86 protein-coding genes are annotated in these 102399 nt (G+C 68.8%); 35 read left to right on the top strand and 51 right to left on the bottom strand.

Going from position 1 to position 102399, the window contains the following annotated elements; all coding sequences use genetic code 11:
• Positions 1-444: 444 nt before the first annotated feature.
• The 10 genes from J4H91_RS08920 (at position 445) to J4H91_RS08875 (ending at position 11062) form a co-directional block, all read left to right on the top strand.
• Positions 445-1356 (top strand): hypothetical protein, encoded by a 912-nt coding sequence (locus J4H91_RS08920; RefSeq protein WP_243752822.1) that lies wholly within the window; start codon positions 445-447, stop codon positions 1354-1356.
• On the top strand, positions 1353-2426 hold the full coding sequence (locus tag J4H91_RS08915) for a ParB N-terminal domain-containing protein (RefSeq protein WP_208045908.1): 1074 nt from the start codon (positions 1353-1355) through the stop codon (positions 2424-2426). Before J4H91_RS08920 ends, J4H91_RS08915 begins: the two co-directional genes overlap by 4 nt.
• Positions 2427-2489: 63 nt before the next feature.
• Positions 2490-3194: a hypothetical protein gene (locus tag J4H91_RS08910; RefSeq protein WP_208045907.1), complete on the top strand. Its 705-nt coding sequence runs from the start codon at positions 2490-2492 to the stop codon at positions 3192-3194.
• A 12-nt stretch (positions 3195-3206) separates the two neighbouring features.
• Entirely contained in the window at positions 3207-3956 is a 750-nt protein-coding gene (locus J4H91_RS08905; protein WP_208045906.1) for a M23 family metallopeptidase, read from the top strand.
• A complete protein-coding gene (locus tag J4H91_RS08900; protein WP_208045905.1) occupies positions 3953-4219 on the top strand; it encodes a DUF6112 family protein in 267 nt (88 codons plus the stop codon). Before J4H91_RS08905 ends, J4H91_RS08900 begins: the two co-directional genes overlap by 4 nt.
• 133 nt (positions 4220-4352) lie before the next feature.
• Positions 4353-4622, top strand: coding sequence for a DUF6112 family protein (locus J4H91_RS08895; RefSeq protein WP_208045904.1), 270 nt, complete (start codon positions 4353-4355; stop codon positions 4620-4622).
• A gap of 27 nt (positions 4623-4649) precedes the next feature.
• Complete coding sequence (locus J4H91_RS08890; RefSeq protein WP_208045903.1) at positions 4650-6002, top strand: conjugal transfer protein TrbL; 1353 nt, start codon at positions 4650-4652, stop codon at positions 6000-6002.
• Between the two features lie 14 nt (positions 6003-6016).
• Entirely contained in the window at positions 6017-7465 is a 1449-nt protein-coding gene (locus tag J4H91_RS08885) for an SCO6880 family protein (RefSeq protein WP_208045902.1), read from the top strand.
• 27 nt (positions 7466-7492) lie between these two features.
• On the top strand, positions 7493-8977 hold the full coding sequence (locus J4H91_RS08880) for an ATP-binding protein (protein WP_208045901.1): 1485 nt from the start codon (positions 7493-7495) through the stop codon (positions 8975-8977).
• Positions 8978-9256: 279 nt separating this feature from the next.
• Entirely contained in the window at positions 9257-11062 is a 1806-nt protein-coding gene (locus J4H91_RS08875) for a hypothetical protein (protein ID WP_208045900.1), read from the top strand.
• A 417-nt stretch (positions 11063-11479) separates the two neighbouring features.
• Here the strand turns inward: J4H91_RS08875 and J4H91_RS08870 are convergent, their stop codons facing one another.
• Positions 11480-11821: a hypothetical protein gene (locus tag J4H91_RS08870; protein ID WP_208045899.1), complete on the bottom strand. Its 342-nt coding sequence runs from the start codon at positions 11819-11821 to the stop codon at positions 11480-11482.
• Positions 11822-11959: 138 nt separating this feature from the next.
• On the opposite strand from J4H91_RS08870, the gene J4H91_RS08865 reads away from it, so the two are divergent.
• The 7 genes from J4H91_RS08865 to J4H91_RS08840 all read left to right on the top strand — a co-directional run bounded on the left by J4H91_RS08865 (position 11960) and on the right by J4H91_RS08840 (position 24060).
• Positions 11960-14590 carry a hypothetical protein gene (locus J4H91_RS08865; RefSeq protein ID WP_341783496.1) on the top strand — a complete coding sequence of 877 codons (2631 nt, stop codon included), beginning with the start codon at positions 11960-11962 and terminating at the stop codon, positions 14588-14590.
• Between the two features lie 229 nt (positions 14591-14819).
• Positions 14820-15320, top strand: a complete 501-nt coding sequence (locus J4H91_RS08860) for a hypothetical protein (RefSeq protein WP_208045898.1) — start codon at positions 14820-14822, stop codon at positions 15318-15320.
• A complete protein-coding gene (locus tag J4H91_RS08855; RefSeq protein WP_208045897.1) occupies positions 15317-17095 on the top strand; it encodes a type IV secretory system conjugative DNA transfer family protein in 1779 nt (592 codons plus the stop codon). Before J4H91_RS08860 ends, J4H91_RS08855 begins: the two co-directional genes overlap by 4 nt.
• A 111-nt stretch (positions 17096-17206) precedes the next feature.
• Positions 17207-17761 (top strand): hypothetical protein, encoded by a 555-nt coding sequence (locus tag J4H91_RS15555; protein ID WP_243752820.1) that lies wholly within the window; start codon positions 17207-17209, stop codon positions 17759-17761.
• Between the two features lie 71 nt (positions 17762-17832).
• Entirely contained in the window at positions 17833-22866 is a 5034-nt protein-coding gene (locus tag J4H91_RS08850; RefSeq protein WP_341783495.1) for an SNF2-related protein, read from the top strand.
• Between the two features lie 76 nt (positions 22867-22942).
• A complete protein-coding gene (locus J4H91_RS08845) occupies positions 22943-23401 on the top strand; it encodes a single-stranded DNA-binding protein (protein WP_208045895.1) in 459 nt (152 codons plus the stop codon).
• A 14-nt stretch (positions 23402-23415) separates the two neighbouring features.
• Entirely contained in the window at positions 23416-24060 is a 645-nt protein-coding gene (locus J4H91_RS08840) for a hypothetical protein (RefSeq protein ID WP_208045894.1), read from the top strand.
• 366 nt (positions 24061-24426) lie between these two features.
• Here the strand turns inward: J4H91_RS08840 and J4H91_RS08835 are convergent, their stop codons facing one another.
• From J4H91_RS08835 to J4H91_RS08775, 12 genes are all read right to left on the bottom strand, one after another.
• Positions 24427-25737, bottom strand: a complete 1311-nt coding sequence (locus tag J4H91_RS08835; RefSeq protein ID WP_208045893.1) for a tyrosine-type recombinase/integrase — start codon at positions 25735-25737, stop codon at positions 24427-24429.
• Between the two features lie 363 nt (positions 25738-26100).
• Positions 26101-27069, bottom strand: coding sequence for a class 1b ribonucleoside-diphosphate reductase subunit beta (gene nrdF / locus J4H91_RS08830; protein WP_208045892.1), 969 nt, complete (start codon positions 27067-27069; stop codon positions 26101-26103).
• Between the two features lie 91 nt (positions 27070-27160).
• Positions 27161-29302 carry a class 1b ribonucleoside-diphosphate reductase subunit alpha gene (nrdE, locus tag J4H91_RS08825; RefSeq protein ID WP_208045916.1) on the bottom strand — a complete coding sequence of 714 codons (2142 nt, stop codon included), beginning with the start codon at positions 29300-29302 and terminating at the stop codon, positions 27161-27163.
• Entirely contained in the window at positions 29302-29715 is a 414-nt protein-coding gene (gene nrdI / locus J4H91_RS08820) for a class Ib ribonucleoside-diphosphate reductase assembly flavoprotein NrdI (protein ID WP_208045891.1), read from the bottom strand. The genes nrdE and nrdI overlap by 1 nt, the downstream gene beginning before the upstream one ends.
• Before the next feature lie 92 nt (positions 29716-29807).
• Positions 29808-30044, bottom strand: coding sequence for a glutaredoxin-like protein NrdH (gene nrdH, locus J4H91_RS08815; RefSeq protein WP_208045890.1), 237 nt, complete (start codon positions 30042-30044; stop codon positions 29808-29810).
• A gap of 263 nt (positions 30045-30307) precedes the next feature.
• Positions 30308-30652: a hypothetical protein gene (locus J4H91_RS08810; protein ID WP_208045889.1), complete on the bottom strand. Its 345-nt coding sequence runs from the start codon at positions 30650-30652 to the stop codon at positions 30308-30310.
• 118 nt (positions 30653-30770) lie between these two features.
• Entirely contained in the window at positions 30771-31544 is a 774-nt protein-coding gene (locus J4H91_RS08805; protein ID WP_424960836.1) for an amino acid ABC transporter ATP-binding protein, read from the bottom strand.
• The gene (locus tag J4H91_RS15875) at positions 31541-33790 is read right to left on the bottom strand and encodes an ABC transporter permease subunit (RefSeq protein WP_341783492.1); all 2250 of its coding nucleotides are present in this window, start codon (positions 33788-33790) and stop codon (positions 31541-31543) included. Before J4H91_RS15875 ends, J4H91_RS08805 begins: the two co-directional genes overlap by 4 nt.
• Positions 33791-33883: 93 nt before the next feature.
• On the bottom strand, positions 33884-34342 hold the full coding sequence (gene rlmH / locus J4H91_RS08790; RefSeq protein WP_208045888.1) for a 23S rRNA (pseudouridine(1915)-N(3))-methyltransferase RlmH: 459 nt from the start codon (positions 34340-34342) through the stop codon (positions 33884-33886).
• A complete protein-coding gene (locus J4H91_RS08785) occupies positions 34339-35565 on the bottom strand; it encodes an aminotransferase class I/II-fold pyridoxal phosphate-dependent enzyme (protein ID WP_208045887.1) in 1227 nt (408 codons plus the stop codon). Before J4H91_RS08785 ends, rlmH begins: the two co-directional genes overlap by 4 nt.
• A gap of 429 nt (positions 35566-35994) precedes the next feature.
• On the bottom strand, positions 35995-37863 hold the full coding sequence (locus tag J4H91_RS08780) for an ABC transporter ATP-binding protein (RefSeq protein ID WP_208045914.1): 1869 nt from the start codon (positions 37861-37863) through the stop codon (positions 35995-35997).
• Positions 37864-38018: 155 nt separating this feature from the next.
• The gene (locus J4H91_RS08775; protein WP_208045886.1) at positions 38019-38369 is read right to left on the bottom strand and encodes a MerR family transcriptional regulator; all 351 of its coding nucleotides are present in this window, start codon (positions 38367-38369) and stop codon (positions 38019-38021) included.
• A gap of 42 nt (positions 38370-38411) precedes the next feature.
• Here J4H91_RS08775 and J4H91_RS08770 point away from each other — a divergent pair, with 42 nt between their 5' ends.
• Positions 38412-38933: a VOC family protein gene (locus J4H91_RS08770; protein ID WP_208045885.1), complete on the top strand. Its 522-nt coding sequence runs from the start codon at positions 38412-38414 to the stop codon at positions 38931-38933.
• Positions 38934-39000: 67 nt separating this feature from the next.
• Positions 39001-39471, top strand: a complete 471-nt coding sequence (locus tag J4H91_RS08765) for an aminoacyl-tRNA deacylase (protein WP_208045884.1) — start codon at positions 39001-39003, stop codon at positions 39469-39471.
• A gap of 101 nt (positions 39472-39572) precedes the next feature.
• Here the strand turns inward: J4H91_RS08765 and J4H91_RS08760 are convergent, their stop codons facing one another.
• Positions 39573-39899: a thiamine-binding protein gene (locus J4H91_RS08760; RefSeq protein ID WP_208045913.1), complete on the bottom strand. Its 327-nt coding sequence runs from the start codon at positions 39897-39899 to the stop codon at positions 39573-39575.
• 507 nt (positions 39900-40406) lie between these two features.
• Positions 40407-41855 carry a DHA2 family efflux MFS transporter permease subunit gene (locus J4H91_RS08755; protein ID WP_208045912.1) on the bottom strand — a complete coding sequence of 483 codons (1449 nt, stop codon included), beginning with the start codon at positions 41853-41855 and terminating at the stop codon, positions 40407-40409.
• A gap of 171 nt (positions 41856-42026) precedes the next feature.
• On the opposite strand from J4H91_RS08755, the gene J4H91_RS08750 reads away from it, so the two are divergent.
• A complete protein-coding gene (locus tag J4H91_RS08750) occupies positions 42027-43439 on the top strand; it encodes an MFS transporter (protein WP_208045883.1) in 1413 nt (470 codons plus the stop codon).
• Between the two features lie 255 nt (positions 43440-43694).
• Here J4H91_RS08750 and J4H91_RS08745 read toward each other — a convergent pair whose 3' ends face one another.
• Positions 43695-44870 carry an ABC transporter permease gene (locus J4H91_RS08745; protein WP_208045882.1) on the bottom strand — a complete coding sequence of 392 codons (1176 nt, stop codon included), beginning with the start codon at positions 44868-44870 and terminating at the stop codon, positions 43695-43697.
• Positions 44867-45784, bottom strand: coding sequence for an ABC transporter ATP-binding protein (locus J4H91_RS08740; RefSeq protein ID WP_208045881.1), 918 nt, complete (start codon positions 45782-45784; stop codon positions 44867-44869). The genes J4H91_RS08745 and J4H91_RS08740 overlap by 4 nt, the downstream gene beginning before the upstream one ends.
• Before the next feature lie 123 nt (positions 45785-45907).
• On the opposite strand from J4H91_RS08740, the gene J4H91_RS08735 reads away from it, so the two are divergent.
• Both J4H91_RS08735 and J4H91_RS08730 read left to right on the top strand, forming a co-directional pair.
• Complete coding sequence (locus J4H91_RS08735) at positions 45908-47335, top strand: sensor histidine kinase (protein ID WP_208045880.1); 1428 nt, start codon at positions 45908-45910, stop codon at positions 47333-47335.
• Positions 47332-48168: a response regulator gene (locus tag J4H91_RS08730; RefSeq protein ID WP_208045879.1), complete on the top strand. Its 837-nt coding sequence runs from the start codon at positions 47332-47334 to the stop codon at positions 48166-48168. Before J4H91_RS08735 ends, J4H91_RS08730 begins: the two co-directional genes overlap by 4 nt.
• Before the next feature lie 181 nt (positions 48169-48349).
• Here the strand turns inward: J4H91_RS08730 and J4H91_RS08725 are convergent, their stop codons facing one another.
• The 6 genes from J4H91_RS08725 to J4H91_RS08700 all read right to left on the bottom strand — a co-directional run bounded on the left by J4H91_RS08725 (position 48350) and on the right by J4H91_RS08700 (position 54907).
• The gene (locus J4H91_RS08725; RefSeq protein ID WP_208045878.1) at positions 48350-49219 is read right to left on the bottom strand and encodes a sugar phosphate isomerase/epimerase family protein; all 870 of its coding nucleotides are present in this window, start codon (positions 49217-49219) and stop codon (positions 48350-48352) included.
• A 3-nt stretch (positions 49220-49222) separates the two neighbouring features.
• On the bottom strand, positions 49223-50389 hold the full coding sequence (locus tag J4H91_RS08720; RefSeq protein ID WP_208045877.1) for an ABC transporter permease: 1167 nt from the start codon (positions 50387-50389) through the stop codon (positions 49223-49225).
• On the bottom strand, positions 50386-51396 hold the full coding sequence (locus J4H91_RS08715; protein ID WP_208045876.1) for an ABC transporter permease: 1011 nt from the start codon (positions 51394-51396) through the stop codon (positions 50386-50388). The genes J4H91_RS08720 and J4H91_RS08715 overlap by 4 nt, the downstream gene beginning before the upstream one ends.
• Positions 51393-52901 (bottom strand): sugar ABC transporter ATP-binding protein, encoded by a 1509-nt coding sequence (locus tag J4H91_RS08710; protein WP_208045875.1) that lies wholly within the window; start codon positions 52899-52901, stop codon positions 51393-51395. Before J4H91_RS08710 ends, J4H91_RS08715 begins: the two co-directional genes overlap by 4 nt.
• 125 nt (positions 52902-53026) lie before the next feature.
• Positions 53027-54052: an autoinducer 2 ABC transporter substrate-binding protein gene (locus tag J4H91_RS08705; RefSeq protein WP_208045874.1), complete on the bottom strand. Its 1026-nt coding sequence runs from the start codon at positions 54050-54052 to the stop codon at positions 53027-53029.
• Between the two features lie 30 nt (positions 54053-54082).
• A complete protein-coding gene (locus tag J4H91_RS08700) occupies positions 54083-54907 on the bottom strand; it encodes a DeoR family transcriptional regulator (protein ID WP_208045873.1) in 825 nt (274 codons plus the stop codon).
• A gap of 294 nt (positions 54908-55201) precedes the next feature.
• Here J4H91_RS08700 and rhaI point away from each other — a divergent pair, with 294 nt between their 5' ends.
• Both rhaI and J4H91_RS08690 read left to right on the top strand, forming a co-directional pair.
• Positions 55202-56362, top strand: a complete 1161-nt coding sequence (gene rhaI, locus J4H91_RS08695; RefSeq protein ID WP_208045872.1) for an L-rhamnose isomerase — start codon at positions 55202-55204, stop codon at positions 56360-56362.
• Complete coding sequence (locus tag J4H91_RS08690) at positions 56362-57762, top strand: rhamnulokinase (protein WP_341783490.1); 1401 nt, start codon at positions 56362-56364, stop codon at positions 57760-57762. Before rhaI ends, J4H91_RS08690 begins: the two co-directional genes overlap by 1 nt.
• Before the next feature lie 49 nt (positions 57763-57811).
• Here the strand turns inward: J4H91_RS08690 and J4H91_RS08685 are convergent, their stop codons facing one another.
• From J4H91_RS08685 to J4H91_RS08645, 9 genes are all read right to left on the bottom strand, one after another.
• Positions 57812-59236, bottom strand: coding sequence for a xylulokinase (locus tag J4H91_RS08685; protein WP_208045871.1), 1425 nt, complete (start codon positions 59234-59236; stop codon positions 57812-57814).
• A 37-nt stretch (positions 59237-59273) separates the two neighbouring features.
• Positions 59274-60332, bottom strand: a complete 1059-nt coding sequence (locus J4H91_RS08680; RefSeq protein ID WP_208045870.1) for an NAD(P)-dependent oxidoreductase — start codon at positions 60330-60332, stop codon at positions 59274-59276.
• Positions 60333-60598: 266 nt separating this feature from the next.
• A complete protein-coding gene (locus tag J4H91_RS08675) occupies positions 60599-61570 on the bottom strand; it encodes a sugar ABC transporter substrate-binding protein (protein ID WP_208045869.1) in 972 nt (323 codons plus the stop codon).
• 65 nt (positions 61571-61635) lie between these two features.
• Positions 61636-62664 carry an ABC transporter permease gene (locus J4H91_RS08670; protein WP_208045868.1) on the bottom strand — a complete coding sequence of 343 codons (1029 nt, stop codon included), beginning with the start codon at positions 62662-62664 and terminating at the stop codon, positions 61636-61638.
• Entirely contained in the window at positions 62661-64187 is a 1527-nt protein-coding gene (locus J4H91_RS08665) for a sugar ABC transporter ATP-binding protein (protein ID WP_208045867.1), read from the bottom strand. Before J4H91_RS08665 ends, J4H91_RS08670 begins: the two co-directional genes overlap by 4 nt.
• A gap of 212 nt (positions 64188-64399) precedes the next feature.
• Positions 64400-65149, bottom strand: a complete 750-nt coding sequence (locus J4H91_RS08660) for a DeoR/GlpR family DNA-binding transcription regulator (protein WP_208045866.1) — start codon at positions 65147-65149, stop codon at positions 64400-64402.
• A 76-nt stretch (positions 65150-65225) separates the two neighbouring features.
• Complete coding sequence (xylB, locus tag J4H91_RS08655) at positions 65226-66713, bottom strand: xylulokinase (RefSeq protein WP_243752818.1); 1488 nt, start codon at positions 66711-66713, stop codon at positions 65226-65228.
• Positions 66714-66724: 11 nt separating this feature from the next.
• Positions 66725-67486 (bottom strand): class II aldolase/adducin family protein, encoded by a 762-nt coding sequence (locus J4H91_RS08650; protein WP_208045865.1) that lies wholly within the window; start codon positions 67484-67486, stop codon positions 66725-66727.
• Positions 67483-68955 (bottom strand): rhamnulokinase, encoded by a 1473-nt coding sequence (locus J4H91_RS08645; protein WP_208045864.1) that lies wholly within the window; start codon positions 68953-68955, stop codon positions 67483-67485. Before J4H91_RS08645 ends, J4H91_RS08650 begins: the two co-directional genes overlap by 4 nt.
• A gap of 111 nt (positions 68956-69066) precedes the next feature.
• On the opposite strand from J4H91_RS08645, the gene J4H91_RS08640 reads away from it, so the two are divergent.
• From J4H91_RS08640 to J4H91_RS08630, 3 genes are all read left to right on the top strand, one after another.
• Complete coding sequence (locus tag J4H91_RS08640) at positions 69067-69828, top strand: DeoR/GlpR family DNA-binding transcription regulator (RefSeq protein WP_208045863.1); 762 nt, start codon at positions 69067-69069, stop codon at positions 69826-69828.
• Between the two features lie 89 nt (positions 69829-69917).
• A complete protein-coding gene (locus J4H91_RS08635; protein ID WP_208045862.1) occupies positions 69918-71954 on the top strand; it encodes a bifunctional aldolase/short-chain dehydrogenase in 2037 nt (678 codons plus the stop codon).
• Positions 71955-72145: 191 nt separating this feature from the next.
• A complete protein-coding gene (locus J4H91_RS08630) occupies positions 72146-73408 on the top strand; it encodes an alpha-hydroxy acid oxidase (protein ID WP_208045861.1) in 1263 nt (420 codons plus the stop codon).
• 77 nt (positions 73409-73485) lie between these two features.
• Here the strand turns inward: J4H91_RS08630 and J4H91_RS08625 are convergent, their stop codons facing one another.
• Positions 73486-74106, bottom strand: coding sequence for a GNAT family N-acetyltransferase (locus J4H91_RS08625; RefSeq protein WP_208045860.1), 621 nt, complete (start codon positions 74104-74106; stop codon positions 73486-73488).
• A gap of 147 nt (positions 74107-74253) precedes the next feature.
• On the bottom strand, positions 74254-74604 hold the full coding sequence (locus J4H91_RS08620; RefSeq protein WP_208045859.1) for a YciI family protein: 351 nt from the start codon (positions 74602-74604) through the stop codon (positions 74254-74256).
• 302 nt (positions 74605-74906) lie between these two features.
• On the opposite strand from J4H91_RS08620, the gene J4H91_RS15550 reads away from it, so the two are divergent.
• Positions 74907-75728 (top strand): polysaccharide deacetylase family protein, encoded by an 822-nt coding sequence (locus J4H91_RS15550; protein WP_208045858.1) that lies wholly within the window; start codon positions 74907-74909, stop codon positions 75726-75728.
• Positions 75729-75796: 68 nt separating this feature from the next.
• Here J4H91_RS15550 and J4H91_RS08610 read toward each other — a convergent pair whose 3' ends face one another.
• The 7 genes from J4H91_RS08610 to J4H91_RS08580 all read right to left on the bottom strand — a co-directional run bounded on the left by J4H91_RS08610 (position 75797) and on the right by J4H91_RS08580 (position 83112).
• Positions 75797-77179: an FGGY family carbohydrate kinase gene (locus J4H91_RS08610; protein ID WP_208045857.1), complete on the bottom strand. Its 1383-nt coding sequence runs from the start codon at positions 77177-77179 to the stop codon at positions 75797-75799.
• Between the two features lie 66 nt (positions 77180-77245).
• The gene (locus J4H91_RS08605) at positions 77246-78706 is read right to left on the bottom strand and encodes an FAD-binding oxidoreductase (protein WP_208045856.1); all 1461 of its coding nucleotides are present in this window, start codon (positions 78704-78706) and stop codon (positions 77246-77248) included.
• Positions 78707-78779: 73 nt separating this feature from the next.
• Positions 78780-79556 (bottom strand): SDR family oxidoreductase, encoded by a 777-nt coding sequence (locus J4H91_RS08600; protein WP_208045855.1) that lies wholly within the window; start codon positions 79554-79556, stop codon positions 78780-78782.
• A 61-nt stretch (positions 79557-79617) separates the two neighbouring features.
• Positions 79618-80559: a glycine betaine ABC transporter substrate-binding protein gene (locus J4H91_RS08595; RefSeq protein WP_208045854.1), complete on the bottom strand. Its 942-nt coding sequence runs from the start codon at positions 80557-80559 to the stop codon at positions 79618-79620.
• A 36-nt stretch (positions 80560-80595) separates the two neighbouring features.
• Positions 80596-81393 carry an ABC transporter permease gene (locus tag J4H91_RS08590; protein WP_243752817.1) on the bottom strand — a complete coding sequence of 266 codons (798 nt, stop codon included), beginning with the start codon at positions 81391-81393 and terminating at the stop codon, positions 80596-80598.
• Positions 81390-82454 (bottom strand): ATP-binding cassette domain-containing protein, encoded by a 1065-nt coding sequence (locus tag J4H91_RS08585; RefSeq protein WP_208045853.1) that lies wholly within the window; start codon positions 82452-82454, stop codon positions 81390-81392. The genes J4H91_RS08590 and J4H91_RS08585 overlap by 4 nt, the downstream gene beginning before the upstream one ends.
• Positions 82447-83112, bottom strand: a complete 666-nt coding sequence (locus tag J4H91_RS08580; protein WP_208045852.1) for an ABC transporter permease — start codon at positions 83110-83112, stop codon at positions 82447-82449. The genes J4H91_RS08585 and J4H91_RS08580 overlap by 8 nt, the downstream gene beginning before the upstream one ends.
• Positions 83113-83232: 120 nt before the next feature.
• Between J4H91_RS08580 and J4H91_RS08575 the strand changes: the two genes are divergently transcribed.
• Positions 83233-84096, top strand: a complete 864-nt coding sequence (locus tag J4H91_RS08575) for an IclR family transcriptional regulator (protein WP_208045851.1) — start codon at positions 83233-83235, stop codon at positions 84094-84096.
• A 13-nt stretch (positions 84097-84109) separates the two neighbouring features.
• Here J4H91_RS08575 and J4H91_RS08570 read toward each other — a convergent pair whose 3' ends face one another.
• From J4H91_RS08570 to J4H91_RS08560, 3 genes are read right to left on the bottom strand one after another with little or no spacing between them, the layout of a single operon-like run.
• The gene (locus J4H91_RS08570) at positions 84110-85441 is read right to left on the bottom strand and encodes a dihydrolipoamide acetyltransferase family protein (protein ID WP_208045850.1); all 1332 of its coding nucleotides are present in this window, start codon (positions 85439-85441) and stop codon (positions 84110-84112) included.
• A gap of 20 nt (positions 85442-85461) precedes the next feature.
• The gene (locus J4H91_RS08565; protein WP_208045849.1) at positions 85462-86463 is read right to left on the bottom strand and encodes an alpha-ketoacid dehydrogenase subunit beta; all 1002 of its coding nucleotides are present in this window, start codon (positions 86461-86463) and stop codon (positions 85462-85464) included.
• Entirely contained in the window at positions 86460-87641 is a 1182-nt protein-coding gene (locus J4H91_RS08560; RefSeq protein ID WP_208045848.1) for a thiamine pyrophosphate-dependent enzyme, read from the bottom strand. The genes J4H91_RS08565 and J4H91_RS08560 overlap by 4 nt, the downstream gene beginning before the upstream one ends.
• A 135-nt stretch (positions 87642-87776) precedes the next feature.
• Between J4H91_RS08560 and J4H91_RS08555 the strand changes: the two genes are divergently transcribed.
• Positions 87777-88724 (top strand): DUF808 family protein, encoded by a 948-nt coding sequence (locus J4H91_RS08555; RefSeq protein ID WP_208045847.1) that lies wholly within the window; start codon positions 87777-87779, stop codon positions 88722-88724.
• A gap of 45 nt (positions 88725-88769) precedes the next feature.
• On the opposite strand, the gene J4H91_RS08550 is transcribed toward J4H91_RS08555, so the two are convergent.
• From J4H91_RS08550 to J4H91_RS08535, 4 genes are read right to left on the bottom strand one after another with little or no spacing between them, the layout of a single operon-like run.
• Positions 88770-89876, bottom strand: coding sequence for a histidinol-phosphate transaminase (locus tag J4H91_RS08550; protein WP_208045846.1), 1107 nt, complete (start codon positions 89874-89876; stop codon positions 88770-88772).
• Between the two features lie 43 nt (positions 89877-89919).
• Positions 89920-91515 carry a tetratricopeptide repeat protein gene (locus J4H91_RS08545; RefSeq protein WP_208045845.1) on the bottom strand — a complete coding sequence of 532 codons (1596 nt, stop codon included), beginning with the start codon at positions 91513-91515 and terminating at the stop codon, positions 89920-89922.
• Positions 91512-93206 (bottom strand): tetratricopeptide repeat protein, encoded by a 1695-nt coding sequence (locus tag J4H91_RS08540; protein WP_208045844.1) that lies wholly within the window; start codon positions 93204-93206, stop codon positions 91512-91514. Before J4H91_RS08540 ends, J4H91_RS08545 begins: the two co-directional genes overlap by 4 nt.
• Positions 93207-93216: 10 nt before the next feature.
• The gene (locus J4H91_RS08535; protein WP_208045843.1) at positions 93217-94497 is read right to left on the bottom strand and encodes an ATP-binding protein; all 1281 of its coding nucleotides are present in this window, start codon (positions 94495-94497) and stop codon (positions 93217-93219) included.
• 122 nt (positions 94498-94619) lie between these two features.
• Between J4H91_RS08535 and J4H91_RS08530 the strand changes: the two genes are divergently transcribed.
• From J4H91_RS08530 to J4H91_RS08510, 5 genes are all read left to right on the top strand, one after another.
• Positions 94620-95030, top strand: coding sequence for a phage holin family protein (locus J4H91_RS08530; RefSeq protein ID WP_208045842.1), 411 nt, complete (start codon positions 94620-94622; stop codon positions 95028-95030).
• Between the two features lie 33 nt (positions 95031-95063).
• A complete protein-coding gene (locus J4H91_RS08525) occupies positions 95064-95540 on the top strand; it encodes a low molecular weight protein-tyrosine-phosphatase (protein WP_208045841.1) in 477 nt (158 codons plus the stop codon).
• Positions 95541-95580: 40 nt separating this feature from the next.
• On the top strand, positions 95581-96240 hold the full coding sequence (locus J4H91_RS08520) for a hypothetical protein (protein ID WP_208045840.1): 660 nt from the start codon (positions 95581-95583) through the stop codon (positions 96238-96240).
• A gap of 47 nt (positions 96241-96287) precedes the next feature.
• Positions 96288-97673 carry an adenylosuccinate lyase gene (purB, locus tag J4H91_RS08515; RefSeq protein WP_208045839.1) on the top strand — a complete coding sequence of 462 codons (1386 nt, stop codon included), beginning with the start codon at positions 96288-96290 and terminating at the stop codon, positions 97671-97673.
• A 306-nt stretch (positions 97674-97979) separates the two neighbouring features.
• A complete protein-coding gene (locus J4H91_RS08510) occupies positions 97980-98834 on the top strand; it encodes a siderophore-interacting protein (RefSeq protein ID WP_424960835.1) in 855 nt (284 codons plus the stop codon).
• A gap of 34 nt (positions 98835-98868) precedes the next feature.
• Here the strand turns inward: J4H91_RS08510 and J4H91_RS08505 are convergent, their stop codons facing one another.
• The 3 genes from J4H91_RS08505 to J4H91_RS08495 form a co-directional block, all read right to left on the bottom strand.
• Positions 98869-99813, bottom strand: a complete 945-nt coding sequence (locus tag J4H91_RS08505; protein WP_208045837.1) for an aldose epimerase family protein — start codon at positions 99811-99813, stop codon at positions 98869-98871.
• Positions 99814-99889: 76 nt separating this feature from the next.
• The gene (gene araA / locus J4H91_RS08500) at positions 99890-101407 is read right to left on the bottom strand and encodes an L-arabinose isomerase (RefSeq protein WP_208045836.1); all 1518 of its coding nucleotides are present in this window, start codon (positions 101405-101407) and stop codon (positions 99890-99892) included.
• A gap of 63 nt (positions 101408-101470) precedes the next feature.
• The coding region (locus J4H91_RS08495) for an FGGY-family carbohydrate kinase (protein WP_243752816.1) at positions 101471-102399 on the bottom strand (929 nt) is incomplete at its 5' end.

Here is a 102399-nt window from a genome sequence, read left to right as displayed (position 1 = left end):
AGGTAGCGTTAAACACGAAGACCTCGTGAGAGAACGATGGACGTTGAACACCCTGATTCTCTTACGAGGTCTTCGTTCTACCCAGGCGTACTCACCGATCGGCCTACACTCTCAAATCCGAAGAGCCCTTTAAACGATGTGCCGCCTCCGGGGTCGGAGAAACCGGCCGGGGTGCGGGTGCAGTGGAAGCGCCCGACGGAGTTGTTCGCCGAAGCCGGAGCGAAGTGCACGGCACGCGGCATTGATTTCATTGCCGCTACACACCAGCGCATCTTCGACCGTCTACGCACCGACGATGGGCTCTCCGAAGGCGCGGAGGCGCGGACGAGACTGGCGCCGCTGAATCCCTTCGAGACGGAGGATCCCTTCACGTTGGAGCAGCGGCGTCGCACGGAGCCGGCACCGTTTGAGACGCTGGCGAGAGAGTCATGATGGTGGTGCATCATGAGCGTACCCGCCCTGACCCGAGATTTTCGGAGTCTTGGATCCACCCCTCTTGTAGGAGGTGCGTCTGCCATGACCCGATCAATCGATTCTGCTGCTGTTCCCGCGTTCCAGACTCCCGAGGGGCTGAGAGCCTTACTGATTCGGCTGGATGAGGCCGGGCCTGGCTCGTGGCGCTTCGACGCGGAGGCGCACGAGCTGGCGAAGTTCGTCGCACGGAAGTACGCACAGCTCGCCCGCAACCATGGCCTCGACAAGTGGGAGGCGGTGACCGCCGCATTCGACGCGATGCGAGACGCCGGCGCCCGCCGAGCGGACGACCCGTGGGGGTACGTGACCAAAGCCGTGAAGTTGACCTGCTACTACGAGGAGCGCGGACAAGGACTGCTCTGCTCAGTCTCGCGAGCTCGAAAGAAGCACGCGTCAGTGCACCATGACGCGGAGCGCCTGGCGGATCGCGAGCAGGCCCGGCTTGAGTACGATCCGGCGTTCCAGACGACTACGGTGTTCCCGAGTGACGACTTCGAGCAGGAGGTTCCGGGGCCTGCTCAGATGGCGGTCGAGAGCGCGGTCGCGATATTTATGCGACTCGGGTGGCCGGTCGAGGTCGCACGCTACACGGTCGAGTACATCAGTGATGTGCTCGCGCGCCTGGGGAGCCGGCCGTCCGCGTATGACGCGCTTCGCCGGGATACTACGGCGCGGGCGCTCTATGATCTCTCCAAGAAGTCCTGGAACACTGCGGTGCTCGTGCTCCTCGGAAACCCGAACCCTGCCTACGCGGCCACGCGGGCAGGCCGCGGGCTGTTGAAGCGGCTCGCGCTCGAGGAGCCCATCGAGTTGGTGTTCGCCGATGACGTGCTCGTGATGAAGATCGTCGAGGCTGCTCCTGCGAGTGGTGGTCTGCCATGAGCGGCGAGTACGGGCTGCAGCTCGACCGAGCCCTCGATTCCCTCCGCATCCCGGACCGGTTCCGCACCGACTTCGGCGACCTCGGGCCGCTGATGCAGTCCATGCGGGAGCGCGGGCTGCTGCAACCGCCGACGATCACCCCGGAGGGCATCGTCCTCATCGGGGGCCGACGTGTCGCCGCGGCGAGGGAGCTGGGCTGGCGCACTATCAGCGTGTGGGTGCGCTCCGGCCTCTCCGACCGCGTCGGCCGTCTCCTCGCCGAGCACGACGATCACATCACCCACAAACCGCTCAACCTGATCGAGGAAGCCGCCCTCTATCGCGAGCTGAAGACCGTGTTCGCGGAGGCCGCTGCTCTACGTCAGCGTGCGTCCCGCTTCGGCCGGCTCGACGAAGAAAATGGCGGAACGTCCGGTGCGGAGGAATCCTCACCACCGGGAGACCTGCCGCTGCTCAACGAAGCTGGGCGTGCACGGGAACAGGCGGCCCGGTTGGTGACGGGGCGCGCCGCGTTCCAGAAGTTGGATCAGGTGTGCCGGATCGAGGACATCGCCAACGATCAGCAAGCGTCCGAGTCGCTCCGCTCGCAAGCCCGGGACGAGATCGAGCTCATGCGGAACGGGGCCGCCGCCTACCCCTCGCACCTCCGGATGAACGCGGCCCTAACTTTGGATCAGCTCGATCGAATCGCCGCCAACCCCGCCGAGCCTGAAGAGGTCCGGGACCAGGCCCGCAAGGAGGCTGCGCGGGTGCGGGATTCTGATGCGAAAGCCGTGGAGATGGAGCGCATCGCGAAGGCCGCTCTGCAACGAGTCCAGGCGGGGTCGAAGCGCAAGTCGAAGCCCGCGAAGCCGGTGCTGCTGCTCGAGAACGCCGGTGCCCCGGTGCTGTACAGCACGCTCGCGTTCCGGCAGATCTGGTCAGAACTCGACGCGTGGTGGGAACACTACGACCTGGCCAAGCTCGCGAGAGAGCTCTCCGAGGAGGAGCTCGGACAGTTCCTGCGCATCGTCGACGGCACCGTCCGCTTCGCCGACGAGCTTCGTGCCGCCCGCGCGGATGCCGCCTGACCTGCAGGCCTACTTCGTCGTCCGCTCTGCCAAGTCTCGGGGCTGACAGTCCACCTTCTCGGTATGAACGCCCGGACCAAGCCTCTCGCCACCGTATCCGCTGATCGTGCCAGCCGCATCCGGCTGGTCTGGTCGGTCGTCGTGATCGGGGTACTGCTCGCCGCCGTGGTCGTCGCCACGATCGGCTTCCTCCTCGGACCACCGACCTCAGATTCCGCACCGGAGCCGACGTCCGGGCCGAGTACGTCGGCCCCGGAGACCGATGCTCCTGCAGGGCAGGCGGAACTGCCGAAGATCGCGAAGACGGGAGACCCTGCCCGGTTCGCCGAGTCGGTCGCGCTCGCGCTCTTCGCCTGGGACACCGTCGGTGGCTTCCAGCCACGGGACTACACGGAAGCGATCCTCACTGCGGCGGACCCAGCGAACGAGGAAACCAACGGGCTCGCCACCGACGTCATGGGGGTGCTGCCCACGCGGGCTGCCTGGGTCGAGCTGCAGAAATACGAGACCGCGCAGCGCCTCGAGATCGACCGACTCTACGTGCCCGACGCCTGGGATGACGTCGTGGCACAGGCCAGGAAAGGAACGATCCTGCCGGGCACGATCGCCTATACCGTCGACGGCACCCGGCACCGCACCGGCGTCTGGGACGGCGACAACACCGCGACAACTCACCCGGTGTCGTTCACGATGTTCATCGCCTGCGAGCCCAGCTATGAGGCGTGCAAACTGTTGCGGCTCACGCAATTCGACAAGCCCCTGAAATAGGCCGGGGCGATCATGTCGAAGTTGCTGGCCGGGATCGTGGCGGCGCTCATCGCGTTCGGCCCATCCGCCGGCCTGGTGATGTTCACCGCGATCACCGCCCCAATGGGGGTTTACGGAAGCTGCACGCCGACGCAGACGAGCGGAGGCGAGGACGGCACGGGTGGTCCGATCGCACCGGAGAAGCCTCCCGAATCGGCCCGGGTGGTGATGCCGCTCCCCGAAGACACCTGGGTCAGAACCGACGGCTTCGGGTGGCGATTCGAGCCCTTCACGGGGCTCGGGAACATGCACACCGGCCTCGATATGGCAGCACCCGACGGTACCCCGATCCTCGCCGCCGCTGACGGCATCGTCACCGTGGCCGAGTATTCCGTCGAATGGGGCGGGCTCGTCGTGATCGAGCACACCATCGGTGGGAACACCATCGCCACCGCCTACGCTCACTCCTGGCAGCACGGGATCCACGTCACCCCCGGCACGAAAGTCACGGCCGGCCAGCACATCGCCGACGTCGGCTCATCGGGATACTCCACCGGGGCCCACTTGCACTTCGAGGTTCGACCTGGCGGCACCTACGCGACCGCGATCGATCCCGAGCCGTGGTTGGCAGCGCAAGGCGCAATCGGCATCAGCGGTGGCTCTGGTGGAGGTGGCCCGACACCGGCCGGGGCCTGCCACTCCCCCTCCGAGGAAGGGAACGAGGACGAGGACGAGGACGGCGAGCAGGATGCCGGTGCCCAGGAGACGGGTGCGGTCGGATGAATGTGTTCCCCGATTTCGGCAGTCTCTCTGGGCTGAACAGCCTGCGCGAGGTGATCGGCGCGGCGTTGACGTTCGTCTTGATCGTCAGCGTCCTGATGACCGTGGTCTCGGCTACCGCCTGGGGCATCGGTGCCTGGAACGGGAACCCGCAGACCGCTGCTCGAGGCCGGGTCGGGGTGCTCGTCGCGCTCGGTGGTGCGCTCTGCGCCGGGGCCGCGATGGCGATCGTGAACACGCTCATCGGGTACGGCCAAGACCTCTAACCCCTCACGCAACGCCTGTTCCTTGATGCCCTGCTTCGGCGGGGCATCACCGCGTTCACCGGAGAGGGTCGGTTGTCTTGGTGCACCTCTTCTGCGAACCCACCGTTTCTGCTCGCAGCAAGGAGCTCACACCGTGATCGACATCAGCCCCAACTCATCCGGCCTGCCGGGCATCGAAGCCCTGCGCCTCATCGTCGGGGCGGTCATGACGTTCGGCTTAGTGCTGAGCGTGTTGGGGCTCATCATCGCGGCGATCGTCTGGGCTTTCGGAGCAAACGGGAGCAACCCGCACCTCGCGGGCCGCGGTCGACTCGGCGTCCTGATCTGCTGCGGCGCCGCAGTGATCTGCGGGGCCGCCGTCACCCTCGTGAATTTCGCGTGGGACGTCGGACAAAGCATCTAAGCCGGACCAGAGTAAGGAGCCCTCACTATGAGTTTGTGCGAGCAGCCCATCCTCTCCTCCCTCTGCCAGACGGCGGACGAGACCGCCGCGGCGATGGCCGCCGCCCCGCTCCAATGGGTCGCCGATTCAGTCGGGCAGACCGCGGGATGGTTCGTCGAGGGCCTCTGGCTGGTGTTCGATTCGACCACGATGGTCGATGTCACCAGCCCCGGCTTCCTCGCCGTCTACAATTTGATCTTCGGCATCGGGATCCTCGTCGCCCTTCTGCTGTTCTGCTTCCAACTCATCACGGCGATGGTGAAGCGCGAACCGGGCGGTCTCACTCGGGCCGGAATCGGCCTGGGCAAGAGCGTCCTCGGCAGCTTCGTCGCCGTCACGCTCGTCGCGCTGGGGCTCGAGATCATCGACCAGCTCAGCATCGGCATCGTGCAGGCCACCGGGAACACGATGGCCGGGATGGGCGACAAGATCCTCATCCTCATCACCTCACTCAACACCCTCAACGTGGTCAGTCCCGGGATCGGGGCGATCGTCACCCTGTTCCTCGGCGGCCTCGCGATCGCCGCCACCGCGATCGTGTGGCTGTCGTTGTTGGTGAGAAAATCGTTGATCCTCCTCGCGGTCGCACTCGCACCGCTCGCGCTGGCCGGCTCCTCCTGGGACACCACCCGCGGGTGGGCGTCGAAGTGGCTCATGTTTCTCGTCGCGCTCGTAGCGTCGAAGCTCGTGCTGACCGTGATCCTCCTCATCGCGATCTCGCAGATTTCGACCCCGATCGCGCTCGACATCCAGGCGCTCACCGATCCGCTCGCGGGGATCGTGTTGCTCCTGGTCGCTGCGTTTGCGCCGTACGTCACGTATAAGGCGATCAGCTTCCTCGGCACCGACTACTACCACGCCATGTCGACCGAGTCCGAAGCGAAGAACGCACTCAACCGCCCCGTCCCCGTCCCCAACCGGATTCCCGGAAACCCGTTCGATCTGTTCGGGAAGAAGGGCGGCGGAGACGACGGGAACGGCGGAGGCGGAGACAGTCCTGCACCACCGACGCCCGGCGGCGGCGCTCCCACCGACGGCGGCGCCCCAGCTGGCGAAGGTGAGACCGTCGCCGCTGAAGGCGGAGAAGGCGCCGCGGGCGGGCCGGTCGTACTCGCGGTCACTACCGGCGTCGCCGTCGGAAAGAAGTCCATGGAGGCTGGCCCCGAGCTGGGCGAGTACATGGGCGGGCAGGCCGACGACCAGATGTCAGGCGCGGACGGGGCCGGCCAGCCGTCATCGCCGCCGTCCGCTCCCCCGCAGCGGTCTCCGCAGGTGCCGCCGCCGCGACCGCTCCCACCGGGCCAGTCGTCCGATCCCGCTCCGACGCCGCCAGAGAAATAGGAAGAGGATCTGCCATGTCTGCTGGGTTTGAACTCGATACCGTGCAGTTCTCGCGCCTCACCAAGCGCGGAATCATGCTGGGCCTCTCCCTACCGCAGCTCCTCGTGCTCGGTGTCGGCCTCTTCATCGCCGTCGCCTCCCTGTATGTGACGGGCGGATCGGGTCTTATCTGGACCGCGCCCGCCTGGGGGTGCTGCGCGGCGACCGCCCTGGTCCCCATCGGCGGCAGGAAGGTCGTCGAGTGGTTGCCGATCGTGGCCGGCTGGTGGCTGCGCCGCGTCGCAGGCCAGACCGAGTACCGGCGCAAGCTCATGACCCCGCGCCCCGAAGGCACGCTCGCGCTCCCAGGTGATGCCGCGTCTCTTCGCGAATGGGTGGACGAGGAAACCGGGGCGGCCATGATCCACGACCCGCACCAGCACCTGCTGACGGCGGTGCTCGCGGTGTCGCATCCGGCGTTCGTGCTGCTCGACCCGGCCGACCAGCAGCGCCGCGTGGACGGGTGGGGGCGCGTCCTCGCATCCGCCTGCCGTTCGGGCAGGATCGGCCGGATCCAGGTCAGCGAACGCACCCTGCCCGACTCGGGAACCGGGCTCGCCCAGTGGTGGAAGGAACACGGCAACGCCGACGGATCGTGGGCAGCCACCGTATACGAGGAACTCATCGAACGTGCCGCGCCAACCGGGGAACGCCACGCGACCACCGTGTCGCTCTCGCTCGACATGCGCGCCGCTGCCCGCGCCATCCGCGTCGCCGGCGGCGGGATGCGTGGCGCCGCGCACGTGCTGCGCCAGGAGATGCACACCACCGTAGCCGCGATCCGCGCCGCAGACCTCCACGTCGACGGCTGGCTCACCCCCGGCAACATCGCGCTCATCCTGCGCGCCGCCTACGACCCGGCCACCGCCGCCGCCCTCGAGCGCCACGGTGAGCTCGGGCGCGACCTCGCCACCGCTGGCCCCGTCGCCGTGACAGAACGCTGGGACCAACTGCGTTCCGACTCTGCTCACCACGCGGTCCTCTGGATCAGCGAATGGCCCAGATCCCAGGTCTACCCCGGGTTCCTCTCGCCCCTCGTGCTCTCCTCGGGGATCCTCCGCACCCTCTCGCTGCACTACATTCCCGTGCGCGCAGACCAGGCCGCCCGCGATCTCCGGCGCAAGCGGACCGAGCTGATTTCCGATCAGGCGCAGCGGGCGAAGCTGGGCCAGATCGAGGACGCCGACTCCTCCGCGGAATACGCCGACGTGATGCAGCAACAGGCCGACCTCAGCTCCGGACACGGACTCGCCCGCGTCACCGGCCTCATCGCCGTCACCGCGTCGACCGCGGACGAACTCGAAGCCGCAGTGGCCGCGGTCGAGCAGGCCGCGATCCAAGCCTCCTGCGAATGCCGACGCCTCGTCGGCCAACAGGCCCGCGCATTCGCGGCAGCCAGCCTCCCGCTCGCACGCCCCATCTAACACCGTTTCGCGAAGGGAGAGATACTGATGACCGATGCAGAGCGTCTGCACACGAGTGTGCTGGTCGCGCCGCAGGCCGAACGACGTAAGCTCCGCAAAGCTCGGCGCCAAGCCGCCGAGCAGCTCCGCTACGAAGCCCGCGCACGCGAGTACGCAGAACAGCAGGCCAGCCGCGAGGCCGAACGGCAAGAACGGCGCAACACCGTCTACCTACCCAGGACTGGTGAGCCCGGTCCGGAGTCGCTGCGCACCCCAGGCCGGTTCCGACTCCCGAAGCATCAGGACACCACGTCGACCTTGGGTGGCCAGTATCCGTTCCTCGCGGAAGGTGGTCTCGGATCCGCAGGCATCTACATCGGTCAAGATCTCTACTCCGGGGCGGCTTTCACCTTCGACCCGTGGGAGCTGTACCGGCGGGGCGTGATCACTGCGCCGAACATCCTCATCGTGGGTCTCGTGGGGAGCGGGAAGTCCGCACTCTCCAAGAGCCTGTACACGAGGGCGATCCCGTTCGGGAAGCGCGTCTACGTCTCCGGCGACCCGAAAGGCGAGCACAGCAAGATCGCGGAGCTCGTCGGAGGAAAAGCGATCGCGCTGGGCAGAGGGATGCAGTCGAGGCTCAATCCACTCGATGAGGGGTACCGCGCTTCCGGCATTTCCGATGCGGACTGGGGAGCCCAGGTGGCGGCGCGGCGGCGCGATCTGATCGGGAGCCTCGGGGAGACCATGCTCGGGCGGCCTCTTACCCCGCTCGAGCACACCTGCATCGACCAGGCGCTGCATGACGTCGTAAGGGAGAACGCGACGCCGATCCTGCCGCAGATCGTTGACCGGATCCTCGCACCCGGCAGCACCGCGCCAGAGCCGGAACGGCTGCGAGAAGACGGCAGGCAGCTCGGGCACGCGCTCCGCAGGCTCGTCAGCGGCGACTTGGCCGGCGTGTTCGACGGCCCCAGCACCGTCAGATTCGATCCCTCGCTCCCGATGATCAGCCTCGACCTGTCGCGCATGGCCGACAGTCCCGCCCTCACTCCGCTGCTGATGACCTGCAGCAGCGCTTGGATGGAGAGCGCGCTGCTCGACCCCCGCGGTGGGCAGCGCTTCGTGCTCGACGACGAGGCCTGGCACACCATGTCATTTCCCGCCCTGCTCCGCCGGAAAGACGCCTGGTTCCGGCTCGCGAGGCACTACGGCATCTCGAACATCGTGATCTTTCACAAGCTGTCAGACCTCGATAATCTCGGCGATCAGGGATCTGCGAATCGTGCGATCGCGTCCTCTCTGCTCGCCAATGCTGAAACTCGAGTTGTGCTGAGACAAGAATCCGATCAGCTCGGACCCACCGCGCAAGCACTCGGCTTGACCGGCACGGAGCAGTCGTTGCTCCCCAGTTTGGGTGTCGGGCAGGCACTGTGGAAGATCGCAGGGCGCTCCTTTCTTTCGCAACATCAGCTACATCCCGCCGAGCTTCAAGCGTTCGACACCCGTCAAAAAATGCTCGAAAAAAGCTAGAAGCTCGCGTGAATATTGACGGTCTTGTCGGGCGCTTAAGTGCTCACCGTTGCTCTGAGGATAGTTGGACGGTTGTATTCGTGCCCCCCTTCACGTCAGCTGCGCAAAAGGTGGGTTCAAGAATCTTCCCTACGGGCGAGGATCCGCATGCATGAGTCGTCCACGATCTTTGACCACAGTCGAGCCTGTGAGCCTTCGCACGGCACGTCGTCTACGCAGTCGTACTCACATTCCGAGATGATGAGTATTACCTGCCAGATGGACGCATGGAGACAGACAATGAACGTCGAGCTACTCGCAATCTCTGATCTCGAGCAAAAGATTGCTTCATGCTTGAATCTGGAACCCTACTTCGACCGAAACGATAAGACTCCATTCACCGACGGCCACATCGATATCTACGAGACTAAATCACGAAGTAAGGGGCACTTCGTCGGGCGGGTGACCGCACAGATTAAGGGTCAACAGATACCCAAGAAGCGGCGGAGGACCGCCTCTTTCTCGATTAAACGGGTCGACCTCGAAGGCTTCGTTCGACTGAAGACCACTGTGCTCTTCCTGGTCAATTTCGTTCAGCGTCCTCGCGACGGCCATGGCGCGGTTTTCTTGCCGCACTATGTGACTCTAAGCCCTTTCAAGCTCAGGCAGATTCTCGAAGACATGAGCCCCAAACAGGCTACAAAAGCAGTGCAGCTGAAGAAGCTGCCCACTGATGAAGCGGGCATCGAACAGGTCGTAAGATTCGCAAAAGAAACACAGCTCGAGTCGCCGGAGCTCGGGTTCGACCCAGACATCTTCGAGAAAGCCTCAGCGCTGACGGTGTTCTCCGACGAGCCTCTCGACTTCAGCGGGCCCATCGCGCTCCGACGTGAGGAGACAAACTTCACCTTAGTGGTCACAACGATTGCCGGAGGCCGTATCGCCATACCCGGCGAGTTTGATCTGATTCCACAGGATCTCGAGCCGGAGATCGTTCCGTTGGTGTTCGGCGCAGGGGGCGTTACCTACAGCGCGGTGACGCGCAGCAGAATCGATGAAGAAACCGTGGAACTGCGTCTCAGCGACGCCTTGTCGTTCACGATGAAGGATCCCGAACTCGGTCTACGGGGCGCGATGAGTTGGACATCGCAGGAATTTCTCGCCGACGCACTCCGAGACCTCACCTTCATCATGCACAGTTGGGAGAATTCAGGGTTCGAGGTCGACGGACAGAAGGTCACCTTCGAGTTCAGCAAGCCTGAGAACCATGAGGAAATGCGGGAGTACAGAGATCACCTCGCGAAGCTCTCATCTGTCCTCCTGCACTTCGGTGCGGACCCTGCGCTTGTAGCGCTCGACGAGATTACGCCGAATCAGCATGAGCAGCTCAGCAATCTCCACGATGTCATATCCGGAGACAAGGAAATCCCCGAGCGATATCAGGGAGGAGGTCGCATCCGCCAACGCGTCGGTCACTGGGGCATGGAACTTGTCGTGCTGGCGCCAACAGACGAGACACCTGCGCGCATTGTCAGCCTCTTCGACGCTGGATTGAGCCATCACTTCGCCGTTGCGCAAGATGATGACCCCACACAGAATGGCTACTCGATCATCACACCGTACGACATCCTGCCGAAAGAAGAACTGCCAAATACGCTCAACTTGGATCTTGGCCGGATCGTTTCTGCTTACACCCAGATCGCGAGCTATTCGACGACGCTGTCGTATGCGAACCACATGGTGCTCTCGCTCATCCATGCATCAGACATCGACGAACGAAGAGTGGAAGCATTTCTTCACGCCGCGAGCGAGCTCAATGACTGGATCATCGGTGAAGATGGCGAGCAGCCAATCCATCTCATCAATCGCTGGCAGATCGAGTGCAGGCGGCGCACACTCACGGACACAGAGAAGACATCCGTCCGAGCGCTGAAGCTGAAAGCGTCCCGTGGCGAAGTTGAAGACGGCGAGCGCATTGCGCTCTGCTGCGCGATCCTCCTCGAGGACCGGGACGAAACCCGTTTCCTCTGGGACGCACTCGCGGCCAGCAAGCGATCGGCTCTTGAGGGTTGGCCCATCGGGAACCTGCTCCAGACCCTAATCTGAGTTCTTCCAAAGCGAACGAGGTTCGAGCCCCAGAGCCCTGTTCGGCAAGGGGCATGCGAACTTAGAGACGTAAGCGATGGCGTCTATTCAGGATCTATAGGGTTGCTACGCCTCCATGAATGCATTGGGTGGAGGTGCACGCTCGAGGCGGGATCCTTTCGGAACGCGAGGATCGCTCGACAACGTTCAGAAGCATCCGGTGACAGCTCGATACACACTTCCTCCGTGGTGCCGGGGAGCCGGGCGAAGGCTCGGTAGAAGATCGTTGCGCCTCGTCCGATCCGGCACGGCGTGAGCGTGCCGACCGTGTCCCCGTCTTGCAGCACTTCCCAGGAGGGAGGGTCGGCGCGGTAGACGCGGGGTTTGAGTCGCGTGGTGAGGCCATCGCCGAGGTCACTGGGGATGTTGGCTTGTTCTTCAAGCCCAGACATTGCGGAGTTCCCATCCGGCGAGCGTTCTCACGGCGTCGATCGTGCACACGGCTCCGTCGGCGTCGGATCTCGCAATGAATCGCCAGCCCATTCGCCACCCCTCGGGCGGGTGAGTGATCAGGGGGTGCATCATCCAGTCGGGCTCATCCTGGAGTGGAGTCGGAGTGTCGATCACACGCCAGTGAGCTTCCCGCCATCGCATCGCGATGGGCCGGTCGTCGGCGATCTCGACCTCCGTGGCTTCCTCGATCCTCATGGTCACCTCACCACATTCTTCGAACATATGTTCGAGAAAATCCACGATAGACGCCGGAACGCTCTCGCGCAACGACGTCCCATTCCGAGGCAACCCCGGTGGGGCGGGTGCACCTGTTCTGTGGGCCGCTGCCGACCCGGAGGCGACCTTTCAGATTACGGATCAGGAGATGCCATGTCCTTTACGCCCGCCCTTCCGCCCGATCAGACGGTGTCGCATCCGCCCGGCCGTCGAAGGCTGCATTCGAGTGAGCGGCGGTTTCGCGCGCAGTTCGCCACGCTCCTGCTGACGCTGTTCGTCCTGCTTACGGGACTCGTGCAGGTGCCCGCTCCGGCGCAGGCGGCGAGCCTCGGGGTCGGGTGGGGTGATGAGTCGCTGTGGATTGGCAGCTACTCCGCGCACGGGCGTCAGACGTACTGCATGGACATCGCGGCCCTCCCGCCATGGGGCACAACGGAGCATCCGCAGCTGACGACGACGCTCGACTCGCTGTCGGCGACCGAGCTCGCACGGCTGAACTACACGCTCGGGAAGTGGGGCGAGTCGCTCGACCCGGCGGTGACTTCTGCAGTGCAGTTGTACGTCTGGGATGTTGCCGATCACGCGACTTACGTGAGTCGTGGCGGTGACGGCCACTTCATCCAGCGCGTCCCCGACGCCTACCGCGGCACGGTGCTGGGGCATCTCGGAACGATGCGGGCGGAGGCCGCCGCGAACGCGGTGACGGATCCTGCGGTCGGCGTGAGTCTCGCGATGTCGGATCAGTACGCCGGCCAGCTGACGGTGACGACGAAGCCGGCCTCGTTGACGGGGCAGGTGACGCTCACGAACGGGAAGTTCTCGGACGGATCGAGCACCGCGACGCTCGGGCAGGGCACTCACGAGATCACGGGCGTGCCTCCGGCGGGGTCCGCGTCGTACCGGGTGACTGCGACGATGACGGCGAGCGCTGCGAAGTACGGGGCGGGGGTGGATCTGTTCTACACGCCGGGTGAGCAGCGCATACTCGGGGCCGCCAGCTTCGCACCGCTGACGGCTACGGCGTCGACGCCGGATATCCCGATCGATTTCCAGCCCGAGCTCACCACTCAGGTGGCGTCGAAGTTTGTGCAGGCGGGCGATCCGATGGTCGATGGCTTGGATGTGCGGGTGACGAAGCACTCCTGGATCCAGGTGGGCGGCAAGCCCGTCCCGGTGGTCGCCGATGGGGTGCTGTATGGTCCGTTCGATGCGCAGCCGGCCGAAGCGAACGCACCCCCGGAGGGTGCGCCGGTCGCGGGTCGGGAGCAGCTGACGTTGACGAAGCCGGGCGGCTATCAGTCGCCGGGCACGATCCGCGCGCCCGAGGCGGGCTTCTACACGTGGGTGTGGAGCATCGACAAGGACAAGCAGGGCGCGAACGCGAAGTACCTCACCGGGAGCTTTACCGATCGCTTCGGGCGGGTGGCGGAGACGGCGATCACGCCGTTCCAGCCGGAGGCGGTGTCGCGAGCGAACGGCAAGCTGGTGAAGCCGGGTGATCGGGTGACCGATACGATCACGGTCTCGTCCACCAACGGGGCTTGGTTGAAGCACAACGGTGCTCCGATTCCGGTGATCTTCGAGGGCACCGCCTATCAGGTGCCTGGTGCGCTTCCTCCGGTGCAGGGGGCGGAGGTCCCGGAGGATGCGGTGCCGCTTGAGACGGTGCAGGTGACAGCGTCCGGGCCGGGCGAGTACAGTTCGCCGGAGGTGGTGCTGCCGGCGGGTGGGTTCGTGACCTGGGTGTGGAAGGTCTCGAAGGCGACGCAGCCGGAGTGGGTGCGTCCCTACATCGCGGCCGACTGGCAGGACGACTACGGCATCAATGTCGAGTCGCATTCCGTGCGGTGGCCGCTCGAGATCACCTCCGAGGTGCGGGAGTACAACGTCCACGACAAGGGTCGCGCTTTCGACCGGGTCACGGTGTCGGGCTTCCCTGACGACCATCCCGAGTTCGAGGGCGATGGCCACTGGAAGGCCGATGAGAAGACCATGACGCACACGGTCTACGGCCCGTTCGAGAGGGACACGGAATTGACCGATGACCTGGATCTGGGTGCGGCTCCGGTGCTGACGAGGATTACGGCGCCTGCCAAGAACGGGGTCTACGATCTGGGCTATTCGGATGCGGATCGGATCCAGCCGACGGAGCCGGGCTACTACGTTGTCGTGAGTCATTTCAAGGGTGACGATCGGGTGCAGCCGTTCACGAGTTCCCCGGCAGATATTCGGGAGCGGTTCTTCGTCCCCGGCAAGGATCAGCCGGTCACGGTCATCACCCAGGCACAGCCCTCCGCACTGGTGGGTGATCCGTTCGAGGACGTCGCCCTCGTGCAGGGCACCGACATTCCGGCGGGCGCGTACTTGATGTTCCGGGCGTACGGGCCGCAGCCCGATGGTGAGGCGCCGTCGTGCGAGGCACCGTTCTTCACGTCCGAGGAGATTCCCGTTACCCAGGCCGGCACCTATCGCTCGGGCGCGACGAGCACGGACCGGCCGGGCAACGTGTACTGGGTCGAGACGCTCTACGACCGTGACGGCACGGTGATCACGGCGGGTACGTGCGGGGCTCCGGGTGAGACGACGGTGGTGAGCGAGCGTCCGCCGGGAAGCCCGAAGCCGCCGACCCCGGAGACGCCGCCTTCGCCGCCGCTGCCGGAACTGCCCACGACCGGCGCGTCGGACTGGCTGCCGCTTGGCATCGGTGTCGGGGCCGCAGCGATCCTGCTCGGCGCCACGCTCCTGGTGGGGCGGAAGCTTGCGAAGCGGCGCCGGACCGACGAGCCGGGTGAGGAGGTGGCTATCGAAGAACTGATGTAGGCATCTCTCAGCACACTCCCCCCCCAGGGCGGGAGGCCAGCCACTTCCGGCTGCGCCTCCCGCCCTGCTGCGTTTCCGGGCACGCCGCCCACCTTCCCGGCATGACGAGATCCATGCTGCTGCCCCTGCCCGCTGCGACCCGGCTGGGGGTCGCTTCATGAGACGACCCGCGGCGAGGGCTTCGACGTCTGGGGAGGGCGGGGCGCAGGTGCGGTTGCCGCTCGTTCAGATGACCGTGCACGAGGGTGGCGCGATGACGGTGCTCGTCGACGGAACCGTGTACCCGCCTCCGCAGCATGCCCCAGCCTGGTCGCGGGCCTCGTTCTCGATGATCCTCGACGCGATTACCGCGCAGCTCGGGCAGGCCGTGAAAGTCGTGGTGACCGAGAGCGACGGATCGACGTTCACGGATATCGCGACCCCAGTACGCCGCCGCGCCTCGTACATCGCCCCGACCCCGGCCCCGACGGCGGCACCGACTCCACAGCCGGCGCACCACCACGACGGGATTTCCGCGCCGGGGCCGATGCTCTCTGTTTCGGGGAGCGGGTTTCTCGCCGGGGAGGATGTCGCGGTAGCCGTGGTGCTGACGCACACGAGCGCCGCCCCCGATGGACGCGTGTCGGCTCACGTTGCAGCGCCGCCGGAGCTCGTCGGCGCGGGAAGCGGTGAGCTGGTGCTGCTGGGCCGAATCTCGGAAACCGTCTCGATCGTCCGGGCGGCGTCATGACCGCGGGACGGCAAGTCGGCGGATACGGGCATGAGCTCACCACCTTCGCCATGATCGGGCTCATCGCACTCGTCGCGTTCAGCGGCGTCCTGCGCCTGGCAGGAACCATCACGGCCTGGTTGACCGGCTCCGCGGCCCCCACCGCAGGAACAGCGGCGGGACTGGGCGTCCTGTTCCGCCCCGGCGCCCCGGCGCAGGCGCTCGGCGCAGAGGGTCTGAACCCCGTCCTGTACTGGATCGTCACCGCCGTCCTCCTCGGAGCGCTGACGGCTATCGGCGGTGGCATCTGGGTGCTGGTGCGTCGGTTCCGGCAGCAGGGCGAGCGGGATCTCCGCAAGATCGTCGGGGTCGCCACCCGATCCGAGGTGGCCGCGTACGCGTCTGAGCGGGCGCTCATGCGCCGCGCCGCAAATCTCCGCCCCTCGCTGGACGCCCCTGAGGCGAAAGATGTCGGCTACTACCTCGGCGCGTCCAGAGGGAAGCCGGTGTGGGCCTCGGTCGAAGACTCGATGCTCGTGCTCGGCCCGCCCCGCTCGGGCAAGGGCGTGCATCTCGCAATCAATATGATCCTCGACGCCCCCGGCGCGTGCGTGACGACCTCGACCCGCCCGGACAACGCCGCCGCCACGTTCTACGCCAGACAGCGAGGCGACCGCCCGGTCGCGGTCTTCGATCCGCAGCGCCTCGCACACGGCCTCCCCTCGGGGCTCCGCTGGTCGCCCATCCGGGGTGCCGCCGATCCGCTGACTGCGATGATCCGCGCCACCGGTCTCGCTGCGGCGACCGGGCTCTCCGCAGGGGATGTGGAGTCCGGTGGGTTCTGGGAGGCGAAGACTAGGGTGGCGCTGCAGGCGCTGCTCCATGCGGCCGCGCTCGATGACCGGACTCCCGGGGAGCTCTTCCGGTGGACGCTCGACCCCTCCGCGGCCGCGGAAGCCGTGGCCATCCTCGAGTCGAACACGCAGGCGGCCGCGGGGTGGGCGGACGCGCTCGGCGGCGTCATCGATGCCGACCCGCGCACGCGCGACAGCATCTGGCAGGGCGTCGCCCTGAGCCTGTCCGCGCTCGCAGACCCGCGCGTACTCGACGCCGTGAGCCCGGCACCCGGCGAAGAGTTCGACCCGGAGGCGTTCCTCAACGAACGCGGCACACTGTATCTGCTCGCCACCGGCGCGGGGGCCGGCGCCTCGGCCTCGCTCGTGGCTGCCCTGATCGAAGACATCGTCGAGACCGCAAGACGCAGGGCCGCGGTCTCCGCCCGGGCACGGTTGGATCCGCCGCTCGCGCTCCTGCTCGATGAGATCGCCAACATCTCCGCCCTGCCATCCCTTCCCACGCTCATGGCAGAAGGCGGCGGTTCAGGGATCACGACCGTGCCGATCCTGCAATCTCTGGCGCAGGCGCGCGAGAAGTGGGGCGATGACGCCGCGGGCGCTGTGTGGGATGCCGCAATCGTGAAAGTGCTGCTCGGTGGGACATCGAGTGCGCGTGATCTGCAGGATCTCTCCACCCTGCTCGGGGAACGCGACGAGAGCACGGACTCGGTGACGCTCGGGACGTATGGTGATCGGTCGACGCAGCGTTCGGTGCGGCGGGTGCCGATCCTGCCGCCCGAGAAGCTGCGAATGGTTCCATTCGGCACGGGCGTCACGCTGCTGCGATCCGCCCCGCCGATCATCACCGACCTGCGTGCCTGGACCGAGCGGCCCGATGCGGCCCAGCTCAAGACCGATCGGACGCGGGCCGAGGCGCTGCTGCGGGCCGGGGGCACGTGATGGTGCGGCGGAGGAAGCCGCCCGCGGATCAGCTCGAGCTGGACATCTGGGGGCTCGACGAACCCGCCGCCGACCGGCAAGTCCAGGCGGCCAAGGAGGGGGCAGGAGAAGATGAGCAAGTACGCGGCCAGGATCAGGGAGCACTGGGAGAAGTACGCCCCGAACCACATGAAGACATTGCTGGGTTCGACACCGGACCCGGAGACGTTCTTTTCGGCGCTGGGGGCGGAGATTCAGGGCGACGTCAGCTCGCTGGCAGAGGAAATGACCCGGGTGTTACTGGCGGAGATGCCCGAAGCGAGGGACAATTATCTCCAGATGGTCGGGCTCATGATGACGGCCCGGAAGATCGCCGAGGAGGTCGCGATGACGCACCAGCTCACATGGGTGCAGGATCCCTCGATGAGCCTGGCCGAAGCCCGGCAGGAGTGGGACGACACCCGGCCGATGGACGACAGCCTGGCCGAGCTGGCGTACCGGTATCAGGACTACGGGTACCCGATGTACTCGACCGAGGAGCTCGAAGAGATCGCCAAGGAGTGGGCGATCCCGATGCCGTTCCTGGAGGGCCTGCTCGCGGCGGAGAAGCCCTACGAGTTCCTGGCGGAGCATCAGGAGATCATGACGGAGGCCGCAAACCTCCGCTTCCTCCGCGAAGTCCAGTAACAGATCTTTCCGAAGTACCAGCTTCGGAGGCGGACGGAGCGCCGGCGGCGCGTGCGGATGCGCCCCGGTTCGTGCCGGGCGCGGCAGCGGCGCGGCCCCCGAGCGGCGCCAAGAGCCGCTACCGCGCCAACGTCGCAGCGATTCGCATCCTGCACGTTTTAGAAGCCGAGCAGCGTCCCGCAACGACGACGGAACAGCAGGAGCTGGCGAAGTGGTCGAGTTGGGGCGCGGTCCCCGAACTGTTCGATGAGGATCGGCCCGAGTGGGCGTCCGAACGTGCGGAACTGCGGGAGATGCTGAGCGAGGAGGAGTGGCACGCTGCGGCGCGTACGACGATGAACGCGCACTACACCGATCCCGACGTCGTGCGCGAAGTGTGGCGCGCCCTGGGCGAGCTGGGTTTCACCGGAGGGCCCGTGCTCGAACCCGGCAGCGGATCGGGAACCTTCATCGGCCTCGCACCCGACACAGCAGAAGCGACCGGGATCGAACTCGACCCCGTAACTGCCGCGATCAGCCGCGCCCTCTACCCGCACACCGACATCCGCACTGAGTCGTTCGCCGATACCCGCTTCCCAGAGGGGTTCTTCGATGTCGCCGTGGGCAACGTGCCGTTCGGGAAGCTCGTGCTGCACGACCGCGTACACAACGCGGCACGGCACGGGATCCACAACCACTTCATCATCAAATCGCTCAGGCTCCTACGCCCGGGCGGCCTGATGGCGGTGCTCGCGAGTCACTGGACGATGGATGCGAAGAATCCCGGCCCGAGGCGTGACATGAACGCGCTCGCCGACCTCGTGGGCGCGGTTAGGCTGCCCAGCGGTGCACAACGGCGGATCGCGGGCACCGAGGCCATCAGCGATCTGCTCATCTTCCGCCGCCGCCCCGAGGGCGAGCCGCCGAGGGATCTGTCCTGGGAGACGACCACGCGTCTCACCTTCGACGGGGAACCGCTCCACGTGAACCAGTACTTCGATGAGCACCCCGAGTTCGTGCTCGGAGAGATCGGGATGCGGCATGGCCTCTACTCGGCGCTCTCCCTCTCCGTCACCGGCGACCTCGACCGCGTCCCCGAACAGCTGCGCGACGCCCTCGAACAGATCACCTTCCAGGCACGCCGTGCCGGGCTCACGCTCCCCGAAGCACCCTTCGAGGTCACGGCGCGTCGGGCAGCATTCGTACCGTCAGCACCCGAGCAGTGGGACGGATCCATCGTCGCCCACGAGAATGGCTCGTTCGGGGTGGTCGCGGGCGGCGCGGTCACCCCCTTCTCCGTACCGAAGAGTGCAGCGTCGGAGTTGCGGGCGCTGCTGCGGTTGCGGGACCGGGCGTCGACGCTGCTCACGATGGAAGCCGCCTCCATCGACGACACTCCAGAGCTCGACCAGGCGCGTGAACGGCTGCACCGCGACTACCGCAAGTACGTGGGCCAGTACGGGCCGCTGAACAGATTCAAACTGCGCCCGACCGGCCGCACCGACGAAGACGGCACCCCGCGGTTCGCGCGCACCGTGCCGACGCCGATCCGGCTGCTGCGCACCGACCCGTTCGGTCCGCTCGTGCTCGCCCTCGAGAACTTCGAGGAAACCGAACAGATCGCCCACCCGGCCTCCATCCTGAGCCAGCGGGTCGTGGTGCCGCGTCCCGAGATCCAAGGTGTCGAATCCCCGTCAGATGCGGTCGCCGTGAGCCTGGACCGGACCGGCGGCATCGACCTCACCTTGATCGCCGACCTCCTCGGCACCGACGAAACCGACGCCCGCGCCGCGCTCGACGGGCTCGTGTTCACCGACCCGATCACCGATGAGCTGGTGCATGCTCCCGCGTATCTCTCCGGTGACATCTACGAGAAGATCGATGCCGCGAAGCAGCGCGCAGAACAGGATCCGGCCTTCGCCGCGAACGTGACCGCGTTGGAGAAGGTGAAGCCCGAACCGCTCAGCGCCGAGGACATCAAGCCGCGCCTGGGCGCGGTGTGGATCAACGCGGAGTATCACCGCCAGTTCCTCTCCGAGCTGCTCGGAGCATCCGATGTGCGGATCGAGAACCCGGTGCCGGGCATGTGGGAAGTGCGCGGTGGGCGGCACGGCCTCCGCGCCACCTCCGAGTGGGGCACGCAGCGCCGCGTCGCCCCCGACCTCATGCAGTCGCTCATGGAGCAGAAAGCGATCCTCGTCTACGACGAAGTGGAGAACGAAGAGGGCAAGAAGCGGCAGGTGCTCAACGCGACAGAGACGACGGCTGCGCAGGAGAAAGCGCAGGCATTGCAGGAGCGCTTCGCCGAGTGGGTGTGGGAAGACCCCGAACGCGCGCGGGTGCTGGTCGACGGCTACAACCGCCGCTTCGCGTGCATCGCGCTGCGCGACTACTCGGACGCCGCGGGCTACCTCACGTTCCCCGGGCAGTCGGACACGCTCCCGTTCCGGCCGCACCAGCGCGCCGCGGTCGCCCGGATGGTCGCCGAGCCCGCAGTGGGACTGTTCCACGAAGTCGGCGCCGGGAAGACCGCCGTGATGGTGGCCGGGGCGATGGAGATGCGCCGCATGGGGCTCGTCTCAAAGCCCGTGGTGAGCGTGCCCAATCACATGCTCGAACAGTTCAGCCGGGAGTGGCTGCAGCTCTACCCGAACGCGAAGATCCTCACGGCCTCGAGTCAGGACGTCACGAAGGACCGTCGTCGCGCGTTCGTCGCGCGGGCGGCGGCAAACAACTGGGACGCGATCATCATGACCCACTCGGCATTCGAGCGGGTGCCCATGCGGCCAGAGTCCGAGCGCGAGTACCGCAACAAGCAGCTCGACCGGCTCCGCAAAGCACTCGCGCAAGTGGGCCAAGAGGAGAGGATCAGCGTGAAGCGCATGCAGCGAGCGCTCGCCGTCGCTGAGGAGAAGCTGAAGCGGATCGCCGACAAGCCCCGGGACTCGGGCGTGAACTTCGAGGACACCGGCATCGACTACGTGATCGTGGACGAGGCGCACCTCTTCAAGAACCTCGCCACCGAGTCGAACATTCGAGACGCCGCGATCTCAGGCTCCGACCGGGCATCCGATTTGCACATGAAGCTCGACTACCTGCGGTCTCAGGGCAAGCTGCGGATCGCGACTCTGGCGACGGCCACCCCGATCTCGAACAGTATTACCGAAGCTTGGGTCATGCAGAGGTATTTGCGCCCTGATTTGTTCGTGGCGGCCGGCATCGGGGAGTCGTTCGATGCTTGGGCTGCGACGTTCGGTGAGACCGTCACGCAGATGGAGATGTCGCCCGCCGCGACGTCGTTCCGGCTGAAGACCCGGTTCGCGAGGTTCCAGAACGTGCCCGAGATGCTCAGAATGTGGAGCACGTTCGCCGATGTGAAGACGGCCGAAGACCTCAAGCTCCCCACCCCGGACCTGCGGCAGCGCGAGGACGGCAACCGTGCCCCGGAAGCACGCGCGGTGCCGCCGACCGCTGAGCTGTTGCAGTACGTCGAACAGCTCGGCCTCCGAGCCGCGAAAATCGGGGACGGCCTGGTCGACCCGCGCGAGGACAACATGCTCGCCGTCACCGGCGACGGTCGCAAAGCGGCGCTCGACATGCGCCTGATCCTGCCGGAGGACCCCTCGGGGCCGACCAAGGTCGAGGTCGCCGCCGACCTCATCTTCCGCACCTGGATGAACACCAAAGACCGGGAGTACCTGGATGCCGTAACCGGTGAACCATCACCGGTGAAGGGCTCGATGCAGCTCGTGTTCTCCGATCTCTCGACACCGAACCGGGAACGCTGGAACGTGTACGAGGAACTGCGCACACAGCTCGTCTACCGCGGGATGCCAGCTGAGCTGATCCGCTTCATCCACGAAGCGAAGAACGACCTCGAGAAGGCGCGCCTCTTCGCAGCAGCACGTGCCGGACATGTCGGCGTACTCCTGGGTTCGACCGAGCGCATGGGGGTCGGCACGAATGTGCAGACCCGCGCCATCGCCCTGTACCACCTGGACTGTCCCTGGCGGCCCTCGGACATCGCGCAACGCGAGGGCCGGATCTTGCGGCAGGGCAACCAGAATGACGAGATCGCGATCGTCAGGCTGGTCACGGAGCGTTCGTTCGACTCGTACATGTGGCAGGGCGTCGAGCGGAAGGCGCGCTTCATCGCACAGGTCATGCGTGGCAGGCTCGACGTGCGTGAGATCGAGGAGATCGACTCTGCCGCGCTCACCGCCGCGGAGACCAAGGCCATCTCGACCGGGAACCCGCTGCTGCTCGAGCATTCGACGCTGCAGAGCGAGGTCGCAAGGCTGCGACGGCTCGAACGCGCCCATCACAACAACGAACGGATGCTGATCCACACCCGCCAGCAAGCGCAAGAGGACGCAGAACGCGCCCGCGCCGACGTCGCCGGGATCGAGGCCGCGATTCCGCACGCGGTCGACACCAGCGGCGACCGGTTCCGCATCGTGCTCAACGGCAGGCCCTTCGATTCTCGGGCTGACGCCGGCCACGCGCTCGCCTCCTGGGCGCATCAGGCGGGCATCCGGTATGCCCCTCGGCACGGCTCCCGCGACTTCGGAAAGATCGGCAGCATCGGCGACTTCGACATCACCTGCGCCCTCGTTCCAGAGATAGCCGGCGATCTGCTCGTGAGGCTCAGCCTCGACGGCGTCCCTCGCGGCACCTTCGCACTCACCCGAGACACGTTCCTCGAAGGCGGCGTCGGCCTCATCCAACGCATCGAGAACCGCATGTCCGCCCTGCCCACGCTGCTCGCCCAGGCCCAGGACGACCTTACGGATGCCCTGCAACGCGCGGAAGAGGCCGAGCAACGGATCGGGCAGCCCTTCAAGCACACCCTCGCGCTCTCCTCGTCGGAGGCCGAGCTCGAACGAGTCGAGAAGAAGCTCGCCGCGATGCAGCGAAGCGGAACCCCCGCAGGCCCTGATCGTACTGAGCCGGGCATCGACTCCAAGAGCCTCCGCCAGGCGCGACCGGAGCTGACCGTAGAGGCGGTGCGCGCCTACCAACCGGTCGGCGGCGCACGCTCCACGCCGGGAGACGGACGCCCCGCGCTGCAACTGGTGCCACCGCTCCCCGTCGAGCAGCGCAGCGAACCCGGCCTCGAACGCTGAACCCCATCTCGGGCGCACAGGCGCACCTCTGGAATGACGCACCGAGCCACGGTGCAAGCCGACAGGAGCGAACGCCATGAACGAGAACCGGCCCCAAGCACCGATCGAACGCATCGAAACCGGCACATGCGTCTTCGGCTACTTCGCCACAGAACCAGAACTCACCCGCACCGAAGCCGGAGTGCCGAAGTTCTACGCCCGCTACCGCATCCCACGCCATCGTCGCGAAGCCGACGGGAGCGTGACGCGCCTCGAGCCGGACTTCCGCAGCATCGTCGCCTACTGGGAAACGGCCGAGCTGGCCTACGAGAAGTTCCGGAAAGGTGACGCGTTCATCGCTCAAGGCCACGTGCGAGTCAACAATCGCACCGGGAAAGAACGCTTCGAAGCGAAGAGGATCGGACACAATCCCGCCGACACCCCCTACGAGGTCGACCGGAGTGCGCGCCCCTCGGCCGCCACGGCCGAGCGCGCAGTTCTTGCCCCAGCCGCCTCCACCGCAACAGCCGTCGAGTCCGAGAGTCTCAGCCGGTAGAGGTGGTGAACGCGATGAACAACAGCGAAGAAATCGACGCCATACCCGAGGACGCTGCACGTGATGATGAGTCCGAAGCGGGCGCTCAGCAGAACGGGAGAGGCGAACACTCCGAAAGCCCCCCGTTCCCGCGGCTCGGCGCAGGGGTCAACGCCGGCGGCCGGGAACAGGGTCCCGTACGGCCCGTGAACTGGAATCTACTCAGCAGCGATCAGGCCGAAATCGCCTGGCTCGAGTTGAACTCCTGGGTGTCCTGGCTGCGCTTGACCTACGGGCTTACGCCTTCGGTGTTACCGCCGTTCTGGCATCGCCACCCTGAGTTGACGCTCGAGCTGTCGGCATTGCACACGCACTGGCTCGGCGCCTACGACCCAGAACAGCACGCCAGCGGGCCACTCATCTGGCACCGCGACTTCGCCGAAACCTGCCGGCGACTCCGCGACTGGGTCCAAGCCTCAGGTACCCGGCTCGATCGGGATCGGCCTACCAGGCAAACGCGCTGGCCGGGAGAAGAACCGTTCCCCACGATCATCGAGGAAGTAATCGACGATCGTGACCTCGACTTCGTCCACTACGTCATGGCCGACGTCGCCGCACGCCGAGCCGAGGAAGACGCCTACTACCAGCGACAGGCAGAGCAGGCAGTGGAGAACGAGTAGGGATAGGTGCTTCTTCTGTCTGCCGTCGGCTGGTGCTACGAAGAAGCAGGGCAGGCGTTTCAGCCTGCCCTGCTTTGGCGAAACCTATCGGGCCGTCGGCATTTCGACAATGAGTCGTTGCCGCAGTTCTCCCAGATCGACGCGAATCAGTCGCCCGACTCGATACCCATGGATGGTTCCGTCGGCGATGCGCCTCCGAAGGGTCTTGACCGAGACTCCAAATTCTTCTGCGGCGACGGTCAGCGGGACCAGCGTTGGTCGCGATGTCTCCGACCGTTCTGGGTGAGCGTGTGTAGTCATGGCGGTCCCTCTCTTTTAGCGAAGTGCATTCACCTCATAGGTGCCCCGTGCGACCCTCCGAAGTCGTTAATGTCCTCGTCGCTTTCTTGCCTTCTTCGCTTTCTTCCGCGCCGAAGCGAGCCGGGCCTCGACTCGTCCACTCATTCGTTCGGCGAGTTCCCTATCTCGGGCCAACGTGGCGTGCTGATAGCGAAGCACGATCCTGATGTCAGCGTGACCTCCGCGGCGCATCAGCTCTGCAAGCGTGGCTCCTTCTTGCGCGAACATGGTCAGTCCGGTGTGCCTCAGGTCATGGAAACGGTAGCGGTCGGCCAGGCCCTCGACTTTCTCGCGGCTGTCGGCCCAGATGTAGCCCCACCGCGTATTGGACAGCGGCAGACTTCCGCGTGCGTTCGAGGGAATAACCGGTGCTTTCGCTTCTGGTGCGACGTTGACTCGCAGATGCTCTTTGAGCCTGTTGAGCATGATGCTCGGGATGCTCAACGAACGCTTGCCTGCGTCGCTCTTCAGCCTGCTGTAGTCGCCGGTGTTCGCGTTCAACTGCCTGCGAACATGCAGTGTCGCGCTACCATCATCGTGCCACTCGATGTCTCGACGCTGGAGCCCCAAGCACTCCGCACGCCGAAGCTGGCACCAGGCGGCGAACAGCACCATGATGGCCCACAACTCCGGGGTCACCACGTAGAGTTCTTCGACTTGCTCGGGGGTTGCCACGTCCTCGTCGGGATCATGGTCTTCGTCATGACGTACCGACTCCTGCTTCGGGATCGAGATGTTCGGCGCTGCTGCGATATGGCCGTCTCTGGCCGCCTGACGCAAGATCATCATGAGCACGATCAGGACCGGCCGGGTCACACCGTTGAACTTCGACTTTGGATTGAGTGGCGAAGGAATCTGATCCAGCCGATCGGTCATCACCCGAATACGAGCGACATCGATCTCACGAAGCGGAGTATCTCCGAATTCGGGAATGAGATAGCCGGTGACTTTGCCTTTGTAGGCGCGGACGGTGCCAACGGCCCGAATCTTGCCGCTCCGGTTCGGCTCCGTTCGCACCATCTCAAGCCAGCGTTCCGAGTACTCGATGAATCCGATTGGCCTTGCCTCTTCGGCGGCGGCCTCTGCACGTCGTTGCGCCGCGGCGGTGGCCGGAGCCACCCACTCGCCACGGGCGATCTTTGTCTGCACGGAGGCGAGCCAAGTTCTTGCATCAGTCTTCGTCAGAAACGTCAGAGGCTTGTCATCGTCCGTCCGAGCGGTGTAGCTGTCACCATCAGGCCCTGGATACCTGACCTGCCACCGTCCCGAGGGCAGCTTTCGCAGCCGACCCCAGGCTTCGCGTTTCGCAGTCGCACCCTCCTGCTTCTTCCTGCTCATCATGCCCTCCGCTGGTCGCCTATCGACGGTCGCGAGCAGTCGTGCCCCTCCGTGCCCCTCGAAGGACACATCGACCTAGATCCGCGGAATTCCGGGGATGCTAGGCCGTTCAGCGTCCCTTCTGGGGCACGCTGGGGCACGACATCAGGGTCACGTCGAATCCGAATTTCGGTCGACGGGCAACCCCTCGCCCACCACGAAGGTGGGTTCGTGCCCCCTGCATGCCCCACTGAGTGGATACTGACGTTCATCTTCGGCCTCCTCTGTCCGTTTGGAAGAGGCACGAAAAAGGCCCGGACCTGCAGAAACCTGCAGGTCCGGGCCTCGCATCAGCCCTTTCGGGCTAGCGGCACAATCTGACTCCTAGAAGTCCCAGTCCTCGTCCTCGGTGGCGACGGCCTTGCCGATCACGTACGACGATCCCGAGCCCGAGAAGAAGTCGTGGTTCTCATCGGCGTTGGGCGAGAGCGACGACAGGATGGCCGGGTTGACGTCGGTCATCTCCTTCGGGAACATCGGCTCGTAGCCGAGGTTCATGAGCGCCTTGTTCGCGTTGTAGTGCAGGAACTTCTTGACGTCCTCGGTGAGGCCCACCGGGTCGTAGAGATCGGCGGTGTACTTCACCTCGTTCTCGTAGAGGTCGTAGAGCAGCGAGAAGGTGTAGTCCTTGAGTTCCTGACGGCGCTCCTCGGTCTCGTTCTCGAGCCCCTTCTGGAACTTGTAGCCGATGTAGTAGCCGTGGACGGCCTCGTCGCGGATGATGAGGCGGATCAGGTCGGCCGTGTTGGTGAGCTTCGCGTGCGACGACCAGTACATGGGCAGGTAGAAACCCGAGTAGAACAGGAACGACTCGAGCAGCGTCGAGGCGACCTTGCGCTTCAGCGGGTCGTCGCCCTCGTAGTAGTCGACGATGATCTGCGCCTTCTTCTGCAGGTTCGGGTTCTCGACCGACCAGCGGAAGGCGTCGTCGATCTCCTGCGTGGAACACAGCGTCGAGAAGATCGACGAGTAGCTCTTCGCGTGCACCGACTCCATGAAGGCGATGTTCGTGTACACCGCCTCCTCGTGCGGGGTGATCGCGTCGGGGATGAGCGACACCGCGCCTACCGTGCCCTGGATCGTGTCGAGCAGTGTGAGGCCGGTGAACACCCGCATCGTGAGCAGCTTCTCGTCGTCGGTGAGCGTGGCCCACGACTGCACGTCGTTCGACAGCGGCACCTTCTCGGGCAGCCAGAAGTTGTTCACGAGACGGTTCCAGACCTCGAGGTCCTTGTCGTCCTGGATGCGGTTCCAGTTGATCGCCTGGACCGCGTGCCCGAGCTTGAAGTTCATCGCTTCCTCTGTGTTCTCGTTCTGATCGTTGCCGGTGACCGAGTGGGCGCGGCGCGTTGTCGACTCGCCGCACCCGCTCGCCGCACCATATCTACAGCATGCAGCTGACGCACTCGCTCATGTCCGTGCCCTCGAGGGCGAGCTGACGCAGACGGATGTAGTAGATCGTCTTGATGCCCTTGCGCCACGCGTAGATCTGCGCCCTGTTGATGTCGCGCGTGGTCGCGGTGTCCTTGAAGAACAGTGTGAGCGACAGGCCCTGATCGACGTGCTGCGTCGCCGCGGCGTAGGTGTCGATGATCTTCTCGGGGCCGATCTCGTAGGCGTCCTGGTAGTACTCCAGGTTCTCGTTCGACATGAACGGAGCCGGGTAGTAGACGCGACCGAGCTTGCCTTCCTTGCGGATCTCGATCTTCGACGCGATCGGGTGGATCGAGCTGGTCGAGTTGTTGATGTAGGAGATCGAACCGGTCGGTGGCACGGCCTGCAGGTTCTGGTTGTAGATGCCGTGCTCCATGACGCTCGCCTTCAGCTCGCGCCAGTCGTCCTGCGTCGGGACCTCGACGCCGGCGTTCGCGAACAGCTCGCGCACGCGCTCGGTCTCCGGCTGCCAGGGCTGTTCGGTGTACTTGTCGAAGAACTCGCCCGAGGCGTACTTCGAATCCTCGAAGCCGCCGAACGAGCTGCCGCGCTCGATCGCGAGGCGATTCGAGGCCCGGATGGCGTGGAACAGCACCGTGTAGAAGTAGATGTTGGTGAAGTCGATGCCCTCTTCGGAGCCGTAGTGCACGTGCTCGCGAGCCAGGTAGCCGTGCAGGTTCATCTGGCCGAGACCGATCGCGTGCGACTGGTCGTTGCCGTCCTCGATGGAGCGGACGGAGCTGATGTGACTCTGGTCGCTCACCGAGGTGAGCGCGCGGATCGCGAGTTCGACCGTCTCACCCAGACGCCCGCCGTCCATCGCCGCGGCGATGTTCATCGAACCGAGGTTGCACGAGATGTCCTTGCCGATCTGGTCGTAGCTGAGATCCTCGTTGTAGGTCGTGGGCGTGTTGACCTGCAGAATCTCCGAGCAGAGGTTCGACATGTTGATGCGACCCTTGATCGGGTTCGCCCGGTTCACCGTGTCCTCGAACACGATGTAGGGGTAGCCCGACTCGAACTGCAGCTCCGCGATCGTCTGGAAGAAGTGGCGCGCGCTGATCTTCGTCTTCTTGATGCGCGCGTCGTCGACCATCTCCTGGTACTTCTCGGAGATCGAGATGTCGCCGAACGGAACGCCGTAGATGCGCTCGACATCGTAGGGCGAGAAGAGGTACATGTCCTCGTTCTTCTTCGCGAGCTCGAAGGTGATGTCGGGGATCACGACGCCGAGCGACAGCGTCTTGATGCGGATCTTCTCATCGGCGTTCTCGCGCTTGGTATCGAGGAACTTCATGATGTCGGGGTGGTGCGCGCTGAGGTACACCGCACCGGCGCCCTGACGGGCCCCGAGCTGGTTGGCATAGCTGAAGCTGTCCTCGAGCAGCTTCATCACGGGGATGATGCCCGACGACTGGTTCTCGATCTTCTTGATCGGGGCGCCCGCCTCGCGGATGTTCGAGAGCAGCAGGGCGACGCCACCGCCGCGCTTCGAGAGCTGCAGGGAGGAGTTGATCCCTCGCGAGATCGACTCCATGTTGTCCTCGATGCGCAGCAGGAAGCACGAGACGAGTTCGCCGCGCTGGGCCTTGCCGAGATTGAGGAAGGTGGGGGTGGCGGGCTGGAATCGGCCGGAGATGATCTCGCGCACGAGGCCGCGGGCCAGCTCCTGGTCGCCCTCGGCGAGGCCGAGCGCGACCATCACGACGCGGTCTTCGAAGCGCTCGAGGTAGCGCTTGCCGTCGAAGGTCTTCAGCGCGTACGAGGTGAAGAACTTGAACGCCCCCAGGAAGGTGGGGAAGCGGAACTTCATCGCGAACGCCTCGTCGCGCAGCTGCTCGATGAACTCCAGCGGATACCGCTCGATCAGCTCGCGCTCGTAGTAGTCGTTGTCGATCAGATACCGCATGCGCTCTTCGAAGGAGTGGAAGAACACGGTGTTCTGGTTGACGTGCTGCAGGAAGTACTGGCGCGCGGCTTCACGATCCCTGTCGAACTGGATCTTGCCGTCCGCGTCGTACAGGTTGAGCATCGCGTTCAGCGAGTGGTAATCCATGTCGCTGACCTTCGACGACTCGTGGCCGGCCTCCATCACTGCGGTGTTCGTTGCTGAGCCCAAAACTGGTCCAATCCTTCTCTGACGGCTGTGACGTCGTCGGGGGTTCCAAAGAGTTCGAATCGATAGAGGAAGGGCACCTGGCACTTCCGGGCGATGATGTCACCCGCGATCCCATAGGCCTCGCCGAAATTGGTGTTGCCCGCTGCGATCACTCCCCGCAGCTGCGAACGATTGCGTTCGTCGTTGAGGAAGCGGATGACCTGTTTGGGAACGGCCCTGGTCTCGGGGCCGCCCCCGTAGGTGGGGACGAGGAGCACGAAGGGCTCGGTCACGACGAGCGGCTCGTCCTTCGCGTGGAGAGGGATCCTGAGCGCGGGTCGCCCCAGCTTCTCGACGAAGCGGTGCGTGTTACCCGAAACGCTGGAGAAGTACACCAGGTCAGGCACTGCGCTCCCCTCCTCATGCTCCGATAACGGAAAGGCCCGCGAGCTCGTGGAGAGGGATCATGCCCCTCGCGAGCATCCGCGGGCCGCGTTCGTCAGTCGGCGAGACGGCCGGCGAGCTCCGAGATCTTGTCGGGACGGAAGCCCGACCAGTGCTCGTCGTCGGTCACCACCACAGGAGCCTGCAGGTAGCCGAGTCCCTTCACCGTCTCCAGCGCTGCCTCGTCCTGCGACAGGTCGAGCACGTTGTACTCGATCCCCTTGCTGTCGAGAGCTCGGTAGGTCGCAGTGCACTGCACGCACGACGGCTTGGTGTATACCGTGATGGCCATTTCACGCCCCTCTTCCTGAAACCAGTCTACCTCGTCCGAGGCACAACATCTAGTGAACCACACCGAGGCCGACCACAACATGATGTAGTTACAGCAATGTAGTTTTCCACCGACTTTTCACCGCCGCGATCTCCTCCCTGGGGAGAACGAAGGGCGCGGTTCCGCGCTTCCCGTGAGTTATCCACAGGGCACAGGATGCGGAAAATCATTTCTCCACCGTGCGCGCCCCGGCGTGTCGCGCGTAGCGCGCGGAGGGCCTCGTTCTAGAGCGCTATCGGCCACAGCAGCTCCTCTCCGTCGGGCTGGAACCAGCGCAGCACCAGCATCGCATCGGCGCTCGCCCGAGCCTGCTCAGCGTCGCGCCCCCGCACGAGAACGCTGAGGCGCTCGCCGGGCAGCACGGTGCACGGCAGCGACAGGCCCAGCAGGCCGTTGCCCGCGAGTGCGAACCGCACCGAGTGCAGCGGGCCGTCTCCGAGGTTCTCCACCTCGACCATCCCGCTCTCCGCGCGCCGCACCACCCGCCACGGCACCGCCACCGCGGCAGGCGCGTCATCGCGCCTCGCGGGGGCCGTGCGCGTGCGCGCCGGGAGTCGGAAGGGGTTCATGCGGGAAGGGTAACGGCAACCTCAGACAAACACGGACGGTCCCGCTCGCGACAGCATCGCGAGCGGGACCGTCCGATACGGGCCGGTGCGCCCCGGGCGCCAGGGCCGGGCGCCCCGGTCAGAGCACCTTGCTCAGGAACTCCTGGAGACGGGGCGTCTGCGGATTCCCGAAGACCTGTTCCGGATCGCCCTCCTCGCAGACGACGCCGTCGGCGAGGAACACGACCTTGTCGCACACCTCGCGGGCGAAGCCCATCTCGTGCGTCACGAGCACCATCGTGATGCCGGTCTTCGCGAGCTCGCGGATCACCTCGAGCACCTCGCCCACCATCTCGGGGTCGAGGGCCGAGGTCGCCTCGTCGAACAGCATGATCGCGGGCTCCATCGCGAGCGCGCGGGCGATCGCGACGCGCTGCTTCTGCCCGCCCGAGAGCTGCGAAGGCCGCGCGTCGGCCTTCTCCTCGAGGCCGACGCGGCGCAGCAGGGCGAGCGCCTGCTTGCGCGCCTCCTGCTTCGAGCGCTTGCCCGTCTCGACCGGCGCGAGCATCACGTTCTCGACGACCGACATGTTGGGGAAGAGGTTGAAGTGCTGGAACACCATGCCGACGTGCCTGCGCACCTCGTTGATGTCGACCTTCGGGTCCATGATGTCGTAGCCGTTCACCACGACCGTTCCCGCGGTCGGCACCTCGAGCTTGTTCAGGCAGCGCAGGATCGTCGACTTGCCCGAGCCCGAGGGGCCGATGAGCGAGACGATCTCGCCCGGGGCGATCTGGAGGTCGATGCCCTTGAGCACCTCGTTCGACCCGAACGCCTTGCGCAGACCGCTGACGACGATCCCCGCGCCGTCGACGACGACGGGGACCGTTCCGGAGGTGAGATTCTTGCTCACTTGTTCACCTTCTTATCCACGATGTTGGCCACCCAGGTCAGCAGGGTGATCACCACGAAGTACATGATGCCCACGATGATGAGCATCTCGGTCGTGCGGTAGTTGGCCGCGTAGATCTGCTGCGCCTGGTAGAGCAGCTCGGCGTAGCCGATGGTGAGCAGCAGCGACGAGTCCTTCAGCGTGATCACGAACTGGTTGATGATCGCCGGCGTCGAGATCTTCACCGCCTGCGGCACCACCACGCGCTGCATCGACTTGCCCCAGCCGAGGCCGAGCGAACGGGCCGCCTCCATCTGGCCCGGGTCGACGGCCTGCAGGCCGCCGCGCACGATCTCGGTGAGGTACGCGCCGGCGTTCAGCGCGAGCGTCGCGACGCCGGCCCAGAAGATGTTGCCGGTCGCTCCGGTGAGCTGCGGCAGGCCGAAGTAGAACAGGAACGCCCACACGAGCACCGGCGTGCCGCGGAAGATCGCGACGAAGGTCGACGCGATCCCTCGCAGAATGCGGGAGGTCGAGATCTTCATGAAGCCGAAGACGAGACCGAGCGCGAGCGCGATGACGAACGACGTCACCGTGATGCGGACGGTGTTCCAGAGGCCCTGTCCGAGCGCGGGCATCGAGTCGGTGAGCAGCTGGAAGAACCCGGGCTTCGCGGCGGGCTCACCGCCCCCTGACCCCGATGCGCCCTCCCCGAGGTAGCTCGCGAGGATCTTGTCGTAGGTGCCGTCGGCCTGCATGCGCGCGAGGCCGTTGTTGAACGCCTCGAGCAGGTCGGCGTTCTGCCCCTTCGCCACCGCGAAGCCGTACTGGCCGCCCGGGATCTTGTCGGTCACGACCTTCAGGCCGTTGCCCTGCTCGATGCCGTAGGCGAGCACCGGGTAGTCGTCGAAGACCGCGGCGGCCGAGCCGTTCTTCACCGACTCGATGAGGCTCGTCGACTGGTCGAGCGCCTTGACGGTGAAGTCGTACTCCTCGGCCAGCTTCTTCGCCTCCGCCTCGCCCTCGGAGCCGCCCTTCGCGACGACCGTCTGACCGGCGAGGTCCTCGTAACCCTTCACGTCGCTGTTCTCGGGGACCGCCATCTGCACGCCGGAATCGAAGTAGGGATCCGAGAAGTCGAACGTCTGCTTGCGCTCGTCGGTGATCGACATGCCCGCGATCACGCCGTCCGCCTGACCGGACGTCACCGCCGAGACCGCGGCCTGGAAGCCGAGCGACTGGATGTCGACCTGGAAGTTCTCCTCCTCGGCGATGTGGTTCAGGATGTCCATGTCGATGCCGACGAGCTCGCCGCCCTTGCGGAACTCGAACGGCGCGAACGTCGTGTCGGTGGCGATCGTGAACTTCTTGCCGCCGAGATCCAGAGCCTCGGGCGCCTCGCCCTTCGCGCCCTCCGAGGCGTCGTCCTCACCGAGATACTTCGCGAGGATCTCGTCGTAGGTGCCGTCGGCCTTGAGCTCGGCGAGTCCCTCGTCGAAGGCTCCGAGCAGATCGGCGTTCTGTCCCTTCGCCACCGCGAAGCCGTACTGGCCGCCGGGGATCTTGTCGGTCACGACCTTGAGGCCGTTGCCCTGCGCGATGCCGTACTTCAGCACCGGGTAGTCGTCGAAGACCGCGGCTGCCGAGCCGTTCTTCACCGACTCGATGAGGCTCGTCGACTGGTCGAGCGCCTTGACGGTGAAGTCGTACTCCTCGGCGAGCTTCTTCGCCTCGGACTCCCCCTCCGAGCCGCCCTTGGCGACGACCGTCTTGCCCTTCAGATCCTCGTAGCCCTTCACGTCGCTGTTCTCGGCGACCGCCATCTGGATGCCGGAATCGAAGTAGGGATCCGAGAAGTCGAAGGTCTGCTTGCGCTCGTCGGTGATCGACATGCCCGCGATCACGCCGTCCGCCTGACCCGAGGTGACGGCCGAGACGGCGGCCTGGAAGCCGAGGGACTGCACCTCGACCTCGAAGTTCTGCTTCTCGGCGATCGCGTTCAGCAGGTCCATGTCGATGCCGACGAGCTCGCCGCCCTCGCGGAACTCGAACGGCGCGAACGTCGTATCGGTCGCGATGACGAACTTCTTGCCGCCGAGGTCGGCGGTCTTCGCGGGGCCGGACGATACCGCCCGCTCGGGCGACGCCGCGACGGGGGCGCTGTGGGGCGCCGCCTGCGCTGGTGCTCCCGCGACGAGCAGGAAGAGGCCGGTGACGGCCGCCCCGATCGCCAGCCGGAGGCCGAATGGTTGTTTTCTCTGATGCACTGAGTGCCGCTCCTTCGTTGGAGGCCCCGCGCGGTGCGGGGCGCGCGCCATCCAGGCTACGCGCATCTCGGCGCATCACGCGAGGCGTCAGGCCTACACGTGGTGGTAGGGGCGCCCCGCCGCGATCTCCTGAGCGCGGTACAGCTGCTCGGCGAGGATCAGCCGCACGAGCTGGTGCGGGAACACGAGCTTCGACAGGCTCCACACGAAGTCGGCGCGCTGCCGCACCCGGTCGTCGACGCCGTAGGCGCCGCCGATCACGACCGTCACCGGGCGCCCGGCGTCGAAGGCGCCGCGCAGCTGCGCCGCGAGGGCCGGCGAGTCGACGTTGCGTCCGCGCTCATCGAGCAGCACGAGGAACGTGTCGCGGTCGACCTTCGCGAGAATGCGCTCGGACTCCTCGGCGCGCGCCGCCTCGCCCTCACGCGAGGAGTGCGGCAGCAGCAGCCAGGTGACGTCGAACGGCTTGCGGAGGCGCTTCTCGTAGCGGTCGATGCCGTCGAGCACCCACTTCTCATGCTTCTTGCCGACCGCGAGGATGCGCACGCTCAATCGATCCGCACCCCTTCGAGGTATTCGGCGATGCGCCCGATCGCCTCGGTCAGCATCTCGACGCTCGGCAGCGTCACGAAACGCACGTGATCCGGGGTGGGCAGGTTGAAACCGCGGCCGTTCGTGATCATGACGCGGGTCGCGCGCATCAGCTGGATGACGAAGTGCTGGTCGTCGTGGATGTCGTAGCGCTCGGGGTCGAGCCTCGGGAACAGGTACATCGCGCCCCCGGGCAGCTCGCAGCTCACCCCCGGGATCTCCGAGAGCAGGCGATGCGCAGTGTCGCGCTGGTCGCAGAACCGCCCGCCGGGGGCGCACAGCTCGGCGACCCCCGACCAGTTCGAGGCGCTCGACAGCGCGGCAGGGATCGCGAACTGCGCCGGCACATTCGAGCACATCCGCATGTTCGCGAGCAGCGTCAGGCCCTCGAGGAAGTCGCTCGCGAGCCCGCGATCGCCCGAGGCGACCACCCATCCCGCACGGTAGCCCGCGACCCTCTGGATCTTCGACAGCCCGCTGAAGGTGAGGCACAGAGTGTCGCGCGTGTGCAGCGCCGCGTGCTCGTGCTTCGCGCCGTCGTACAGGATGTGGTCGTAGATCTCGTCCGCCATGAGCACGAGGCCGTGGCGCTCGGCGAGCGCGGCGAAGCCGCTCACGAGCTCGGGCGAATAGACGGCGCCCGTCGGGTTGTTCGGGTTGATGAGCACGATGCCCTTGGTGCGCTCGGTCACCAGTTGCTCGATGGCCTCGAGGTCGGGCATCCATCCGTTCTGCTCATCGCAGGGATAGTGCACCGCGTGCCCGCCCGACAGCGTCACCTGCGCGGTCCACAGCGGATAGTCGGGAGCGGGAATCAGCACCTCGTCGCCCGGGGTGATGAGCGCCTGCAGCACGAGCGAGATCAGTTCGCTCACCCCGTTGCCGATGAGCACGTCATCCGGCGAGATGTCTGCGACGCCCAGGCCGGTGTAGTGCTCGGCGACCGCCTCGCGCGCCGAGAGGATGCCCCGCGAGTCGCTGTATCCCTGCGCGTACGGCAGGCCGGCGCGCATGGCGTCGACGATCTCGGGCGGCGCCTCGAAGCCGAAGGTCGCGGGATTGCCGATGTTGAGCCGCAGGATCTCGTGTCCCTCGCGCTCCAGGCGCTCGGCCTCCTGCAGAATCGGACCGCGAACGTCGTAGCGCACGCCGGCGAGCTTGCTGGACTGAGTGATGGGGCGCACGAGGAGATTATTCCACGGTATGGCGAGGGATCTGCGCGGCGACGCCGCAGAAAGCGTCAGGTTACGGTGCTTCGGCGCGCGAAAGTTCGGTGAACGCCGCGTGGTCGAGGGGCGGGAGATCGCCGAACCGGCCGGCGCCGAGCGCACCGTTCGCCGCGCGGGCGCTCCGTTCACCGCCCGGGCGCACCGTTCGCCGCCCGGGCGCTCCGTTCACCGCCCGGGACGCATCGACTTGACGCAAACCGCTGCCATACGGCGCGGACGCAGCAGCTTGCGTCAATTCGATGCCGTAGTGAGTAGGAGCGTATGCGGCGGCGGCGGCATGGCGCTCCGGAAGCACGGCGTTCCGGAAGCATCGCGCTTCGGCGGCATGGCGCTCCGGAAGCATGGCGCCGCGGGGCGCGGCGTGCCGTGCGCACCCGGGCGGCGCTACACCTGCTGCGCGTAGAGCTCGGCGTAGGCGCCGCCGAGGCCGAGCAGCTCGGCGTGCGTGCCCTGCTCGAGGATGCGGCCGGCGCCGACCACGTAGATGCGGTCGGCGTCGACGACGGTGGAGAGGCGGTGGGCGATCGCGACCGTGGTGCGCCCGCTGCGGGCGCCATCGAGGGCGCGCTGCACGATGCGCTCGTTCACGGTGTCGAGCGCGCTCGTCGCCTCGTCGAGCACGAGCAGGCGCGGATCCTTGAGCAGCACGCGCGCGATCGCGATCCGCTGCTTCTCGCCGCCCGAGAGCCGGTACCCGCGCTCGCCGACCACGGTGTCGTAGCCGTCGGCGAAACCCGAGATCGTGTCGTGGATGTTGGCGAGCCGCGCGGCGTGCTCGATCTGCTGCTGCGTCGCATCGGGTCTCGCGTAGCGCAGGTTCTCGGCGATCGTCGCGTGGAAGAGGTAGGGCTCCTGGGTGACCACGCCGATGCGGTCCATGAGCGCTTCCTGCCGCAGTTCGCGCACGTCGTCTCCGGCGTAGCGCACGACGCCCGAGGAGGCGTCGTAGAGGCGAGGGATCAGCGAGCCGATCGTCGTCTTGCCCGAACCGGAGGCCCCCACGAAGGCCACGAACTCGCCCGGCGCCACACTGAACGAGACGCGGTCGAGCGTCGGCGGGTCGTCTGCCCCGGCGTCGGGGTAGCGGAAGGTGACCTCGTCGAACTCGATCGCGCCGGCCCTGCCGGGTTCGTCCGAGGGATCCCTCGCCCCCTCGGCGTCGGTGATCGCTGGCTCGAGATCGAGGTACTCGAAGATGCGCGCGAAGAGGGCGCGCGAGGTCTGCAGGTCGAGCGCGATGCGCATGAGCGCCATGAGCGGGAACAGCAGGCGAGACTGCACCGTGGTGAAGGCGACGATCGTGCCCGCCGTGATGCCGGGGTCGAAGCCCTGGCCCTGAGCGCGGGCGATGAGCCAGCCGGAGACGAGGTAGACGATCGCGGGCACCGCGGAGAGGAACACCTGCACGAGCGCGAAGAACACCTGCCCGCTCATGGTCTGCCGCACCTGCAGCTCGATCTGGGTGCGGTTCTCGGACGCGTAGCGCTCGGTCTCCGCGCGCTGCCGCGAGTAGGTCTTCGCGAGCAGCACGCCCGAGACCGACAGCGCCTCCTGCGTGATGGCGCTCATCTCGGAGAGCGACTCCTGGGTCTTGCCCGCGATGCGGGCGCGCACCTGGCCCACGCGGCGCTGGGCCACGACGAGCACCGGCATCAGCACGAGCGCGACGAGCGTGAGCTGCCAGCTGAGCAGCAGCATCGCGACCGCGGCGGCGATCACCGTGACGGTGTTGCCGATGACGTTCGAGACGGTGTTGGTGAGCACGTTCGCGACACCGCCGACGTCATTCTGCAACCGCGACTGGATGACACCGGTCTTGGTGCGGGTGAAGAAGCCGAGCTCCATCGACTGCAGGTGCGAGAAGAGCCGCACGCGCAGGTCGCCCATCACCTGGTTGCCCACCCTGGCGGTGAAGAGGGTCTGCACGATGCCGAGCGCGGAGGAGACGAGGAAGACCGCCACGATCGCGCCCACGAGCCGGGCGAGCACGGGGAGATCCGGGGACCCGTCGGGCGGGAACAGGCCGTCGTCGAAGACGCGCTCGGTGATGAGCGGGGGAAGGATGCCGAGGCCGGCGGAGATCAGCACGAGCCCGACGATCACCGCGAGCTGGATGCGGTAGGGGCGGAACAGCTCGGCGATGCGGCGGCCGAGATCGGGCACGGGCGGAGCGGCGCTGTTGATCTCGCGCTGGCGCTCGGCATCGCCGGCGGAGACGCGTGATCCGCGCCCGCCTCCCATGCCACCGCCCATGCTCATGATTCGGACACTACCCCGAACCTCGGACATTCACGGGCGCTGTTCGCTACCGGCGGCGCGGCGGAGCCGATCCCTCACGAATTCGTGGACGCATGGGTCGCGCAGGACCTCATGCGCGCGGGTCGCGAGGGATCGCGGCGGCGGCGCTCTCAGCCGTCGACCGGCGGCGCGGCCTCGATGATCCGCTCCAGCGCCGCACGGGTCTCCACCCGCTGCTGGATCTCCTCGGTGAGCCGGTCGCGCTCCGCGAGCAGCCGCGCGGTCAGCCGAGCGGTCTGCGACTCCGGCCGGGCCATGCACGGCAGCACATCGGCGATCGCGGCGGTGCCGAGACCGGCCGACAGCAGCCGGCGGATGAGCACGACCCGCCCGACCGCAGCCTCCTCGTAGCGCCGCTGACCGCTGCTGCTGCGCCGCGCCTCGATGAGGCCGCACTCCTCGTAGTAGCGCAGCGACCGGACGCTCGCGCCGGTGCGCCTGGAGAGCTCTCCGATCCGCATGGCTTGCCCCTCACACTGATGTCAGGTTCTAACGTAGCGGGCATGAGCGAGAACACAGCACCAGATACCCCCGCCGCACCCCGCACCCCCGACGCATCCGCCGCGCTGGGCGCGCCGGTCGGCCCCTCCGCACCCGTCAAGCAGCTCCGCCTCGTCGTCGCCGTCGATGACTTCGACGCCGCACTCGCGTTCTACCGCGACGCCCTCGGCCTCCCCGAGCGCGCCGCGTTCGAGGGCGAGGGAGACGCACGCGTCGCGATCCTCGACGCCGGTATGGCGACCCTCGAACTCGCGAGCCCCGGGCAGGTGCGCATGATCGACGCAGTCGAGGCCGACGGGCACCCGAGCGCGCGGATCAGAGTCGCCTTCGAGGTCGAGGACGGCGAGACCGCGACGGCCGAGCTCCTCGACGCCGGCGCCGAACTCATCGCCGCGCCCCGCGAGACGCCGTGGCGATCCCTCAACTCACGTCTCGAGGCCCCCGCCGGCCTCGAGATCACGCTGTTCCAGGAGCTCGAGAATCCCGAGACGCGGCGTGAACGGCCGGGCTTCCGGACGCCCTGATCAGGGCCGACTCTGACAGGATGGGATCCGGGGGCGGGAGCTCCCCCGATGCAGGAAGGAAGCGCGCATGTCTGAACCGCACGCACGCGCACTCGAAGACGCCGCCGCGCGCGGCCTCGAGATCGAGATCCGCGAGCGGCCTGCCGCCCGCTCGCTCTCCGAGGCCGCCCAGCTGCTCGGGATCGAGCCCTCCGACATCGTGAAGACCCTCGTCGTCAAGCGCTCGGACGGCACGTACCTGTTCGCGCTGATCCCCGGCGGCAGGGCGATCTCGTGGCCGAAGCTGCGCGCCGTCGTCGGCGTGAACCGGCTGCGACTGCCCGAGGCCGAGCTCGCCCTGGAGGCGACCGGCTACGAGCGCGGCACCATCACTCCTATCGGCAGCACGACCGCCTGGCCGGTGTTCGCCGATGAGACGATCGTCGGACGGCGCATCGCGACGGGCGCGGGGGCGCACGGCAGCAGCATCTTCGTCAACGCCGACGAGCTGATCCGCGCCTACGACGCGACCGTCGCCGACATCTCGGCGCCCGAGTAGAGCTCGACCGGGCGCTCGGGAAGCGCCGATCGCTGATGCACACGCACCGACCCGTGACGACTCCCTCGGGCCGCTGCGGCGCACAGCCAGTGGAGTGCTCGCTACTCCCCGGGCGCTTCGATCGCGCGTTCGAGGCGCTCGAGCTTGCCGTCCATCTCGCCCTCATAGCCGGGGCGGATGTCGGCCTTCATCACGAGCGACACCCGCGAACCGAACGGCAGCACCGCCTCGGTCGCGCGCTTGACGACGTCGAACACCTCGTCCCACTCGCCCTCGATCTCGGTGAACATGCTGCTCGTGCGGTGCGGCAGCCCCGAGGCGCGCACCACCCTCACGGCCTCGGCCACGGCGTCGGAGACGGATGCGTCGGCGCGCTCGGCCCCTCCGGCAGGTGCGCCGCTCGGTGCTACGGAGAATGCGAGGATCATGCTGCTTCCCTTCCGGTCGAAGCTCTGGTCGAGGCTCTGGTCGAAACGTGCCGGGTTCCACGCTACCCGGTGGCCGCCTTCCTCGGTCATCGGCCCCGCGCTGCCCTGAGCGCGACCGCGTCTGCGTCTGCACCGCGCCTGCAAACCGAGGCCGCGAGCCGAGGCCGTAAGCAGAGGCCGCCGCGGGGCGCGTTATGCACGCCGGGGCGCGTTACTTCGCGAAATAACACGCCCCGCGATCACTCACACGCCCCGCGCCGAAGGCGGCGCCGGTCGCGCGAGTCACCGCGCGCAGCCGAAACCTACACAGCACCGGAAACCCAGCAACGCCGCGCAGGGCCGAGCGGCCGCGAGGGATCCGGAGCCGCGCGCCGGGATCCCTCGCAGTAGGCGCGTATCCCCAGCGCGAGCAGAGCGATCTCGCGGCTTCGATGCCGCGGCCGTCGCCGCGCGTATCCCCAGCGCGAGCAGGGCGGCCCGAAGCCGCGCGCCGGGATCCCTCGCCCCCTACTCCCCGGCCTGCACCGCGATGCTGCCCGTCTTCGGGGGTCGCGGCGCGAACCACAGCGAGATCAGCGCGCCGAGCACGATGAAGCAGACCGGCATGAGCACCGACTGCGCCATGGCCGCCGTGAACCCCTCGTGCATCGCCTCGGGCAGCGTACCGAGGCCCGCGCCCTCCCCGCCGAACGCACCGGCCGAGGCCGCCGATTCGCCGAACTGCGCGGTGAGGCGCGACTCCATCAGCACGGCCATGGCGGCCGAGCCCAGCACCGACCCGACCTGGCGGCTCGTGTTGTAGACGCCCGACCCGGCGCCCGCGAGGCGCGGTTCGAGCCCGAAGGTGGTGATCGAGGCGAGCGGCCCCCACATGAAGGCGTTGCCGAGGCCGAGCACGGCGCTCGGGACGAGCAGCTGCCAGACGGGCGTGTCCGGGCGCAGCAGGACGTAGTAGAGCACCAGGCCGAGCGCCACGAGGCCGAGCCCGAGCGTCGCGACGCGGCGCGGATCGCGGCGGTCGATGAACACGCCGACCGGGCGCGCGAGCACGATCGAGAAGACGGCCATCGGCACCATCATGAGCGCCGACTGCGTGGGGGTGAAGCCGCGCACGAGCTGCAGATAGAACATGAGCGGCAGCGCCATGCTCGTGACGGCGACACCCACCGTGACGATCGCGGCGGCGCCGACCGAGAAGTTGCGGTCGCGGAAGATCTGCAGCGGGATCAGCGGCTCCCCGCGCTGCACGCGCTGCCACACGACGAACAGCGCCAGCAGCGCGAGGCCGACGATGATCATGCTCCACACCGAGATCGGCCCCCAGATGACGCCCCAATCGTAGGTCTCGCCCTCCTGGATGCCGAAGACCAGCAGGAACATGCCCGCGGCGCTCAGCAGCACCCCGAGCCAGTCGAAGCGGTGCGCGCTCGTCGCGAGCACGGGCACGAAGCGCAGGGCGAGCGCGAAGGCGATCACGCCGACGGGCACGTTGATGAAGAAGATCCACTCCCAGCCGAGGCTGTCGACGAGGAAACCGCCGAGAATGGGCCCGATGAGGGTCGCGACGCCCGCCGTGACACCCCAGATCGCCATCGCGGAACCGCGCTCGCGCGGCTTGAAGATGCGCGTGATGACCGCCATCGTCTGCGGGGTCATGAGCGCGGCGCCGAGCCCCTGGAAGACGCGTGCAGCCACGAGGGTCTCGATGTTCGGCGAGAGGCCGCAGGCGAGCGAGGACGCAGTGAAGAGCGCGAGGCCGATGAGGTAGATGCGGCGCGGACCGAAGCGGTCGCCGAGACGGCCGGTGATGAGCAGCGGTACGGCGTAGGCGAGCAGGTAGGCGCTCGTCGCCCACAGGGTCGCGACCATGGTCGTGTCGAGGCCGCTCATGATCGACGGGTTCGCCACCGACACGATGGTCGTGTCGACGAGGATCATGAAGAAGCCGAGCACCATGGACCACAGGGCGGGCCAGGGCCTGATCTCGCGCTTCGGCTGCGGGGTATCTGATGCGTTGGTCACGGGCACAGACTACTCCGGGCCTCCGACACTCGCGCTGGGGGTGCGGCGTCGGAGCAGTGGGATGAGGGATCGCGACACCCGCCCCCCAGCGAGTAGCCTGAACGCGTGAGCGCGCAGGCGGAGGAGACGGTGCGCCGGCAGCCCCCGGGCGGCTGGCGCACCTTCGCGCACGCGCTCGGCAACACCGCGGTGGCGGGGCTCACGACCAACTTCCTGTGGTTCGCGGTCGTGTTCTGGGTGTACCTCGAGACGCGGAGCATCCTCGCCACCGGCATCCTGGGCGGCGCCTACATGCTGCTGCTGGCGGTGTGCTCGATGTGGTTCGGATCCCTCATCGACCGCTATCGCAAGCTCGCCGTGATGCGCCTCTCGGCCTGGAGCTCGCTCGTCGCCTTCGCGATCGGCACGGCGATGTTCTTCCTCGTGCCGTCGGAGACGCTGCTCGCACTCGACCGCCCGTGGTTCTGGGTCTTCACGCTCGTGGTGCTCGCGGGCTGCGTGGTCGAGCTGCTGCGCAGCCTCGCTCTCTCGACCCTCGTCACCCTGCTGGTGCCCGTCGAGCGGCACGCGAACGCGAACGGCCTCGTGGGCACGGTGCAGGGGCTCGCGTTCATCGTGACGAGCGTGTTCAGCGGCATCTCGATCGGCATGCTCGGCATGGGACCCACGATGCTCATCGCGACGGCGTTCACGGCGCTGCCGCTCGCGCACCTCTACTTCCTGCGCATCGACGAACCCGCGAGCACCCCCGAGGAGGGTGCCAAGGCCGTCGACTTCCGCGGCGGCATGATCGCGATGCGCGCGGTGCCCGGGCTCTTCGGGCTCGTGCTCTTCTCCATGTTCAACAACTTCGTGAGCGGCGTGCACATGGCGCTGCTCGACCCCTACGGGCTCACCCTCTTCCCCGTCGAGGTGTGGGGCCTCGTGTTCGGCATCGCGGGCACGGGCTTCATCGTCGGAGGGGCGCTCGTCGCGAAGTTCGGGCTCGGCAGGAACCCGGTGCGCACGCTGCTGCTCGCGGTCGCCCTGACCGGTGTCGTGGGCGCGACGCTCGCGCTGCGCGACTGGACGTGGCCCTTCGTGGTGGGGATCTGGCTGTTCATGCTCGTCTTCCCGGCGGTCGAGGCGGCCGAGCAGACCGTGATCCAGCGCGTCGTGCCGTTCGAGAAGCAGGGGCGCGTCTTCGGCCTCGCGATGACGTTCGAGGCGGCCGCGGCGCCGATCACCTCGTTCCTCATCGCGCCCGTCGCGGAGTTCTGGGTCGTGCCCTACATCGAGAGCGGGGCGGGGCGGGGCAGCTGGGAGTGGCTGCTCGGCGATGGCGAGGGGCGAGGGATCGCGTTCATCTTCTTCTGGGCCGGCGTGGTGATCGTGATCGCCGCGCTGGCGGCCTTCGCAACCCGCAGCTACCGCACGCTCGTGCGGAGCTTCGCGGAGGCGACCCCGGCGGTCAGCGGCGCGGATGGCGAGGCGGATGACGGCGCCGAGCTCGCGCGCGGCGGCACGGAGGCCGGATAGGTCCCTGCACCTCAGACCGGTGGGCCCGGCTCCCGCACCGGAGTGTACGCTCCGATCGTCTTCGACGGGGGTGGGCATCTCCATTTAATCGAGACGCGCCGCTGCAGAAGATATGGGATCTGCAGAAGATATGTCCGTTCCTCCGGTTTCCGGCATATCTTCCGCAGATCCCATATGTACCGAGCGGGCACGGGAGGCGGTGAGGGATCCCTCGCCCGAACGCCAGGATCCCTCGAACCGCGCCGTGACCCTCGCCTACCCCTTGATGGCCTCGGCGATCTTCACGCGGCCGCCCGTGCGCAGGATCGAGTTGCTGTAGATGCGCGCGCCGATCCAGAGCACGAGCGCGATCGCCGCCACCAGGATGCCGAGCGAGAGCAGCGGCTCCCACCACTCGGCCGTGCCGAGGTAGAGACGCATGGGCATGCCGACCGGAGCCGAGAACGGGATGTAGCTCATGATCGCGAGCGCCTGCGGGTTGTCGTTGAAGATGATGATCGCGATGTAGGGCAGCATCACGAGCCACATCACGGGGCTCACGGCGGCGGCGACGTCCTCCTGCCGCGACACCAGTGCGGCGAGCGCGGCGTAGAGCGCCGCGAGCAGCACGAAGCCGAACGCGAAGAGGATGCCGAACCAGATGAGCGCGGTGCCGAGCTCTCCGAGCAGCAGGTCCTGGCCCGTGGCGAGCATGCCGATCGAGGCGAGCGCCGCGATCGCGACCACCTGCCCGAGGGCGAGGATGCTGTTGCCGAGGATCTTGCCCGCGAGCATGGTGCGCGCCGAGACGGTCGCGAGCAGGATCTCCACGATGCGGGTCTGCTTCTCCTCGACCACGCTCTGCGCGATCGTCGTGCCGAAGGTGATCGCGCTCATCATGAACACGACGCCGAACGCGATCGAGATGATGTACGCGAGGAACGGGTTGTCGGTCGTGGGGGCGAGCAGTTCCACCTGGGGGGCCGCGGAGAGCGCCTGCACGATCTCCACCGGCGGGCTGTCCTTGGCGAGCACGGTCATGTCGACGGCGGTGTCGCCGCCGGGCACGACCGCCGCCTCGACCTCGCCGTCGAGCACGAGCCGCTCGGCCTCGGCGCGATCCGTGGCCGACGACACCTCGAAGCCGTGCCCGTCGAGCGGGGCGACCGCCTGCTCGGCGGCGCCGACGGCGGCGACCTTCGTGTCGCCGCCGAAGCCCCCGGTGTTCGCCATGAAGCCGCTGAAGAGCACCGAGCCGAGCACGAGCAGCAGCAGCACGCCCGTCGAGACGAGGAACGCCTTGCTGCGCAGCTTCGTGGTGATCTCGCGCTCGGCGACGAGCCAGGCGCCACGGCCGCCGCTCAGACGCTGCGACGGGGCTGCGGAGCGGGCGCCTGCTGAAGGGCCGCCCGCGGAAGGGCCGGCCTGCGGGTGCTGGGTCTGCGTGGTCATTGCACGACCTCCTTGAAGATCTGGGCGAGCGATGGGGTGACGCGGGCGAAGGAGCGCACGACGGCGGCTCCGCCCGAGGACTGCGCAGCGGCGACCGCGCTGGCGAGCACGGCCTGCGCCGTCGCCTCGTCGTCGGCCTCGAACCGGGCGAAGCCGCCGTCGAGGTGCGTGACGGCGACGCCCGACTGCTCACGCACCCAGCCGGCGTCGGCCGCGGGACCGGCGAGCTCGAGCTCATAGCTGTTGCCCGAGTGCGCCGCGCGCAGCTTCTCGCGCGATCCCGCCGCGCGGATGCGCCCCTCGCCGATCACGACCACGTCGTCGCAGAGCCGCTCGACGATGTCGAGCTGATGCGACGAGAACAGCACGGGCGCGCCCTGGGCGGCGTAGTCGCGCAGCACGCCGAGCACCACCTCGACAGCCATCGGGTCGAGTCCGGAGAAGGGTTCGTCGAGCACGAGGGCGGTGGGCCGGTGCACGAGCGCCGCCGCGATCTGGGCGCGCTGCTGGTTGCCGAGGGAGAGGCTCTCGAGCGTGTCGTTCGCGCGCTCGCCGAGGCCGAGACGCTCGACGAGCGACGATGCCGACTCCTTCGCGTCGCCCGCGGCCATACCGTGCAGGCGGCCCAGGTAGACGAGCTGCTCGAGCACCTTCATCTTGGGGTAGAGGCCCCGCTCCTCCGGCATGTAGCCGAACGCCGCGCGATCGGCGGCGGTCAGGGGCGTGCCGTCGAGGCTCACCGTGCCTGCGTCGGCCGCGAGCACGCCGAGGATGATGCGCATGGTCGTCGTCTTGCCCGCCCCGTTGCCGCCGACGAAGCCGGTCATGCGGCCTCCCTCGACCCCGAAGCTGACGTCGTCGAGCACTCGGCGGTCGCCGAAGCTGCGTGAGATGCCTGCGATGTCGATGTTCATCTCGCTCCCTTCCGTTGTCTTCAAAGCTAGGGATCCCTCGCTCCCCGTACCTCCCCCGTCGGGCGGAGGCGGCTCCCCCGCTCGGCTGATCCGCCTGTCGGAGGTGCCCCGTACGCTGGAACCATGTTCTCGACCACCGGCCTCGGCAGCGCGTGGGTGCGGCCTCGGCCCCCCGCGGCAGGCCTGCGCGCCGACATCGGCATAGCGGTCGTGCTCGCGATCGCCTCGCCCCTGCTGGCCCTGCTGTACATGCGCACCGGCGTCTACGGCGAGAACGCGACCTACGCGCAGCCGTGGGTGTGGGCGGTGGGCATCGGCCTGTCGACGCTGCCGCTGGCGGCACGGCGGCGCTACCCGGTGCCCGTCATGGTGCTGGTGGCGATCGGCTTCTTCGTCTGCGGCCAGTTCGGGGTGCCGGACGCGCTGATCGTGCAGATCTGCATGTTCCTCGCCCTCTACACGGTCGGTGCCTGGGAGCAGAACCGCTCGCTCGCGCTCTGGGCCAGGCTCGGCATCACCCTGCTGATGCTCATCTGGGTCGTGATCAACCTGATCGTCACCTCTTCCGACGCCGACCTCTTCCCGGGGCTGCCGCGCACCGGCATCTTCTCGGCCTTCGCGACCTTCGCCGCCATCCAGATCATCACCAACCTGCTCTACTTCGGGGCGGCCTTCCTGTTCGGCGAGCGGTCCTGGCGCGCCGCGCGCACGCAGGCGCTGCTCGAGGCGCAGGGCCGCGAGCTCGCGCTCGAGCGGCAGACGAGCGCGGCGCAGGCCGTCGCGCTCGATCGGCTCGGCATCGCCCGCGAGCTGCACGACGTGGTCGCGCACCACGTGTCGGTCATGGGCATTCAGGCGGGCGCGGCGCAGCGGCTGCTGGCACGCGAGCCCGAGCGGGCGGCGGCATCACTCGAGGTGATCGAGCAGAGCGCGCAGGCGGCGATCGAGGAGCTGCGGAGGCTGGTGCGCACCCTGCGCACCCCTGAGGCGGAGGCCTCGTCCACGACGATCGGCATCTCGCAGCTGCCCGCGCTCGTGGCCGAGTCGCAGAACGCGGGCGTGCCCACCACGCTGATCGTGGCGGGCGAACCGCGGCCGCTGCCCATGCTGGTCGACGTCGCGCTGTATCGCGCGGTGCAGGAGGCGCTCACGAACGTGCGCAAGCACGCCGGCCGCGGCACCTCGGCGGAGGTGCGGCTGCGCTTCGGCCCCGAATCGGTCGAGGTCGAGATCGCCGACGACGGGGTGCGGCGCAGGCTCGCCGAGCCCTCGACGGGCTCGGGCCTCGGCCTGCGCGGCATGCGAGAGCGCATCGGCGCCGTGGGAGGCCAGGTCTACGCCGGGCGGCGCGAGCGCGACGGCTTCATCGTGCGGGCGGCCGTGCCGCATGTCGCGATACCGGGCGATGGATCCGCGGCGGGCGAGGGATCGGGCCCGCACTTAGGATCCTCAGCGGGTGAGGCATCGGGCCCGCCCGCGGGACCGCGCTCGGGTGAGGGATCCTCCCCGGGCGGAACCGCGATCCCCGGAATCGAGAGGGTCGACGCATGATCCGGGTGCTCGTCGTCGACGATCAGGAGCTCGTGCGCTCGGGCTTCCGCATCATCCTGGAGTCGGAGCCCGACATCGAGGTCGTGGGCGAGGCGTCCGACGGCGCCGAGGCCGTCGCACTCGCCGCCGAGACCGCGCCCGACGTGATCTGCATGGACGTCGAGATGCCGGTGATGAACGGCATCGAGGCGACCAGGCGCATCCTGGCGGGCGCCGGTCGCTCCGTCGCCGAGCGCGCGACCGCCGCATCTCGGCCGCATCACCGGCCGGCCGAGGACGGCGGGCACGGGAGACCCGCCGTGCTGATCCTCACGACCTTCGGGCACGAGAACTACCTGTTCGAGGCGCTGGCGGCGGGCGTCAGCGGCTTCCTGCTCAAGACATCGCGCGCCGAGCAGCTGATCGACGCCGTGCGCACGCTCGCCCACGGCCAGGCGCTGCTCGGCCCCGATGTGACGCGAGCGGTCATGCTCCGGGCGGCGTCGCCCACCGCGGCGGGCCCGGCGACGCAGACGCAGACGCGACCAGCGCAGGCCTCCGCCGGGAACGGCGGCACCGGCGAAGGAGCGGCCGATCCCTCGCCCGCAGGGCGGCCCGCTCCGTCATCGGCCGAGATCGCGGCCATGGACCGCGCCGGGCTCACCGAGCGCGAGCGCGAGGTGCTCGCGCTGGTCGCCGCGGGGCGCTCGAACGGCGAGATCGCCGCGGAGCTGTTCCTCGGCGAGGCGACCGTGAAGACGCACGTCTCGAACCTGCTGCAGAAGATGGGGGCGAGGGATCGCATCCAGCTGATCGTGTGGGCGCACACCGGGCGCGGCCCCTCCGCCGCTTGAGCGAGCGACGAGGGAGGGAGTCGAAACCCGGCAACGAGCGTTGATTTCGACCCTCGATTTCGACTCGGCTCCGCCTCGCTCAATCAGCGGTAGGGGCTCCGCTCAATCAGCGGGAGGGGCTCCGCTCGACCAGCGGGAGGGCCGGCTTCGCTCGCTCGGCGGAGCCGGCCCTGCCTGTCCGCTAGTGCATCCGAATCGTCTCCGCGGAGCGGAAGCCGTCTCGCACGAAACGGTTCGCGTGGGCCGCGAGGTCGTCGGAATCCTCCCACAGGTTGCGCCAGATGCCCAGCGACTTCGTCAGCGACTCATCGACGACGGTGCTGGAGAAGGACTCGAAGACGACGGGGCCGTCGTACCCCGACGTGACGAGCGCCCTGAACAGCGACCCGAAGTCGACCGAGCCCGATCCGAGATAGCCGCGGTGGCTCTCGCCGATGTGCACGTAGCGCAGCCGATCGCCGGCCTCGACGACCGGCTCGTACATCCCCGACTCCTCGATGTTCATGTGGTACGTGTCGAGGTGCAGGTGGACGTTGTCGTGCCCGACCCGCTCGAGGAACCGCATGCCCTCGCGGGCCGTGTTCATGATGTTGGTCTCGTAGCGGTTCACGATCTCGAGCGACAGCACCACGTCGCGCTCGGCCGCGTAGTCGCCGAGGCGGCGCAGCGCGGCGGCGGAGTTCTCGCGGCTCGCCTCCGACGCGACGCAGTAGTACTTCTGCAGCGCCGAGTAGATGACGCCGCAGAGGTCGGTGCCGCCCACGTGAGCCACGATGTCGATGGCGCGCCGCAGGAGCTCCTCGCCGCGCCGCACCACCGCCGGATCCTCGCTCGACAGGTCCGTGGCCGCGGTGAGCCCGAGCGAGGCGGTCATCGAGATGCCGGTGTCCTCGAGCACGCGTGCGGCGACTTCCTCATCGAACGAGAAGGGATCCATCAGCGGCATCTCGATGAAATCGAAACCGGCCCGCTGCGTCCCCTCGATCGCGGTGCGGATGCCCGCCTCGTCGAACGTTCCCGAGAATACGAACCCGTGACAACCAAAACGCATGGGTCACCTTCCTTCCTTCGACGTGCGACGACGAGGCTCGTCGTCGCGGTTCTCTGTGCCCTCCAGCGCGATGGCCGCGGTGAGGGTCGGCGGTTTCACGACTCCGCGCTTGCGCCGGTTCTGCATCCAACCGTCGAGCAGCGATGCCCCGAGGAGCACGACGCCGAGCGCCAGCAGCTGAACCTGCGCGCCCCCGTTGCCGGGGACCAGCATCAGGATGGAGGCGTTGAGCCAGGTGATGAGCAGCGCGGCCAGCGCGACGCTGCCGAGCCTGCCGATGCCTCCCGTGATCGCGACCCCGCCGAGGACCGCGATCGTGATGGCGGGAAGCGCCATGCCCGCGCCGGCGGTGCCGGAGTCGGGGCGAGCAGAGGCGAACTGCGCCACCGTGTACACGCCGACGAGGCCGGACAGGAGACCTGAGATCATGAACGCCGTCATCCTCGTGCGGCGCGTGTCGACGCCGGCCCACTGCGCGGCGGTGTCGTTCGTGCCGATCGCGTAGAGCTTGCGGCCGTAGGCGGTGCGGTTCAGCACGAGCCAGGCGATCACCGCGACGGGGAGGAAGAAGGTGAAGAGACCCAGAGGGAAGAGCGGCAGCATCCCGCCGATGACCGGGAGCTCGATCGAGGCGACCGACTGGTAGAAGCCCTGGATCTCGGGCCCCGAGATCGGCTTCTGGTCGGTCACCACGAGCGCGATGGAGCGGTAGGCGTAGTAGGTCGCGAGCGTCGTGATGAGCGCCGGGTACCCGAGATACGCGGTCAGGAAGCCGTTGATGGTGCCGAGCAGGATGCCGACCACCACGGCGAAGCCCGCTGCCGCGGAGACCGACCAGCCCCACTCCACCAGGCTGATGCCGAAAGCCATTCCCGACAGCGACACCATCGACCCGACGGACAGGTCGATGCCGCCCTTGCCCGAGGTGATGACGAACAGCTGGGCGATCGCGAGCAGCGCCAGCGGCACGAAGCTGATGAGCGCACTCGCCAGGTAGTCGGAGTTGACCCGGCTGATCGTGACGCCGGCCGCGCTGAGCGTCATCATGATGACGACGAGCGCGACGACGAGGACGAGGAGCTGCGCGCCGCGATCCTGCGCGATCATCCCGATCCTCTCGCCCATCGAAGGTCCCGAGCGCTCCTTGCGCGCGCTGTCCACGGTGCTCATGACCGCCTCCTTGCCCGTTCGCGAATGAGGTCGGTTCCGACCGCGATGACGATGAAGAGTCCGACGAAGAAGAACGCCAGCTGCGTCGGCCAGCCGAGCTGCACGACGCCGCTCGTCACCGACTGCACGAGGAGCGCACCGAGAAGGGTGCCCACGACCGAGCCGCGTCCGCCCACGATGGAGGTGCCCCCGATGACGACGGCGGCGATGACCTGGAGCTCACGGCCGCTTCCGACCGACTGGTCCAGCGTCGACGTGCCCGCCGCCAGCGTCATGCAGGCAGCGAGGCCGGCGAGCAGGCCGGTGAGCGCGTAGACAGCCAAGATGCGCGGCTGCACCTTGATGCCCGCGAGGCGCGCGGCGTTCGCGTTGCCGCCGATCGCGTACAGGCTGCGTCCGCCCTTGGTGTAGCGCAGATACCACCAGGCGACGGCCGTGATGAGCACCGCGATCGCGAAGGCGTGGGGAACGCCGAGCGTCGAACCGGCCTCTCCGCGTCCGAAGACGCTGAACGTCGGCGGCATGTTGTTCACCGTCGACGAGCCGAACACCTGCAGGCCGATGAACCGGAAGAGGTTCATGGTGCCGAAGGTGATGATGATCGCGTGCACCCGGCCGTAGGCCACGAGCACGCCGTTCAGCGCGCCGAGCGCCGCGCCGACGACGAGCGACAGCAGCAGGGCCGGCCAGAACGGCAATCCGAAGTCGACGAGGGATCGTGCCGTGATGACGGCCGCGACCATCACGATCGACCCGACGGAGACGTCGATGCCCGCGGTGATGATGACGAACGTCATGCCGACTCCGATGACGGCGATCGGGGCGACCTGCACGAGGAGCGGCCCGATCGATCCCGCCGAGAGGAATGCCGGGGTGTTGAAGCCCAGCACGACCCACAGTACGGCGATGACGCCGACGAGGACGAGTTCCTGGCCCGTGATGTAGGGCGGAAGTATCTTGCGCGTGCTGACTCTCTGCGAGCCGGTACGTACTGCGGTGTCGCTCATGCTGCTTCCTCCTCCGCGCCCGCGGCTACGGCGAGCAGGTCCGCCTGCGTCGCCCCCTCTGCGAACTCGCGCACCGGCGTCCCCTCGCGGAAGACCACGACGCGGTCGGAGATCCGCAGGACCTCGGCGAGGTCGGTGGTGATCACCAGGACCGCGGTTCCCTGATCCGCGAGGTCGGAGATGATCTGGTGGATCTCCTCCTTCGCACCGACATCGACGCCCTGCGTGGGTTCTGCGAGCACGAGGAGTTCGGGCCGGTCGACGATCTGCCGCGCGAGGATCACCTTCTGCGCGTTGCCGCCCGACATCGCGCTGATCACCTGCTTCTCGCTCGGCGTCTTCACCCCGAGACGTTCGATCAGCCGTCGCGCGATGTCGCGCTCGACCTTGGGGCGCACGATGCCGAAGCGGCCGAGTCGGGGGAGGGATCCGATCGTCGTGTTGAACGCGATGCTCTGGAACGCGAACGATCCCTGCTGGGCCCGGTTCGCCGGCAGCATTCTGATCTGGCGGCGCTTCGCGTCGGTCGGCGACGCGATCCTCGTGGGCTCGCCGTCGATCAGCAGCGTGCCGCCCGTGGTCTGGCGCATGCCGTAGATGACCTCGCCGACCTCGGCCACGCCGGAGCCGACGAGCCCGTAGAGTCCGACGATCTCGCCCTTGCGCACCGTGAGGTCGACGTCGGAGAAGCTCTCGCCCGAGCTCAGTCCCTTGAGCTCGAGCACGACCTCGCCGCGCTCGCCGACCTCGCGCGCGCCCTCGGTCAGGACGCCGCCGACCATGCGCTCGGCGATCTCGCGCACGGAGAGATTGCCGATGGGCTCGTGGGCGACCGTGGTGCCGTCGCGCATGATCGTGACCGTGTCGGCGATGCGGAAGAGCTCGTCGAGGCGGTGCGAGATGTAGATGATCGACACCCCGTCGGCCGTCAGCTTCCTGACCACGGAGAACAGGTTCTCGATCTCCCGATCGGTGAGGATCGCGCTGGGCTCGTCGAGGATCAGCACCGAGGCCTTCTCGAGCAGGGCCTTCGCGATCGAGATCAGCTGCTTCTGCGCGATCGACAGGTCGCCGACCGGGCGTGCCGCGTGCTTGGGGTCGAGACCGACGAGGGTGAGGAGTTCGAGCATGCGCGGTGCCTGCTCGTTCCAGTCGATCATCGGGCCGCGGGTGATCTCACGGCCGATGAAGAAGTTCTCGGCGACGCTGAGCTCGTCGAAGAGCTGCGGCTCCTGGTAGACGGTCTGGATGCCGAGTTTGATCGCGTCGGAGGTGTTGTGGATGCGGACCGTCTCGCCGTCGATCTCGATCGTCCCGCTGTCGGCGGACTCCGCGCCGGCGAGGATCTTGATCAGCGTGGACTTGCCCGCTCCGTTCTCGCCGACGAGCGCGTGGACCGAGCCCGGCTGAATCGTGATCTCCGCGTGGCGGATCGCCTTCACGCCGCCGTAGCTCTTCGATATGCCGGACATCTGCAGACGCGGTATCGCGTCGGTGTGTGCCATGAGCGTCTCTGCTCCTTCTGTGAATTGCGGGCGGGCAGCGGCCGGCTGAGCGGGCGGAGCGAGTCGAGATCAGGGGATCCGACTCGCTCGCGCTCGCTCAGCCGGCGGGCAGGACCGGGCGACTGCTAGTAGTCGTAGTCGCCGGCGTTGTCCTTGGTGACGATCAGCGGCGGGCCGAGCAGCAGTTCCTTCTTGCTCGCGTCGAAGGTCGCCTCCGTCGCGGGGCCGGCCTCTACCTTCTCGGGGATCTCCTCACCGTTGGCGAGCTGCAGGCCGGCCCACGCCGAGAGGTAGCCGAGCGCCTCGACGTCCCAGATCACCGAGGCGGCCGAGGAGCCGTTCTCGAGGTACGGCGCCATCGACTGGGGCGTGCCCAGGCCGACCGTGTGCACCTTGCCGATCTTGCCCGCGTCCTGCACCGCCTGGGCGACGCCGGGGGCACTCGAGGTGCACTCGCCCACGAGACCGGTGAGGTCGGGGTGGGCGTTCATGAGGTCGGTCGCCATCGCGGTGGCCTGCGCCTGATCCTCGCCCGCGTAGACGATGTCGACGATCTCGGCATCCGGGTACTCCGAGGCGGTGTACTCCTTCTGCACCTCGATCCAGGCGTTGAGGTTGGCCGCGGTCTCGCCGCACGAGACGATCGCGTACTTCCCCTTGCCGCCCATGGCCTCCAGGAGCTGGTCGGTCAGCGCCTCTCCGACGCCCTCGACGCTCGCCTGGTTGACGAAGAGCTCACGCACCGAGTCGGGCGCGTCGGTGTCGGTCGTGGCGACCTTGATGCCTGCCTTCTGCGCCTCCTGCAGCAGCGGGCCCATCGAGTCGGGATCGTTGGGGGCGACGAGCAGCACGTCGACGCCCTGCTGGATGAACGAGCGCACGATGTCGGCCTGCGCGGCGGCGTCGGCCTCGGTCGGGCCCTGATACAGCCACGTGAAACCGAGCTCTTCGGCGGCAGCCTCGCCGCCGGTGTTCATCGCCTCGAAGTAGGGGATGCCCTGCAGCTTCGGCACGAACGCGACCGTGATGTCGCCGTCGCCGCCCCCGCTGTCGCCGCCGTCCGCGGCATTGCGATCGGTGCAGCCGGCGAGCACCAGGGCACCCGCCGCGGCCAACGCCAGAGCACCCATGACCTTGCGTTTGATTGTCATTGTCTCTCCTTGCTATCGGTGGTTTTCGGACTATTGCGCCGCTGTCCCCGACGCCAGCGCGTCATGGCGCAGCGGGCTCGCTCGCGCGGCAGGCGGGCTCAGCGGGGCGAGCCGCACGCTGACCCCTGCCGCCTCCCACTCCGCCGCATCGGCGGCTGGGAAGGCTTCGTCGGTGATCAAGCCGGTGACGGATTCGACGGGGCAGAAGGAGTGGAAGCCGAAGCCGCTCGCCTTGTCGGACGAGAAGACGCCGTAGACCTCGTCGCACGCTTCGGCCAGCACCCTCTTCGACTCGGACTCGTCGAGCCCGAGTTCCAGGAGCCCGCCCACGGCGGAGAGACCGGTGACCCCGAAGAATCCCTTGGCGATGCGTCCGCGGCCGACGAGGTGCTCCGGCCTGGTTCCGACGAGCCCGCTCGACTCCCTGCGGAGGATCCCTCCCGGCATGATGACCTGCGCGCTCGACATCTCGAAGAACAGCGTGGCTGTGGGAAGCGACTGGGTGATCACCACGAGATCGCGGCGTCCGAGCACCTCTCGCGCAATGAAGTGGGCGGTGCTCGACGTGTCGAAGGCGACGGTGTCGCCGTCTTCGATGAGCTCGGCCGCGGCGACCGCGACGGCCTTCTTCGCCCGCGCGGAGACGGCCATGCGCTCGGGGAACTCGCCCTCGACATGAGGCTGCGGGCGCGTCGCGCCGCCTCGGATGCGCCGCAGCAGCCGACGCTGCTCGAGGGATTCGAGGTCTTTGCGGATCGTGACGGCAGAGACCCCCAGAGCTTCGGCGAGGCCTCCGACCTGAACCGTGCCCTGCTGCTCGAGCGCCTCGAGTATCCGGGTTTCCCGTTCGTTCACGTTCCGCAACTCCTTCGTGCGTGAAGTCGGAGTAACCGTAGCCCGACACGGGTCGCGTTCGCAACGCAGATTTATGCAATCGTAACCAAAACGTCTTCGTTCGAAATTTCCCTCTCTTGCGTTTCCTCCGGCTCTCCTGTCGCTGACACACCCCGTTGCGCCTTGCATCCACGTGATTCACGCGCGTCTCGACCGCCGCACACGGCGGTTTCGGAATGCCTTGCGTTTGAAACGCCTGCTCATGCAGACTGGGACGCAGGCAACCGTGCACCGTCGCGCGGAAAGGAGAAGACGATGGCGCTCACCCCTCAGTACGCCGACCTCGACCGGCTGGCGATCGAGGTCCCCAGTTGGGCTTACGGCAACTCGGGAACGCGATTCCGCGTGTTCGGCACGCCGGGCACTCCGCGCGATCCCTTCGAGAAGGTGTCCGACGCGGCGCAGGTGCACGCCCACACCGGGCTCGCCCCCCGCGTCGCTCTGCACTACCCGTGGGATGCGGTGGACGACTGGGAGGCGCTGCGGGCGCACGCGCAGGATCTCGGCGTCGCGCTCGGAACCATCAACTCCAACACCTTCCAGGACGAGGACTACAAGTTCGGCAGCCTGACCCATCCCGACCCGCGCATCCGTCGGAAGGCCGTCGACCACCATCTCGAGTGCATCGAGATCATGCACCGCACCGGCAGCCGAGACCTGAAGGTGTGGCTCGCCGACGGCACGAACTACCCGGGCCAGGACTCCATCCGCGCCCGCCAGGATCGTCTCGCCGAGTCGCTTCACGCGATCTACGAGCACCTGGGCGAGGAGCAGCGCATGGTGCTCGAGTACAAGTTCTTCGAGCCCGCGTTCTACCACACCGACATCCCCGACTGGGGCACGAGCTACGCCCACTGCGCCGCACTCGGCGAGCGCGCCATGGTGGTCCTCGACACCGGTCATCACGCGCCCGGCACCAACATCGAGTTCATCGTCGCGCAGCTGCTGCGCCTCGGAAAGCTCGGCGCATTCGACTTCAACTCGCGCTTCTACGCCGACGACGACCTCATCGTCGGCGCCGCGGATCCCTATCAGCTGTACCGGATCGTCGCAGAGCTGATCGCGGGCGGCGGCTACGGGAGCCCCGACGTCCAGCTCGTGCTCGACCAGTGCCACAACATCGAGGCGAAGATCCCCGGTCAGATCAAGAGCGTGCTGAACGTTCAAGAGGCCGTGGCGAAGGCGCTGTCCATCGACACGGAGGCGCTCGACGCGGCGCGACGCGACTGCGACGTCCTCCTCGCGAACGAGATCTTCGAGGACGCATTCCGCACGGACGTGCGCCCCCTGCTCGCCGAGTACCGATCGCAGCGGGGTCTGCCCGAGGATCCCATGCGCGCCTTCCTGGCCTCCGGCTACCTCGACCGGATCGCCGAGGAGCGCGTCGGCGGCACGCAGGCGAGCTGGGGGGCGTAGTGCAGCGGTTCGCGGCCATCGACCTCGGTGCGTCCAGCGGGCGGGTCATGGTGGGGCGCGTCGGCCCCGAGGAGCTCGAACTGACCGAGGCGGCCAGGTTCCCCAACCGGCCGGTCATGGTGAACGACGGCCTGCACTGGTCGGTGCTGACACTGTTCTCGGAGGCACTCGAGGCTATCGCCGCCGCCTCGCACGAGGCCGAGATCTCGGGGATCGCCGTCGACTCCTGGGCGGTCGACTACGGGCTGCTGCGACAGGGATCCCTGCTCTCGGTGCCCTACTCCTACCGCGACTCGCGCACCGAGCGGGGCCTCGAACTCGTCGACGCGGTGATCTCGCAGCCCGAGCTCTACGCCCGCTGCGGCCTGCAGCGGATGCCCTTCACCACGATCAACCAGCTGTCGGTCGACCGGGAGCGCGGCATGCTCGAGCTGGCCGACACGATGCTGATGCTGCCCGACCTGTTCAACTACTGGATGACGGGTCGGCAGGCGATCGAGCGCACCAACGCCACCACGACGGGGATGATGCGCCTCGACGGGAGCTGGGATCTCGAGCTGCTGGAGATGCTGGGCATCGAGCCGTCGCTGCTCCCGCCGCTGATCGACTCCGGCACGGTGGTCGGCCCCCTGCTCCCCGGCGTCCGGGAGCACTTCGGCGTGCACGGCGACCCGCAGGTCTACGCGGTCGGATCGCACGACACCGCCTCCGCGGTCGTGGCCGCCCCGCTCGCCTCGGGCGCCGCGTTCATCTCCTCGGGCACCTGGTCGCTCGTCGGCGTCGAGACCGCGCACCCGATCACCTGCGCGGACGCCGAGCGCGCGAACTTCACGAACGAGGGCGGCGTCGACGGACGCAACCGGTTCATGAAGAACGTCATGGGCATGTGGTTGCTCAGCGAGTCGAAGCGCGCCTGGGAGGCGGAGGGGGAAGGGATCGAGCTGACCGAGCTGCTGCGCGCGGCCGCGGAGCACGACGCCGAGGTCCCCGTCTTCGACGCGACGGACGAGATCTTCTACGCGCCGGCCGACATGCCGGCCGCGATCCGCGGCTGGTTCGCCGCGCGCGGCATCAGGCCGCCGGAGGGCAAGGCGGCGATCACGCGCTGCATCCTCGAGTCGCTCGCCGACGCCTACGCCCGCGCCATCGCCGACATCGAGCGGATCTCGGGGCAGCGGATCACGCAGGTCAACGTCGTGGGCGGCGGATCGCGGAACTCGCTGCTGTGCCGACTGACCGCCAGGCGGACGGGAGTTCCGGTCTACGCGGGCCCCGTCGAGGCGAGCGCGATCGGCAACCTCCTCGTCCAGGCTCGGGCCGCGGGAGTGCTGAGCGGTTCGCTCGCCGACCTCCGCGACCTCGTCTCGCGGGTCTACAAGCCGCAGAGGTACGACCCGTAGAGCGGTTTCGATCGCGCGGCTTCGCCCACCAGCTCGGCGGACGGCTCCCTCAGCGGCGCGTCTCGTTGAGCCGGCTCAGCTCCTCGAAGCGCGCGAGCCGCTCCGCGTAGGCGCGCGTGAGCTCGGGGTCCGGCGTATAGCTCGCGCGGATCTCGCCGCCGAGGCCGCGCACCGTGTCGAGGGTGATCTCGCCGATCGCGAGCCCCGCGAGCACCGCAGCGCCCTGAGCGGCGCCGTGCCCGCTCGCGGGCCGGTCGACGGGCACGCCGAGCACGTCGGCCTTGATCTGCAGCCACGCGGCGGACGACGAGCCGCCTCCGGTCGAGACGACGCGGTCGACGGGATAGCCGGCCTCCGAGATCGTGGCGATGTCGCGGGCGAGCGCGAGCACGTTGCCCTCCATCGCCGCGAGCATGAGGTCGATGCCGTCTGCCGCAAGGTCGATGCCGTCGATGACGCCGCGCGCACGCTGGTTCCAGCTCGGGGTGCGCTCGCCCGCGAGGCTCGGCACCATGGTCAGACGCCCCGGGCGCGGACGGGCGAGCAGCTCGGAGTCGTCGCGCAGATCCCTCTGCCCGTCGAGTCCGTTCACCCAGTCGATCGTGGCGCCGGCCGTGACCTGCGCCGTGAAGAGCAGGTCGACGCCTGGCACGCAGTGCCGGGAGTGCAGGAAGCCGGGGACGCGGGTGCCGCGGGGCACCGGCAGGATGGTGACGCTCGAGAAGCCCGTCATGTCGACGAGCGGATCGCCCGGCTCGAGGATGCCGGCCTCGAGCGCAGAGCCGATCGAATCGATACCGCCCGCGACGATGCGCGCGCCCGCGGTGATCCCGGTCGCCGCCGCGGCCTCGGGGCTCACCGCGCCGACGATCTCGGTCGAGGGCACCACCCGGGGAAGGTAGCGGAGCGAGGGCTCGGCCTCGACGAGGGCGGCAGCGAAGGCGTTCGCCTCGTCGTCGAAGCCCTGCATGAGCGCTGCGGTGGTGTCGTCGAGCACGCTCTCACCGCCGAGGCGTCGCACGATGAAGCCGTTGGCCGAGAGCACGTGCTCGGCGCGGGCGAGCGCCTCGGGGCGGTGCTCGGCGAGCCACGGCAGCTTCGCGGTGCCGAAGAAGGGATCCGCGCCGTTGCGCGACTCCGGCACGATCTCGGCGATGCGCCGCGCCTCGTCCGACGCGCGGCGGTCGAGCCAGGTGAGCGCCATGGCGGTGGGATCGCCCGCGGCGTCGACGGGCACGAGCGTGGGGGCCTGCGAGGTGACGGCGACGGCCGCCACCTCGCGGCCGTCGACCACGCGCCGGGTGACGGCGCACACGGCCTCCCACCAGGCATTCGCGTCCTGCTCGGCCGCGGCGCCGTCCGTCGCCGTGGGGTAGCGCTGGGCGGCGTCCGCCACGAGCACGCCCGCGCGGTCGGTGGCGACCACCTTGACCGAGCTCGTGCCGACGTCGATGCCGAGGAGTAGCTTGCTCATTTCACCGTTCCGGGAGGGGTGCGACTGTGGGTGCCGGTCAGCGGCGAGCGCTCGGCTCGAGCTCGACGAGCGGGTGCAGCAGCGGCTCACCGGCGAGGAAGCGCCGGATCTCCTCTGCCACCCCGTCGGCCGCGCGGCTCGCGGTCTGGCGGCTCGCGCCCGCGATGTGCGGGGTGAGCACGATGTCGTGCCCGGTCGCGGCGAGCGCGAAGATCCGGCTGCCGAAGTCTACCGGCTCCTCGGGGAACACGTCGAAGGCCGCGCCCGCGAGCCGGCCGCTCTCGATCGCGTCGGCCACCGCGTCGTAGTCGACGAGGCCGCCGCGGGCGGCGTTCACGAGGCGGGAGCCCGGCTGCATCAGGGCGAGCCGTTCGGCGTTCACGAGGTGGTGGGTCTCGTCGGTGAGTCGGGCGTGCACCGATACGAGGTCGGAGGCCCGGAAGACCTCCTCGACGGTGTCGACGCGGCGCACGACGCCGTCGAGCACGCCCTCGGGGAGATAGGGATCGAAGACGACGACCTCGGCGCCCATCGCGGCGAAGACGCGCGCGACGTGCGCACCCACCGCTCCGGCTCCGAGCAGGCCGATCGTGGCACCCGCGACCTCGCCGCCGACCTCCTCGTAGCGGTAGAACTCGCCGCGCCACTCGTGGGCGAGCAGCGTGTTGTGCGAGAGCGGGATGCGTCGCATCAGCGCGAGCGCGAGGCCGATCGTCATCTCGGCGGTGGAGACGCCGTTGCGGCCGGGCACGTTGGCGACCATCACGCCGTGGGCGCGGGCGGCTTCGAGGTTGACGTTGGTGGGGCCGCCGCGGGAGACGGCGATCATGCGGAGGTCGGGGCTCTCGGCGATGACGCGCTCGGTGAGAGGGGCGAGCTGGGTCGCGATTGCCGCGGATCCCTGCAGCGCCTCGATGAGCTCGTCCTCGGTGCCCGAGGCCTCGTGCACCTCGGCGACGCTTCCGAAGGGCGCGTCGGGCCAGGCGAACTCGATCTCCCTGATCTCCGCCCGGCTGTCCTCGAGCGCCCGCTCGAGCGATTCGCGGAGGTGGGAGGAGCGGATGAAGAGGTCGCCCGCTGCGAGGATGCGTGTCATCGGTGTCTGCCTCGAATCTGTGGTTGGTCTGGGGCCGGCGGTGCCAGCGGTTGGTGGAGCGGACGGAGACGGGGGCGCTGGTCGAGCGAGGAGCTCGCGAGTAGCGATTCCGCCGGTTGAGCGAGGAGCTTGCGACGAGTCGAAACCGGTACCCGGGTTTCGACTCCGACGCGGTGGCGTCGGCGCGGATCGCGAGAAATCGCAGGCGCGATTTCTTCTCTGCGATCCGCGCACTCGCTCAACCGGCGGTCCGCCCGCAGAGCGCGCTACTTCGCGAAGTGCTCGTCGAAGTAGTCCTGCGCGTTGCTCTTGTCGATCACCTCGATCGGCATGTACTGATCCTTCTCGACGTCCTCGCCCTTCAGCAGGCCGGCGGTAATGTCGATCAGGGTGCGGCCGTGCGCCTTGCCGCCGCCGAGGCTGACGGAGGCCTTCTGCGGGTCGCCGTTGATGATGTTCTGGATCTCGATCTCGGTGGCGTCGATGCCGAACAGGCCGAAGGAGTCGTAGTCGGTGATGCCGCTGGCCTTCACGCCCTCGTTGCCGCCCTGGGCCCCGCCGCCGCCGATGGTGGCGATCATCTTCATGTCGGGGTTGGCCTGCAGGAAGTTCTCGGCGTTCTTCACGCCGTCCTCTGCGGTGAGCGCCGACTTGGTGGCGACGAGCTTCGCGTTGGGCGCGAGCTCGGCGACGGCGTCCTTGATGCCGTTCGCGCGATCGATGATCTCGGGGAACTCGGGGAGGTCCATGAGACCCCACTCGACGACGGCCTCGTCGCCGTAGTTCTCGTTGATCCAGTTGGCGGCCGCCTCGCCGTTGGCGTAGCCGGTCTTGTAGGCGTCGACGAGGTACTGCGCGTCGTAGTTCTCGAGCACCTGGGTGTAGCCGACGACCTTGATCCCCGCGTCCTGCGCCTTCTTGGTGACGTCGGCGAGGGCCTTCGACTCGACCGCGCAGATAATGATCGCGTCGACGTCCTGCTGGATGAAGTTCTCGATCTGGGTGACCTGCTCCGAGGCCTTGCCCTTGGCGTCGACGTAGTTGACGGCGATGCCCTCCTCGGCGCCGTAGCTCTGGGCCTCCTGCACCAGCTCGGACCACACCGGGTTCGAGAGGTCGGAGAAGGTGACTCCGACGGTGAACTCGGCGTCGGGCACGTCCGCGCCGCCGCCCGAGCTGCACGCCGCGAGTCCGAGCGCGAGCGCTCCTGCGGCGATCAGTGCGCTGATCTTCTTCATGGGTGTTTCCTTTCGGGATCTTCGATGATCTTGAGTGGTGGTCTGTGGGTCCGGGCCGGTGGGGCTCAGCCGAGCGGGACGGTCGAGGTCTTGGGGCCCTCCTCGGCGGCCGGCTTCCTGCCGAGCGATACTCCGCCGATCTGCTTGCGGCGCCCGCCCGAGCTCTTCGACATGGCGTCGTAGATCACGGCGGCGAGCAGGATCACGCCCTTGATGACGAGCTGCACGTACTCGCTGACGTTCAGCAGCACGAGGCCGTTGTCGAGCACGCCGACGATGAGCACGCCGATGAAGGCGCCGAAGAGGCTGCCACGGCCGCCCATGACGCTGACGCCGCCGAGCACGCAGGCGGTCAGCACGCTGAACTCGAAGCCGGCGCCCGTCGCGGACTGCGCCGAGTTGAGGCGCGAGAGCAGCAGCACGGCGCCGATCGCGGTGAACAGGCCGCAGACCGCGTAGACGAACAGCAGGGTGCGGCGGGTGTTCACGCCCGAGAGGCGCGCCGCCTCGACGTTGTTGCCGATGGCGTAGAAGTAGCGGCCGGTCGAGGTCTTGTTGGCGATGAAGTAGCCCACGGCCCAGACGAGGGCGAGCACGAGCACCGAGATGGGGATGATGCCGAGGGATCCCTGTCCGAGCACGGAGAACTCGCGGGGGAAGCCCGAGATGGGCAGGCCCTTGGAGAGCAGGTAGCTGACGCCGTTGAGGATTGTCATCATCGACAGCGTCACGATGAGGGGCGCGACCCCGGTGACCGTGATGATGATGCCGTTGATGAGCCCGATGCCGACGCCGAGGACGAGCACGACGAGGATCGCGAGCGGCCAGGGCACGTCGAACTGCGACATGAGCATGCCGCAGACCACGACGTAGAGCGAGACCTGGTAGCCGACCGACAGGTCGATGCCGCCGGTGAGCAGCACGAAGGCGAAGCCGACGGCGACGATGCCCAGGGTGGTGACCTGGCGCAGGATGTTGAACAGGTTGTTCGCGTCGAGGAAGTTCGGCGACATGATGCTGAACGCGGCGATCAGGAGCACGAGGACCAGGACGATCCCGAGCCCGTGCAATCGCGTCATGAAGTTCGAGGTCATACGAGTTCTCCTTCTGAAGCCAGCGTCAGGATGGCTTCCTGTGTGATGTCTTCCTTCTCGAGAGTTCCGCGCTGAACCCCCTCCTGCAGCACGACCACCCGGTCGGCCATGCCGATGAGCTCCTCCATGTCGGAGGAGATCATGAGGATCGTCTTGCCCTCCTCGGCGAGCCGGTTCATGATCGTGTAGATCTCGTGTCGGGCGCCGATGTCGATGCCGCGGGTCGGCTCGTCGAAGATGAGCACCTCGGGCGCGGTTGCGAGCCACTTCGCGAGCACGACCTTCTGCTGGTTGCCGCCGCTCAGGTTGCCGACGATCTCCTTGCCGCTCGGCGCCTTCACACGGAGCTCGCTCATGTAGCGGTCCGAGAGCTCTGCTTCGGCGTTCTTCGACACGACCGAGCCGCGTGTGAGCTGCTTCAGCGTCGGCAGCGAGATGTTCTGCTCGATCGAGAACTCGAGCACGAGCCCGTGGCGCTTGCGGTCCTCGGGGACGAGGGCGATGCCGTTGCGGATCGCCTCGATCGGCGACTTCGAGAGCACCGAGGTGCCGTGCAGCCTGACCGCGCCCGACTCCGGCTTCTTCGCTCCGAAGATGAGTTCCATGAGCTCGGTGCGGCCCGCGCCGATGAGGCCCGCGAAGCCGAGGATCTCGCCGCTGTGCGCGATGAAGCTGATGTCGCGCACGCCGTTGCCCGTCAGGCCCTCGACGGTGAGCGAGGGATCGCCGATCTGATGCTCGCGGGCGGGGTAGCCCTCGCTGAGCTCGCGACCCACCATGAGCGAGATGAGCTCCCGCTTGGAGGTCTCGGCGGTCTCGACCGTGCCGACGTAGCTGCCGTCGCGCAGCACGCTCACCCGGTCGGAGAGGCGGAAGATCTCCTCCATGCGGTGGGAGATGTAGACGATCGTCATGCCCTCGCGCTTGAGCGTGTCGACGATCGCGAACATGGCCTCGACCTCGGAGGCCGTGAGCGGGGCCGACGGCTCGTCCATGATGAGCAGCTTCGCGTCTTTCGAGAGCGCCTTCGCGATCTCGACGATCTGCTGGTAGCCCGTCGTCAGCGTCTCGACGAGCGCGTTGGGCGAGATCTTGACGCCGAGGCGGGTGAAGAGCGCCTTCGACTTCTCGGCCATGGTCTTGCGGTCGAGAACGGGGCCCTTCTTGATGAACTCGCCGAGGAACACGTTCTCGGCCGCACTGAGGTTCGGGAAGAGCGTGAACTCCTGGTAGATCACGGCGATGCCGAGCTCGCGTGCGAGCTGCGGGGTGAGCCGGTCGTAGCTCTCGCCGCCGACGGTGATCGTGCCGCTGGTCGGAGCGATCGCTCCGGCGAGGGTCTTGATCAGCGTCGACTTGCCGGCGCCGTTCTCGCCCACGATCGCGTGGACCTCGCCGGGGCGCAGGTCGAGGCTGACGCCGTCGAGGGCTCGGACGCCGGGGTACTCCTTCACGAGGGAGTCGACCTGCAGGGCAAGGCCGGGGGGTGTGGGCTCGCCTGCTGGCGTGCTCGGTGATGTCATCGCCGGGGGCTCCTCACTGCGTCGTGACGTGTGTGCGTTCACTCATCATGTTCTTTGTTGTGAGCTTTTGTCAAATATTGTTAGATATCGAATGCGTAACGGGCTCGGAATCCTCCCGAAACCGGCCGCCCCGCTGAGGAACGTGCCCGCGGGAACGCGCGCACGCCGGAGCAGCCCTCCCCTCACGGGACCGCTGCGCGGCTCCGTCGCCGCTAGAGGATCTCGGGCACGAGCTCCCGGTAGGGGGCGAGCTCGCGCGCCCCGGCGGGCAGCTCGGTCGCCAGCGTGTCGATCTCCTCGAAGGCGACCGCCGCCGCCGTGGCGGTGTTGCCGAGCTTCTCGGCGTGGACGCCGATGATCACGCGGTCGGACGCCCGCGCGAACGAGCGTTTGATCTCGGCCTCCTCGAGCGTGTTCTCGTGACAGCCCCGAGCGTCGAGCGACGCGGCCGACGAGAAGAAGGCCGCGAGGTGCACGCTCGCCAGGAAGCCTGTCGCCACGGGGCCGATGAGGGAGTCGCTGCGGCGGTCGGCCGCTCCTCCCGTCAGGATCGCGGTGAGCCCCGGCCGCTTCTGCAGCGCCTGGAAGGTGAGCATCCCGTTCGTCACGACGCAGAGGTCGCCGCCCCCGACGATGCGCTGGGCGAGCTGGTGCATGGTCGTCGACGAGTCGAAACCGATCATGCCCCGATCAGGGACGAGCGGCAGCAGCTTCTCGGCGATCCGGGCCTTCTCCTCGGCGTAGGAGCGCTCGCGGCCCTGGAAGCTCACGGGCCCCGTGTAGAGCGCGCCGCCGCGCACCCGTCGGATGCCGCCGCCGCTCTCGAGACGGTCGAGGTCGCGACGCACGGTCATCTCGCTGACGCCCAGCTCCGCCGCCGCCTCGGCGAGCGAGATGCGCTGCGTCTCGCGCAGCCGTTGCAGGAGCCACGCGCATCGTTGTTCTGCGGCGAAGGAAGTCATGTCAGCACTAGCGTAGCGCCGCGGCACGGCGCCTCGGTTTCGGCTCGCTTCGCTCGCTCGCCCAGCGGTGCTACCCCTACCGCCCGCGGTCGAGCTCGGTGACCGCCGCGACCTCGCGGTATCTCGCGTAGCGCGCGGCGGTAGCCCGGCCGCTCCGAGGCTCGACGAGGCGGTGCACGGGAGGGCGCCACGCCTCCCCGAGCTCCGCCACGGGCCGCCCCAGCCGCACGGCCGCGGCCTGCACGGCGGCGCCTCTCGCGACGGGCTCGGCGACGTCGACCGTCGCGACCGGTCGTCCGAGCGCGTCGGCGAGCAGCTGCGTCGTCGCCTCCGATCGGGCACCTCCCCCGATCGCGAAGGCGGTGCCGTCGGTGCGGCAGCCGAGGCCGGCGATGCCCTCGGCACCGGCGACCAGGCCGAAGACGACCCCCTCGACCGCAGCGCGGGCGAGCTGCTCGCGGGTGACGCCCGTCGTGATGTCGGCGAGCAACCCGGAGGCCCCCGGCCTGTCGGGCGTGCGCTCCCCGTCGAGGAAGGCGGCGAGCACGGGGCCGTCGTCGCCCGCGGCGAGCGCGAGCCGCGAGAGCTCGTCGTGGTCGACGGCGAGCAGGCGCGCGAAGGCGTCGGTCACCTTGGCCCCGTTGAGCGTGCAGACGAGCGGGAGGAAGCCGCCCGTCAGGTCGCCGGTGCCGCTCACGGTGCCGCTCGGGTCGCGCACGGGCTCCGATGCCGTCGTGACGACGACGCCGGATGTGCCGAAGGAGAATACGAGGTCGCCCTCGCAGATGCCGAGGCCGAGCGCCGACGCGTGCTGATCGCCGCCGCCCGCGCTCACGACGGCTCCGGGTTCGATGCCGAGCGCGGCTGCGGCCTCGGGGGCGAGGGATCCGGCGACGCCGTCGGGCGGCAGCACCTCGGGCAGCATGCTCGCCCAGTCCCTGTCCGGGTCGATGCGGCGCAGGTGCTCGAGGCGGTAGACGTTCGCGGCCGGGTCGAAGTAGCCGGTGCCCGATGCGTCGGAGCGGTCGGTCGCGAAGCGTCCGGTGAGCCGGTATCCCAGGTAGTCGTGGGGCAGCAGGATGGTGCGCAGTGCCGCGAAATGCTCGGGCTCGTGGGCGCGCAGCCACGCGACCTTCGCGATCGTGAAGGCTGCGGTTGGGAGGGATCCGGTGGTCTCGACGAAGCGCTCGGCGCCGACGGCGGCGACCAGTTCGGCGAGCTCCGGCGCAGCGGTCGTGTCGTTCCAGAGCTTGGCCGGGCGGATCACCCCGCCGTCGGCGTCGAGCGGGACGAGGCCGTGGCACTGGCCCGCGATGCCGATCGCCTCGACGCGCACGGCGCCGGCGGCCTCGCGCGCGATCCCGAACGCGCGCACGAGCGCCTGCCACCAGGCCTCCGGGTCCTGCTCGCTCCGGGGCGGCTCGGTCGGCGGGTGCGGCGCGCTGCCCGTGGCGACGAGGCGACCTGTCGAGAGCTCGCGCAGTTCGACCTTGCACGACTGCGTGGACGAGTCGACGCCCGCCACGACGGGAATGGGCCCGGATGCTGCTGGATCTGCGCTCATGTTCGCCTTCGTCACCTGCTGAGCATACTGCGGCGCAGGATCTCGTCGGGGCGCGTGTCGATACGGGCCGCGTGCTCCTCGGAGAGGGTGGTCGGTGCGCCGATCGCGAGCGCGCCCGCCAGCACCTCGGCGCACTTCACGGCCATGTCGGTGATCGCGAGCGCCTCCTCCGCGCTGCCCGCGAGCGCGAACAGCCCGTGGTTGCGCAGGTAGATCACGCGCGGCCGCTCGCCGTGCAGCCCGATGTGCTCCTCCAGGGCCGATGACACGGCGCGGGCGAGCGGCAGACCGGGGTCGATGTAGGGCACGAGCAGCGGATGCCGCCCCATCACGACGATCTGGTCGGGGAAGAGGGATCCCTCGACCAGCATCTCGGCCCGGTCCGAGCAGAGCAGCGCCAGGAGAGGGATCGGGTGCGTGTGAACGACGGCGTCGACGCCGTCGAGGCGCTGGCAGACGGCGTGCAGCACCGACTCGACCGACGGACGGCCCTCGCCCCACGTCTTCGCCCGGTCGAAGAGCTCGCGCACCGCGTCGTCGCCGTCCGCCTCTCCGTCGATGGCGTCCCAGTACATCGGCAGGTCGACCTCGACGAAGGTGCCGGTCGTCGCGGCGCTCATCGAGGAGCCCGTCGCCTTCACCAGCATGCGGTGCTCATCGGTGCGGAGCGAGGTGTTGCCCTCGCCGAGGATGGCGTAGGAGCGGGCGGGGTCGCCCGCCCTTCTGGTCAACTCGACGATCTCGTCGATGCGTGAGAGTGCGGTGTCGCTCATGCGGGTTTCTCCTCGCCGTCGGCGGTCGTTCGATTCGGTGGCGCGTAGCCGTGCGTCTCGTCGGCGGCGAGCGCGGCGAAGACGTCGGCGGGGTGGTCGACGGCGCCGTCGGCGGCGGCCTGGATGGCGATGTTGCCGATCGCGGAGGCCTCGGCGGGGCCGGCCAGCACGGGCTTGCCCGTCAGCTCGGCCGTGAGACGGCACAGTCGCTCGTTCCGGGAGCCGCCGCCCACGATGCGTACGCGGTCGAGGCTGCGGCCGAGCAGCCGCTCGACGGTTCGCACGCCCGCCGCGTAGGCCGCGGCGAGGCTGTCGATGATCGCGTGGACCACGCTCTCGCGGCTCGCGTCGAGCGGGCGGCCCGCGCGCTCGCAGGCCTCGCGCACTCGGCGCTCCATCGCGCCGGCCCCGAAGAGCTCGGGTGCGCCGGTGTCGAAGGTGCGCGCGTCGAAGGGCCGATCCCTCACCGCTTCGAGCAGCGGAGCGAGCTCCTGCTGCGCACCCCACTCCCGGAGGCACTCCTGCAGCATCCACAGCCCCGTGATGTTGCGCGCGAGCAGGATGCCGTGCGCCCCGGCCTCGTTCGAGAAGCCGGCCTCGCGGGCCTCGTTGGAGGTGTCGGGCCGGCTCACCGCGGCCCCCACGATCGACCAGGTGCCGCTCGAGATGAGCGCTTCGCCGCTCGCCCGCTGCTCGTCGGCGAATGCGAAGGCGTCGGCCGTGTCGTGACCTGCGACGCGGAACACGGGCACCTCGCCCCGCGCGCCGATCGCCGCGGCGAGCTCGGGGCGCAGAGTGCCCGCGACCGAGCCGACGGGTTCGACCGGCGGCATCTCGAGTTCCGTGAGACCGAGGTCCTCCAGCAGCCGACCGGAGAACTCGCCCGTGCGCGCGTCGAGCAGCTGGCTCGTCGAGGCGATGGTCGGGTCGGTGGCGACGGAGCCGCTGAGCCAGTGCAGCCAGAGGTCGGGCACGAACAGCAGCTGCTCGCCCGCGAATCTCCGTGAGCGGGCCAGCTCGGCGAGCCTGAGCCCGGAGTTGATGGCCTGGTCGGGGATGCCGGTGATCTCGTAGACCTCGGCGGCGCCGAGGCCCCGGGTCGAGACGGTGGGCGAGGGATCGGGAGCGCCGCGGTAGCTGAGCGACGGCAGCTCGATCTCACCCGCGCGGGTGCGCAGCGCCCAGTCGACACCCCAGGAGTCGACGCCGATGCCCGAGAAGCGGTACCCGTGCTCCGTGCAGCGCCCGGCCGCGAGCCGCAGGCCGGCGACCGTCTCGTCGAAGAGCCGCTCGAGGTCCCACACCTCGCCCGCCTCGGTCTCGCTGACGCCGTTGCGGAAGCGGTGCAGCTCGTCGAAGCGCCAGGTGCCGCCGCTCGCGACGCCGAGCACCACTCGGCCGCTCGACGCACCGAGATCCACGGCGGCGTAGGCGCGGGGCCCTGGGCCGGGCGGCTGTGCGAGGTTCATGCGTCACATCCTCGTGATCGTCGGAGCGCCTGACGGCGGCGGTTCAATGTTATATCGCGTGAATTCTCACAACAAACACCGCATTTCCCGCGCGGCCTCTAAGCTCGAACCATGGCGGTCAACGGCAGCATCGACGGCGAGCGGCGGCGCAAGGAGCTCGCCGAGCTCATTCGGAGCTCGGGCGAGATCTCGATCGAGCGGGCGAGGGATCTCTTCGAGGTCTCCGCCATGACCATCCGGCGCGACCTGGAAGTGCTCGAGCACGAGGGCGCCGTGCGCCGCGTGCGCGGCGGCGCCGTCGTCGCCCCGACGCCTCGCAGTTACGACGATCGCCTCGCCGTGCGGGCCACGGCGAAGCGGACCATCGCGAAGAAGGCGCTCGAGCTAGTGCCCCCGCGCGGCACGATCTCCCTCGATGCCTCGACGACCGTGAACGCGCTGGCCGAGATCATCGGCGAACGCGCGGGGCTCGTGGTGTGCACGAACTCGATCCAGACCTTCGAACTGCTCGGCAGGTGCAGAGGCGTCGAGGCCCACCTCACGGGCGGAACCCGCGAGCCCGAGACGGGCAGTCTCGTCGGCCCGATCGCCAACGCGAGCGCGCGGCTGCTCCACGCGCGCGTGTTCTTCGCCTCGGCCGACGCGTTCGACACGGCGACGGGCACTTCAGAGGCCTCGCTCGCCGAGGCCGAGGTGAAGCGGCGCCTCGCCGCATCCGCCGACCGCACCGTGCTGTGCCTCGACTCCTCGAAGCTCGGCAAGCGCTCCACGGCGATGGCGCTGGAGACGGGCGACGTCTCCGCGCTCATCACGGAACTCTCCCCCGATGACGCGCGGCTCGATCCCTATCGGGACCGCCTCGACGTCATCTGACGTCGAGGCTCCGCGCGAGCGACCCTTGTCCTAGATGTTGTTTCATGTTACATTCACACGAAGTAACACAGGCGATTCCGGAGGCAGCCATGACCCACCCCACCGTCCAGTCGCTCATCGAGCGCTCCAACCGGCTCGGCGCCGATAAGAAGAACACCAACTTCGCCGGCGGCAACACCTCGGCGAAGGGCACGGCGCAGGACCCCGTCACTGGCGAGGATGTCGAGCTCATGTGGGTGAAGGGGTCGGGCGGCGACCTCGGCACCCTCACCGAGGCCGGCCTGTCGACGCTGCGCATCGACCGCCTCCGCTCGCTCGTGAACGTCTACCCCGGCGTCGACCGCGAGGACGAGATGGTCGCGGCCCTCGACTACTGCCTCCACGGCAAGGGCGGTGCGGCCCCCTCGATCGACACCGCGATGCACGGGCTCGTCGACGCCGCGCACGTCGACCACCTGCACCCAGACTCGGGCATCGCGATCGCGACCGCCGCCGACGGCGAGGAGCTCACCGCGAAGATCTTCGGCGACCGCGTCGTCTGGGTGCCCTGGCGCCGCCCCGGCTTCCAGCTCGGCCTCGACATCGCCGCGATCAAGGCCGAGAACCCGCAGGCGATCGGCTGCATCCTCGGCGGCCACGGCATCACAGCATGGGGCGACACCAGCGAGGAGAGCGAGCGCAACTCGCTGTGGATCATCGACACCGCGGCCGCATACATCGCCGAGCACGGCGCGGCCGAGCCGTTCGGCGCCGTCGTCGCCGGCTACGAACCCCTGCCCGACACCGAGCGCCGCGCCCGCGCCGCGGCGCTCGCGCCCACGATCCGCGGCCTCGCCTCCCACGACAAGCCCATGGTCGGCCACTTCACCGACGCCCCCGAGGTGCTCGACTTCCTGTCGCGCGAGAAGCTCGGATCCCTCGCGGCCCTCGGCACCAGCTGCCCCGACCACTTCCTCCGCACCAAGGTCAAGCCGATGGTGCTCGACCTGCCCGCCACGGCAACGGTCGAGGAGCAGATCGCGCGCCTGGGCGAGCTGCACGAGGCCTACCGCGCCGACTACCGCGCTTACTACGAGGCCCACGCCGACGAGTCGAGCCCCGCGATGCGCGGCGCAGACCCGCTCATCGTGCTCGTGCCCGGTGTCGGCATGTTCAGCTACGGCGCGAACAAGCAGACCGCGCGCGTCGCCGGCGAGTTCTACATCAACGCGATCAACGTGATGCGGGGCGCCGAGGCGCTCTCGAGCTACGCCCCCATCAGCGACGCCGAGAAGTTCCGCATCGAGTACTGGGCGCTCGAGGAGGCGAAGCTGCTGCGCTCTCCGAAGCCGAAGTCGCACCAGGGACGCATCGCCTTCGTGACGGGCGCCGCCTCTGGCATCGGCAAGGCCATCGCCACCCGCCTCGCAGCGGAGGGCGCCTGCGTGGTGGTCGCCGATCTCGATCTCGAGAAGGCGCAGGCCGCGGCTGCCGAACTGGGCAGCACCGACGTCGCGGTCGGCGTCGCGGCGAACGTCGCGGACGCGGCCGCCGTGCAGGCCGCGATCGACGAGGCCGTGCTCGCATTCGGCGGCGTCGACCTCGTGGTCAACAACGCCGGCCTCTCGCTCTCGAAGTCGCTGCTCGAGACCACCGAGGCAGACTGGAACCTGCAGCACGACGTCATGGCGAAGGGATCCTTCCTCGTCTCGCAGGCGGCCGCCCGCGCCATGATCACCCAGGGCATGGGCGGCGACATCGTCTACATCTCCTCGAAGAACAGCGTCTTCGCCGGCCCCAACAACATCGCCTACTCGGCGACGAAGGCCGACCAGGCCCACCAGGTGCGCCTGCTCGCCGTCGAACTCGGCGAGCACGGCATCCGTGTGAACGGCATCAACCCCGACGGCGTGGTCCGCGGCTCGGGCATCTTCGCCTCGGGCTGGGGCGCCAACCGCGCCGCGACCTACGGCGTCGCCGAGGAGGATCTGGGCCAGTTCTACGCGAACCGCACGATCCTCAAGCGCGAGGTCGTGCCCGAGAACGTGGCCGACGCGGTCTACGTGCTCACCGGCGCAGAGCTCTCACGCACCACCGGCCTGCACATCCCCGTCGACTCCGGTGTCGCAGCGGCATTCCTCCGCTGAGCACGTGCCGCGCGGAGGGGCCGGTCGCGGCCGGCCCCGCCCCGCGCCCCGAGGGCCGCACTCACCGGCCCCCGCCGGTGCCCCTGGGCCGGGGGGTGGGGGGGGGGGGGGGCGGCCCCCCCCGCGCGGCACGAGGGCCGCACTCAGCGGCCCCGCGATCCCTCTCCCCGACTCCTGCGAGGTTCGAAACCATGATCAAGCGCCAACTCCCCAAGCCGGCCGAGCTCTTCGAGCTCATGCAGTTCAAGAAGCCCGACCTCAACGCGCGACGGCGCCGCCTCGACGCCGCGCTCACGATCGCCGACCTGCAGCGCATCGCCAAGCGCCGCACCCCGAAGGCCGCCTTCGACTACACCGACGGCGCCGCCGAGGGCGAGCTCTCGCTCGACCGCGCCCGCCGCGCGTTCGAGGACATCGAGTTCCACCCCGACATCCTGAAGCCCGCCGAGCACGTCGACACCTCCACCGAGATCCTGGGCGGGCGCAGCTCGATGCCCTTCGGCATCGCCCCCACCGGTTTCACGCGCCTCATGCAGACGGAGGGCGAGATCGCCGGCGCGGGCGCCGCGGGTGCCGCGGGCATTCCGTTCACCCTGTCCACGCTGGGTACCACCTCCATCGAGGACGTGAAGACCGCGAACCCCGCCGGGCGCAACTGGTTCCAGCTCTACGTCATGCGCCAGCGCGAGATCTCCTACGGTCTCGTCGAGCGCGCCGCGGCCGCGGGCTTCGACACCCTCATGTTCACGGTCGACACCCCCATCGCGGGTGCCCGGCTGCGCGACAAGCGCAACGGCTTCTCGATCCCGCCGCAGCTCAGCCTCGGCACGGTGATCAACGCGATCCCCCGCCCGTGGTGGTGGATCGACTTCCTCACCACGCCGAAGCTCGAGTTCGCCTCGCTGTCGTCGACGGGCGGCACGGTCGGCGACCTGCTCAACGCCGCGATGGACCCGACCATCAGCTACGACGACCTCGCGATCATCCGCGAGATGTGGCCGGGCAAGCTCGTCGTGAAGGGCGTGCAGAACGTGCCCGACGCCGTGAAGCTCATCGACCTCGGCGTCGACGGCATCATCCTCTCCAACCACGGCGGCCGCCAGCTCGATCGCGCCCCGATCCCGTTCCGCCTGCTCCCCGACGTGGTGCGCGAGGTCGGCAAGGACGCGACCGTGATGATCGACACCGGCATCATGAACGGCGCCGACATCGTCGCCTCCGTCGCACTCGGCGCGAAGTTCACGCTGATCGGTCGCGCCTACCTCTACGGCCTCATGGCCGGCGGGCGCGCGGGCGTCGACCGGGCGATCGCGATCCTGCGCTCCGAGATCGAGCGCACCATGACCCTGCTCGGCGTCTCGTCGCTCGAGGAGCTCGAGCCGCGGCACGTCACTCAGCTCACGAAGCTCGTGCCGGTGCGCGACGCGGCGGGCGAGACCGCGCTCGAGCGCTGAGGCCGTTCTCCGCCGGCTGAGCGGCACCCCGCTGGTTGAGCGAGCGCCAGCGAGTCGAAACCGTCGGTGTCTATCCGTCACCCGAGCCTCGGCGCCCCCTCCGGGGTGTCGAGGTGGCGGGCGACGCGGTGCTCGAGCGCGATGCGCACGCCCGGCCACTCGAACTGCGTGATCGAGAAGACCACGGTGTCGCGCACGTAGCCGCCGCGGCGCATCTGGGCGCGCAGCACGCCGTCCTGCTTCGCGCCCAGTCTCGCGATCGCCTCGCGCGACTGGTGGTTGTGGAAGTCGGTTCGGAACTCCACGGCCGGGCAGTCCCACACCTCGAAGGCGTGCCGCAGCAGCAGGAGCTTCGATTCGGGGTTGGTGCCCGTGCCGTGAGAGCTCGCCGCGTTCCACGTCGAGCCGATCTCCACCCGCGGCGTGGCCGCGTCGATGTTCATGTACGTCGTCATGCCGATGACACGCCCCGTGTCGGTGCGACGGGCCGTGAACGGCAGCATCGATCCCTCGTCCTGGAGGCCGAGGCGGCGGTCGATCTCGGCGCGCATGCCGTCGGGCGTCGGCACGCCCGTGTACCAGAGCCGCCACATCTCGCCGTCGTTCACCGCGTCGACGAGGCCGTCGTGGTGGTCGTGCGCGAGCGGTTCGAGTGTCACGAGTCTGCCTGAGAGCGTGCCGGGGTGCGCGAGGGTCATGCGCTCAATTCTCCCGGCGTCGCCCTGCGAAGGGAAGAGGGATCGCGGCGCGCGCGCCGATGCGCGATGTTCCACGTGGAACGGATGGGCGAGTCCCCTTCCGAGCAGTCACGAGCGTGCCCCGGCGCGGGGCTCAGTGCCTCCCCCTCACGGGCGCTGCGCAGTCGGCAGGCACTCGCGCACCTCGACCCATGTGTCGAGCTCACCGGCGAGCAGCCCCGCGAGCTCGCGAGCGCGATCCCTATCGGGCACCCGCACCACCCACAGCCTGCGCAGCGGCTCCCCTTCCCGGTTGTACCACCCCTCGCGCGTCTCGCCGCCGGGGCCCACCACCACGGCGTGCTCATCGCCGTCGAGCGCCTCGGTCCACTCCAGCTCCGAGTTGCCGGCGAGCTCGTCTTCGAAGCGCGCGAGAAAGGAGACGACCTCCTCGACCCACACGGGGCCCCGCTCGATGAGCGCCGACTCCAGGCCGTGCGCCAGAAGCATGTACCGCATGACGACCTCCTCCTCCCGGAGCCGATCGCTCCGGCTCATTCCATCGTGACACGTTCTCCGCGCGCGGTCGATCCCTCGCCTCCCCTCGGCCGCCGCCTTCCCTCCAGCCTCGGCCACCGCCCTCCCTCCCGCCGCGGCCGCCGCCGCGTTCGGACGAGGACGCTCGTTCGGACGAGAACGGCCGGATCCATCCGAACGAGCGTGCATATCCGAATGACGGAGCGGGGTGGTCCGGAAACGGAGCGGGGGCGCCGGCCCGGAAAACGCTCGCGCGCGAGGCGTCCGACGGATACTGTGAACTCGTGGACCGACGGATGTTCCTTGGCGCGCTCTTCGCCGCCTCCGCCCTGAGCGCCTGCGCGGCGCCGCCCTCCGAGGCCGATCGGCTGCCGAAGCCGAAGGCCTCGCCCGCCCCGACGACGCAGCCGCCCGTGGCGGAGCCGACGCCCGTGCCCACTCCCGAACCACCGCCCCCGCCGCAGTACGTGCCCGCCTACGACCTGCCGGGCGGACCGATCTGGGGCCTCCCCGACGAGGTCGGCAATCAGCTCGCCTGGACGGTCGACGACGGGGCGAGCCCAGAGGTGGTGATGGCCTATGCGAACTTCGCGCAGCAGACCGGCACCAGGCTCACCTTCTTCATCAACGGCATGTACGCCGACGCCTGGACACCGGCAGCGCCCGTGCTCGCTCCCATGATCGCCACCGGGCAGGTGCAGATCGCGAACCACACCTTCTCGCACCCCTCGCTCACGAGCATCGGCGACGCGCAGATCCAGGACGACCTCATGCGCAACCACGACTTCATCCAGCAGCTCTTCGGCGTCGACGCACGCCCCTGGTACCGGCCGCCCTACGGCAACCGCGACGCCCGCACCGATGCGGCAGCGGCAGCGGTCGGTTACACGCAGCCGGTCATGTGGTACGGATCGTTGGGCGACTCCGGGCTGATCCCTCCCGAGGTGATGCTGCAGGAGGCGGGCAAGTGGCTGCTGCCCGCGCACATCGTGCTCGGGCACGCGAATGCTCCGACCGTGACCGGCCTCTTCCCGCAGCTCACCGAGCTGCTCGCGAGCCGGGGCCTCGCCACGGTCACGCTGAACGACGTGTTCCGCACCGCGTAGCTGCTCCGTGCGTCGGTTGAGCGACCGAGGCACGAGGGAGTCGAAACCCAGGACATCCGGGGTTCGACTCACGCGTAGATCGCGTGGATGCGGGGCAGCAAGCTGCGGTAGCGCTCGCGCAGGCCGCTGTAGGCGGCGACCCACTCGGGGTCGGGGTAGACGCGGAGGTCGGTGCGCACCATCGCCGTCACCGCGGAGTCGAAGTCGGGGTGGATACCGGCAGCGACGGCCGCGCAGATGGCGGCGCCCGTGCCTGCCGCGTCGGTCGCCGCGGGGCGCCTGACGGGCGCATCGTAGACGGCCGCCAGGATCCGCAGCATGAGCTCGGACACCGCTCCCCCGCCGGTCACCACGAGCTCTTCGAGCTCGCGCCCGAGCGCGGCGAAGGTGCGTTCGGCCCCCTCCGATGACGCGATGGCGAGGGCCTCGAGGATGGCGCGGTAGACGTGGAAGGTGCCCTGCGTGCCGTCGAAGCCGACGATCGCACCGCGGCGTTCGGGCGCCTCACTCGGTGCCAGCCAGTCGAGACCCACGACGAGCCCGCCCGAGCCGATGGGCACCTCCTCAGCCCCCAGGCCGAGTTCGTGCTCGGAGATCGCGCCTCCCCCCGAGACGAGGTCGCGGTACCAGCTGACGGTCCACATGCCGCGGCGCACCCCGTCGCTCTCGTAGAGATAGCGGCCGGGCTCGGCGCCGAAGTTGGTCCAGTAGGCGCCCTCCGAGGCCTCCGCACCGGAGCCCACCGTCATCGCCGCGACGTAGGTGCCGAGAGAGAGCAGCGCTTCTCCGTCCTCGCGCAATCCGGCCCCGAGCGCCTCCACGGCCTTGTCGTTCGAGGTCGCGACGACGGGCAAGCCGACCGGCAGGCCGGTGAGCTCCGCCGCCTCCTGCGTGACCTCGCCCAGGGTCCCTCCGGGCGGCACGAGCTCGAAGAGCATCTCCGGGAGCATTCCGGTTCGGGCATACGCCGAGGGATCCCTGCTCCAGTCCCAGGTGTCGGCGTCGACCGGCCAGAGACCCTGGGTGCTGCCGGCCGCATCGCGCCGCCGCCCGGTGAGGCGGTGGGCGATGTAGCCGGAGGAGGTCGTGACGTATCTCGCGTCGTCGCTCTCGGCGACGAAGGGCTTCGAGACGCGCTCGTCCATCCAGCTCATGATCGGCTGCGCGAGCGTCCCGTCGGCGCGCAGCACCGCACGGCAGAAGCGGATCGTGCAGAGCCCCAGCGCGCGGATCTCGGAGGGGTCGCCCCCGAAGCGATCGAGCGCGCCGCGCAGGGCGGCGACGACCGATGTCCACAGGTCGTCGTCCGGGTGCTCCCAGCGCCCGGGGGCCGGAGAGCCGTACGGCCGCAACGCGGCGCGCGCGCTCGCGTGCACCGTGCCGTGGGCGTCGACGATCGACACCTTGGTGCTCTGCGAGCCGTTGTCCACTGCGATCACGTAGTCGGTCATCGGCGATCCCTTCCGGGGCGGTGTGCGGGGGACGGGGGTCTGCGAACGACCCGATGGGGCCGCGCCTCACGCGAGCGGGAAGACGGTGCCCCTGTTCATGATCCCGTTGGGGTCGAAGCCGCGCTTCAGCGTCTCGAGCAGCGGGTATGCGGTGCCGTGCTCCTCCAGGGTCCACGGCGTACGGTACTTGCCGATGCCGTGATGGTGCACCATGGAGCCGCCGAGGCGCAGCGCCTCCTCCACCACGATGGCGTTGATGGGCTCGTGGTACTCGGCGATCTCGGCGCGGGGCTCGCAGTCGATGTCGTAGTCGTAGACGAAGTAGAGGTTCGTACCGGTCTGGTAGCTGTGCGAGGAATGCGCTCCGAGCATCGTGATGTCCGCTGCGCGCGGGAACTCGGTGCGCACGCGGCGCATGACCGATTCGAACAGCTCCTTCACTCCCGACCAGTCGATCGACACCTCGGTCGTGTAGCCGAGGTGGGCCTTCTCGAGCATCTCCCGCTTCTCGGCGTCGATCTTGTCCTGCCCCCAGTTGAGGTTCTCGAACCACTGCTCGATGAGCGCCGGGTCGACCTTCTCGTGGGGAATGCCTGCGAAGATCTCCTCGACCCCCGCGGCCGTGGCGTCGGCCACACCCTTCGGTCCCTCGGCGACGACGACCACCACGGCGCGTCCGCCGGCGAAATGCGAGAAGTGCTGCGCCGCGTCCTCCTCGGAGTAGGCACGTGCGACCGAAGGGCGGTAGCCCTCGACGATGATGCGTCGCAGGCCGTCGACTCCGGCGGGAAGCGAATCGACGAGGTACCCCAGGAAGCGCAGGTTCTCGGGCTGGTACTTGAAGATCTTGACCGTCACCTCGGTGATGAAGCAGAGCGCACCCTCGTTGCCGATGACGATGTGTCGGATGTCCGGGCCCGCCGCCCGCCGCGGCACGTTCTTGACGCGGCTCGTATGCCCGCCGGGGAATACGGCCTCGAGTCCCACGACCATGTCCTCGATGCCGCCGTAGAGGGTCGAGAACTGACCGATGGAGCGCGTGGCGACGAGCCCGCCCATCTGCGCGATCGGCTTCGACTGCGGCGAGTGGCCGGTTGTGAGGCCCTGCGCCCGCAGCTCGTCCTCGAGCACCTGCAGCGGCACGCCGCACTGCACGGTCGCCATCATGTCGACCGGGTCGATCTCGACGATGCGGTTCATGGCGGAGCCGTCGAGCACGATGGTGTCCTCCACGACCGTCTCGAGGCCGCCCTCGGTCGCGGTGCGTCCGGTACGGGGCACGACGTTGATGAGGTGCTCGTCGGCGAAGGCGAGCACGGCCGCGACGTCCTCGGTCGAACGAGCGTTCACGATGGCGGCCGGGATCGGCCCGTCGAAGATGCCGTGCACGGCCGTGTACTTCTTGAAGCGGTCAACGCTCGCCTCGCGCAGTTCCTGCTCGTCGGTGACGATCTGCTCGGCTCCGAGCAGCGCCTGCAGTCGGGAGACGATCTCGGCTCGGTCGAGGCTCGAACGCGATGTAACCATGAGAGTGAGGGGGTCCTGTTCTGTGCGGTCGTGGGTATGGTCTGGTGTGAGGAGGGCGAGGGATCCGCGCTGCTCAGCGCACGCGGTAACCGCCGTCGACGGTGAGCACGTGCCCGTTGACGAAATCGGAGGCGCGGCTCGCGAGGAAGACGGTCGCGCCCATGAGGTCGGCGACGTCGCCCCAGCGCCCGGCCGGGGTGTGCTCGATGACGCGGCGATTGCGCTCGGGGTCGCTGCGCGTGTCGGTGGTGATGGGGGTCGCGAAGTAGCCGGGGGCGATCGCGTTGACCTGGATGCCGTGCTCTCCGAGCTCGTCGGCATAGGCCTTGGTGAAGCCCACGATGCCGTGCTTCGTGGCCGCGTAGGCGGGTGAGCCGAGGCCGCCGAGGAAGGCGAACAGCGAGGCGATGTTGATGATCTTGCCCGACCCCCGAGGGATCATGCGCTTCGCGGCCTCGTGGCCCATCTCGAACGCGGCGGTCAGGTTCACGGCGACCATGGGATCCCACTGCTCGCGGCCGAAGTGCTCGACGTCGGCGATGCGGCTGATGCCCGCCGAGTTGACGAGGATGTCGAGCCCGCCGAGCGTGTCGACGCAGTGCTCGACGGCTCGGGCCGGCGCCCCGGGCGCGGTGATGTCGATCTCGAGTTCGGCGTACTCGCGGCCCTCCGCGCGCACGAGCCGTGCGGTCTCGCCGCCGTCGTCGAAGAGCCCGGGCACGTAGACGTCGGCACCCGCCTTCGCCAGTGCGAGTGTGAAGGCCTGGCCCAGGCCGGTGTTCCCCCCCGTCACGATGGCCCGCTTCCCGGCGAGCGAGAAGCAGTCGAGGGAGAAATCGGTGATGTTCACTGTCGTTCCTTAGGAGTGACGACGGGGGCGGCGGGCTCGCCGCCCCCGGGACGGACGATCGTCAGATCAGGCCTTCTTCTTCGAGCCAGTCGAGGGCCACGTCCTGCGGATCCTCGCCGTCGACGTCGACCTTCGCGTTGAGCTCCTGCATCACCTCGGTGGTGAGCTTCTCGCTCACGACCCCGATGATGTCGGCGATCTCGGGGTACTCGTCGAGGGTCTCCTGCTTGAGGGTGAACGCGCCCTGGTAGCTCGGGAAGAACTGCTTGTCGTCCTCCATCACCACGAGGTTCAGGGCGGGAATGCGTCCGTCGGTCTGGAAGACCTCGCCGAAGTTGCAGTCATCGCCCTTCTCGGCGGCCGTGTAGATGACGCCGGTGTCGAGCATGGTCACGTTCGACTCGGGCGCCTGGAAGCCGTAGGCGGCCTTGAGGCCGGGCCAACCGTCGTCGCGCGTCGAGAACTCGCTCTCGATGCAGAAGGTCTGGTCGGCCTCGGGCAGTGCGGCGACGTCGCTCAGGGTCTTGACGCCGAGCTTGTCGGCCTCGCTCTCGCGGATCGCGAAGGCGTAGGTGTTGTTGAAGCCTGCCGGGTCGAGCCAGGCGATGCCGTTGGCCTCGGCGTCGGCCTCCTTGACCGCGTCGAACTGCGCTTCCTCGCCCTGCACGGGCTCGGTGTTGCCGAGGTAGGTGATCCAACCGGTGCCGGTGTACTCCCAGTAGCCGACGAACTGGTCGTTCTCGAGCGCCTGGCGGGTGTTCGCCGAGCCGACGAGCTTCGTGTTGGCCTTGAGGTCGGCGCCGTGCGCGTTCAGCAGTTCGGTCGTCAGGTGGGCGAGGATGTACTGCTCCGAGAAGTCCTTCGCGCCGATCTCGCCGGTGAGACCGCTCAGCTCGTCGCCGCCGTCCGCGCTTCCTCCTCCGCCGCCGGAGCAACCGGTCAGGGCGAGGGATCCAGCCGCGAGCGCGGCGAAGGCGGCGAGCGCCATCTTTCGTTTCTGCATGGTGAGTGCCTTTCGTGTGTTCGGGGGTGCCTGCGGCTATGCGCCGCGCGGCTTGAGGATGTCTTCGACGAGCCCCGCGGCCCAGTCGATGAGCACAGCGATCGAGGCGACGAGCACGGCTCCCACGACGAGCACCGGGTAGCGCTGCAGCTTGAGACCGTTGACGATCATGTCGCCGAGGCCGCCCGCGTTGATGAAGGTGGCGACGGTGGCCACGCCGACCGCGAAGACGAGGGCGGTGCGCAGGCCCGCGACGATCACGGGCGAGGCGAGGGACAGCTCGATGCGGCGCAGCACCTGTCCGGGGGTCATGCCCATGCCCCGCGCGGACTCCTTCACGCTCGCATCCACCTGCTGCAGACCAGTGATCGTGTTGCGCAGCACGGGCAGGAAGGAATAGACGACGAGCGCCACGAGCGCGGTCGCGAAACCGGTCTTCCAGAGGATGGCGAGCAGGATCACGACGCCGATGGCCGGCGTCGCCTGGCCGATGTTCGCGATGCCCACGATGATGCCGTTGAACACGCGCGACTTCGACCGGCTCACGGCGATCCCTGCCGGGATGGCGAGCACCGCGACGAGCACGGAGGCGCAGATGGAGAGCACGAGGTGCTCCCCGATGCGCCGGGAGATGTAGTCGGCGTTGAGTGTGCGCGACTCGATCGAGTCGAGGTCGAGCACGGAGACCCACAGGAGCGTGAGCAGCAGCACGCCCGCGACCACGATCAGCGGGAGGCAGCGCTTCACGATGCCCCCGGCGCGCCCCGGACGGCGGGGCGGCGCGGGGTTCGGGATCGCCATCGTCGGCGACGGCGTGATCTGCTGCGTCGTCATGGCCGGCCTTCCGCTGCCGCGGTTCCCGCGGTCCGCGCCGCGCTGCGGGGCGCCTCGGCACCGAGCACGGAGGAGATGGCCGCGTAGTCGAGGGATCCGACGGCCCGGTCACCCTCGGTCACGTTGATGCGCGGCGCGCCGGTGAACACGAGGTGATCGAGCGCTTCTCGGAGCGAGTCGGTCGAGGCCACGGTCGAGGCGGGCGCCGAGGCATCGACGGGGCCCAGCGGGGCGTCTCCCGACGGGATGAGCGCGAGGCGCTTGAGCGCCGCGCCCTCGCCGATGAAGGAGGAGACGTAGTCGTTGGCCGGGTTCTTGAGGATGTTGGCCGGGGTGTCGAACTGCTCGATGCGGCTGCGCTCGCTGAGCACCGCGATGCGGTCGCCCATGCGGATCGCCTCCTCGAAGTCGTGCGTGACGAAGATGATCGTCTTGCCGATCTCGGCCTGCAGCCGGAGGAATTCGGCCTGCAGGCGCTCGCGGGTGATCGGGTCGGTGGCGCCGAAAGGCTCGTCCATGAGCATGACGGGCGGGTCCGCGGCGAGCGCCCTGGCAACGCCGACGCGCTGCTGCTGACCGCCGGAGAGCTGCCTCGGGTAGCGGTTCGCGAAGACGCCGGGATCGAGCTGCACGGTCTCGAGCAGTTCTTCCACGCGCTCCTTGATGCGCTGCTTCGACCAGCCGAGCAGTCGGGGCACGGTGCCGATGTTCTCGGCGATGGTGAAGTGCGGGAACAGGCCGATCTGCTGGATGACGTAGCCGATGTGGCGGCGCAGCTCGTTGGCGTCGAGGGAGAGCACATCGTTGCCGTCGATGCGGATCGAGCCGGAGGTGGGCTCGATGATGCGGTTGATCATCTTCATCGTGGTCGTCTTGCCGCAGCCGCTCGGACCGACGAACATGACGAGTTCGCCAGGCTCGATGCGCATCGAGAAGTCCTCGACCGCCGGGGCGGTCTGGCCCGGGTAGAGCTTCGTGATGCGGTCGAGCTCGATGGACGCGCCGCCCTGCCGGGAGGCGAGCGCGGAGAGGATGCCGGTGTTCGTCGAGATGTCAGGCACGGAGACCCCTTGAAGTCGTGAAGCGGGAGATGAGCACGAAGATTCCGTCGAGCAGGAGCGCGAGGAGGATGACGGCGACGGTGCCGACCAGTGCGTAGTTGAGGGCGTTCTTGGAGCCCAGCGAGGAGAGGCCCTTGAAGATGTACTCGCCGAGGCCGGGGCCCGCGACGTAGGCCGCGATAGCGGCGATGCCGACCGTGAGCTGGGCGGCGACGCGGACGCCCGCGAGGATCACGGGCCAGGCGATGGGAAGCTGCACCGTGAGCAGTACGCGGGCGGAACCCATGCCGACGCCCCGCGCGGCCTCGAGCACCGATACGGGCACCTCGCGGAGCCCGACGACGGTGTTGCGCACGATCGGGAGCAGCGAGTAGAAGACGAGCGCCACGACCGTGGGGGTCCAGCCGAGGCCCAGCACGGGGCTGAGCAGCGCGAGGAGCGCGAGGGATGGGATGGTGATCGCGACGGCCGATGCTGTGATGACGGCCGAGCGCGCGAAGCGCCGGTTGCGCACCGCGATGCCGAGGCCGATGCCGATCACCGCGGCGAGCGCCAGGGAGATGAGCACCACGACGAGGTGATCGACCACGAGGTCGACGATGTCGTCGGAGCGTCGCGACAGGAAGGTCGTCAGCCCGTCCAGATCGAATCCGGTCAAGGATCGGCCTCCTCTCTCTTCGTTGAGTCGTTGCGTCGTGAGACAGCACCCAAGCTACTGTGAGTAGCCAAATAGACATAGTCAGTTGTGAATATGGAAACGGGACGTTATCGTGTTGTTATGAGCGCATCCGCACCGCCGACCGGGCCACGTCGCAATTCGTCAGGACTCGGGCGTGATCTCGATCTGCTCGACGCGCTCGCCTCCCCCGAGTCGCTGCGCGGCGGCGGCCTCGGCGTCTCTCAGGTGGCCCAGATCGTAGGCCGCGACAAGGCCGCCGTCTCGCGGGCGCTTGCGACGCTCGCCGACGCCGGTCTCGTCGACCGCGACGACGACTCGCTCCGCTACTTCCTCGGCCCGCGCCTCTACGCGCTCGCGGCGCACACGGCGCAGGCGGCCCTCGTGCAGGCGTCCCGCGCGCACCTGCGCAGGCTGACCCAGGTCACTCGCGAGACCAGCCACCTCTGCGTGCTGCAGGGCGGCAACGTGCTCACCCTCGTCAGCGAGCTCAGTCCGCTCGAGGTCCGCACGACCGGCTGGGCCGGCAGCACGACGGCGGCCTGGCGCACGCCGTCGGGTCGCGTGCTGCTGAGCGACTGGGACGAGACCTCGCTCACGCGCTGGTACGAGGCGCACGGACAGGACCGCGCGCTCATCGGTCCGCTGAGCCCCGAGACCGGGCCGTTCGGCTTCCCGGTGCTCCCGGAGCCCGAACCGGGCACCGCTCCCGTCACCGACTTCGACAGTCTGCTGCTCGAGCTGAAGTCGGTGCGCGAGCGCGGCTACGCCACCTCCGACCAGGAACTCGAGAGCGGCGTGGTCGCCGCCTCCTCCCCCGTGATCGACTTCACGGGTCGCATCGTCGCAGCCGTCAACGTGAGCGCCCCGAAGGCACGCATCGGCGACCGCCTCGACGTGCTCGGCTCATACACCGCGAAGGCGGCGCGGGAGCTGTCGAGCCAGCTCGGGGCGCCCTCCCGCTGATCGAGCGAGCATCTCAGTCGAGCAGCAGCGCCGGCTCCTCGAGCACCGACGCCACGTCGGCCACGAAGCGCGAGATCACGTCGCCGTCGACCACGCGGTGGTCGAACGAGCCGCCCACCGTCGTGACCATGCGCGGCCGCACCTCGCCGTCGACCACCCACGGCTTCTCGCGGATGGTGCCCATCGCCATGATGGCGACCTCGCCCGGGTTCAGGATCGGTGTGCCGAAGTCCATGCCGAAGACCCCGATGTTGGTGATCGTGATCGTGCCCTTCGACATATCGGCGGGCTGCGTGCGCCCGTCGCGGGCCGTGATCGTGAGCTGCTCGATCGCCCGTGCGAGGTCGAGCAGGCTGAGATCCTGCGCGTCCTTGATGTTGGGCACGATGAGGCCGCGCGGGGTGGCCGCCGCGATGCCGAGGTTCACGAAGTGGTGGCGGATGATCTCGGTCTCGGTGAAGGTCGAGTTGATCGCGGGGTTGCGACGGATCGCCCACAGCATCGCCTTCGCGAAGATGAGCAGCGGCGACACCTTGACGCCCGCGAAGTCGGTCGAGGCCTTCAGGCGGCGCACGAACTCCATGGTGCGGGTCGCGTCGACGTCGGTGAAGACGCTGACGTGCGGAGCCTCGTTGGAGCTCGCGACCATCGCCTGCGCCGTCATCTTGCGCACGCCCTTGAGCGGGATGCGCTCCTCGCGCGCCTCCGTCGCCTCGGGCGCGGGCGTCGAGAGGTTGCGGAACAGGCTCGCCTGCGACGCGCCTCGCACGACGTCGTCGCGCAGGATCTCGCCCGCGATGCCGGTGCCCGTGACGCGGGCCAGGTCGACGCCCAGATCCTTCGCGAGCTTGCGGATCGGGGGCTTCGCGATGATCGGGTTGGCGTCGGCGACAGGGATCGGGGCCTGCGCACCGGCGAGCAGCGGCTCACCGCCGCGACGCCGGCGGCTCTGCACGGCACCCGCGGTTCCATAGCCGACGAGCACCGCACCGCCGGTCTCCTCCTGCTGCACACTGGCTGCCGCATCGGCGACGAGATCCCTGGTCTCCTCGTCCTCGGCCGCAGGGGCGGCCGCGGGCGCCGGGGATCCCTCCCCCGCATCGCTCCCGGTGCGCACCCGCAGGATCGGCTGACCGACGGGCACCGTGTCGCCGATCTCCGCGAGCAGTTCGGTGACGGTGCCCGCGAAGGGCGACGGCAGCTCGACGAGCGACTTCGCCGTCTCGATCTCGCAGATCACCTGGTTGAGCGCGACGGCGTCGCCGGGCGCCACCCGCCACGAGACGATCTCGGCCTCGGTGAGGCCCTCGCCCACGTCGGGAAGGGGGAAGGTCATTTCGCTCATGGCTCGCTCCGGATCGTGAATCAGTAGTGCATGGTGCGGTCGACGGCTTCGAGCACGCGATCCGCGTCGGGCAGGTACAACCCCTCGAGGCGGGCGGGCGGGAACGGCACGTCGTACCCCGACACGCGCAGCACGGGCGCCTGCAGCGAGTAGAAGGCGTGCTCGGCGACGTGCGCGGCGATCTCCGCGCCGAGGCTCGCGTTGCCCTGCGCCTCCTGAGCCACGACGAGGCGGCCCGTGTTGCGCACCGACTCGAGCAGCGGCCCGTAATCGATCGGCGACAGGCTGCGCAGGTCGACGACCTCGAGGCTCGTGCCCTCCGACTGCGCGATCTCGGCCGCCTGCAGCAGCGTCGTGACCATCGCGCCGTGCCCCACGACGGTGCAGTCGGTGCCCGCGCGCGCGATGCGGCTGCGGTGCAGATCTGCGGCGGGGGCCGAGGGATCCACGTCGCCCTTCATCCAGTACTTCGCCTTGGGCTCGAAGAACAGCACGGGATCGTTCGAGGCGATCGCCTGCTGGATCATCCAGTAGGCGTCGTTCGGGGTGGACGGCGCGACGACGCGCAGCCCGGGAGTGTGCGCGAAGTAGGCCTCCGGGCTCTCCTGGTGGTGCTCGACGGCGCCGATGTGCCCGCCGTAGGGCACGCGGATGACGATCGGCATGGGGATCGCGCCGTCGTGGCGGCTCGTGATCTTCGCGAGCTGCGTGACGATCTGGTTGAACGCCGGGAAGATGAAGCCGTCGAACTGGATTTCGATGACGGGCCGGTAGCCGCGCATCGCGAGCCCGATCGCACTGCCGACGATGCCGGCCTCTGCGAGGGGGGTGTCGAGCACGCGGGCCGAACCGAAATCGGCCTGCAGGCGATCGGTGACGCGGAAGACGCCGCCGAGCGGGCCGATGTCCTCGCCCATCAGGATGACGCTCTCGTCTGCGGCCATGGCCGCGCGCAGGCCCTCGTTGACGGCCTTCGCGAGGGGCAGGTTCGTGCGCTCGGAGAGGGTGGTGACGGAGCTCATCGGGCTGCCTCCTCGTCCGCGAATGACGACTCGTAGCGGTCGAGCCACTCCCGCTGCTCCTCGATGCGCGGGTGCGGCTCGGAGTAGACGTGCTCGAACATCGCGTCGGCCTCGGGCACCGGCAGGGTCAGGATCGCATCGCGCACGGCCATCGCCTCGCTCGCGGCCGCCTCCGCGACCTCGGCGAAGAAGGCGTCTTCGACGCCCTGCTCCCGCAGGTGCGCCTCGAGCCTGGCGATCGGGTCGCGCTGCTGCCAGCGCTCGAGCTCGCCGTGCTCGCGATAGCGGGTGGGATCGTCGCTCGTCGTGTGCGCGCCGATGCGGTAGGTGAGCGCCTCGATGTAGCCGGGGCCGCCCCCCTCGCGCGCCTCCCGCAGGAACCGTCGACCCACCGCGTATGCCGCGAGCGGGTCGTTCCCGTCGATCTGCACGGCGCGCAGCCCGAAGCCGAGCGCGCGGCGGTAGAGCGGGGTGCGCGACTGGCGCGCGACGGGCACCGAGATGGCCCAGCGGTTGTTCTGCACGACGAACACCTCGGGCGTCTGATAGCTCGCGGCGAAGATCATGGCCTCGTTCGCGTCGCCCTGGCTCGTTGTGCCGTCGCCGTAGAAGACCATCGTGGCCTCGCCCGTCGCGGTGCCGGCCTCACCCGCGTCCATGCTCGTGACCCCGGCGTTGCGCTTCGCGTCGAGCAGCTGGCCGAGGGCGTAGCCGGTGGCGTGCTGGGTCTGCGCGCCGAGCACGAGCGTGTAGAGGTGGAAGTTGCCGTTCGCTGGGTCTGTGACGTCCCAGCCTCCGTGCGTGAGGCCGCGGAACTGCTTGGCGACATCGAGGAGGCGGACGCCGCGGATGCGCGCGATCGCGTGCTCGCGGTAGGCGGGGAAGATGTGGTCCTGCGGCTCGGCGGCGCGACCGAGGCCGACCTGGCAGCCCTCCTGGCCCACGCTCGGCACCCACAGCGCGAGTTGACCCTGGCGCTGCAGGTGGGTGCACTCCGTGTCGAAGGCGCGGGTGTGGACCATGTCGCGGTACCACTGCTTGAACTCGTCGACGCCGACGCCCGCGAGCTCTTCGGCGAACTCGGCGGCCGTGGCTGAGGGCGCGTAGCGGCCCGCGTCGTCGAGGAAGCGGATCGGCTCCGGGTCGACTGCGCTGTGCAGAATATCGTGCTCGCTCATCCCGACCCAGTGTAATGACGCGCACTGTCCGACGTCGGATATATCCTCGGCAGGTGGGCGCTTTTCCCCGCGAGGATCCCTCCTCGCGCACCGGCCCCCCGCACCAGCCGCAGACCGAATCAAGAGGACCCCACCGTGAGCGCAAGCTTCTTCGCACTGCTCGACGACATCGCCGTGCTCGCCAAGGCCGCAGCCGCATCGGTCGATGACGTGGTCGCAGGCGCCTCGAGAGCATCCGCCAAAGCCGCGGGTGTGGTGATCGACGACGCGGCGGTGTCGCCCCAGTACGTGCAGGGCCTCAACCCGAAGCGCGAACTGCCCGTCGTGTGGCGGATCACGAAGGGATCCCTCGCGAACAAGGCCGCGATCATCGTCGGCATCATGCTGCTCAGCACCTGGGCGCCCTGGGTGTTCCCGTGGCTGCTGCTGCTCGGCGGCACCTACCTCGCCTACGAGGGCGCTGAGAAGGTGTGGCACTGGATCGGGCCGAAGCACGGCCACGAGCCCAGCGTCGAGGAGGTCGTCGAACGCACCGAGACCTCCGAGAAGCAGATCGTCTCGAGCGCCGTGCGCACCGACCTCGTGCTGTCGATCGAGATCATGCTCATCTCGCTCGCCAACATCGACGCGGACTCGTGGGTGATGCGGCTCGCGATCCTCGTGGTGGTCGGCGTGCTCATGACGGTGGCGGTCTACGGCACCGTCGGGCTGCTCGTGAAGATGGACGACGTGGGCTTCTGGCTGCGCCGCCGCAGGCCGCGGGCGCTGAAGGTGGTCGGCACATGGCTCGTGAAGGCGATGCCGTGGGTGTTCCGGGCGCTGAGCGTGGTCGGCATGATCGCGATGCTGTGGGTCGGCGGGCACATCCTGCTCGCGAACCTCGCCGAGGTCGGATGGGGCTGGCCCTACGGGCTGCTGCACGACATCACGCACGCGCTGCACGCGCCGGGCATCGTGACCTGGCTCGTCGAGAGCGCCATCTCCGCGGTCGTCGGCCTCGCCTGGGGCGCGGTGGTCGTGGCCGTGCTCGCGCTCGTGGCGCGCGTGCGGCTGCGACTGCGGGGAGCGCCGGCCGCGCACTGAGCGCAGCGGCAGCACCGACCCCTCGCACGCTGAACCGCGCGGCCCCTAGACGCGCGCGAGGTGACCGCGCACCACGCGCACCACCTCGTCGACGCTCTCGGGCTCGCCGACCGAGATGCGCACGCCGTGCCCCGCGAAGGGCCGCACGAGGGTGCCCGCCTCGGCGAAGGCGGCGGCCAGGCCGGCGGCGCTGGCGACGCCGCCACGATCCGCCGGTCCCTCCGGCACCCACACGAAGTTGCCCTGCGCGTCGGGCACCGCGAGGCCGAGCCCGCGGAGCTCATCGGCGAGCGCGTCGCGGCGCGCGGCGAGCCTGGCGATGCGCTCGTCGTTCGCGGCGCGCGCCTCCGGCTCCAGCGATACGAGCGCCGCGCTCTCTGCGATACCCGTCACCGAGAGCGGGATGCCGACGGACGCCGCGGCCGACAGGATCGAGGGGTCGCCCACGCCGTAGCCGATGCGCAGCGCCGCGAGCCCGTACGCCTTCGAGAAGGTGCGCAGCACGACGAGATTCGGGTGAGCGCCCAGCACGTCCTCGCCCCGCACGGCGTCGGGATCGGTGACGAACTCGCGGTAGGCCTCGTCGAGCACCACGAGCACGTCGGCGGGCACGCGCGCCATGAAGCGGTCGAACTCCTCACGTCGCACGGCCGGGCCCGTCGGGTTGTTGGGCGAGCAGACGAGCACGGCGCGGGTGCGGTCGCCGATCGCGTCGGCCATCGCGTCGAGGTCGTGGCGCGCGTCACCGGTGAGCGGGATCGGCACCGGCGTCGCTCCCGAGGCCAGTCCGAGACCCGGGTAGGCCTCGAAGCTCGGCCAGGCGAAGACGTACTCCTCGCCTGGACCCGCGACGGCCTGCACGAGCTGGTAGAGGATTGCGACCGACCCGGCTGCGAGGTGCACCCGCTCGGGCCCGACGCCGAACCGGCCCGCGAGTTCGGCCCGCAGCTCGGGCATGCCCGCGGCGGCGTAGCGATTGGTCTCGGCGCTGCGCCGCGCGATCGCGTCGAGCACGGCGGGGAGCGGCGGGAACGGGTTCTCGTTGCTCGAGAGCTTGAAGCCGGGCTTCGTCGGCGTCTGGCCCTGGCGGTATGCGGGCGTTGCCGCCACCTCGGGACGAATGCGGACGGGGGGCGCCGGAGTCTCACTCATGCCACCAGAGTCTAATGATCGGCGAGGTATCCGGCGTCGGCGCCTAGCCCGCCTCCCCGCTTCCCTCCGTCACCGCCGGGACATCGTCGGCCCTCTGCTGCGCATCTCGCAGTGAGTCGCTCCACTCGCTCATCGAACGTTCGAGGTCTTCTCTGCGCTGCTCTTCGTTCTGGAGGTAGTCGTGCAGCTGCTCCCGTGTGCGCTGCACGTCCTCGGGAGACGGTTGCTCGCGCCGCGGGCCCTGATCGATGCTGATCTCGGGCGGCTGCACCATCATCAGTGCGGCCAGGCCGACCGCGCAGACCGCGATCACGGCCAGCGGTGCCCGCACATCGCGCTGCTGTTCGAGCACGGATCCCTCATCCGTCTGCCGCCGCATGTCGCGGGTCAGCAGGAGTCGCAGCAGGGCCGGAATGACAAAGGCGAGGCCCGCCAGCACTATCAGCGGCATCCACCGGCCCGCGCCCGTGACGAGGCCGACCAGCCCGCAGACGAGCGCGATGCCGCCGACGATGATGCGCACCCACCCCTTCAACGCCGCGCGGTGCAGATCCTGCGTGTAATCGGCGGCCCGCGGCCCGATCGGTGCGAGCAGGCGCCGCAACTCGCGATCGCCCGCGTAGACGATGAGGCACTCGCTCGCGAGCAGCAGCAGTGGTACCAGAGCCAGCAGCCCGGGCATCCTCAGCCAGAACACGAGCGGCAGCGCAAGCAGTGGCCAACTCGCTCCCAGAAGACCGAGGATCACACCGGTTCGGCTCCAAGCCGAGGCGCCCCAGGTGCGCCGCAGAAAACCTCTCGGCGCGGACCTGCGCACACGGTGCGCCAGAGTCCAGAGATTCACCATCGCCATCACGAGCACCGCGACGGCTGCCTGCGGCAACGCTATCGCCAGCATGCCCCACACCGCGAGTGCCGGGACCCAACGCGTGCGCTCCCAGACGATGTGATTGAGCTGTATCGCCGCGTCGCGCTGCTGCGGGTTCTGCACCAGCATCGAACTGAGCACGTCGACGACTTGCCCGTCGTGCTTCGTATGCGCGTCGGACGCGAAGAACAGCAGCGCCTCGTTCTGGGGGTCGAGTGCCAGACCGCGCGAGATGAGCTGGGAGAACTCGGCCTTGCCCACCACGCCGTGCAGCAGCCCGGCGGCCTGCGCCACCGTCGAGGCCGAATCGATATCCAGACTCATCGCCCAGTAGGCGGCATCGCGGATCAGCCGGCTGTGACGCCGGGAGCCATCGGGCTCGGCCGCGAGCGCCCGCGCCTTGTCCAGGTGCGAAGCCGGATGGTCCGGTGCCAGCTGCAGCATGCGGTCGGCGGCGAGATGCGCCCCCGGCGCGTCACGCGCACGCGCCTCCAGCAGCACCATGGTGTGCAGGGCGCCGAGCTGATCAGGGTCGTAGGAGAGCGCCGCCTCGGCTGCTGCGCGGGCCAGCTTCCTGTCATCGCTCACCCAGCGCACCCAGGCGAGGTGCGCCCACAGCGCCGCGTGCTCCGGATACTCGGCGAGGCCGCGCTGCAGCTCTTCGATCGCCTCGTCCGGCCTGCCGAAGTCGGCGAGAGCCTCGGCGCGTTGCAGGAAGTCGCCCGGGCCCGGCCGGCCGGTGGGGCTCTCCTCGATCTCCGGCCGGGTCACGGGGCCGACCCCTGCGGGTCCGCGGCCGGCACGTCGAGGTCGTCCGGATCCGGGATGTCGAGGTCGCCGATAGAGTCGCGCATCCTCTTCTGATGCTCGCGCATCTCGATCTCCCATGGCGTCGGGGGCGGATCGTGCTCGGCGGCGTGACGGTCGGCGAGCAGCCACACCCCGGCGACTCCGAGCGCGGCGAGCATGAGCGCGGCCCACAGCATCGCGCCGGCACCGCCGTCGCCTCCGCGGCGATGGCTCAGGACCCGGCCGACCCGCAGCAGCAGAGCGATCAAGGGAGGGATCGCGAGTGCAGCGGCGACTGCGGCGAAACCTCCGGCCGCCTCCGGCCGCATCGCGACCGGCGCCGCCACGAGGGGAACGCAGGCGAGCAGCGCGGCTATGCCGACGCGAACCAGAGACCAGCGGTGCTCCCTCAGCTCGGCGAGCGCCGCAGCCCGTCCCTCGTCGTCACCCGGGAAGAGTCCACTGCGCTGCTCGGATCGGAACCGCGCGAACACGAACAGCAGCTCGGCGATGAGCAGCATCCAGGCGCAGAAGCCGATCATCATCGTGATCCCGCCGACGTAGCTGCCCTGCATCTGCAGCTGCGTCTCGCCGGAGCGCAGCGCCAGGGAGAATGCCGACAGCAGCGCTCCGAGCCCGCCGATCGCCGCCACGACGAATCCGATCCACACCCACCACACGGGCGCGTAGAGGCGCCGCATGAACCGCTTGGGCAGACCCTTTGCCCTGATCGTGAAGAACAGCACGAACCAGGCGGCGGGCAGGATCAGCAGCGCCTCGCCCGCGCGCACCTGCGTTCGGCGGCTCGTGCTCATCGGCTCGCCGAACACCAGGTACGCGAAGAGCATCAGGAAAACGCAGACCCAGAGCCCGATCGCGGCGAGGAGCCGGCTGCGGCCCCACACGTCGTCGCTGACAGCGCGCGCGACGCCGCGGTGCCGGGGATTGTCGGCGAGCACTCCCGACAGGATGCGCAGGGCGGCGGCCTGGTGACCGGCCGACAGGCCGAGCCCCTGCAGGTGCTGCGGCCCGGAGGTCTTCTCGCTCTCGCGCTGCGCGGCGAGCAGCAGCAGGCTCTCGTCGTCGGGAGCGAGTTCGAGGCCGCGATCGAGGGTGCGGGACGCGGCCTCGGCATCGCCGAGCCGTCTCAGCAGGACGGTCGAGCGGCGCAGCGTCTCGACATGCTCCGGGGCGAGCTCGAGAGCGCGGTCGATGCTCGCCCGCGCCTCGGCACGACGCCGCCGGCGCGCCTTGAACGGCCTGCTCGCGTCGCTCGCGAGAGCGTAGGCGAGATGGAGGTGGGAGACGGGCCACTCGGGGAAGTGCCGCAGCAGCTCGCGGGCGTAGCCCGCGCCCTCGGCGAAGCGCGCCTGCGCGACCGTGACCTCGCACAGCGTGTTGAGTGCGCGGGCGTCCGCGGGGCGTACCGCGAGGGTGCGCAGGGCGAGGTCCTCCGCTTCGTCCTGCTCCCCCGCGAAGAACAGCAGCCAGCCGAGGTATCCGAGCAGCTCGGGGTCATCGGGGAACACCCCGAGCCCGCGCCGCAGCTCGGCGATCGCCTCCTCGCGGCGGCCGAAACCGTTCAGCGCCTCGGCGCGCTCGAAGCAGCGGGCCGGCGTCTGCTCGGCTGCGCTCCCCCCGCCCGCCGACGCCGCTTGCGACCGATCGTTCATCGCGACGCGCTCACAGGCGCTTGTAGCGCTTCAGCAGTCGCACGAGGTCGTCGTAACGGCCGTCGCCGTTCGCGTAGTTCGCGACGTTGCGCGCGCTGTCGAGCCACGGCCCGATCGAGGGCTTCACCTCTTTCAGGGCGCGGTTCATGTCACTCATGGAGACCGGCTGCACGGCGCCCGACTTGATCGATGCGGCGAGCGCCTTCTCGGCCGCCGTGTCGCAGAGGTGCTTGAGGTCTGCGCCCGAGAAGCCCTCGGTCTTGCGCACGAGCACCTCGAGGTCGATGCCCTGTACTGGGCGCTGGTCGAGGTGACCGCGCAGGATCGCCTCGCGTGCGGGCTCGTCGGGCGGCGATACGAGCACCATGCGATCGAACCGGCCCGGGCGCAGCAGCGCCGCGTCCACGTCCCAGGGCATGTTGGTCGCCGCGAGCACGAAGAGGCCGTCGTTGTCGCTGCCCACCCCGTCCATCTCCATGAGCAGCTGGTTCACGATGTTGCGCAGGCTCTGCGAGTTCTGCGAGCTGCGCTTGCCGCCGACCGCGTCGACCTCGTCGAGGAAGAGCACGGCCGGAGCCTTCTGCCGCGCCTCGGCGAAGGTCTTGTGGATGTTGCCCTCGCTCTCGCCGAGCCACTTGCTGAGCACGTCGGCGAGCGTCACCGAGATGAAGCTCGCACCGAGCTCGCCGGCGATGGCGCGCGCGAGATAGGTCTTGCCGCAGCCGGGAGGCCCGTAGAGCAGGAGGCCGCCGCCGAGGCTCTTCTTGAAGGCCTTCGCGATCTCGGGGTGCGCGATGGGATCGAGGAAGGTCTCGTGTATGCGTCGCTTCACCTCGATAAGGCCGCCGACGTCCGAGAGGCGGAGGGTCTCGCGGCTCACCTCGGCGATGCTCGACGAGTCTTCCGCGTCGGAGACCGCGGCGACCACTCCCTCAGGGGTCTCGATCGTCTCGTGCACGACGAACGGAGGCGGCATCTCATTGCCGATCTCGTGCTCGAGGCGCCCCCAGTCGACGCCCTCGGTCTGATCGGGCTCGCCGATCGAGGACCGCGACTCGGGCTCGTTCTGCTCGGCGGGTGCTCCAGTCGATCCCTCGCCCGTCAGCCGCTCGATGAGCGCCTGCGCACCGGCGTGCCCCTGGCTCTTCGACAGCACCACCATCGCCTGCCCGATCGCGACATCGCGCTGCCCGGCATCGGCCAGGCGCTCGGCGTAGAGTGCGCGGAGCTCCGGATCCTCCGGAGACGCGGCCACCGCGGCGGCCAGGCTGTTGAGCAGTACGTCGGACATGGTGCAATGCTACCTTCGGCCTCCGACGGCAGGGTCGCGCTCCCTCACTCTCCGGCCCCATCGCCCCCCGGCTCGCGCGACTCCCCGAGGCGGCGCCCAGGCTGAGCTGGCAGACTGGCGGCATGAGAACCGTGATACGCGTGCTCGTCAGCGCCTTCGCGCTGTGGCTCACCACGCTCATCGTCGGCGGCAGCGGCGAGCACGGCGTGTGGATCGTGCCGATCGGCTCCGACGACTACTCGCCGCTCATCACCCTGCTGCTCGTGGCGCTCGTCTTCGGTCTCGTCAACGCGACGCTCGGCAAGCTGGTGCGCTTCGTCTCGATCCCGCTCTACATCATCACGCTCGGCCTCTTCGGGCTCATCGTGAACGGCTTCCTCTTCGCGGTCGTCGCGTGGCTCTCCGACCTCGCGGGCTTCGGCCTGCGCATCGAGGGCTTCTGGTGGGGTGTGCTCGCAGCGCTCGTCATGTCGATCCTCTCGGGCATCCTGAACGGCCTGCTCGGCACGAACCGCAAGAAGCGCGACGACTGACGCGGTCGCCCGCCGCTCGGGCAGACTGGGATCATGAGCGCAGCGCAGATCCTCCGCATCACCTTCGTCTGCTCCGGCAACATCTGCCGGTCCCCGATGGGCGAGGTCATCTTCCGCGAACTGGCCGAACGACGAGGGATCGGCGAGCGCTTCGCGGTGACCTCGCGCGGCACGAACGGCTACCACATCGGCGACCCCGCCGATCCGCGCGCCCTCGTCGCGCTGGAGGCCGGGGGCTACGACGGCCGCGCGCACCGCGCCGCTCGCCTCTCCCCCGCCGACATCGCCGGCAACGACCTGCTCATCGCGCTCGCGCGCGAGCACGAGCGCGAGCTGCTGCGGCTCGGTGCGAGATCCGAGCGGGTCGTGCTGCTCACGGCCTTCGATCCCTCCCGGCCCGCAGACCCCGACGTGTTCGACCCCTACTACTCCGAGCAGCGGGCCTTCGACGAGGTGCTCGCGCAGGTCGAGCGCAGCTGCGCCGCGCTGCTCGACGAGTTGGCCGGATAGGCTGAGGGCGCATCGGGAACCCGGAGAGACGCGAGGGATCATGAACGAACCGCAGCAGCCGTACGCGCCCCGGCCGAACGAACCGCACGCGCCCCAGCCCCAGCCGTACGCGCCCCCGGCACCGCAGGCCCCCGAGCGTCGGCGGCTCATCCTGCCGATCGCGATCACCGCGGGAGCCGTGCTCGCGATCGGCTCCGTCGTCACCGCACTGCTGCTGTTCTCGACCCCGAAGACCGAGGAGAGCAGGGCAGACCGAGCCCGCAGCTCCGAGGCCGAGACGGATCGGGATCCCTCGCCGAAGACGGAGCGCCCGCAGCCCGGGTCCGATGCCGACGACGAACTGAACTACGGGCCCGACGACCCCGAGATCGACGGCACCGGTCCCGTCGCCGATCGCCTGCAGGCCCTCGAGGACCGCTACCAGCAGATGTACGACGACGGCTCGCTCTGGGATCTGATGCCCGAGACGAAGGAGAACACGGGCGCCTACCTCGCCTTCCAGTTCATGCTCACCGACATGCGCTCGGCCACCCGCTTCGGCACCGACGAGGAGCAGGAGACGCAATTCGCGAAGCACGCCAAGCGCCTCGAACAGCGCCTGCTCGCGCAGGAGCCGCTCGGCTCCGACGTCACCTACGAGCTGCAGGACGGCCGCACCTTCACCTACGACGGCGAGACCGGCGAGGTGGGGCTGGAGTAGTGGGAGAATGGAGGGCGGACCGAGATCCCCAATCCCGAGAGGCTCACATGACCCCGCTCCCCCCGCAGCCCATCAGCCCGCTCGACGGCCGCTACCGCAAGGCGGTGGAGGGGCTCGGTGACACCCTCTCGGAGGCCGGCCTCAACAAGGCCCGCGTGCACGTCGAGGTCGAGTGGCTCGCCTACCTCACCTCCCACTCGCTGCTGGGAGGCTCCCCCATCGCCGACGAGCAGCTGGCGTCGCTGCGCGAGTGGGCAGCGAACTTCGGGCAGGCCGAGATCGACGAGCTCGCCGAGACCGAGAAGACCACGCAGCACGACGTCAAGGCGGTCGAATACCTGGTGCGCGCGCGCCTCGAGCAGCAGGGCCTCGGGCACCTCGCCGAGCTCACCCACGTGTGCTGCACGAGCGAAGACATCAACAACCTCTCCTACGCGCTCACCGTGAAGCAGGCCATCGCCGACGTGTGGCGCCCGAAGTTCGTCGCCGTCATCGCCGAGCTCGCCCGCCAGGCCGAGCAGTACCGCGAGCTGCCCATGATGAGCCGCACCCACGGCCAGCCCGCCACCCCGACCACGCTCGGCAAGGAGCTCGCGGTGTTCGTGCACCGCCTCGAGCGCCAGCTGAACCAGATCGACGACGTCGAATACCTGGGCAAGTTCTCGGGCGCGACCGGCACCTTCGCCGCGCACCTCGCCGCGGATCCCACGGTCGACTGGGCCGCCGTGTCGCAGGAGTTCGTGGAGGGGCTCGGCCTCGACTGGAACCCGCTCACCACGCAGATCGAGTCGCACGACTGGCAGGCCGAGCTCTACACGCGCGTCGCGCACGCGAATCGCATCCTGCACAATCTCGCGACCGACATCTGGAGCTACATCTCCATCGGCTACTTCCGTCAGATCCCGGTCGCCGGGGCCACGGGCTCCTCGACGATGCCGCACAAGGTTAACCCGATCCGCTTCGAGAACGCCGAGGCAAACCTCGAACTCTCGAACGCTCTGCTGGATTCTCTGGCCTCTACGCTCGTGACGAGCCGCTGGCAGCGCGACCTCACCGACTCCTCCGCGCAGCGCAACATCGGCGTCGGCCTCGGCCACTCGGTGCTCGCGCTCGACAACATCCTGCGCGGCCTCGGGCAGATCGACGCGGCGCCCGAGGTGCTCGCAGCCGACCTCGACGGCAACTGGGAGGTGCTCGGAGAGGCGATCCAGACCGTGATCCGCGCGGAGGTGACGGCGGGCCGCTCCTCCATCGCCGATCCCTACGCCGTGCTCAAGGAGCTCACGCGCGACCGCCGCATCGGCCAGGCCGAGCTCGTGGAGTTCGTGCAGGGCCTCGAGATCGGCGACGAGGCGAAGCAGCGCCTGCTCGAGCTGACCCCCGCCACCTACATCGGCGACGCCGTGCGACTCGTGGACTTCCTGCAGCGCTGAGGCTCCTCCGCTGCGGGCCGCGGCCGGTCGGCCCCTCGGACCGGCCGGCCGTCGTTTTTCCGCGAGGGATCCTGGTGCACCGAGGCGACCCTCGGTCCATGCCACGCCGATGCACGCGGTGCACACCTCGACGCGCCGGAGCGCCCGGTGCGCACCGTAACGTCCGTCGCACACGCTATCGCCGGGAAGTACCGTGTGCAGCGGACAACACGATGTGCAGTGCGGCGTTCCGCTGATCCCTCATATCATCGAGCCCGCCGGCACCGGCTGCTAGCCTCGAAGAATACATCTGATGAAGGGATGCCCGTGAGCGACGATCTGACCCCCACCGCCCGCTTCGCACGCGAACGCACGCGCCACCGCTTCACCGCGCGCGAGATCGCGGTATCGGCAGTGGCCCCCGCTGCGGGCCCGTTCCTGCGCGTCACCTTCACCGGCGCCGAGCTGCACGACTTCGTTTCGAGCGGGCCGGCCGACCACGTGCGCCTCTTCTTCCCGCACCCGATCACGGGCGAGCTCGTCGCTCCCGCCCCGGTCGGCCCGGGCGAGGACGGCATCGTGCGCCCCGAGGCCCCCATGTTCCCCCGCGACTTCACCCCCCTGAACGTGCGCACCGACCCCGAGAGCGGCCTGCGGGCCTTCGACGTCGACTTCCTGCAGCACGAGGATCCGGGCCCCGCATCCGCCTGGGCCGCATCGGCGAAGCCCGGCGACCGCATCGTCGCCGTCGGACCCCGAGGCTCGGTCTCGGCTCCGCAGGGCGCCGACCGGCTGCTGTGCATCGTCGATCCCTCTGCCCTCCCCGCCGCCGGCCGCTTCATCGCCGAGGTTCCCGAATCCACCGACGTCGAGGTCGTGGTCGACGTCTCGCCCGCCGACCTCGAGTGGGCCGAGCACTACCTGCGCGAGCAGAGCGGCCGCGCAGTCGACGCCGTCGAACCCTACGGCAGCCTCGCCGACGCGGCGGCCGACGCGGGCATCGACGAGCGAACCTTCCTCTTCGCTGCGGGCGAGGCCTCGCGCCTCGTGCCGCTGCGCCGACTCCTGAAGTACGAGTACGGAGTGCCGCGCGAGCAGTACGCACTCAGCGGCTACTGGAAGCGCGGCATGGCGAACTTCGACCACCACGCGCCCATCGATCCCGAGGACCCGGAGGACTGAGCCGAACCGGGTTCGGGCAGGGTCGGGTCGCACATCAGGAGGCGAGCGGCTCGATCCGCCATCCGACCTCGTGCGAGGCCCCCGGAGGCAGCACCACGAGACCGACGTCCATGCCCGCGTTGAAGGCGTCGGGGGCGCACGTCATCGGCTCGACCGCGAGACCGAGGCGGTTCTCCGCGCGGGTCGCCCCGGGGAGATCCGCAGTGTGGATCTGCAGCCAGTCGCAGCCCGCACCCCACACCATCGCGACGCCGCAGCCGTCGGCGGCGCGCAGTTCGACGCGGGACTCGCCGGCCGCGTCGCGGCGCAGCCCGGTGAAGGCGTGGTCGATCCTCGCCTCGCCGATGGGGCGAGGATCGCGGAAGTCGAAGCGGGCCGCGTCGACCTCGACGCTCTCGAGCCCCCGAGGGATCAACCTCTCCTCGTCGACCGTCAGCACTCGGGATGCGGGGAGCTCGAGCCGCCAGGTATCGAGCGGCCCCTCACCCGCCACGAGATAGGGGTGCGGGCAGGCGCCGTAGGGCGCGTCCGTGTCGCCGAGGTTCGTCGCGACGACGGTCTGGGCGAGCCCGCGGTCCGTGAGCTCGTACCGGGTATCGATCCGGATCCGCCAGGGGTAACCGCTCTGCGGCTCGACCGTCCCGCGCAGGACGACGGCGCTCGCCTCCCGCTCGACCGCGGCGAAGGCGAGCCAGGGCGTGAACCCGTGCAGGGCGTGGCCGCGATCCGCCTCGGTGAGCGCCAGCTGCATGGTGACGCCGTTCCACGCGAAGCGTCCGTCGACCACGCGGTTGGGCCAGGGCGCCACGGTCGTGCCGCGGAAGTTCGGCCGGAGCTCGTCGGCGGCGAAGGGCACGACGAGGTTGCGGCCGTCCACGGTGTACTCGCGCAGGCTCGCTCCGACCGACGCGATCACGGCGCGCTGATCGCCGCGCGAGATCTCGAACTGCTCGCCCGAGATCGGGGTCTTCTCCGTCACGCTCCGCCCCTCCTCATCGCCTGACCTCCCCGGCGGCGGCCGTGCCTGGCTGCCGTGGCGGCCGTGCCGTGCCGCCTCACAGCCCCCGGGCCAGGCGGTAGTAGGCCTGGTTCCATTGCAGTTCGCGGTGGAAGCCCTGCACGGTGGTGCCCTCGCCGATCTCGACGAGTTCGACGCCCGTGATGTCGGCGAAGTCCCGGAACACCTCGATCCCGACCTGCGTGGTCATGGCGGTGTGGTGCGCGCCGCCCGCGGCGAGCCAGCAGCCGGCGGAGGTCTGGAAGTCGGGCGCCGGCTTCCAGACGGCGCGGCCGACGGGAAGCTTCGGCAGATCCGGTGCCTCGACGTTCTCGACCGTGTTCGCCACGAGGCGGAAGCGGTCGCGCATGTCTGCGAGCGAGACGACGAGCGCGGCGCCGGGATCCGCCGTGAACACGAGGCGCACGGGGTCGTCCTTGCCGCCGATGCCGAGCGGGTGCACCTCGAGCCGGGGTTTCGCGGTCGTGAGACTCGGCGACACCTCGAGCATGTGCGCGCCGAGGATCCGCTCGGCGCCGGGCACGAGGTCGTAGGTGTAGTCCTCCATGAGACTCACCCCGCCGGGAAGCCCGGCCCCCATCACGTTGGCGACGCGGGTGAGCACGGCCGTCTTCCAGTCGCCCTCGGCCCCGAATCCGTAGCCCTCGGCCTGGAGACGCTGCACGGCGAGCCCGGGCAGCTGCTTCAGCGCCCCGAGATCCTCGAAGCTCGTCGTGAACGCCCCGAAGCCGCCCTCCTCCAGGAAGGAGCGCAGCCCGAGCTCGATCGCCGCGCCGTCGCGCAGCGACGAGGCCCGCTCCGCCCCGGGCAGCAGTTCGGGGGCGACGTCGTAGAGCTCGACGTACTCGGCGACGAGCGCGTCGACGTCCGACTCCGAGACGCGGGCGACCGCATCGGCGAGTTCATTGATGCCCCAGGTGTTCACCTGCACGCCGAAGACGAGCTCGGCCTCGGTCTTGTCGCCCTCGGTGACGGCGACGTAGCGCATGTTGTCGCCGAAACGGGCGAGCTTCAGCGAGCGCGAGGCGGCGGCACCGGCGGCCGCACGCTGCCACTGCTCGATCTGCGCGCGCACCGCGGGGTCCGACACGTGGCCCACGACCGTCTTGCGGTGAACGCCGAGCCGGGTCTGAATGTAGCCGAACTCGCGGTCGCCGTGCGCGGCCTGGTTCAGGTTCATGAAGTCGAAGTCGATCTCGCTCCACGGCAGTTCCACATTCGCCTGCGTGTGGAGGTGCAGCAGCGGCTTCCGCAGTGCGTCGAGCCCCGCGATCCACATCTTCGCCGGGCTGAAGGTGTGCATCCAGGCGATCACGCCGATGACGCGGTCATCGGCGTTCGCCTCGAGCGCGAGGCGGCGGATCGACTCGCCGTCGGTGAGCACCGGCTTCCACACGACCCTCACGGGCAGCGAGGACAGGCCCGCGGCCGCCTCGCGCGACTGCTCAGCGACCTGGCGCAGCGTCTCCTCGCCGTAGAGCAGCTGACTGCCCGTGGCGAACCAGACCTCGTACCCGTCGAGCGAGGTGGTCAGCGGTGTGCGCGTGGATGGCATGGAAGGTCCTTCCGTCGGGGTCTTGAGTGGTGGAGTCCGGGGTCGCCGAGCCGGCGGCGCGGGTCAGCCCGCGGGGAGCGCGGCGAGCGCCGCGCGCTCGGCCGCGAGGCCCGCTCGGTATCGGCCGAGGTAGGCGGCGTAGCCCACGGCCCCGTCGGGCTCGGGATCGAGCACGCTCACCTCCGTCGTGGCGAAGACGCGCCGCTCGAGGTGCTCGTGGAGCGGCGTCTCGGCGCGGTGCAGGTACGCGGCGAGCACGGCCATGCCCCAGGCCCCTCCCTCGGACGCGGTATCCGCGACTGCGACGGGAGCTCCGAGCGCGTCGGCGAGCACCTGCTGGGCGACACCGGCGGTGCGGAACACGCCGCCGTGCGCGCGCACGCGGTCGATGGCGACCCCCTCCGAGGCGAGCACCTCCATGCCGAGGCTCAGCGTGGCGAACACGCCGTAGAGCTGGACGCGCATGAAGTTCGCGAGGGAGAGTTCCGAGCCGGGGGTGCGCACCACGAGCGGCCTGCCCTCGACGAGGCCGACGATCGGCTCGCCCGAGAGGTGATTGTAGGCGAGCAGGCCCCCGCCGTCGGTCGCACCGCGCCTCGCGGCCCCGTAGAGCGCGGCGAACGCGTCGTCGGCGGCGACCGGGGAGCCGACGGCGGCCGCGAACTCCCGGAACAGCCCCGCCCACGCCGCGAGCTCGCTCGCCCCGTTGTTGCAGTGCACCATCGCCACGGGGTCGCCCGAGGGCGTCGTGACGAGGTCGATCTCGTGATGCGCAGCCGAGATCCCTCGCTCGAGCACCACCATCGCGAAGACGCTCGTACCGACGCTGACGTTGGCGCTGCGCGGGGCGACCGAGCAGGTCGCCACCATGCCGGTGCCGGCGTCGCCCTCGGGCGGGCACATCGGGATGCCCGCGACGAGGCCGCCCGTCGGGTCGAGCAGCCGGGCACCCTCCTCGGTGAGCGATCCTGCGGGTTCGCCTGCCGACAGCA

This window comes from Leucobacter ruminantium, assembly GCF_017565705.1.
Classification (GTDB): domain Bacteria; phylum Actinomycetota; class Actinomycetes; order Actinomycetales; family Microbacteriaceae; genus Leucobacter; species Leucobacter ruminantium.
This window is presented reverse-complemented; position numbering and strand designations above follow the sequence as displayed.

Excerpts from the sequence above, each read along its gene's own strand:
- J4H91_RS08920 (WP_243752822.1), top strand. The coding sequence starts at position 445 with ATGAGCGTACCCGCCCTGACCCGAGATTTTCGGAGTCTTGGATCCACC.
- J4H91_RS08915 (WP_208045908.1), top strand. The coding sequence starts at position 1,353 with ATGAGCGGCGAGTACGGGCTGCAGCTCGACCGAGCCCTCGATTCCCTC.
- J4H91_RS08910 (WP_208045907.1), top strand. The coding sequence starts at position 2,490 with ATGAACGCCCGGACCAAGCCTCTCGCCACCGTATCCGCTGATCGTGCC.
- J4H91_RS08905 (WP_208045906.1), top strand. The coding sequence starts at position 3,207 with ATGTCGAAGTTGCTGGCCGGGATCGTGGCGGCGCTCATCGCGTTCGGC.
- J4H91_RS08900 (WP_208045905.1), top strand. The coding sequence starts at position 3,953 with ATGAATGTGTTCCCCGATTTCGGCAGTCTCTCTGGGCTGAACAGCCTG.
- J4H91_RS08890 (WP_208045903.1), top strand. The coding sequence starts at position 4,650 with ATGAGTTTGTGCGAGCAGCCCATCCTCTCCTCCCTCTGCCAGACGGCG.
- J4H91_RS08885 (WP_208045902.1), top strand. The coding sequence starts at position 6,017 with ATGTCTGCTGGGTTTGAACTCGATACCGTGCAGTTCTCGCGCCTCACC.
- J4H91_RS08880 (WP_208045901.1), top strand. The coding sequence starts at position 7,493 with ATGACCGATGCAGAGCGTCTGCACACGAGTGTGCTGGTCGCGCCGCAG.
- J4H91_RS08875 (WP_208045900.1), top strand. The coding sequence starts at position 9,257 with ATGAACGTCGAGCTACTCGCAATCTCTGATCTCGAGCAAAAGATTGCT.
- J4H91_RS08860 (WP_208045898.1), top strand. The coding sequence starts at position 14,820 with ATGACCGTGCACGAGGGTGGCGCGATGACGGTGCTCGTCGACGGAACC.
- J4H91_RS08855 (WP_208045897.1), top strand. The coding sequence starts at position 15,317 with ATGACCGCGGGACGGCAAGTCGGCGGATACGGGCATGAGCTCACCACC.
- J4H91_RS15555 (WP_243752820.1), top strand. The coding sequence starts at position 17,207 with ATGAGCAAGTACGCGGCCAGGATCAGGGAGCACTGGGAGAAGTACGCC.
- J4H91_RS08845 (WP_208045895.1), top strand. The coding sequence starts at position 22,943 with ATGAACGAGAACCGGCCCCAAGCACCGATCGAACGCATCGAAACCGGC.
- J4H91_RS08840 (WP_208045894.1), top strand. The coding sequence starts at position 23,416 with ATGAACAACAGCGAAGAAATCGACGCCATACCCGAGGACGCTGCACGT.
- J4H91_RS08835 (WP_208045893.1), bottom strand. The coding sequence starts at position 25,737 with ATGAGCAGGAAGAAGCAGGAGGGTGCGACTGCGAAACGCGAAGCCTGG.
- nrdF (WP_208045892.1), bottom strand. The coding sequence starts at position 27,069 with ATGAACTTCAAGCTCGGGCACGCGGTCCAGGCGATCAACTGGAACCGC.
- nrdE (WP_208045916.1), bottom strand. The coding sequence starts at position 29,302 with ATGGAGGCCGGCCACGAGTCGTCGAAGGTCAGCGACATGGATTACCAC.
- nrdH (WP_208045890.1), bottom strand. The coding sequence starts at position 30,044 with ATGGCCATCACGGTATACACCAAGCCGTCGTGCGTGCAGTGCACTGCG.
- J4H91_RS08810 (WP_208045889.1), bottom strand. The coding sequence starts at position 30,652 with ATGAACCCCTTCCGACTCCCGGCGCGCACGCGCACGGCCCCCGCGAGG.
- J4H91_RS08780 (WP_208045914.1), bottom strand. The coding sequence starts at position 37,863 with ATGGGCGGTGGCATGGGAGGCGGGCGCGGATCACGCGTCTCCGCCGGC.
- J4H91_RS08775 (WP_208045886.1), bottom strand. The coding sequence starts at position 38,369 with ATGCGGATCGGAGAGCTCTCCAGGCGCACCGGCGCGAGCGTCCGGTCG.
- J4H91_RS08770 (WP_208045885.1), top strand. The coding sequence starts at position 38,412 with ATGAGCGAGAACACAGCACCAGATACCCCCGCCGCACCCCGCACCCCC.
- J4H91_RS08765 (WP_208045884.1), top strand. The coding sequence starts at position 39,001 with ATGTCTGAACCGCACGCACGCGCACTCGAAGACGCCGCCGCGCGCGGC.
- J4H91_RS08760 (WP_208045913.1), bottom strand. The coding sequence starts at position 39,899 with ATGATCCTCGCATTCTCCGTAGCACCGAGCGGCGCACCTGCCGGAGGG.
- J4H91_RS08755 (WP_208045912.1), bottom strand. The coding sequence starts at position 41,855 with ATGGTGCTCGGCTTCTTCATGATCCTCGTCGACACGACCATCGTGTCG.
- J4H91_RS08745 (WP_208045882.1), bottom strand. The coding sequence starts at position 44,870 with ATGACCACGCAGACCCAGCACCCGCAGGCCGGCCCTTCCGCGGGCGGC.
- J4H91_RS08740 (WP_208045881.1), bottom strand. The coding sequence starts at position 45,784 with ATGAACATCGACATCGCAGGCATCTCACGCAGCTTCGGCGACCGCCGA.
- J4H91_RS08735 (WP_208045880.1), top strand. The coding sequence starts at position 45,908 with ATGTTCTCGACCACCGGCCTCGGCAGCGCGTGGGTGCGGCCTCGGCCC.
- J4H91_RS08730 (WP_208045879.1), top strand. The coding sequence starts at position 47,332 with ATGATCCGGGTGCTCGTCGTCGACGATCAGGAGCTCGTGCGCTCGGGC.
- J4H91_RS08725 (WP_208045878.1), bottom strand. The coding sequence starts at position 49,219 with ATGCGTTTTGGTTGTCACGGGTTCGTATTCTCGGGAACGTTCGACGAG.
- J4H91_RS08720 (WP_208045877.1), bottom strand. The coding sequence starts at position 50,389 with ATGAGCACCGTGGACAGCGCGCGCAAGGAGCGCTCGGGACCTTCGATG.
- J4H91_RS08715 (WP_208045876.1), bottom strand. The coding sequence starts at position 51,396 with ATGAGCGACACCGCAGTACGTACCGGCTCGCAGAGAGTCAGCACGCGC.
- J4H91_RS08710 (WP_208045875.1), bottom strand. The coding sequence starts at position 52,901 with ATGGCACACACCGACGCGATACCGCGTCTGCAGATGTCCGGCATATCG.
- J4H91_RS08705 (WP_208045874.1), bottom strand. The coding sequence starts at position 54,052 with ATGACAATCAAACGCAAGGTCATGGGTGCTCTGGCGTTGGCCGCGGCG.
- rhaI (WP_208045872.1), top strand. The coding sequence starts at position 55,202 with ATGGCGCTCACCCCTCAGTACGCCGACCTCGACCGGCTGGCGATCGAG.
- J4H91_RS08685 (WP_208045871.1), bottom strand. The coding sequence starts at position 59,236 with ATGAGCAAGCTACTCCTCGGCATCGACGTCGGCACGAGCTCGGTCAAG.
- J4H91_RS08680 (WP_208045870.1), bottom strand. The coding sequence starts at position 60,332 with ATGACACGCATCCTCGCAGCGGGCGACCTCTTCATCCGCTCCTCCCAC.
- J4H91_RS08675 (WP_208045869.1), bottom strand. The coding sequence starts at position 61,570 with ATGAAGAAGATCAGCGCACTGATCGCCGCAGGAGCGCTCGCGCTCGGA.
- J4H91_RS08670 (WP_208045868.1), bottom strand. The coding sequence starts at position 62,664 with ATGACCTCGAACTTCATGACGCGATTGCACGGGCTCGGGATCGTCCTG.
- J4H91_RS08665 (WP_208045867.1), bottom strand. The coding sequence starts at position 64,187 with ATGACATCACCGAGCACGCCAGCAGGCGAGCCCACACCCCCCGGCCTT.
- J4H91_RS08660 (WP_208045866.1), bottom strand. The coding sequence starts at position 65,149 with ATGACTTCCTTCGCCGCAGAACAACGATGCGCGTGGCTCCTGCAACGG.
- xylB (WP_243752818.1), bottom strand. The coding sequence starts at position 66,713 with ATGAGCGCAGATCCAGCAGCATCCGGGCCCATTCCCGTCGTGGCGGGC.
- J4H91_RS08650 (WP_208045865.1), bottom strand. The coding sequence starts at position 67,486 with ATGAGCGACACCGCACTCTCACGCATCGACGAGATCGTCGAGTTGACC.
- J4H91_RS08645 (WP_208045864.1), bottom strand. The coding sequence starts at position 68,955 with ATGAACCTCGCACAGCCGCCCGGCCCAGGGCCCCGCGCCTACGCCGCC.
- J4H91_RS08640 (WP_208045863.1), top strand. The coding sequence starts at position 69,067 with ATGGCGGTCAACGGCAGCATCGACGGCGAGCGGCGGCGCAAGGAGCTC.
- J4H91_RS08635 (WP_208045862.1), top strand. The coding sequence starts at position 69,918 with ATGACCCACCCCACCGTCCAGTCGCTCATCGAGCGCTCCAACCGGCTC.
- J4H91_RS08630 (WP_208045861.1), top strand. The coding sequence starts at position 72,146 with ATGATCAAGCGCCAACTCCCCAAGCCGGCCGAGCTCTTCGAGCTCATG.
- J4H91_RS08625 (WP_208045860.1), bottom strand. The coding sequence starts at position 74,106 with ATGACCCTCGCGCACCCCGGCACGCTCTCAGGCAGACTCGTGACACTC.
- J4H91_RS08620 (WP_208045859.1), bottom strand. The coding sequence starts at position 74,604 with ATGCGGTACATGCTTCTGGCGCACGGCCTGGAGTCGGCGCTCATCGAG.
- J4H91_RS08610 (WP_208045857.1), bottom strand. The coding sequence starts at position 77,179 with ATGACCGACTACGTGATCGCAGTGGACAACGGCTCGCAGAGCACCAAG.
- J4H91_RS08605 (WP_208045856.1), bottom strand. The coding sequence starts at position 78,706 with ATGGTTACATCGCGTTCGAGCCTCGACCGAGCCGAGATCGTCTCCCGA.
- J4H91_RS08595 (WP_208045854.1), bottom strand. The coding sequence starts at position 80,559 with ATGCAGAAACGAAAGATGGCGCTCGCCGCCTTCGCCGCGCTCGCGGCT.
- J4H91_RS08590 (WP_243752817.1), bottom strand. The coding sequence starts at position 81,393 with ATGACGACGCAGCAGATCACGCCGTCGCCGACGATGGCGATCCCGAAC.
- J4H91_RS08575 (WP_208045851.1), top strand. The coding sequence starts at position 83,233 with ATGAGCGCATCCGCACCGCCGACCGGGCCACGTCGCAATTCGTCAGGA.
- J4H91_RS08570 (WP_208045850.1), bottom strand. The coding sequence starts at position 85,441 with ATGAGCGAAATGACCTTCCCCCTTCCCGACGTGGGCGAGGGCCTCACC.
- J4H91_RS08565 (WP_208045849.1), bottom strand. The coding sequence starts at position 86,463 with ATGAGCTCCGTCACCACCCTCTCCGAGCGCACGAACCTGCCCCTCGCG.
- J4H91_RS08560 (WP_208045848.1), bottom strand. The coding sequence starts at position 87,641 with ATGAGCGAGCACGATATTCTGCACAGCGCAGTCGACCCGGAGCCGATC.
- J4H91_RS08550 (WP_208045846.1), bottom strand. The coding sequence starts at position 89,876 with ATGAGTGAGACTCCGGCGCCCCCCGTCCGCATTCGTCCCGAGGTGGCG.
- J4H91_RS08540 (WP_208045844.1), bottom strand. The coding sequence starts at position 93,206 with ATGAACGATCGGTCGCAAGCGGCGTCGGCGGGCGGGGGGAGCGCAGCC.
- J4H91_RS08535 (WP_208045843.1), bottom strand. The coding sequence starts at position 94,497 with ATGTCCGACGTACTGCTCAACAGCCTGGCCGCCGCGGTGGCCGCGTCT.
- J4H91_RS08530 (WP_208045842.1), top strand. The coding sequence starts at position 94,620 with ATGAGAACCGTGATACGCGTGCTCGTCAGCGCCTTCGCGCTGTGGCTC.
- J4H91_RS08525 (WP_208045841.1), top strand. The coding sequence starts at position 95,064 with ATGAGCGCAGCGCAGATCCTCCGCATCACCTTCGTCTGCTCCGGCAAC.
- J4H91_RS08520 (WP_208045840.1), top strand. The coding sequence starts at position 95,581 with ATGAACGAACCGCAGCAGCCGTACGCGCCCCGGCCGAACGAACCGCAC.
- purB (WP_208045839.1), top strand. The coding sequence starts at position 96,288 with ATGACCCCGCTCCCCCCGCAGCCCATCAGCCCGCTCGACGGCCGCTAC.
- araA (WP_208045836.1), bottom strand. The coding sequence starts at position 101,407 with ATGCCATCCACGCGCACACCGCTGACCACCTCGCTCGACGGGTACGAG.